Source organism: Marinimicrobium sp. C2-29, assembly GCF_038419845.1.
Classification (GTDB): domain Bacteria; phylum Pseudomonadota; class Gammaproteobacteria; order Pseudomonadales; family Cellvibrionaceae; genus Marinimicrobium.
Genome location: NZ_JBCAQT010000007.1, coordinates 115343 through 217776, shown reverse-complemented (window position 1 = coordinate 217776; position 102434 = coordinate 115343). Strand labels below are relative to the sequence as shown.

Annotated in this window: 92 protein-coding genes and 2 tRNA genes (1 of these 94 cut by a window edge); 42 read left to right on the top strand and 52 right to left on the bottom strand. The window is 59.0% G+C overall.

Annotated elements, in window-relative coordinates:
* Positions 1-91: 91 nt before the first annotated feature.
* Positions 92-1399, bottom strand: coding sequence for a tyrosine--tRNA ligase (tyrS, locus tag AAE484_RS09150; protein WP_341938073.1), 1308 nt, complete (start codon positions 1397-1399; stop codon positions 92-94).
* A gap of 258 nt (positions 1400-1657) precedes the next feature.
* On the opposite strand from tyrS, the gene AAE484_RS09145 reads away from it, so the two are divergent.
* Positions 1658-3052, top strand: coding sequence for an OapA family protein (locus tag AAE484_RS09145; RefSeq protein ID WP_341938072.1), 1395 nt, complete (start codon positions 1658-1660; stop codon positions 3050-3052).
* On the top strand, positions 3049-4200 hold the full coding sequence (locus AAE484_RS09140) for an anhydro-N-acetylmuramic acid kinase (RefSeq protein WP_341938071.1): 1152 nt from the start codon (positions 3049-3051) through the stop codon (positions 4198-4200). The genes AAE484_RS09145 and AAE484_RS09140 overlap by 4 nt, the downstream gene beginning before the upstream one ends.
* Here the strand turns inward: AAE484_RS09140 and erpA are convergent.
* The 4 genes from erpA to argC form a co-directional block, all read right to left on the bottom strand.
* A complete protein-coding gene (erpA, locus tag AAE484_RS09135; protein WP_341938070.1) occupies positions 4193-4549 on the bottom strand; it encodes an iron-sulfur cluster insertion protein ErpA in 357 nt (118 codons plus the stop codon). The two genes, AAE484_RS09140 and erpA, sit on opposite strands and share 8 nt — an antisense overlap.
* 56 nt (positions 4550-4605) lie before the next feature.
* Complete coding sequence (locus AAE484_RS09130; protein ID WP_341938069.1) at positions 4606-5019, bottom strand: bactofilin family protein; 414 nt, start codon at positions 5017-5019, stop codon at positions 4606-4608.
* 47 nt (positions 5020-5066) lie between these two features.
* Positions 5067-5807 carry a DUF6776 family protein gene (locus tag AAE484_RS09125; RefSeq protein WP_341938068.1) on the bottom strand — a complete coding sequence of 247 codons (741 nt, stop codon included), beginning with the start codon at positions 5805-5807 and terminating at the stop codon, positions 5067-5069.
* Positions 5808-5874: 67 nt separating this feature from the next.
* Positions 5875-6921, bottom strand: a complete 1047-nt coding sequence (argC, locus tag AAE484_RS09120; protein WP_341938067.1) for an N-acetyl-gamma-glutamyl-phosphate reductase — start codon at positions 6919-6921, stop codon at positions 5875-5877.
* A gap of 123 nt (positions 6922-7044) precedes the next feature.
* Between argC and AAE484_RS09115 the strand changes: the two genes are divergently transcribed.
* The 6 genes from AAE484_RS09115 to pal all read left to right on the top strand — a co-directional run bounded on the left by AAE484_RS09115 (position 7045) and on the right by pal (position 12871).
* Positions 7045-8820: a chloride channel protein gene (locus tag AAE484_RS09115; protein WP_341938066.1), complete on the top strand. Its 1776-nt coding sequence runs from the start codon at positions 7045-7047 to the stop codon at positions 8818-8820.
* A 24-nt stretch (positions 8821-8844) separates the two neighbouring features.
* A complete protein-coding gene (gene hemJ, locus AAE484_RS09110; protein WP_341938065.1) occupies positions 8845-9270 on the top strand; it encodes a protoporphyrinogen oxidase HemJ in 426 nt (141 codons plus the stop codon).
* A gap of 42 nt (positions 9271-9312) precedes the next feature.
* Positions 9313-10146 (top strand): bifunctional hydroxymethylpyrimidine kinase/phosphomethylpyrimidine kinase, encoded by an 834-nt coding sequence (thiD, locus tag AAE484_RS09105; RefSeq protein WP_341938064.1) that lies wholly within the window; start codon positions 9313-9315, stop codon positions 10144-10146.
* A gap of 80 nt (positions 10147-10226) precedes the next feature.
* Positions 10227-10856, top strand: coding sequence for a thiamine phosphate synthase (gene thiE / locus AAE484_RS09100; RefSeq protein ID WP_341938063.1), 630 nt, complete (start codon positions 10227-10229; stop codon positions 10854-10856).
* Positions 10857-10915: 59 nt separating this feature from the next.
* Positions 10916-12196 carry a glutamate-1-semialdehyde 2,1-aminomutase gene (hemL, locus tag AAE484_RS09095; RefSeq protein ID WP_341938062.1) on the top strand — a complete coding sequence of 427 codons (1281 nt, stop codon included), beginning with the start codon at positions 10916-10918 and terminating at the stop codon, positions 12194-12196.
* 192 nt (positions 12197-12388) lie between these two features.
* Complete coding sequence (gene pal, locus AAE484_RS09090) at positions 12389-12871, top strand: peptidoglycan-associated lipoprotein Pal (protein WP_341938061.1); 483 nt, start codon at positions 12389-12391, stop codon at positions 12869-12871.
* 98 nt (positions 12872-12969) lie between these two features.
* Here the strand turns inward: pal and AAE484_RS09085 are convergent, their stop codons facing one another.
* The 3 genes from AAE484_RS09085 to AAE484_RS09075 all read right to left on the bottom strand — a co-directional run bounded on the left by AAE484_RS09085 (position 12970) and on the right by AAE484_RS09075 (position 16750).
* Positions 12970-14094 (bottom strand): transglutaminase domain-containing protein, encoded by a 1125-nt coding sequence (locus AAE484_RS09085; RefSeq protein WP_341938060.1) that lies wholly within the window; start codon positions 14092-14094, stop codon positions 12970-12972.
* Between the two features lie 126 nt (positions 14095-14220).
* Positions 14221-14670 (bottom strand): DUF6174 domain-containing protein, encoded by a 450-nt coding sequence (locus tag AAE484_RS09080; RefSeq protein WP_341938059.1) that lies wholly within the window; start codon positions 14668-14670, stop codon positions 14221-14223.
* A 7-nt stretch (positions 14671-14677) separates the two neighbouring features.
* Entirely contained in the window at positions 14678-16750 is a 2073-nt protein-coding gene (locus AAE484_RS09075) for a beta-propeller domain-containing protein (protein WP_341938058.1), read from the bottom strand.
* A gap of 379 nt (positions 16751-17129) precedes the next feature.
* Between AAE484_RS09075 and AAE484_RS09070 the strand changes: the two genes are divergently transcribed.
* From AAE484_RS09070 to AAE484_RS09055, 4 genes are all read left to right on the top strand, one after another.
* The gene (locus AAE484_RS09070) at positions 17130-18104 is read left to right on the top strand and encodes a MipA/OmpV family protein (RefSeq protein ID WP_341938057.1); all 975 of its coding nucleotides are present in this window, start codon (positions 17130-17132) and stop codon (positions 18102-18104) included.
* Between the two features lie 82 nt (positions 18105-18186).
* Entirely contained in the window at positions 18187-18549 is a 363-nt protein-coding gene (locus tag AAE484_RS09065; protein WP_341938056.1) for a DUF3019 domain-containing protein, read from the top strand.
* A 28-nt stretch (positions 18550-18577) separates the two neighbouring features.
* Complete coding sequence (locus AAE484_RS09060; protein ID WP_341938055.1) at positions 18578-19270, top strand: winged helix-turn-helix domain-containing protein; 693 nt, start codon at positions 18578-18580, stop codon at positions 19268-19270.
* A gap of 10 nt (positions 19271-19280) precedes the next feature.
* Positions 19281-20570: an ATP-binding protein gene (locus AAE484_RS09055; RefSeq protein ID WP_341938054.1), complete on the top strand. Its 1290-nt coding sequence runs from the start codon at positions 19281-19283 to the stop codon at positions 20568-20570.
* Between the two features lie 17 nt (positions 20571-20587).
* Here AAE484_RS09055 and AAE484_RS09050 read toward each other — a convergent pair whose 3' ends face one another.
* Both AAE484_RS09050 and AAE484_RS09045 read right to left on the bottom strand, forming a co-directional pair.
* Positions 20588-22081, bottom strand: coding sequence for a DUF5666 domain-containing protein (locus AAE484_RS09050; protein ID WP_341938053.1), 1494 nt, complete (start codon positions 22079-22081; stop codon positions 20588-20590).
* Positions 22078-22917: a DUF6502 family protein gene (locus tag AAE484_RS09045; protein WP_341938052.1), complete on the bottom strand. Its 840-nt coding sequence runs from the start codon at positions 22915-22917 to the stop codon at positions 22078-22080. The genes AAE484_RS09050 and AAE484_RS09045 overlap by 4 nt, the downstream gene beginning before the upstream one ends.
* A 214-nt stretch (positions 22918-23131) precedes the next feature.
* Between AAE484_RS09045 and AAE484_RS09040 the strand changes: the two genes are divergently transcribed.
* The gene (locus tag AAE484_RS09040; RefSeq protein WP_341938051.1) at positions 23132-24055 is read left to right on the top strand and encodes a DUF4382 domain-containing protein; all 924 of its coding nucleotides are present in this window, start codon (positions 23132-23134) and stop codon (positions 24053-24055) included.
* A gap of 121 nt (positions 24056-24176) precedes the next feature.
* On the opposite strand, the gene AAE484_RS09035 is transcribed toward AAE484_RS09040, so the two are convergent.
* Positions 24177-25070, bottom strand: coding sequence for a DUF3014 domain-containing protein (locus AAE484_RS09035; RefSeq protein ID WP_341938050.1), 894 nt, complete (start codon positions 25068-25070; stop codon positions 24177-24179).
* A 314-nt stretch (positions 25071-25384) separates the two neighbouring features.
* Between AAE484_RS09035 and AAE484_RS09030 the strand changes: the two genes are divergently transcribed.
* From AAE484_RS09030 to AAE484_RS09015, 4 genes are all read left to right on the top strand, one after another.
* Positions 25385-25461 (top strand) — tRNA-Ile (locus tag AAE484_RS09030).
* 138 nt (positions 25462-25599) lie between these two features.
* Positions 25600-26217, top strand: a complete 618-nt coding sequence (locus AAE484_RS09025) for a TetR/AcrR family transcriptional regulator (protein WP_341938049.1) — start codon at positions 25600-25602, stop codon at positions 26215-26217.
* A 79-nt stretch (positions 26218-26296) separates the two neighbouring features.
* Positions 26297-27448, top strand: coding sequence for an efflux RND transporter periplasmic adaptor subunit (locus tag AAE484_RS09020; protein ID WP_341938048.1), 1152 nt, complete (start codon positions 26297-26299; stop codon positions 27446-27448).
* Between the two features lie 3 nt (positions 27449-27451).
* Positions 27452-30196 (top strand): efflux RND transporter permease subunit, encoded by a 2745-nt coding sequence (locus AAE484_RS09015; RefSeq protein ID WP_341938047.1) that lies wholly within the window; start codon positions 27452-27454, stop codon positions 30194-30196.
* A gap of 253 nt (positions 30197-30449) precedes the next feature.
* Here AAE484_RS09015 and AAE484_RS09010 read toward each other — a convergent pair whose 3' ends face one another.
* From AAE484_RS09010 to AAE484_RS09000, 3 genes are read right to left on the bottom strand one after another with little or no spacing between them, the layout of a single operon-like run.
* Positions 30450-30968: a protease complex subunit PrcB family protein gene (locus AAE484_RS09010; RefSeq protein ID WP_341938046.1), complete on the bottom strand. Its 519-nt coding sequence runs from the start codon at positions 30966-30968 to the stop codon at positions 30450-30452.
* Between the two features lie 56 nt (positions 30969-31024).
* A complete protein-coding gene (locus AAE484_RS09005; protein WP_341938045.1) occupies positions 31025-32395 on the bottom strand; it encodes a S8/S53 family peptidase in 1371 nt (456 codons plus the stop codon).
* Positions 32362-32826, bottom strand: coding sequence for a hypothetical protein (locus tag AAE484_RS09000; protein ID WP_341938044.1), 465 nt, complete (start codon positions 32824-32826; stop codon positions 32362-32364). The genes AAE484_RS09005 and AAE484_RS09000 overlap by 34 nt, the downstream gene beginning before the upstream one ends.
* Before the next feature lie 450 nt (positions 32827-33276).
* Here AAE484_RS09000 and AAE484_RS08995 point away from each other — a divergent pair, with 450 nt between their 5' ends.
* Both AAE484_RS08995 and AAE484_RS08990 read left to right on the top strand, forming a co-directional pair.
* Positions 33277-33699 carry an efflux RND transporter permease subunit gene (locus tag AAE484_RS08995; protein ID WP_341938043.1) on the top strand — a complete coding sequence of 141 codons (423 nt, stop codon included), beginning with the start codon at positions 33277-33279 and terminating at the stop codon, positions 33697-33699.
* Positions 33692-35107: an efflux transporter outer membrane subunit gene (locus AAE484_RS08990; RefSeq protein WP_341938042.1), complete on the top strand. Its 1416-nt coding sequence runs from the start codon at positions 33692-33694 to the stop codon at positions 35105-35107. The genes AAE484_RS08995 and AAE484_RS08990 overlap by 8 nt, the downstream gene beginning before the upstream one ends.
* 123 nt (positions 35108-35230) lie before the next feature.
* On the opposite strand, the gene AAE484_RS08985 is transcribed toward AAE484_RS08990, so the two are convergent.
* The 3 genes from AAE484_RS08985 to AAE484_RS08975 are packed head-to-tail and all read right to left on the bottom strand — an operon-like array spanning position 35231 to position 37725.
* Positions 35231-35749, bottom strand: a complete 519-nt coding sequence (locus AAE484_RS08985) for a YgjV family protein (protein ID WP_341938041.1) — start codon at positions 35747-35749, stop codon at positions 35231-35233.
* Positions 35750-35755: 6 nt separating this feature from the next.
* Positions 35756-36595 (bottom strand): S-formylglutathione hydrolase, encoded by an 840-nt coding sequence (gene fghA, locus AAE484_RS08980; protein WP_341938040.1) that lies wholly within the window; start codon positions 36593-36595, stop codon positions 35756-35758.
* 17 nt (positions 36596-36612) lie between these two features.
* The gene (locus AAE484_RS08975; RefSeq protein ID WP_341938039.1) at positions 36613-37725 is read right to left on the bottom strand and encodes an S-(hydroxymethyl)glutathione dehydrogenase/class III alcohol dehydrogenase; all 1113 of its coding nucleotides are present in this window, start codon (positions 37723-37725) and stop codon (positions 36613-36615) included.
* A gap of 274 nt (positions 37726-37999) precedes the next feature.
* Here AAE484_RS08975 and AAE484_RS08970 point away from each other — a divergent pair, with 274 nt between their 5' ends.
* Positions 38000-38773, top strand: a complete 774-nt coding sequence (locus tag AAE484_RS08970; RefSeq protein ID WP_341938038.1) for a 4'-phosphopantetheinyl transferase family protein — start codon at positions 38000-38002, stop codon at positions 38771-38773.
* 137 nt (positions 38774-38910) lie between these two features.
* On the top strand, positions 38911-40467 hold the full coding sequence (locus AAE484_RS08965; RefSeq protein WP_341938037.1) for an alpha-N-arabinofuranosidase: 1557 nt from the start codon (positions 38911-38913) through the stop codon (positions 40465-40467).
* Between the two features lie 100 nt (positions 40468-40567).
* Here the strand turns inward: AAE484_RS08965 and AAE484_RS08960 are convergent, their stop codons facing one another.
* Positions 40568-41272 carry a DUF6445 family protein gene (locus AAE484_RS08960; RefSeq protein ID WP_341938036.1) on the bottom strand — a complete coding sequence of 235 codons (705 nt, stop codon included), beginning with the start codon at positions 41270-41272 and terminating at the stop codon, positions 40568-40570.
* A gap of 105 nt (positions 41273-41377) precedes the next feature.
* Between AAE484_RS08960 and AAE484_RS08955 the strand changes: the two genes are divergently transcribed.
* Both AAE484_RS08955 and AAE484_RS08950 read left to right on the top strand, forming a co-directional pair.
* Positions 41378-42106 (top strand): DUF1499 domain-containing protein, encoded by a 729-nt coding sequence (locus AAE484_RS08955; RefSeq protein WP_341938035.1) that lies wholly within the window; start codon positions 41378-41380, stop codon positions 42104-42106.
* A gap of 26 nt (positions 42107-42132) precedes the next feature.
* Positions 42133-43086: a histone deacetylase family protein gene (locus AAE484_RS08950; RefSeq protein ID WP_341938034.1), complete on the top strand. Its 954-nt coding sequence runs from the start codon at positions 42133-42135 to the stop codon at positions 43084-43086.
* A 15-nt stretch (positions 43087-43101) separates the two neighbouring features.
* On the opposite strand, the gene AAE484_RS08945 is transcribed toward AAE484_RS08950, so the two are convergent.
* On the bottom strand, positions 43102-45579 hold the full coding sequence (locus tag AAE484_RS08945; protein WP_341938033.1) for a bifunctional acetate--CoA ligase family protein/GNAT family N-acetyltransferase: 2478 nt from the start codon (positions 45577-45579) through the stop codon (positions 43102-43104).
* Between the two features lie 153 nt (positions 45580-45732).
* On the opposite strand from AAE484_RS08945, the gene AAE484_RS08940 reads away from it, so the two are divergent.
* The 3 genes from AAE484_RS08940 (at position 45733) to AAE484_RS08930 (ending at position 49902) form a co-directional block, all read left to right on the top strand.
* Entirely contained in the window at positions 45733-46212 is a 480-nt protein-coding gene (locus AAE484_RS08940) for a DUF6231 family protein (RefSeq protein WP_341938032.1), read from the top strand.
* A 175-nt stretch (positions 46213-46387) separates the two neighbouring features.
* Complete coding sequence (locus AAE484_RS08935; RefSeq protein WP_341938031.1) at positions 46388-48079, top strand: DUF5666 domain-containing protein; 1692 nt, start codon at positions 46388-46390, stop codon at positions 48077-48079.
* 128 nt (positions 48080-48207) lie between these two features.
* The gene (locus AAE484_RS08930; protein ID WP_341938030.1) at positions 48208-49902 is read left to right on the top strand and encodes a S8 family serine peptidase; all 1695 of its coding nucleotides are present in this window, start codon (positions 48208-48210) and stop codon (positions 49900-49902) included.
* 18 nt (positions 49903-49920) lie between these two features.
* Here the strand turns inward: AAE484_RS08930 and AAE484_RS08925 are convergent, their stop codons facing one another.
* The 5 genes from AAE484_RS08925 to AAE484_RS08905 form a co-directional block, all read right to left on the bottom strand.
* Positions 49921-50886, bottom strand: coding sequence for a hypothetical protein (locus tag AAE484_RS08925; RefSeq protein ID WP_341938029.1), 966 nt, complete (start codon positions 50884-50886; stop codon positions 49921-49923).
* A gap of 11 nt (positions 50887-50897) precedes the next feature.
* A complete protein-coding gene (locus AAE484_RS08920) occupies positions 50898-51605 on the bottom strand; it encodes an anti-sigma factor family protein (RefSeq protein ID WP_341938028.1) in 708 nt (235 codons plus the stop codon).
* Between the two features lie 11 nt (positions 51606-51616).
* Entirely contained in the window at positions 51617-52123 is a 507-nt protein-coding gene (locus AAE484_RS08915; protein WP_341938027.1) for an RNA polymerase sigma factor, read from the bottom strand.
* A gap of 140 nt (positions 52124-52263) precedes the next feature.
* Positions 52264-54003: a DUF2207 domain-containing protein gene (locus AAE484_RS08910; protein ID WP_341938025.1), complete on the bottom strand. Its 1740-nt coding sequence runs from the start codon at positions 54001-54003 to the stop codon at positions 52264-52266.
* Entirely contained in the window at positions 54000-54563 is a 564-nt protein-coding gene (locus tag AAE484_RS08905; protein ID WP_341938024.1) for a LemA family protein, read from the bottom strand. Before AAE484_RS08905 ends, AAE484_RS08910 begins: the two co-directional genes overlap by 4 nt.
* Before the next feature lie 199 nt (positions 54564-54762).
* Between AAE484_RS08905 and AAE484_RS08900 the strand changes: the two genes are divergently transcribed.
* The 3 genes from AAE484_RS08900 (at position 54763) to AAE484_RS08890 (ending at position 57533) form a co-directional block, all read left to right on the top strand.
* Positions 54763-55989 carry a hypothetical protein gene (locus AAE484_RS08900; protein WP_341938023.1) on the top strand — a complete coding sequence of 409 codons (1227 nt, stop codon included), beginning with the start codon at positions 54763-54765 and terminating at the stop codon, positions 55987-55989.
* A 41-nt stretch (positions 55990-56030) separates the two neighbouring features.
* On the top strand, positions 56031-56798 hold the full coding sequence (locus tag AAE484_RS08895; protein WP_341938022.1) for a glutaredoxin: 768 nt from the start codon (positions 56031-56033) through the stop codon (positions 56796-56798).
* 294 nt (positions 56799-57092) lie between these two features.
* Entirely contained in the window at positions 57093-57533 is a 441-nt protein-coding gene (locus AAE484_RS08890; protein WP_341938021.1) for a hypothetical protein, read from the top strand.
* Between the two features lie 66 nt (positions 57534-57599).
* Here AAE484_RS08890 and AAE484_RS08885 read toward each other — a convergent pair whose 3' ends face one another.
* Positions 57600-58163 (bottom strand): hypothetical protein, encoded by a 564-nt coding sequence (locus AAE484_RS08885; RefSeq protein WP_341938020.1) that lies wholly within the window; start codon positions 58161-58163, stop codon positions 57600-57602.
* A 626-nt stretch (positions 58164-58789) separates the two neighbouring features.
* Here AAE484_RS08885 and AAE484_RS08880 point away from each other — a divergent pair.
* The 7 genes from AAE484_RS08880 to AAE484_RS08860 all read left to right on the top strand — a co-directional run bounded on the left by AAE484_RS08880 (position 58790) and on the right by AAE484_RS08860 (position 62341).
* Entirely contained in the window at positions 58790-58915 is a 126-nt protein-coding gene (locus AAE484_RS08880) for a hypothetical protein (protein ID WP_341938019.1), read from the top strand.
* Positions 58905-59144 (top strand): cation transporter, encoded by a 240-nt coding sequence (locus AAE484_RS17475; RefSeq protein ID WP_445928842.1) that lies wholly within the window; start codon positions 58905-58907, stop codon positions 59142-59144. The genes AAE484_RS08880 and AAE484_RS17475 overlap by 11 nt, the downstream gene beginning before the upstream one ends.
* Before the next feature lie 55 nt (positions 59145-59199).
* A complete protein-coding gene (locus tag AAE484_RS08875; protein WP_341938018.1) occupies positions 59200-59475 on the top strand; it encodes a DUF2933 domain-containing protein in 276 nt (91 codons plus the stop codon).
* Positions 59472-59837, top strand: coding sequence for a cation transporter (locus AAE484_RS08870; RefSeq protein ID WP_341938017.1), 366 nt, complete (start codon positions 59472-59474; stop codon positions 59835-59837). Before AAE484_RS08875 ends, AAE484_RS08870 begins: the two co-directional genes overlap by 4 nt.
* Before the next feature lie 995 nt (positions 59838-60832).
* Positions 60833-61114: a DUF5676 family membrane protein gene (locus AAE484_RS08865; protein WP_341938016.1), complete on the top strand. Its 282-nt coding sequence runs from the start codon at positions 60833-60835 to the stop codon at positions 61112-61114.
* Positions 61115-61148: 34 nt separating this feature from the next.
* A complete protein-coding gene (locus tag AAE484_RS17470) occupies positions 61149-61271 on the top strand; it encodes a BCCT family transporter (protein ID WP_445928843.1) in 123 nt (40 codons plus the stop codon).
* A 512-nt stretch (positions 61272-61783) separates the two neighbouring features.
* The gene (locus AAE484_RS08860; protein ID WP_341938015.1) at positions 61784-62341 is read left to right on the top strand and encodes a DUF305 domain-containing protein; all 558 of its coding nucleotides are present in this window, start codon (positions 61784-61786) and stop codon (positions 62339-62341) included.
* Between the two features lie 88 nt (positions 62342-62429).
* Here AAE484_RS08860 and AAE484_RS08855 read toward each other — a convergent pair whose 3' ends face one another.
* The 7 genes from AAE484_RS08855 to AAE484_RS08825 form a co-directional block, all read right to left on the bottom strand.
* Positions 62430-62888 carry an ATPase gene (locus tag AAE484_RS08855; protein WP_341938014.1) on the bottom strand — a complete coding sequence of 153 codons (459 nt, stop codon included), beginning with the start codon at positions 62886-62888 and terminating at the stop codon, positions 62430-62432.
* A gap of 194 nt (positions 62889-63082) precedes the next feature.
* The gene (locus AAE484_RS08850; RefSeq protein ID WP_341938013.1) at positions 63083-63301 is read right to left on the bottom strand and encodes a hypothetical protein; all 219 of its coding nucleotides are present in this window, start codon (positions 63299-63301) and stop codon (positions 63083-63085) included.
* Between the two features lie 28 nt (positions 63302-63329).
* Complete coding sequence (locus AAE484_RS08845) at positions 63330-64682, bottom strand: APC family permease (protein WP_341938012.1); 1353 nt, start codon at positions 64680-64682, stop codon at positions 63330-63332.
* A 42-nt stretch (positions 64683-64724) separates the two neighbouring features.
* Positions 64725-65474 carry a copper resistance protein B gene (locus tag AAE484_RS08840; protein ID WP_341938011.1) on the bottom strand — a complete coding sequence of 250 codons (750 nt, stop codon included), beginning with the start codon at positions 65472-65474 and terminating at the stop codon, positions 64725-64727.
* A 9-nt stretch (positions 65475-65483) separates the two neighbouring features.
* A complete protein-coding gene (locus tag AAE484_RS08835) occupies positions 65484-67262 on the bottom strand; it encodes a copper resistance system multicopper oxidase (RefSeq protein WP_445928841.1) in 1779 nt (592 codons plus the stop codon).
* A gap of 80 nt (positions 67263-67342) precedes the next feature.
* Entirely contained in the window at positions 67343-67903 is a 561-nt protein-coding gene (locus tag AAE484_RS08830; protein WP_341938010.1) for a c-type cytochrome, read from the bottom strand.
* A gap of 17 nt (positions 67904-67920) precedes the next feature.
* On the bottom strand, positions 67921-68211 hold the full coding sequence (locus AAE484_RS08825) for a hypothetical protein (protein ID WP_341938009.1): 291 nt from the start codon (positions 68209-68211) through the stop codon (positions 67921-67923).
* A gap of 185 nt (positions 68212-68396) precedes the next feature.
* On the opposite strand from AAE484_RS08825, the gene AAE484_RS08820 reads away from it, so the two are divergent.
* Positions 68397-69089 carry a heavy metal response regulator transcription factor gene (locus AAE484_RS08820; RefSeq protein WP_341938008.1) on the top strand — a complete coding sequence of 231 codons (693 nt, stop codon included), beginning with the start codon at positions 68397-68399 and terminating at the stop codon, positions 69087-69089.
* Entirely contained in the window at positions 69076-70470 is a 1395-nt protein-coding gene (locus tag AAE484_RS08815; protein WP_341938007.1) for a heavy metal sensor histidine kinase, read from the top strand. Before AAE484_RS08820 ends, AAE484_RS08815 begins: the two co-directional genes overlap by 14 nt.
* Positions 70471-70541: 71 nt before the next feature.
* Here AAE484_RS08815 and AAE484_RS08810 read toward each other — a convergent pair.
* The 7 genes from AAE484_RS08810 to rlmE all read right to left on the bottom strand — a co-directional run bounded on the left by AAE484_RS08810 (position 70542) and on the right by rlmE (position 77220).
* Positions 70542-70626 (bottom strand) — tRNA-Leu (locus AAE484_RS08810).
* A gap of 246 nt (positions 70627-70872) precedes the next feature.
* Positions 70873-71250: a preprotein translocase subunit SecG gene (gene secG, locus AAE484_RS08805; protein ID WP_341938006.1), complete on the bottom strand. Its 378-nt coding sequence runs from the start codon at positions 71248-71250 to the stop codon at positions 70873-70875.
* A 62-nt stretch (positions 71251-71312) separates the two neighbouring features.
* Positions 71313-72068: a triose-phosphate isomerase gene (tpiA, locus tag AAE484_RS08800; protein WP_341938005.1), complete on the bottom strand. Its 756-nt coding sequence runs from the start codon at positions 72066-72068 to the stop codon at positions 71313-71315.
* A gap of 139 nt (positions 72069-72207) precedes the next feature.
* Complete coding sequence (gene glmM, locus AAE484_RS08795) at positions 72208-73545, bottom strand: phosphoglucosamine mutase (protein WP_341938004.1); 1338 nt, start codon at positions 73543-73545, stop codon at positions 72208-72210.
* Between the two features lie 36 nt (positions 73546-73581).
* Entirely contained in the window at positions 73582-74442 is an 861-nt protein-coding gene (folP, locus tag AAE484_RS08790; protein ID WP_341938003.1) for a dihydropteroate synthase, read from the bottom strand.
* Between the two features lie 102 nt (positions 74443-74544).
* On the bottom strand, positions 74545-76476 hold the full coding sequence (gene ftsH / locus AAE484_RS08785; RefSeq protein ID WP_341938002.1) for an ATP-dependent zinc metalloprotease FtsH: 1932 nt from the start codon (positions 76474-76476) through the stop codon (positions 74545-74547).
* 123 nt (positions 76477-76599) lie between these two features.
* Positions 76600-77220, bottom strand: coding sequence for a 23S rRNA (uridine(2552)-2'-O)-methyltransferase RlmE (rlmE, locus tag AAE484_RS08780; RefSeq protein WP_341938001.1), 621 nt, complete (start codon positions 77218-77220; stop codon positions 76600-76602).
* A 111-nt stretch (positions 77221-77331) separates the two neighbouring features.
* Between rlmE and AAE484_RS08775 the strand changes: the two genes are divergently transcribed.
* Positions 77332-77634, top strand: a complete 303-nt coding sequence (locus AAE484_RS08775) for a YhbY family RNA-binding protein (protein ID WP_341938000.1) — start codon at positions 77332-77334, stop codon at positions 77632-77634.
* Positions 77635-77662: 28 nt separating this feature from the next.
* Here AAE484_RS08775 and greA read toward each other — a convergent pair whose 3' ends face one another.
* From greA to carA, 3 genes are read right to left on the bottom strand one after another with little or no spacing between them, the layout of a single operon-like run.
* Positions 77663-78139: a transcription elongation factor GreA gene (gene greA / locus AAE484_RS08770; RefSeq protein ID WP_341937999.1), complete on the bottom strand. Its 477-nt coding sequence runs from the start codon at positions 78137-78139 to the stop codon at positions 77663-77665.
* Complete coding sequence (gene carB, locus AAE484_RS08765; protein ID WP_341937998.1) at positions 78136-81357, bottom strand: carbamoyl-phosphate synthase large subunit; 3222 nt, start codon at positions 81355-81357, stop codon at positions 78136-78138. Before carB ends, greA begins: the two co-directional genes overlap by 4 nt.
* A 31-nt stretch (positions 81358-81388) precedes the next feature.
* Positions 81389-82549, bottom strand: coding sequence for a glutamine-hydrolyzing carbamoyl-phosphate synthase small subunit (gene carA, locus AAE484_RS08760; protein ID WP_341937997.1), 1161 nt, complete (start codon positions 82547-82549; stop codon positions 81389-81391).
* A 546-nt stretch (positions 82550-83095) separates the two neighbouring features.
* Here carA and AAE484_RS08755 point away from each other — a divergent pair.
* The 3 genes from AAE484_RS08755 to AAE484_RS08745 all read left to right on the top strand — a co-directional run bounded on the left by AAE484_RS08755 (position 83096) and on the right by AAE484_RS08745 (position 88911).
* Complete coding sequence (locus AAE484_RS08755) at positions 83096-85507, top strand: LamG-like jellyroll fold domain-containing protein (RefSeq protein WP_341937996.1); 2412 nt, start codon at positions 83096-83098, stop codon at positions 85505-85507.
* A gap of 336 nt (positions 85508-85843) precedes the next feature.
* On the top strand, positions 85844-86854 hold the full coding sequence (locus AAE484_RS08750) for a GGDEF domain-containing protein (RefSeq protein WP_341937995.1): 1011 nt from the start codon (positions 85844-85846) through the stop codon (positions 86852-86854).
* Positions 86855-87168: 314 nt separating this feature from the next.
* Positions 87169-88911 (top strand): PQQ-dependent sugar dehydrogenase, encoded by a 1743-nt coding sequence (locus tag AAE484_RS08745; RefSeq protein WP_341937994.1) that lies wholly within the window; start codon positions 87169-87171, stop codon positions 88909-88911.
* 9 nt (positions 88912-88920) lie between these two features.
* On the opposite strand, the gene AAE484_RS08740 is transcribed toward AAE484_RS08745, so the two are convergent.
* From AAE484_RS08740 to AAE484_RS08695, 10 genes are all read right to left on the bottom strand, one after another.
* Entirely contained in the window at positions 88921-90408 is a 1488-nt protein-coding gene (locus AAE484_RS08740; RefSeq protein WP_341937993.1) for a class I SAM-dependent DNA methyltransferase, read from the bottom strand.
* Positions 90409-90479: 71 nt separating this feature from the next.
* A complete protein-coding gene (gene darG, locus AAE484_RS08735; RefSeq protein ID WP_341937992.1) occupies positions 90480-91541 on the bottom strand; it encodes a type II toxin-antitoxin system antitoxin DNA ADP-ribosyl glycohydrolase DarG in 1062 nt (353 codons plus the stop codon).
* A gap of 9 nt (positions 91542-91550) precedes the next feature.
* Positions 91551-92192 (bottom strand): type II toxin-antitoxin system toxin DNA ADP-ribosyl transferase DarT, encoded by a 642-nt coding sequence (darT, locus tag AAE484_RS08730; RefSeq protein ID WP_341937991.1) that lies wholly within the window; start codon positions 92190-92192, stop codon positions 91551-91553.
* Positions 92193-92288: 96 nt separating this feature from the next.
* On the bottom strand, positions 92289-95441 hold the full coding sequence (locus AAE484_RS08725; protein WP_341937990.1) for a helicase-related protein: 3153 nt from the start codon (positions 95439-95441) through the stop codon (positions 92289-92291).
* The gene (locus AAE484_RS08720; protein ID WP_341937989.1) at positions 95438-97231 is read right to left on the bottom strand and encodes a phospholipase D family protein; all 1794 of its coding nucleotides are present in this window, start codon (positions 97229-97231) and stop codon (positions 95438-95440) included. The genes AAE484_RS08725 and AAE484_RS08720 overlap by 4 nt, the downstream gene beginning before the upstream one ends.
* Positions 97231-98376: a DUF6361 family protein gene (locus AAE484_RS08715; RefSeq protein WP_341937988.1), complete on the bottom strand. Its 1146-nt coding sequence runs from the start codon at positions 98374-98376 to the stop codon at positions 97231-97233. Before AAE484_RS08715 ends, AAE484_RS08720 begins: the two co-directional genes overlap by 1 nt.
* 168 nt (positions 98377-98544) lie before the next feature.
* Positions 98545-99393, bottom strand: coding sequence for a hypothetical protein (locus AAE484_RS08710; protein ID WP_341937987.1), 849 nt, complete (start codon positions 99391-99393; stop codon positions 98545-98547).
* Positions 99394-99428: 35 nt separating this feature from the next.
* Positions 99429-100340 carry a GIY-YIG nuclease family protein gene (locus tag AAE484_RS08705; RefSeq protein WP_341937986.1) on the bottom strand — a complete coding sequence of 304 codons (912 nt, stop codon included), beginning with the start codon at positions 100338-100340 and terminating at the stop codon, positions 99429-99431.
* On the bottom strand, positions 100340-102118 hold the full coding sequence (herA, locus tag AAE484_RS08700) for an anti-phage-associated helicase HerA (protein ID WP_341937985.1): 1779 nt from the start codon (positions 102116-102118) through the stop codon (positions 100340-100342). The genes AAE484_RS08705 and herA overlap by 1 nt, the downstream gene beginning before the upstream one ends.
* On the bottom strand, positions 102108-102434 hold the final stretch of the coding sequence (locus AAE484_RS08695; protein WP_341937984.1) for an SIR2 family anti-phage-associated protein. 918 nt of this gene lie beyond the right edge of the window; the window shows 327 of its 1245 coding nt (coding positions 919-1245); the start codon falls outside the window, past its right edge; it ends in the stop codon at positions 102108-102110. Before AAE484_RS08695 ends, herA begins: the two co-directional genes overlap by 11 nt.

The window sequence follows — 102434 nt, the reverse complement described above, 5'->3', positions numbered from 1 at the left end:
GAAGAGGGCGAACTATACGGATCTACACCGGACCGCGCAAGGGCTTTTTGAAACTTTTTTGACGACGACCGCCAGGAGCCCTATAGACCGGTTAACGGACCTCGAACAGATGGTACTTCTTCTTGCCCAGACGACAGATATAGAAGCGGTTGAACAGTGCTTTGCCCGGAGCGAAGCACTCGGGCACCTGAAGATTGTCCTCCGCCGACCGGGGCTCACCATTGATCACCACGGCCTGCCGACCGAGGGCATCCTTTACCTGCTTGCCCGATCCGGCCATACCGGCATCCACCAGCAACTGGGTGAGAGGTTCCTCACCCAACCGTTCGCGTGCCAGCACCGAAAAAGGCAAGCCGTCGAGCTTCACCTGCTCCAGGTCCTGCTCACTCAACCCCGTCAGGTCGTGGCTGAACAGCGCCTCGGTGATGCGGACCGCACCGTCGAGTCCTTCCGGACCGTGAATCAGGCCTGTCATTTCACGCGCCAGCACACTCTGGGCTTCCGGCCTCCCCTGACGTTCGCGATCCTCCCGCTCCAGTGCTTCGATATCGCCCAGCGGGAGAAAGGTGAAGTAGCGCAGGAATTTGTAGACATCGGCGTCGGCGGTGTTGAGCCAGAATTGATAGAAGGCATAGGGCGATGTCTTGGCCGGATCGAGCCAGATGGTGCCGGTCTCGGTCTTGCCGAATTTGGTGCCGTCGGCCTTGGTCACCAGAGGCATGGTCAGGCCGTAGACCTGGCCGCCATGCATGCGCCGGGTCAGATCGATGCCGCCGGTGATATTCCCCCATTGGTCACTGCCCCCAATCTGCAGGGTGCAGTTATAGCGGTTGTAGAGTTCCGCATAATCCAGCGACTGCAGCAACATATAGGTGAACTCGGTAAAGGAGATCCCCTCCCCCTCGCGCTCGATCCGCTGGCGCACCGACTCTTTGGAGATCATATTGTTGACGGCAAAGTGTTTGCCCACATCCCGCAGAAACGAAAGGACACTCATCCCCCCTACCCAATCGAGATTGTTCACCGCCTCGGCCGAGTTCTCGCCACAATCAAAGTCGATAAACCGGCTGACCTGACCTTTGAGCCGGTCGGCCCAGCCGGCCACGATATCGGGGGTATTGAGCTTGCGCTCCTGCGCCTTGAAGCTGGGGTCGCCCACCAGACCGGTCGCACCGCCCACCAGCGCAATGGGCTTATGCCCCGCCAGCTGGAAGCGCTTGAGCGCCAGGAGCGGCACCAGGTGGCCAATATGCAGGCTGTCCGCCGTGGGATCAAAGCCGCTGTACAGCGTGCGACTGCCAGAGGCCAGGTAGTCCTTGAGGGCGTCACCTCCGGAGGTCTGAGCGATCAAGCCGCGATTCTGGAGGTCCTGGAGTAAATTGGGGTCTACTGCTGCCATAGCTACCGTCTCAGAGTGTTTGGATGCGCCGCGCGCAGCGCCGCCGGGGTAAAAAGGGCTGTCAAGATACCGAATCCGGGCTTAAAAACAAGAGCCAGTCCTCAGGTTTTTCACACCAGGGTCGATATTCAATATTTACCGGGTGCTATTACTCTGGATTTCTGTTATAACTAATGCTAACAGCCACACATGAAAAACGGGTTTAACGTTTCCATGCAAGCCACTGAAAATACAAAGAAAAAGACAATTTCCGTCTTTTTGAAACAATTTCCTCGCGCCCACGTTCTCGCAGCGGGGGCACTGGTTTCCGGTCTGGGGCTACTGATGGCGCTGCCTGCCTCAGAAGGCACGCCACAGCCCCGTCAGAGCCACAGCCTGGAGCTGAATCTGGGCGGTGCTGCGCAGCCCGCCGCGCTGATGGCGCCCACCAGCGCCGATGATCAGGCCCCGGAGAGCGAGCCGCTGTCACTCGACACAGTGGGCGACCCGCTCGTGGATGCCTATCTGGAGCCTCAGGAGGCTCCCCTTGATTACAAGACCTTCACCATCAAGTCCGGGGACAGCCTCTCGACCCTGTTCAAGCGCGCCGGCCTGAGCGACCGGGACCTGTACCAGCTGATCAATGAAGCTTCTGAAGCCGGCGCCCTGCGACGCATCATGCCCGGGCACGAGATCACCTTTGCTCTGGACAAAGACGGCGCGCTACAGGAGCTGGTGTACGAGCGGGATCGGCTCAACAGCCTCAAGTTCAGCCGCGACAGTGGTGTCTTTACCTCCGAGGAACTGGAGCGCAAGCCCGACGTTCAGATTGCCTATCGCCACGCCACCATCGACAGCTCCCTGTTCATGGCCGGCCAGAGCGCGGGCATCAGCGATAACATGACCATGGAGCTGGCCGGCATCTTCGGCTGGGATATCGACTTCATCCTGGACATTCGCCGGGGCGACACCTTCAGCGTGCTGTTTGAAGAGCAGTTTCTCGACGGCGAAAAGATCGGTAATGGCGCGATCCTGGCGGCCGAGTTCACCAACCGGGGTTCGACTTATCAGGCCGTTCGCTACGAAAACAGCCAGGGCAGAAACGATTACTACACCCCGGAGGGCCGCAGTATGCGCCGCGCTTTCCTGCGCACTCCCGTCGAGTTCACCCGGATAAGCTCGCCCTTCAATCCCAACCGCCGTCACCCGGTACTCAACACCATCCGCGCCCACAAGGGCACGGACTACGCCGCCCCGCGAGGCACCCCGGTCAAGGCCGCCGGAGACGGCAGAGTCAAGTTTGCTGGACGCAAAGGCGGCTACGGCAACACGGTAATCCTCCAGCACGGTCAGACCTACGAGACACTCTACGCTCACCTGCACAACTTCCGCCGCGGTGTGCGCTCAGGCAGCAACGTCAAGCAGGGACAGACCATCGGTTATGTCGGCTCCACAGGGCTTGCCACCGGGCCACACCTGCACTACGAATTCTACGTAAACGGCTCGGTCCGAAATCCGGTGACGGTTGAACTGCCCAAGGCCGATTCTGTGCCCAGTGCTGAAATGGCCCGTTTCAAGGCCAACATTCAGCCCATCATGGCTCAGATGAAGCAGTATCGCAGCGAAACTCAACTGGCCAGTGTCAGCGACGACCTCCAGCTCAACCGGCCATGACCTCGCCGCTTTCCATGGCGTCAGAGCTCTACATCGGACTGATGTCCGGGACCAGTGCGGACGCCATCGACGCCGTGCTGGTGGATTTCTCCGAACAACCCCTGGCCGTCCTCGCTTCGCACAGCCTCCCCCTCGACCGGACCACCCGGGCGGCCATCAAGAACCTGACGCAGCCGGGCACCAATGAAATTGACCGCCTCGGCATGCTCGATCACCGCCTGGGAAACCTGTTTGCCCGCGCCGTCAACGAACTCCTGCAGGAAGCCCAGGTCGAGCCGAGCGCCGTTGCCGCCATTGGCAGCCACGGCCAGACGCTTCGACACCGGCCTCCCGGTGTGCTGGAATACCCTTTCAGCCTGCAGGTCGGCGATCCCAATATTATTGCGCAGCAGACCGGCATCACCACCGTGGCCGATTTTCGGCGTCGGGACCTGGCCGCCGGTGGGCAGGGCGCCCCATTGGTGCCCGCCTTCCATCAGGCCATCTTCCGGAGCACAGAGCGGGACCGGGCGATTGTGAACGTTGGCGGAATTGCCAACGTCACCTGGCTGCCCACAGAGGGCGAAACCATCGGTTTCGATACCGGTCCCGGCAACGGTCTGATGGACGCCTGGATCAACCAGATCCAGGGCAAGCCCTACGACGATCAGGGCCAGTGGGCCGCCAGCGGTGAAGTCAACGCCGCGCTGCTGGCGCGGTTGCTGGCGCACTCCTACTTTCGCCAGCCACCGCCCAAAAGCACCGGCCCGGAGGATTTTCACTACCAGTGGCTCACTGATCAGATCGCGCAACTGGATGAGGAAGTAGCGCCGGAAGATGTGCAGGCCACGCTGCTGATACTCACGGCGCAGACCATTGCCGCCAGTGTGGAGGCGCTGCAGGGGGAAACCGGAGCGGAGATCTATCTGTGCGGAGGCGGCGCTTACAACCAGCGCCTCAGGGAGGCTTTGACCGCCCTGCTACCGAACAACCCCGTTGAGGATACCGGGGCGTTGGGCCTGGCTCCCGAGTGGATTGAGGCCACGGCATTCGCCTGGCTCGCCCGCCAGACGCAACACGGCCTGCCGGGCAATCTACCCTCAGTAACGGGAGCCAGCGAAGCGCTGGTTTTGGGCGCAATCTACCCGGGGATGGGAAAGGTCAGATAGAGAAGGAGGCACCGCAGCCACAGGTGCTGGCGGCATTGGGGTTTTCCACGATGAACTTGGCGCCCTGCAGATCCTCTCGATAATCCACTCTGGCGCCCATCAGGTAGGGGTAGCTCATGGCATCAACCAGCACTTTCACCCCCTCCAGTTCGACCACAGCATCATCTTCGGCCGCCATTTCATCAAAGGCAAAGCCGTACTGAAATCCCGAGCAACCACCGCCCGTTATGTAGACCCGCAACTTGAGATCGGTATTGCCTTCCTCGTCGATAAGGCTTTTAACCTTGGCGACCGCACTCGGCGTCACTTCGAGTGCGGAATCGGGTACAAAGACTTCAGGTGCTGACATGATGGGCTCCACTGGATACTTCAAAGAGCATTATACGCATTAACCAAGCAAAACAGTCAAGTATTAACCACAGACTTGACGTTATCGGGCGCCGCCGGCTCTTCTTTTTTAGCGCCTTTGCGAGCCCCTTCAACGCCACTGTAAACGAGACTACCGTTCACCTGCGCGCCCTTGATCATTTCGATCAGCTGGTAGTGCACATTGCCTTCCACCGTGGCTTTCGCCGCCAGCTCAACGTGCTTCGTGGAGAAGACATTGCCGTTCACATTGCCATTGATGATGACCATGGGGACGCGGATTTCGCCCTCCACGGAGCCTTTTTCCGCCACCACCAGTTTGGCGTCATTGCCATTGTCCGCCACGATGTTGCCGATCACGGTCCCCTCGATCTGCAGGTCACCGGTAAAGTGCAGGTCGCCCACCACCTTGGTGCCCCGGGAGATCAGCGTATGATTGTTTGAAAATGCCATAATGTTGGTGTACTCCGCATACTCAGCGTTTATTTGAAATCCCGCACTTACAACTCCTGGACTAACCAGCCAAACTTTTTCTCTACCGTTTTGCGATCGCTTCCGGTCGACTGGGCCATGAGCTCAATGCGCTCCGGCTCAAAGCCCTCCGGCAGGGTCAGGCGGCCCTCGATATTCTGGAAATACCGAAAGCGCAGCCGTATGTCTTCGTTGTCCACCTGGCTCGACAACTCGTGCAGCGGGATGGTCTCGGTCTGCTCCCCACGCCGCCCGACAACGTTGAAATTGAGGTAACCGGACAGCACCTGATGATCGGTTGCCAACTGCTGCACAACCAGCTTGTATTCATACTCCCTGGGAATATCGGTGCCGATCACGTTCAGCGCCCCGATGGTCAGTCCAGTGTTATTGTCCCCCGGCGCCATCAACCCGCGGTAAAAGGTGATATCTTCCTCCAGGGCGGCGATCTGCTCTTCGAGCTTGATCACCTCTTTGCGCATTTCATCGCTGGCCTGCTGATCCACTTCAGACCCCAGCCGCAGGTTGGCCACTTGCTGGCGCAACTCTTCGGACTCCCGCGTCAAGACACTGACCTCCTCGCGCAGGCGGTCGCGCTCGGCCACGGCATCGGCCTGCTGGGTCATGCCCTGGTGGTATCCCCAGTAGTAGCTCGCCGCCACGGCGGCGCCAGCGGCCACCAGTAACAGCACGATGATCAGGGCCCGTCGAACGGGCCGATGGGGTACCACCACCATGTGATACTGTTTACTGCCTTTCACTTGGGGCATAGCACCTTCTTATAAGATTACCTGTCTGAATGACCCATCTGGAACGATCGGCGCAAATGGCAGACCATCAGGGCAGCAACGCCACAATATCGAGGCCCGCCGTTTCTTCGAAGCCGAACATGATGTTCATATTCTGCACCGCCTGCCCGGAGGCCCCCTTGGTCAGGTTATCAATCACTGACAGGACCACGAGCGTATCACGTTGCTGGGGCCGAAAAACGGAAATACGGCATATATTGGAACCTTTGACGGTGCGGGTCTGCGGATGCTCACCCGCCGGCAGGACATCCACAAAAGGTTCGGAGGCATAGCGGTCTTCAAACAGCGCCTGCAGGTCCGGAAGCTGGTCAGGGTTGAGTGCCCGGGCATAGTTGGTGGCGTGAATACCGCGGATCATGGGTAGCAGGTGGGGCACAAACGTGACCCGCGCCGCGCGCGCGCCCTCGGGTTGGATGTCCCGCAGGCCCTGTTCGATTTCGGGCAAGTGCCGATGACCATTGGCGGCGTAGGCCTTGAAACTGCCGCTGACTTCGGTCAGCAGGGTATCAATCTTGGCCTGGCGCCCGGCCCCCGTGGCACCGCTGGCGGCACTGACCACCAGACTTTCCGGGTCGACCAGCCCCGCTTCAAGCAGGGGCAACAACCCCAGTTGTGCGGCCGTGGGGTAACAGCCCGGGCAGGCCACCAGGCGGGCATTGCGGATATCGGCCCGGTTGATCTCCGGCAGGCCGTAGACCGCCTCGGGTACCAGCTCCGGACAGCCGTGAGTCTGGCCGTACCATTGACCCCAGAGGTCAGTGTCGCGCAGCCGGAAATCCGCCGACAGATCGACCACCCGGGTCCCGCGCTCGAGCAACGAGGGCATCAGATTCTGCGCCACGCCGTGCGGAGTGGCGAAAAACACCACATCACACTCGCCCAGACGGTCCAGGTCCGGCTCCGTAAACGCCAGATCGAGGTGCCCGCGCAGGTTCGGGTACAAGTCCGCTACCGCCATACCGGCTTCGGCGCGCGAGGTGATCACCGTCACTGTCACCTGGGGATGTTTGACCAATAACCGCAGCAGCTCGACACCGGTATAGCCGGTGCCGCCCACAATGCCCACATTTATCACTCGGGAACCTCACTCTCTGGTTCGAAGAATCGTACCCGGTTTGGCCGGGTGACTATTAAACGGCCTATAATACGGACCTTGACCGCAAACCGAAAGTCCACGCCACAATTTTCCGGGAGTGCCATGGCCGCTGATGACCCACAATCGCCCCTCGACCGCCTGCGCCGGCGGCGCCAGCAGGCGGCCGAACAATGGCGCAACCGGCTGGCGCACGTGGATGCCCTGCCCCAGCTCACCGTTCTGGGGCTACTCAGCGGCCTGTTGGCCGGTGGCGTCATCGTGGCGTTCCGGTTGGCGGTGGAGGGCCCGCTGGGCCATTGGCTCCCCCTGAGCGGGGAGAATTTCGAAGGCCTCGATGCCCATTGGCGCTTTTTCCTCCCGGTGGCCGGGGCGCTGCTGATCGCGCTGCTGTTCATTGGGCTGAATCGCCGCCATCACCCCACCGGCATACTCCATGTGCTCGACCGGCTCCACAACCATCAGGGCCGCCTGCCCAAGGGCAACTTTTTCACCCAGTTTTGCGGCGGCGTACTGGCGCTACTCAGCGGCCAGTCGGCCGGGCGCGAAGGTCCGGTGGTGCACCTGGGCGCGGCCAGTGCCAGCCAGCTGGGTCAGTGGTTGCAGCTGCCCAACAACAGCCTGCGCCCACTGGTGGCCTGTGGCGTAGCAGCGGCCATCGCCGCCTCGTTCAACACCCCCATGGCCGGCGTGATCTTCGCCATGGAAGTGGTGTTGATGGAGTACACCATTGCCGGCTTCATTCCCGTCATTCTCGCCGCCGTGGCGGGCACGACCATCACCCAACTGGTGTTTGGACCCGATATTGTCTTTACCGAGGGCCAGCAATTGACGGGGAATCTGAGCGAGCTGCCGCTGATGGCGGGACTGGGACTGCTGGTCGCCATCGCAGCGTCGGCCTACATCCGCCTCCATACCGGTTGTGTGCAACTCACCCGCCAGTGGCCCATTGGCTGGCGGCTGGTGCTGGCCGGACTGATCGGCGGCGTCGGGGGGCTGCTGGTGCCTCAGGTCATGGGGATGGGCTACGACACCATCGACAGTGCGCTCGCCGGACAATTCACCTGGCAACTGCTAGTGTTGATTCTGGTAGCCAAACTGATCATCACGGGCATCGTTCTGGGCCTGGGTATTCCGGGTGGCGTCATCGGCCCCTGTCTGGTGATGGGAGCCTGCCTCGGGGGTGCGGCGGGCAGCGCCGCCGGGCTACTGCCGGGCGAAGTCAGCGAATCGGGCGTCTATGTGATCCTGGGGATGGCCGCCATGATGGGGGCCGTGCTCAACGCCCCCCTGGCGGCGATGGTCGCCATTATGGAGCTGACCTACAACCCGGGCATTCTCTTTCCCGGTATGCTGGTGGTCGTGGTCGCCTGCCTGATCACCCGCTGGCTGTTCCGTTGCGAGGGTCTCTTTTCCACACTGCTTGAGCTGGAGGGGAAAAGCAATCGGCCCAAGCTCATGCAGCAACTGCTCAGCCGCACCGGTGTCCGCAGCCTGATGCACCGGCGCTATTGCCATAGTGAGTGCACACTGACCCGGAAACAGGCGCGAGCCATGCTTAAATTGCAACCCGAATGGATCGTGCTGCAAAGCAAACAGCTGCTGGTGAAGCCCGCTGACCTGATGCGCTACCTTGAGCAGGAGGCCGAAGACCGGCCGAGCGAGGGCGCCGAGCCAGCCGATCAGGAGGAGACGCTGGACCTGATGGCCATTCCTGCCACTCGTCTGGAGATGACATCCATCAGCCCCAATGCCAACCTGTACGAGGCCTGGCAGGCGCTGAACCAGACGCAGGTGGACGCGCTGTACGTGCCTTCGATAGGGGGCGGCATTTCGGGGCTGCTCACCCGGGAACAGATTGAAACCTACTACCGCCTTTGACGGCGAGCCCAACGGAGACGCTTCATGTTATGGCTTAAAGCCTTCCACCTCATCGCCATCATCTGCTGGTTTGCCGCGCTGTTTTACCTGCCACGGCTTTTTGTCTACCACGCCATGAGTGAGGACCACACCAGCCGCGAGCGCTTCAAAATCATGGAGCGCAAGCTCTACCGGGGCATTGGCACCCCCAGCCTGATTGCCACAGTGGCGCTGGGGTTATGGCTGAGTGCCGGCAATTGGGACTATTATCGGGCCAGCGGCTGGTACTGGCTCAAGATGGCACTGGTAGCGGTGCTGATAGTCTATCATTTCGTCAGTGGCCACTATCTCAAGCAGTTTCGAGATGACCGCTGCCAGCGCAGTCATGTCTTTTTTCGCTGGTTCAACGAGTTTCCCGTCGTGTTGCTGGTCGGTATCGTCATTCTCGCGGTCGTGAAACCCTTTCACTGAACGCGGCCCGACCCGCCAGCGGGTAAACAGGAGGTACCACGCATGAACTCAATCGCCCCCGAAGTCCCGGTGGTTTTGACCCTATCGAGCCAAGACCCCTCTGGCTGTACCGGTATTCAGGCCGATATTGAGACCTGCATGAGCCTGGGCTGTCACTGCACCCCCATTGTCACGGCCCTGTGCGCCCGGGATACCCGGGCGGTCAAGGAATCCGTGCCGGTCGCGGTCAGCTTTCTGATCGAGCAGGTACGGGCCATCCTCGACGATATGCCCGTGAAGGCCATCAAGCTGGGATACCTTGGGCCGGTCAGTCACATTGAGGCCGTACACACCATTCTTCAGGAGTACCGGGACATACCGGTGGTGCTGGAGCCGGTCACCCAGCTTGCCCAGGCGCCCAAGTCCGAACTTCAGGCCAGCCGCGACGCCACCAAGAGCCTGCTGCTGCCTTTGGCCACGTTGATGACCCCCGATGTGGTCGAGGCCCATGAACTCGCCCAGCAGGGCGACACCCTCGATGCCTGCGCCCAGGAGATACTGGAGCATGGCGGCGAGCACCTGCTGATAACCGGCACGCGCCGCACTCAGGAGCACTATGAAAACCGCCTGTATGGGAGAAAAGGCCTGATCAGGGAGTATCAATGGCAGCGCCTGAACGTACTCAGTCACGGTGGCGGCGCGACGCTATCGGCCAGTATCGCCGCCTACCTGGCTCATGGACTGCGCCTGTTGGATGCGGTCGAGCAGGGTCAGAATTTCACCTGGCACGCCCTCTCGGCCAGCCGGCAGTTGGGCATGGGCCACAGCATTCCCAACCGGTTGTTCTGGGCCGACCGCAACCATACCGGTAAACGCGGCCCCGGCGGCGGCTGCTGAGAAAACCACGATTTCCATTCGTCACAATAGATCAGCGGGCCAGGACAACTACCAGCGCGCCGCGCCGAACAGGAGCACCAATGACCACCAGCCCCCTCTACGCCATCACCGACACCCGGCTGCTTGAGAACCGCCTGCTGGCGTCGGTGGAAGCCGCGCTGAAAGGAGGCTGCCGCTGGATTCAGTATCGCGACAAGAGCCGGGATGAGGCACGCCGCCGACAGGAGACACTGGCGCTACTGGACCTGTGTCGCCGCTATCAGGCCCGATTGCTGATCAACGATGACTTGGCCCTCGCCCATGAGATCGACGCCGATGGCGTTCATCTGGGCCAGGGCGACGGCGACCCCGGGCAGGCCCGCCGCCTGCTCGGACCGGACGCCCTCATTGGCGTAACCTGCCATGACTCTCTCTCCCTGGCCCATGACGCCCGGGCGGCAGGCGCCAGCTACGCGGCCTTCGGCCGCTTTTTTCCGTCACAGACCAAACCCGGAGCGCCCCCCGCCGACAAAACCCTCCTGACCCGGGCGCGAGCGGAGCTGCCCGGGTTGCCACTGGTAGCCATTGGCGGCGTGACTCTGGATAATGGCGGTTCGCTGTTGCAGGCGGGGGCCGACCGACTGGCCGTCAGCCATCATTTGTTTTCCGCGCCCGATATCGAGGCGCGCGCCCGGGCTTTCCGACAGCTGGCACGCCCGTTGTCCGCCTGAGCCAATGAACCCTGATTCAACTACTAAACCGGATCCAACCATCTTTGAGGAAGTCTGTTATGAGCCGTTCTGACGAACTCTTTTCCCTCGCCCAGCGCCATATCCCCGGCGGCGTCAATTCGCCGGTGCGGGCGTTCAAGGCCGTGGGGGGCACGCCCCGCTTCATCGACCGGGCCGAAGGCGCCTATCTGTGGGACGTGGACGGCCAGCGCTATATCGACTATGTCCTGTCCTGGGGCCCGATGATCCTCGGGCACAGCCACCCCGATGTGGTCAAAGCGGTGACCGATGCCGCCCAGCGCGGCCTGAGCTTCGGCGCCCCCACCGAGAACGAAACGGCCCTGGCCGATGCCTTGTGCGATCGTGTCCCGGGCATGGACATGGTGCGCCTGGTCAACTCCGGTACCGAGGCCACCATGACCGCCATCCGTCTGGCCCGGGCGTTCACTGGACGGGACAAAATCATCAAGTTCGAGGGCTGCTATCACGGCCACTCGGACTCGCTTCTGATCAAGGCCGGCTCCGGTGCTCTGACCCATGGGGTCCCGAGCTCCCCGGGCGTGCCCGCCAATCTGGCCGAGCACACCATCACCCTCACCTTCAACGACGCCGAGCAGGTCAGACAGGTTATCCGGGAAATGGGCGATGAAATTGCCGGCATCATCGTCGAGCCGGTGGCCGGCAACATGAACTGCGTACCCCCGGTACCGGGCTTTCTGGAGGCGCTGCGCGAGGTCTGCGATCAGAGCGGGGCATTGCTGATTTTTGACGAGGTCATGACCGGCTTCCGCGTAGGGCCGGCCGGCGCCCAGGGTCTGTTTGGCGTGACCGCCGACCTGGTGACCCTGGGGAAAATCATCGGCGGCGGACTTCCCGTGGGCGCCTTTGGTGGCCGCCGGGACGTGATGGAAATGGTCTCTCCCACCGGCCCGGTCTACCAGGCGGGTACTCTGTCAGGCAACCCTCTGGCAACGGCGGCCGGCCTGACCACGCTCAACGCGCTGGCGCGCGTGGGACTGTACGAAACACTGGAAAAGCATACACTGCAGTTGACCCAGGGGCTGCAGACGCTCGCCGATGAGGCCGGCGTCCCCATGACCACCAACAGCCGGGGCAGCATGTTCGGCCTGTTTTTCACCGATGAGCCTCAGGTGACCCGGTTCGACCAGGTCATGGCCTGCGACAGCGAGCGCTTCAACCGGTTTTTCCACGGCATGCTGGAGCGTGGGGTCTACCTGGCCCCGGCGGCCTTCGAAGCCGGGTTCGTATCCGCGGCTCATACCGATGCCGATATTGATCAAACCCTGAGTGCGGCACGCGAACTGTTCAGCCAATGGTAGAAACAAGGTTAACCACGCCACAAATTTTCACTCCGGGGCTTGCTTGCTCTGACCGGAGCGCTTAATCTTGGCGCAGGCTTCCGGCTACCAACCGCAGGGCAGGTTTTGCCCTGCGACTCTGTGTCGGGACCGCATAGAACTACACTCATTGAATCGACGGAATACACCCTGTTCACCCATCGGGAGATCACGATGAACAACCTGTTAAAAAGCTTTCTGATTTTTATTGCCGCCACCGGTCTGCTGGTAGGCTGTAGCTCTACCTCCACCCAGGACGAACCCACTGAAGAGCCGGCTGTGTCCGAGCCCGCACCCGAGCCCGAGCCCGCTCCGGAACCCGAGCCCGAGCCGCTGGACACGGTTTTCTATTTTGACTTTGACGAGTCTACCCTGAAGTCGGACGCACGCTCCGAACTGATGGCTCACGCCGAACGTCTGAAAGAAGAGCCGCAGGATATCCGCCTGGAAGGTCACGCTGACGAGCGCGGCTCGCGCGAGTACAACATGGGCCTGGGTGAGCGTCGTGCCAAGGCCGTACGCGACTTCCTGGTGCTGCAGGGTGTTTCTTCCAGCCGTATCGAAGTGGTCAGCTACGGTGAAGAACGTCCCGCCGTTCGTGGCAGCAACGAAAATGCCTGGGAACAGAACCGCCGGGTCGAAGTGGTTATCAAGTAAGATAGCCAACTCACTGGCTATTGACCGACACGCATGAGCGTGTCGGTCGCTCCCTTCTCTACACGCCGTACTCTTCAGCCCCCCCCTGAAAACCTCCGTTACAGATAGAGATCCTCACTGAAGCGTTTTTGTTTTTTGCGCATCTGTTCGGCTTTGGCAGACTGGTCATTGCGTTCGTGAATCTCAGCCGCCAGCGCATAAAACCGCGGCTCTCGCCCCTGCTGTTCAATCGCCTGCTCCAGTAAGCGCAACGCGCCCCGCAGATCGTCTTCTGCCAGCTTCTCCTGTGCTCTGAAATAGAGGTAGTAGGGGTTGCTCTCGCGGTGTTCGCGTGCGCGCTCGAGAAAGTAGTCGGCTTTCTCGGTTTCTCCCAGCTTGTTGTAGAGCGTGCTGAGGTTGCTCATGACTGTCAGATCATCTTCCGCTTGCGACAGACCGGCCAGATAAGCCAGTTCGGCCTGCCGGGCATGGCCCTGGCGAATGTACAGGGTCCCCAGGTTTCCCCAGATGTAACCCTGTGTACTGTCCAGTTCAAGCGCTTTGCGCAGGTGTAAAAACCCCTGTTTCGGGTGGCCCTGTGCCGCCAACTCCATTCCCCGGTTATTGTAAAACTGGGCCGCCGCGAGCGATTCGGAGATGAGCGTCTGCTCGTAAACGGGACTGTACCGATCCATTTCCAGATCCACCACCAGCTCGTCGCCAAACGGCAATCGCACCTTGGCATTGACATGACGGAAGTACAGTAGCGCCTGGTTTTCGCGTTGGTGCCAGCTCGGGGGGATCTTTACATCATTCACACGCGCATCTAGCCCCATGTGACGCGCCATGGCGACATACATGAGTGTGAAGCTGAGGCAATTGGCCCGTTTGCTCTCAAAGGCTTCCCGCGCGGTTGTCGTCTCCAGCGCGCTATAACGGATACCCTGGCCGCCCACCAGGGGAGAGGACAGCAGCGTGTGGTGTAGCGCTTCAGCGCGGCGGAAACTGCGGCCGTGCATCATCGCCAGCTCTTCGGCAATCACTTCCATCATGGGAGAGAGCTGCATCAGGTCATGGTCGGGCAGATCCTGTAGTTGGACCGGTTCACCCAGTAAAACCTCCCCCGACAGGATCTCTTGCAGATCCGCCTCGCTGGGCGCCTGTACCCAATCGGGGTGCGTTTGCAGTTGGCTACAGGCGCTCAAGAACAACAGGTGTGACAACACCAGCGCTTTGAGCTTCATACTCACTCTCTCCACCTAAGCACGATAGTGGCACACGAGCTTTACGCTCGCGCACCACTTCGACTCTGCCAGAGTATAACAATTCGATGGAGGAGTGAGTTTTTAGTGGGCTGTGCGCATGGCCCACTAGGCCAGCCGCCGCTCGGGCTGCCCCTGCTGGGTACTGAGCAGCGTGAAACTCAGTGGGTAGCCGTGTAGAGAGTGGTACTGGGCCCGCACCGAGTCGGGCGCATCCCGCAGCGCCTGTTCTATCCAGTCAAAGTAGTCATCAATCGTCCCCACCTCGTCCTCGACCGCGGCGGTTTCCCCGCCCGGTTCCAGACAGCGGGCCGAGTGAATTTTACCGCCGGCCACCTGGACCCGAATATCGCTTTCGGGCATGGCAAAACAGCGACGACTGAGAGTGTACCGGTAGTCATCGAAGCCGCTCAGGCGCCACAGCGCGCGGTGGTAAGCCAGTTGAGAGCGGGGATCATCGGCCCTTGTGTGGTACTGACGTTTGAGTTGCAGCAGCGCATCGGGCGCCAGGTTGGCGCCATTGGAGGCGATATTCATCGACAGCATCAACGTATACATTCTGTCTTTACTCCGTAAAGGGCCCCTGAACATTTTCCGGGTCGCTCCAGTCGCTGGCCCAGATATCATTGCCGTGAAGATAGAAAACGGTGTCGCCGTGCATACGGCTGCGTCCATTGCCGCTATCTGTATGCCAGCCATTACTGTTGTCCTGGGGCTGCTCGACAATCATGCTTCCGACCGGCTCCAGAACGGCTTCTTCGCCCGTGAGGTTGTTGATTTCAAACAGATGCAGCCCGGAGTCCACCCATTCGTAATTCTCCCGACGGGTGACCGGGAGGGTGAAGCGCAGACTGTCGTCACTGACGGAAAGAAAGTTGAAGGCACGCAGGTCGCGCAGCGCTTCACTCCAGCTGCGCTGTCCGCCAATCATGTGGGTCTCAAGGCTCAGCGGGTTGTTGTCATCCCGAACATCAAACAGCTCGATTTTGACGCCACCCTCCATACTCATGGGATCTTCGCCCACGGATACCAGATAGCCATCGCCGACCGGGTGCAGATAGGTCGAAACGCCGGGGATTTCCAGGGCACCCACAATCTGCGGATTCTCGTTGTCGCTCAAATCGAGCACGTAGAGCGGGTCCATCTGCTCGAACGTAACGATATAGGCCCTGTCACCCAGAAAACGCACGGCAAAGATATCTTCGCCCGGTTTGCCGATTTGTTCGGGTTGCTGCTCGTTGGGCAACTTCGCGACCACTTCCAGCTGTTCGGTGTCCCCGGTCTCGGGCTCACGCAGTACGTGCAGGTAGTGATCAAAGTCATTCCACCCCTGGCGGACACTGGTCACCACACGCAGATAGCCGTCCTTCTCATCCATGCTGAACGCGGGGTCGGACCAGTTCAGGTGCCCCGGCACCACCCCGGTGCCCCGATAGTCCACTTCGCCCTGTTCGATGGTGAATTTGTGCAGCCCGGTCTGTTGCTCGGAGCCGCTGCCGCCGCGTGCGCCGAGGTACAGACTGTCCAGTGACATGTAAATACCACTCAGCTGCGCATTGATGCAGGCCGAAGACACCAGCTCACGCGAGCGCAGATCGATCGCGCTGACCGTCACCAGGTCGGCATACCCCTGATCCGAGGCAATTTCCCGCGGCAAATAGCAGTCTTCTTCGGTCACCAACGGCAGTAGGTCACCATCATTGACGCTGTATTCCGGCAACAGGTCCTCAATTGACGCGTCGCGGATCAGCTGCTCATTCCGCTCCCTGGCCTCCTGTGAGTCGGGGTAGGGCTCCACGCCCTCGATCTGCGGAATGGTGCGCGTCACCAGGTACATCACGTCGCCAATCTTGCGGCTGTTCAACAGGGCCCCTTCAAGTTCAATGGACCAATCCAGCTGCGGGTTGCCGGGCGACTGGACGTCGAGCAGATCGACCCGGGTGGCGCCCGCGCGGCGACCGTAGCTGGGGGTATCGCCCCAGCCCCAGTGAAAATACAGGCGTTTGTCACTCAGGGCGGCCACCGACTGGGCCCGCCCCTCTTCGTCATCCAGGGTATACAGCTCGGAAAGCGTGAGGGGATTCTCTTCAGAGCGTTCGAATTCGTAGCGGGCCATCCAGGTGGCACCCACCGCTTCGGGCTGGGTGCTGTAAATCCGCACTGCCTGGTTCGGCGGGGGTTCCGTGCTGCCGCCGAAGCCGTCATCCACGGCAATCTCGGCGCCCGCCGCAAAATGGGCGTAGGTGTAATAGGGCGATTCGGCCACAAACAGGTGCTCGCCGTCGTATTTCAGCCGGTCCGCCTCGTCCACGCCCAGCACATGGACGTTGGTCTGCGAGAAGTTCTCGCCGCCACCGGCCGAATCTTCGGCGGCTGGACTCTCCGCAAAGTCACCATCATTTCTCCCGTCCTGCCCCTGGGGCTGGACCATCAGGCGCACGCCATTGCGCAGGTACTCGGAAAAATCGCTCGGCGGGTGCTGGTTGCTCAGCGGGCCCAGTGCCGGGTCCGCCAGGCGCAAATTGCTGTAATCCGTATCCAGTCGACCGCGGGGATCTCCCCCGGAGTCGGAGCCCGAGCCACAGGCCGCGAGCAGCACGCTGCTACCCAATAGTGTCATCAGTGCTAAGCGTTTCATGTGAGCCCATCCCTTTTGTGGTGCGAGTGTCGATTCATCAAATCGGGCCAGACATCCAAAAGACCCGTCAGCTTTCAATCTACACCCCTGCCCTGTCGGGTTCTGTTGTCGATCTGCGAAAGAATGTAATTTTGTGTAACCCGTCTCGTCCGCCAGCGGCGGTGTCACGGGCGCTTTTTACAGACAAACCCGCGTTTACAGCTTTTTACAGACTCTCACAAAGCCATGACGGCTTTGGCGGGCGATTGACGGCACAATACACCTCTGTACACAATGAGCCGCTTCAGAGTCGCTCTGTAGTAGAGTCGCCCTGTATTGGAGTCGCTCCATACCTGACAACGGTTCAATGTCCAACTTATTCCATGGATCCGCAAAAACAATGATCAAACGACTCGGGGCCCTCATCACCGCACTCTGGCTGACCAGCCTCGGCGCACACGCCGGGGCTCAGGAGCACTGCGGTCCCGGCGATGAACGCTGTATCGCCACCGGAACCTGGGAGGTGCAGCTGGCCGTGGGTGCCGGCCTGCGCACCAACCCGCTCGCCGACAGCGACCCCATACCGCTGGTGGTGATTCCCCAGGTCAGCTATTACGGCAAACGCTTTTTCCTCGACAATCTGGATCTGGGCTATACCCTGGTGGACAAGCCCCAGTGGATGCTCAATGCCCTGATCACCCCCGGACGCGACGGTCTCTATTTTTTCCGCGATGACCTGGGCCGCTTCGTCCTGGACGGTGGCCTCAACCTGGTGGGCGATGCCAGTAACCCACCCACCTCCGGCGGAGACATGGACGATGCTCCGAGCTCCCCGGACGAAGGGGGCGAGGGCTCTTTTGATGACCCTTCGCCCAAACCCGCCGATGATCCGCTGGAGTCACCCGCCGAACAGCCTTCGAGCACCCCACCACCGCTGCGGGAGCGCGATCTCTCGGCGCTCGCCGGCCTTGAGGCCTCCGCCCGGCTGGGCGGCTGGGATTGGCAATTACAGGCACTCACCGACGTCTCGGGCGCCCACGAGGGTGAGGAGCTGCGCTTCGCCCTCAGCCGCAGTACCCGGGCGCGCGACAACCAATTTGGCCTGGCCCTCGGATTCAGCTGGAAAAGCGCCGAGGTGATGGAATACTATTACGGCGTAACCGAAGGGGAAGCGAGCGAGCAGCGGCCCGCCTACCGCCCCGGCAGTGGCGCCTCACCGTTTGTGCGCCTAAGCTGGAGCCGACCGGCAAGCGAGTCCTGGCGTTGGCTGGGCAGCGTTCAATACGAGCATTTGAGCGAGGCGGTACGCAGCAGCCCCCTTATTGACCAGAACCAGGTGATGCAAATATTCGTCGGGGGCGTTTACCATTTTTAGACTCAGGCAACTGAGGTACCCAACAGCGCTGCGAGGCCGGATCACCGGGCTGTGTATCAGACACATCAGGGCGGGAGCGGTGGTGCTGTTGGGCCTGGTCGGCAGCGGGCCGCTGTACGGCGCGGAGGCGGATCTGCATCTGCAGCCGAGCGTCTGTGCGCTCGCCGAAAACCAGACGCTGTGCCAGCAGATGGTCGACATCCAGTGGCGCACCGATGACCCCCTGGCCCTGTGTCTGTTTGTCGAGCGCCAGGGCCAACCGCTGGAATGCTGGCAGGCCCAGGATCGCGGGGAGTTTCGCTACCGCGCCAACACTGACGAGAGCCTGGTTTTCCAGTTGCGCTCGCGCCCCGAGCAAGAGCTGCTGGCCAGCGAACTATTCGAGGTCATCCGCGAATACACCGAATACCGATCGCGCCGCCGTAAACCCTGGAACTTCTTCTAACCTCCAACCCGGTAAGCCAAAAGCCGCTATGCACAAGATTCTGCTCGCCGAAGACGACCACCGCCTGGCCACGCTGGTACGCGACTATCTGGCCGATAACGGCTTTGAGGTCACCATAGAGGGACGCGGGGACCGCGTCGCCGAGCAGGTGCGCAAGCTGCGCCCCGATCTGATGATTCTGGATATCATGCTGCCCGGCAAGGACGGTCTGACAATCTGCCGGGAGTTGCGACCCACCTTTACCGGCCCCATTCTCATGCTCACCGCCCGGAACGAAGACGCCGATCAGATACTGGGGCTGGAGTTCGGCGCCGACGATTATGTGATCAAGCCCGCCGAGCCGCGCATCCTCCTGGCGCGTATTCGCGCCCTTCTGCGCCGGATCGAGCCGGGTGTCCCCTCCCAGCCCCAGACGCTCACCTTTGACAGCCTCCAGGTTCACAGCGGGTCGCGCAGCGTCGAGCTCGCGGGCCGGCCAGTCCGGTTGTCCAGTCACGAATTCGACCTGCTCTGGCTCCTGGCCCAGCGGGCCGGGGAAATCGTGGGCCGGGATTTTCTCTTCCGCGAGCTCTACGGTCGCCCCTACGACGGCATGGACCGGACCATCGATGTGCGCGTGTCACAGCTGCGCAAAAAGCTGGGGGACAATCCCGACAACCCCTCCCGGATCAAGACCATCTGGGGCCGGGGTTATCTGTTCATCGCCGATGCCTGGACCTAGGTACACCACCTTGAAACGGGCCTTTCTCTCTCTCTATCTGCTGATCGTACTGGCCACCCTGGGCCTGGGCTGGGCACTGGATCAGCTCTGGAACGCCTATCAATCCGAACACAACACCCCCGCTCCCGGGGCCACCCTGACCGAAATACTGCGACTGGCGAGTGAGGACCGGGAGCTGGATCAGACCCGCGCCCTGATTCATGGCATCGCCTCCCGGGGCCTGGCCGATGTGCGCCTGGTGCCGCTGGAAGACATTTCCGGAGCGAGCATGGTGGAGCGGCTCGAGGCGGGCGAACCGCTGTCGTTCGAAGACGCCGAGGGCGGGCTCTATCACTATCAGAAGCTGCCCGATCACCCCCAGGTGGTGGTCATCGGTGAAGCCGACTTTGCCCAGTCGCGACGTCTGGAATCGCTCCTGGCGGTGTTGTTCTATATCGCCCTGGCCGGCGTGGTGTTTTTCTGGCTCTGGCCCCTGACCCGCGATCTGACCCGCCTGGAGCGCCACGCCGAAGCGCTGGGGCGCAACCCTGAGTACCCCCTTGTAGAGCTCAGAGGCCATTCGCCCGCCCAGCGACTCGCGCGCGCTTTCAACCATATGGCGCGTCGTATCCGGGACCTGCTGCGCTCGCAGAAGGAAATGACCCACGCCGTCTCGCACGAGTTGCGCACCCCCCTGGCCCGGATGAAGTTTGCCCTGGAGATGGCACAGGACAGCCGCAGCCCCGACGATCTGCGACACAAGCTGGCGGGACTGCAGGCCGATGTGGCGGAAATGGATCAGCTGGTGAACCAGCTGTTGCACTATGCCCGCTTTGAGCAGGAACCGGAGCTCCATACGACCGCCGGCGACATGCCGGGCCTGATCCGGGACCTCAGTCAACGCTTGAGCGGGCACCTGAACCAGCCGGCCAGGATCGAGCTGGACTCCCAGTCGCCTGCAGAGAGCTTCGTGTGTGACTGGCAACTGATGGAGCGGGCGCTGCACAATCTGCTGCAGAATGCCTTGCGTCATGCCCGCGACACCATCGAGGTCCATCTCCACGCCGACGAACACGGCTACCGGATCGAGATTGATGATGACGGGCCCGGTGTTCCCGAGAGTGAGCGGAGGCGGATCTTCGAGTCGTTTGTGCGCCTGCGGGAGTCGCCCGAGCACCATGCCGCGGGCTTCGGGCTGGGTCTGGCCATTGTTCAGCGCATCATGCAGTGGCATCGGGGCGAGGTGCGGGTGGAGCGGGCGCCTCTGGGCGGCGCCCGCTTTGTGCTGGAGTGGCCACCTCAGGTGGTTGAACGCCCCTAGCGGTCCGTGTGGTGCGCTTAAAAGCGCAGGCTGCGCCCTTCCAGATCCGTCAGATCCAGTCCGGGCACCTCTTCACAGACATTTCCCAGCGCCGGCGGGCAGGCCTCATCGTTACCAGGAATGCTGGACAGAGACAAATCACTGGCTTCGATGCGCTGGGAAGCGGTCAAGGCTCCCTGCACCGTTACCCGGTCACCCATCGTCAGGTCCTGTAGCAAAGCGGCCAGCGTTTCGCCATCAAGAGCGCTCAAATCCACTTCAACGTTCATCACCTGAATACTGGTCTCACCAATATCGGTGACGGGGCCCCGCAAGCTGACCTGGGCGTCGTTCTCCAGGCGCTTGATGCGGGTGGCGATCAACCGCTGCCCGGTGCGACGGGCATGCACTTCCACCGTCTCACCGACGTTGATATCCCGCAGGTTGATAAACCGGTTGCCATTGTCTCGCCGATCTTCAAAGGCCGTCCAACCGGAGCTCTGATACCGGGTGCCCAGCACCTCGATCTCCCCGGAGTCGGGGTCGACGGAATCCACCTGGGCGCGAATCCGCTCAATCCCCGGCAGCACCAGCCGTACTTCTGTAGCCTGCAGCACGCCGCCCGCGCGCTCACCCGAGACGGTAACCCGCACGCCACGACCCAACTCACTGGCTTTGCCACCGGTGATACGGGCTGCCGAAGCATCCACCTCAAGACCGGCCAGGCTGAACTGCTTGGCCGACTGAAAGTCCCGGATCATGCCTTCGCGTGAGACCGGGATATCCCCGGAGGTGGATGACGACGCCTCAAAGCTCACCCGCCCGGCTGTCAGGACGCCGCTCTGCAAAGCGCCGGCATCGCCCCGGACACGGACCGTCACCCCGGGTTCGAGCTGATCGCGCTCACCGTCATCGAACAGGGCGTTGCGATAATCCACGGTCAGCTCCCCCAGAGCGAACTGGCTCTGGGCTGTATCCACGCTCTGGATCCGGCCTCGCAGCTCGGGTCCGGCATCCGCGCTGGCCGACGCGACCCGGGAGGCCACCACCCGGCCCTCGGCATCGATAAAGCCGCTGACATCAATGGCTGTTCCGGCGTCGAGCGATTCAAAGTCCACCCCATCAAAGAGCGCATCGTCGTACACCACCAGGGTCTGCCCCAGTATCTGCAGGACCAGACGCACATCGGTCACCTCAAGCACGTCCGAAACCACCCCGCGCAGCGAGCGCTCGTGCCGAACTTCCCGGGCAACCCAGGAGTCGTCCTCAGCCTGCTCGGCTTCGACGTCAACCACCATGCCCAGCCGCACGTCGTTTTCCCCGGCCAGGGCCCCATTGACCCGGATGTCGGCATCACCGATGTCGATATGGATTCCGTTGACGTAGATGCTGCCGAAGGAGGTCACGCTGCCGCTGGCGGTCGCGGGACCTCCAGTCCCCTCAATACCCGCCACGGAGTCAGACCCCGGGTCGCAGGCGCCCAGGAGCAGGGTGCTGCTGAGCAGAATGGCTTTGATTGGATGCAATCTCATGAATTACCTTCGCGCGTATCGTCAGCGTCCAATTGTTCGAAATAGTACAGGCCGATCCCCACCCGGGCCCGGCTCTGTGCCGGCTCGGAAGCCGGGCCCTGATCGTATTCAGCCAGCCAATCATTGACCTGCAGCAAAAAGGCCTGTCCGTCCCGGGCACTGCGTTGGCGAATGCGCTCGAGCAACTCCACGGGAATATTCTGGTAGGAGACGGTGCGCTGAATAAACGGCCCCGGATCCATCTTGGCGATATTATGGTCCATCGTGGCCATCAAGTCTGCGGCGGCGGTCCCGAAAATGCGGATATTCTCCTGCATATCCTCCACCGGAATGTAACCCCGGGCCATGAGAGCGACGCCCTCCTCCCGACGCACCACCGCCCGGATACGCACCAGCTCGTCCAGCAGGGCGCGCACCGGCACATCGCTACTGTATTCGCGCACCAGTGAACTGAAACTTGGGGCGTCCTCCTGAGATTCAACCGGCAACTCCGCGGGCTCGCCGGTGTTGGTGTGAAAGCGTACATCGTTGAGCCACCCGGTAATGACCCGGGCGGCCGGTGTGGGCTTTTCCTCGGCCGCATCGGATAGCGGGTGCGGCCGATCCTGCAACTTGGCGATGTCTTTGCGGTTGATACCCGTCAGTACCGCCATGCGGGACAGGCTCTGTTTGCGCCCGGGCAGGGAAAAGTCATCCCGCGCCACATCCACATACACATGCCGGGCAATGTCGGCAAACAAGCGATAGGAGACGCCATGACGCATCAACAGACGCACCATGGGGCGCAACACTCGGTAGACCGCTCGGGTCAGGGCTTTTTGGGTTCTATCGCTCATATTGGGATTATAGCGTCAAATTAAATTAAAAAAATGTGACGCAGCGCACTTTTACTTATCTTTTTTTGGGACTATAGTGTCAAACAAGAGCAAAGCAAAGGAAATTACAGGCTTTTAAATTCTATAAGCTATTAAAATTATTCTTTTAGACGCTAAACGTTATTAAAAACACCGTGACCGACGGTCACAGCCAAACCGAAACGAGGTAAGTTCTATGAAACTGCTTAAAAAATACCCACTCCAACTGCTCCTGGCGTCTTCTTTGACGGCTCTGGCCGCCTGCGGCGGTTCCTCCGGCTCTGGCGGCGAGAGCACCGGCAGCTTCAGCCTGGCAGTCACCGACGCTGCAATTGACTCCGCCAGCCACGTGTTCGTGGAGTTCTCCGGGGTTTCCATCAAGCCGGCGGATGGCGAGGCCATCGAATTTACCTTTGATGAGGCCAAGAGCATCGATCTGCTGGCCCTGCAGGGCTCGGCGTCCGAAGGCCTGGTCAACGGTGAAGAAGTCCCCGCCGGCGATTACGAGTGGATCCGCCTGCACGTCAATGCCGAAAACGACGGCGTCCTGGACTCCTATCTCGAGCTGGACACCGGCAATCAACTTGAGCTCCGGGTACCCAGCGGCAGCCAGACCGGCCTGAAACTGGTCAGCGGCTTTACCGTGACCGCCAATGGCACCGCCGATTTCACCATCGACTTCGACTTGCGCAAATCCGTGATTCTGCCGCCGTCCGATGCCATTGGCGGCGCGATGCTCAAGCCCACTCTGCGCCTGATTGACAACACCGCTGCAGGCAGCATTGCCGGCAATGTGGACCTGGAAGTGATCACCGAGCAGTGCGCGTCCGATACCGGCGAACAGTTCGGTGCGGTCTACGTCTATTCGGGAGCTGACGCCACCGTGTCTGACGTCAGTGGCGGCGACGGCGACCCGATCACCACCGCGCTGGTGAGCGAGTCTGGCGGCGAGTACAGCTATGAAGCCGGCTTTCTGGACGAGGGTGACTACACCGTGGCCTACACCTGTGGCGCCATGGACGATGATCCCGAAGCGGAAGACAGCCTGACGTTTGTGGGTGAATCCAACGCGACCGTGGAAGCCGATGCTGAAACGGAAGTGAACTTCACCCTGCAGTGAAGTCGTTTGAACAGATTGAACCTGATGTAAATTGAAACCTTTTACAGCTGCGCGCTGTTGCCGCGACGCCCTGGAGGCTTAAGCTCCTCCCTGGCTTCGCGGCTTTTTTATGAACGGTTGATTACTGCCCGTCTTCCACCTCCTCCGGTAACTTTTCCAGCTCCGCGCGCAGGTCACGCAGCGCCCGCTTGACGGCACGATGATGCTCCGGCCCGATGCGCAGCATCAGCTTGTGCAGGTCCGGCAGGTTTTCGAGCTCGTCATCACGGTACTCGAAAAAGACTTTGGGCCGCTCGAGGCGGATATCCTCCGGTGGCTCTGGCGCTTCCAGCAGCTCATCGATGGTATCGAGCACCAGCTGGTGAAAATTGCCATTGCCGGCCGCGCCATGCTCATCCAGCGCCTCTTCCAACAGGGGCCGGTAGCGCTCGTAAAAGCCGACCAGCTGCTCGGTGTCGGGCTCGGTCAACAGAGCGACATAGGCATCATAGCGATCGTAGTTTTCTTCCAGCAGCCGATACTCCTGCTCGGCCTCAGTGCGTGCGTCGCCGACTTTCTCAACTTCCAGCGGTGGCCGGGGCGAGACCAGGGGGCGATACTCGTGCACCACCTTCCCGTCCTGAGCGGCGGCATAGGCCGCCCGGACAACCTTGCGCAGCAATTCATCCTGGACCACAACCTCGGTCACCTCATCGCTCCCGGTGACCGCTTCCAGTTCGCCCAGCACTTCGCTGTCGCTCTCATCCAGGGCGGGCAGAGGTTCGGGCTCCGGCTCCGGCTCGGGTTCCGGTTCGGGCTCCGGTTCCGGCTCTGGCTCAGGTTCGGGCTCCGGCTCGGGCTCCGGCTCCTGCGTCGGCACAGGTTCGGGCTCCGGCTCGGGTTCCGGGTCACCCCGAAACAGGTAAATCGCGAGTATCACTATGACAATGGCCACAACGACGACCAGCGCGATGGTGGCCTTGGGCTTACTGGATTGGGACTCCGGTTCGGGTATCCGTTGCTCTTCGTCTGCCATGATCAAACCCTTCTCTTATCAAGTCGCCTGCGGCGCGTGCCGCCGCGATGCCGTGTGGACCAGAAAGCGGCTCGCTGTCTGGTTCAGGATTGTTGAGTGCCATTTGTCCGACCAGTCGATATCACTGCAACTGGTCTGAGGGGCACCTCTGTTAATACCGATGCCGGTTAATTATTTGTAGCACAGTATCGGTCACTACTCTACTCTTAACCACTTCGGCCTGACGAGACCGAAGACCCTGATCGCACCACAGGCCGCATTCGGGCTGGTCATGCCAGGCTCTTGTCTTTATAATGCGGCGCTCTCGCATCTGTGGGCCCATAGCTCAGTTGGTCAGAGCAGTCGACTCATAATCGATTGGTCGCTGGTTCAAGTCCAGCTGGGCCCACCACATTTACCGCTCCTACCCGCCGTTGTTCCCGACTTTCTGACCTGCCTTTACTTTTATTGACAGAAAAGCTGTTGTCTGACCGGGGCGTCGCTCCTACCATAAACGGACTGACCGGTCCGTCCCAATAGTGAGCCCGCCATGACAGACGACAATGACAAGCCCAAACGCGTCCACAAACCCGCCGAACAGCGGCGCACGGAGATTCTCGCCGTCGCGACCCGCATTTTTGCCGAGCGAGGCTACCAGGTGGCCGACATGCAGGCTGTGGCCGATGCGGCCGGCGTGGGTAAAGGCACGGTCTACCGGTATTTTCCCACCAAGGAGGTGTTGTTTACCGAGGCGTTGCGACACAACCTCGAGGCGCTGCGGCAGTCCGTCGATCGGGCCCGCCGGATACCGGAGGACCCGCTGGAGCAGCTTCGGGAAGGTATGCGCGCCTATCTACTGTTTTTCGAAAAGAACCCCGACCTGATTGAGCTGTTCATCCAGGAGCGGGCCGAGTTTCGAACCGAGTGCCAGAACTCCCTGTATTTTTCCTACATGCTCGCCGGTCGCGAAGACTGGGTGGCCATGTTCGAGCGGATCGCCGCCCGCCACCCGGTCCGGGCCATCGACTCCCAGGAATGGATGGAGGTCTGCGGCGACCTGATGCACGGCGCCGTGGTGCTGAGCCATACGCCCCTGCCCCGCAAGCCACTCAGCGAACGGTTCGACACGATTTTCGATATTTACCTGCACGGCATTCTCGAACGCTGACCGCTCCCCCCGTGAGAGCCAGCAACACGCTTTTCAATTCTTACTTTGATCAACGCAGTATCAAACGGAGCTTTTCACCATGATGTACCCATCCTCCCACCGGTTTTCTGGACGACTGCGCCGGGGTCTGCCCCTCGCGCTACTCGCGACCCTGGTCACCGCCTGCAGCGACGAGGGCGGCGGTCAACAGGAGCGTCCGCCCTCGCCGGTCACCACCACCGAAGTGAGCGCCGAAACCGCCGAGCACCGGGTGGACTACCCCGGCCGGATTCGTGGCGCGACGGAAGTGGCCGTGCGTGCCCGGGTATCCGGAATTCTGGAGGAGCGCCGCTATGACGAAGGCACGGCCGTCGAGGCCGGTAAAACACTGTTTCTGATTGAACCGGAAACCTATGAGGACAACGTCAAAGCCGCCAAAGCGGAGCTGGCCGACGCCGAGGCCCAGAACCTGCGCGCCGAACGCGAATGGGAGCGGGTCGAAGGGTTGTTTGAGCGCAACGCGGTCAGCGAGCGCGAGCGCGACCAGGCCCGCGCCGATCATCGCGCTGCCCAGGCCCGCCTGGAGGCGGCCGAGTCCTCCCTGAGCGGCGCCGAGCGGCAGTTGCGCTACACCCGGGTGGAGGCTCCCGTGTCAGGTCTCACCAGTATTGAGGCGATCACCGAAGGCAACCTGGTGAATGTGGGCGACGTGTTGACTCACGTGATTCAGCACGACCCGGTGCATGTCTACTTCTCGTTGCCTGAAGACGACGCCACGGTGCAGCGCATCGCGCGCAAAGCACAGCGTGCGGATGCCGATCCGACCGAGCGCAGCGCCGATCTGATTTTCCGGGACGGCAGCGCCTACTCCCAATCGGGCAAGGTCGACTTCGCCGACCGACGCATTGATCCCGCCACGGGCAGTGTGCAGATGCGCGCGGTCTTCCCCAACGCGGACGGATTGTTGATCCCGGGTCAGTTTGTGCGCGTGCGCCTTACCCTGGAAACCTACGAAGACGTCATTCTGATCGACCCCACGGCGGTCGGCCAGGGCCCCGAAGGCCCGCAGGTCTTTACCGTGAAAGACGGCCAGGCCAAGGCTCACTCCGTGAAGATGGGGCCGGTGATTGACGGCAAGCAGGTCATTCTGGAAGGACTTTCCGATGGCAGTGAACTGGTGATCAATGGCCAGGTAGCGGTCGGTGACGGCGCGCCGGTGAACGTCACCAACGGCGGCGACCAGGAGGGGTAACCCATGATGCGGTTTTTTATTGACCGACCCATTTTTGCGTCGGTCATCTCGATCATCATCATCCTGGCGGGGGTCGCTTCATTGCGAGTGCTGCCGGTTGAGCAGTACCCGAATGTGGTGCCCCCTGAAGTGGTGGTCAACGCCAGCTATCCGGGGGCCAGCGCCGAAGTCCTGGCGGAATCGGTCGCCGCGCCTCTGGAGCAGGAAATCAACGGCGTGGATGACATGATCTACATGGAATCCACCAGCACCGACTCCGGCAGCCTGCAGATTTCCGTTTCCTTTGAAATGGGCACCGACCCGGATCAGGCCGCGATCAACGTCAACAACCGGGTTCAGGCGGCGACCGCGCGTCTGCCACAAACCGTGCGCGATCTGGGCCTGCGGGTGGAGTCCCGCTCCAGCAACATTCTGATGGTGCCGGTCTTGTACTCACCGGATGGCTCCCAGAGCACGCTGGATATCAGTAACTATGCCCTGTTGAATGTGCTGGATGAACTGGTGCGCCTGGACGGTGTGGGCGATGCGTCGCTGTTCGGGGCCCAGGATTACTCCATGCGCATCTGGCTGGACCCGGCCAAACTGGCCGAACACGAGCTGACGCCCAACGATGTCGCTGCCGCCCTGCGCGAACAGAACGCCCAGTATGCGGCCGGCCGCATTGGCGCCGAGCCCTCCCCGGAAGGTCAGCCCTTCACCTTTACCATGACCTCGCGGGGTCAGCTCGAAGACCCGAAAGAGTTCGAAGAGGTGGTGATCCGCACCAACGCGCAGGGCAGCAGCCTGCGTCTGAAAGACGTCGCCCGGGTGGAGCTGGGCTCGGAGAACTATGCCTTCTCCGCCACCTACAACGGCGAGTCGGCCGTGCCCATGGGCGTTTACCTGCAGCCGGGCGCCAACGCGCTGGAAACCACCGAGCAGGTGTACGCCACCCTGGAGCGGATTGCCGAGCGCTTCCCCGCCGGGATTGAGTACAAGGTGCCCTACGACACCACCGAGTTCGTCGAGGTGTCGGTCAACGAAGTGATCATTACCCTGCTGATTGCAGTGCTTCTGGTGGTGCTGGTGACCTTTGTGTTCCTGCAGCACATCCGGGCCACACTGATTCCGGTAGCGGCCATTCCGGTGTCGCTGATCGGGACCTTCGCGGGCATGCAGTTACTCGGCTTTTCGGTGAACCTGCTGACGCTGTTCGGTCTGGTGCTGGCCATCGGTATTGTGGTCGACAACGCGATTATCGTGATGGAAAACGTCGAGCGCCTGATTGTGGGAAAAGGCATGAAAGCGCGCGAGGCGTCGATCGAAACCATGGGTCAGGTGTCCGGTGCGGTGATTTCCTCCACGCTGGTGCTGGTCGCGGTATTCGCGCCCGTCGCCTTCCTGGGGGGACTGAGCGGTGAGCTGTATCGACAGTTCGCGGTCACCATTGCCGTTTCGGTGGTGGTCTCCGGTGTGGTGGCCCTGACCCTGACACCGGCCATGTGCGCCCTGTTGCTGGATAAGGAGCCACACGATGTCAGCAAGCCCTTCCAGATATTCAACAAAGGGTTTGAGTCACTCACCAATGGCTTTGTGAGCATTGTGGAGAAACTGCTGCGCCACTGGGTGATTGGCCTCGCACTACTCGCGCTTTTCTGCGTCGCCACCGTGTTCACCCTCAATCGGTTGCCCTCGGGGCTGGTGCCCCAGGAAGACCAGGGTGTGGCTCTGGCGGTGGCACAATTGCCGCCCGCCTCGGCCCTGGGCCGCACCGAGCAGGTGCGCGACCGGCTCGCCCAACAACTGCTGGAGATGGATGAGGTTGAGGAGTTCACCTCCTTTGCGGGCTTCGACATTATCGCCGGCTCACTGCGCAGTAATGCCATGGCCGGCTTTATCAATCTGGCCGACTGGGACGAGCGCACCGGCGAGGGCCAGAGCGCGGCGGACATTGCCCAGCGGGTGATGGGCATGGGCGCGGGCATTCAGGAAGCCAATGTGATGGCCTTCACCCCTCCGCCCATTCAGGGGCTCTCCCTCACCGGTGGTGTGGAAGGTTACCTGCAGGTGCGCGAAAGCTCCGATCCCGCACGGATCTTTGAGCTGGCGCAACAGGCCGTCGGCGCGGCCAGCGAACGGCCGGAGCTGACCAATGTGCGCACCACTCTGGACACCAGCATCCCCCGCTTCCACGCCGAGGTGGACCGGGAGAAAGCCAAGGCCATGGATGTGTCGATCGATCAGATCTACAGTTCCCTGCAGTCCACCTTTGGCTCCAGCTACATCAACGACTTTTCCTATCAGGGGCGCCTGTGGCGGGTGAACATGCAGGCCGAAGCCGAGTACCGGGATCAGCCCGATGACCTGCGTCAGGTGTTTGTGCGCTCCGGTAACGGCGAGTTGATTCCGCTCAGCTCCCTGGTCAGCCTGGAGCGCACCGCCGGGGCCGACATTCTCAACCGGTTCAACATCTACCCCTCGGCCAAGCTGATGGCCGACCCGGCCCCCGGTTTCACCACCGGTGAAGCCAAAGCCACACTGGAAGCGGTGATTGCCGAACAGCGCCAGACCGCCGATGTGCAGCTCGGCTGGACCGGCGAAGCCTACCAACTGGACGCGGCCGCCGGTGCCGGTACCGCCGCCTTTGGTATGGGCATGCTGATGGTGTTCCTGATTCTGGCCGCCCAGTACGAGCGCCTGACACTGCCCCTGGCCGTGGCCACCGCCGTGCCCTTCTGGTGTTGCCACCATAACTTGGCCACCAGCTGACGCCATAGCTTGGATACAGCGCCCAAATTATGGTGACGTGGTATTGACACCTTAAATTGGCCAAGAGTTGGCACCATAATCTGGCGAATCTTATAACCGATTGACATTGAGCGCAGCCCGATTGCTGGACTGCCTTACCTAATTTATCTAGAAGTATGTAGAGGGAACCGGGGTCAACACTTTAAACCCCAGTGCCATAAACAACGATTGGTATATTAATGAGTGTTACGCCTTGGGACGCCGTAATGCGGAGCTACGGCTTATAACATTCCTTAACTGTGCTCACTGAGAATCGAATCGGCTCATCGGATTTGGGCAGCGAGATGATGCAGTAGGGCTCAGTAAGCGCCCCATCGGTTTCGCAGTCCGCCGATGGCTGGACGTTTTCGTACGTAACAGTGATGCCACTCTCGTTAGAGATCACCTCGTCCAACCGAACTTCGGGAAACGTATTGGTTTGTTGTCCCAAGTAGATGAAAACCGATCTGTTTTCAGAAAAGTCAATAGCGGGTATTTCTTCTTGATTAGTGGGGTCAATGGTTAAGTAGAGTTCCCTGAATTGATGCGGATCTTCGATCACGACTTCAAATGGTTCGTGAACCTCTTCCTCCCCTAAATGAGTGTAAGCGCTAGTGGCAGGGCAAGAGACGATCTCGAAGGGTACCTGTTCTTCGCTGCTATTGGCATCGTTCAGCACTCGTATGGAACCTTCATCGTCGCAACCGGCGCAGGCGGCGAATAAAACCATTAAGGCTAAGTGTAGCGTTTTCATCACAATGCACCTCTCGTTGCCTACAAAATCTCACCCTGCCATTCATTATTGGCAGATTACCAAGTTACATTTAGGCCAGCGATAAAGTTGGCGCTGTAATCATTATTTCCTACACGTTCAATCATGACGTTATATGTTCCCGTCACTGTAGGATCGATTTCTAGCATCAAATACGGGTTTTCCCAGCTAACATCTGTATACGCAATCGTCTGACCGCTAGGATTTCTAACCCGCATCCTATAGCTCGTTCCAAGCGCCCAGCTACTACCGGGATACTGATAAGCCCAGCTGCCACGGTTAAGGTATGAAAAAACGATTCGAACGTTGCTCATTGATGCATTTAAGTCTACCGGTGCTTCCAGGAAATTGTCATCCCACGATGAACCCCCGTCATTTGCCGCAAAATAGCCAAAAGAAGAGTTTGAACCGCTCCATTTATGGAAGTAGGCCCCGTAAAACGCGTTGTGGAAATCAAGGCCCTCAGCTCCAACGGTACCCTGACTGACACCGCCAATGCTATAAGTGCTTGACGCTAATAATGTTGCCTTTAGCGTCGCAGGCGCATACTGCATCCATTCGGACATCAGGTTTGCGGCAAAACCTGCGGCATGTGGCGACGCAAAACTGGTGCCTGAATCCATGCGACCTGCGGCCGCAATATTCTCTCCAGGCGCCAGTACATCGGGCTTTGTCTGTCCGGCGGCGGGATTTTTGTCACTTGAGAAAAAGGAATACCAGTCATTGGTGTCTGAGAAAGAACCTACAGTAACTACGTTGTAACCCTTGCCAGGCGAGTCAACTTCATTACTATCGCCGCTGCCACCGTGGTTACCCGCAATGGCAAATACCGCAACGCCTTCATTGTACACCAAGTTGTCCCAATCCCTATCTTGTACTTGATAAAATGATGCGTCCTGAAGACCCCACGAAACATTGGCTATATGAATCGGGGGGCGACCACCGACACCATCTAAGTCAGCAGCTCTCGGAAGAACACGCCCTCCCCGGCAATATAGCCAGCTTTCTGGAGAAACGGCCCTTATGATGCCAGAAACCAGTTCGGAGTGGTTGGTACGCTGAGGACTTCCCAGGCGCGTGTAATTTGTGATGTGATTGCTGTTGGGGCAACCAAGCTCAGTCATATAGATACCCAATCCAGCCCCATCTCTACCGGCAAAATCTGTGGCCCATGGATCTACCCCCGTTGCGTCCATCGCGGTCTGGATGCCGTCGTAAGCTAGCTTGTACTGGTCAATTCCCTCAATGAGGTCTGATGAGCGATCCGCCAATTCCGAGATTTGAGATGCAGTAAGCTCTAACGTGAGGCTTTCGTGATCAGAAAAATTATCAACCACTTCACTTTTAGCGGACTCAAACCATGCGTGTCTTTTTGTTAACGTTCGTTTAACTGCGTTAAGCCTTTCCAAGCGAACGCTACGACGGTTAGATATGGCCTGTCGGATAGTTTCTGTTCTCTCATTGAGGATGATGTAGGAGTCTCAATGGGAATGTTGGGGCTGTTGAGCGCGACGATGACGCGATGATTTTTATCCACTCTATCGGTCGTCACCGCTTTCTCGAGAGACTGTTTAAGATCCTCTGATATTAAAGGCCGATTGGGAAGTGGGAGATCCTTATATTCAATATGTTCCCCGTTGCTGTCATAAGCCTGGGTGCGTACCGCACCATTGTCAGCATCCCGTTCATACCGAATGGTATAGACAGTGTCCCCGACCGTATATTCATACTTCTCATTTAAGGGCGGGTAGTCGTTTCGATTGAGGTTTTCTGCCACAACCGAGAGTGAAAATAGAGTAAGAGATAAAGCGAGAGCGAAAGGACGGTATGTTGAAGCCATGGGTAATCCACCTATGTTGATGTCCATTATCAAGCGGCGGCCATGATCAGATACGCCGCATAGCGAACTATAAGTTATTAGTGTTTCATCCATGTGACTGAAAGTTACTGTTCCAAACAACTCACCGTTAGGATAGCAGTCAGAAACGCACTATATATAGGGACTGAAATTGGCATCAATTTTGTATGGAATCGTAATAATTTGTACTGATGATATGGAGGCTCCCAGTGGCAGCGGAATGCAGTGATCAACTAATTCTTCTTGGATTTTCAGCTTTTGCCGGTGGCAGCTCTGCGTTGAACTGGTGGGCTACGTCGAAAAAGCGTCAACCGCCTCTCCAATTCACGGAAAGGGTGGCTTTTGAGTCTCGGGAAGTGGCCAAAATGAGTGTACTAATACACCATAGTTTGGCCAGAATGGCCAACTTATACCGTCAAGAACACCTTCGGGGTGCTGGGCGCCGCCCTGGCGTCGACCCTGCGCGGCTACCCCAACGACATCTACTTCCAGGTGGGGCTGCTGGTGCTCATCGGCCTGGCGGCCAAGAACGCCATTCTGATTGTCGAGTTCGCGGCGCAGAACCGGCGCGAGGGCATGAGTTCCACCGAGGCGGCCGTGACCGCGGCGCGCCAGCGCTTCCGCGCGATCATCATGACCGCCGGTACTTTTGTGATCGGCTCCCTGCCGCTGATGTTTGCCTCGGGCGCGGGTGCGGCCAGCCGTCAGGAAATCGGGACGGTCGTGGTTGGCGGCATGGTGCTCGCCAGTACTCTGGCACTGCTGTTTGTCCCCCTGACCTACAAAGTGCTGGAAGATCTGGTGACCTGGAATGAAAACCGTAAAAACAATCAGGGAGGCGAGCAAAATGCGTAAGCTGACCACGCTGACCGCCGCCATCGCTCTACTCGGTGGTTGCGCCCTGGACCCGGACTACCAGGCCCAATCGCCAGACTTACCCGAGCAGTGGCCCGAGCACGAATTGCTCGGGCAGGACAGCGGCGAATGGCAGAACTGGTGGACCCGCTTTGACGACACCACCCTGAACGCCCTGGTCGAACGCGCCCTGGACGACAACCTGGAGCTGCAGGTGCAGCTTCAGCGGATCGAGCAGGCAAGGGCAGAGCTCGGCTTGAGCAAGGCCAATCGCTGGCCGTCCCTCAACGCCCAGGCCGATGCCACCCGGGAACAGAGCTCGGCGGCCGCCACGCCGCCCGAGCTGGGTGGCGGCCAGATCGGCAACCGGTTCTCCGTCAACGGTGTGCTCAGTTATGAGCTGGACCTCTGGGGCCGCCTCGCTCGGGAGCGCGAAGCAGCCGGGGCACTGCTGGCGCAATCAGTGTTCGGCACCGAAGCGGTGCGCCTGAATCTGGTGACCGATGTGGTCACCACCTACTTCAACCTGCGCGCCGCCGAGCAGCAACTGGCCATCACCCAGGACACCCTGGGCACCCGGGAAGAAACCCTGGAGCTGGAAGAAATCCGAGCCGAGAGCGGCGCCAGCAATCCGCTGAGCACCCGCCAGGCACGCGCCGAACTGGAGAGCACCCGCGCACGCCTGCCTCAGCAGGAGCAGCAGGTGCACGAACTGCGCAGCGCCCTGGCCCTGCTGGTGGGCTACACCCCCAGGGAGCTGTTGAGTGAACTGGACTTTGGCGACAGCAGGCTGACCGAGATTGAACTACCCGACAGTGTGCCCGCCGTGCTGCCCTCAGAACTGTTGCAACGTCGCCCGGATATCCGCGCCGCCGAGCAGGCCCTGATTGCCGCCAACGCCCGGGTGGGCGTCGCCCAGGCGCAGCGTTTCCCGAGCCTGAATCTGCAGGCGCTGGGCGGCAGTGTGGCGCTCGACAGTGACAACCTGTTCACGGCGCCGGCGGAAATGTGGAGTGTGGGTGCCAACCTCGCTGGCCCGTTGTTTGACTTTGGCCGCACGCGCTTACGGGTCGATAGCGCCGAGGCGCAACTGGCCCTGGCCGAAGCGGAATATCAATTGGCCATCACCAATGGCTTTCGCGATGCCCGGGATGCACTGGTGATCTATGACAGCGCGGATCGCCGGGTTGAGGCCGTGCGCCGCCAGACCGACGCCATCGAAGAAACTCTGGAGCTGGCCGAGCTGCAGTACGAGGCCGGGAGCATCGGTTTTTACGAGTTGCTGGATGCCCAGCGCGGTCTCCTCGATGCGGAGCTGGCGTTGAGTCAGGCGGTGAGTGATCGGCTGGCGGCGACGGCGACGCTGTTTAAAGCGATGGGCGGGGGTTGGAGTACGCCTGAAGATTAACGTTGGGTTACGGCGGATGCGCCTTAGGCTTATCCGCCCTACAGATAGCTCGAGGTTCATCGTAGGGCGGATCGGTCCGACGCCTCGGAGCCTAAGGCGCATCCGCCGCACCGCGAGGGTGCCCTAAGCCGCCTCGCGGCGTTTGGCCAACCACAATCGCACAATGGTGCTGGAGTTCACGCTGATCAGGGTGATCTCCAGCAGCGTGCCGCCGATGGACCCCACCACGATATTGTTCGCCAACCACAGACAGGCGCCCACCAGAAACGCCAGGCGCATACGAATCCCGGTGAGGCAAAAAAGCGCATAAGTGCCCACGCAGGAGCCGAACACCGGCAGCATATCGACCCAGACATCGGCCATCACCCAGCCCAACCCGAGACTGACCAGGATAAAAAACCAGGCCACCAGCTTTGAGCTGGTTTTCAGGGACAGACCGGTGCGTACCACCGCCAGCAGAGAACTGAGCACCGCCGTGGGTGCCGCCAACAACGCAAAATGGATACAGTTGTTGAGCTGTAGCAGGAACATGAAAATTTTCAGCTTGCGATCATCGCGCTGAAAAAAGCAGTAAACGCCCAGGGCGAAACTCATCAGCCCGAAAAACTGGCCCAGCCAATAAATAAACTCTGACAATGGCACCGCTCGTCAGGCCAGCTGCTGCGCGTGAAAGCGTAGATGCTCTTCAATAAAACTGGCGATGAAAAAGTAGCTGTGGTCGTACCCGGGATGCAGTCGCAGCGTGAGCGGTGCTTCACTCTGATCGGCCGCCGCCTGCAGCGCCTGCGGCTTGAGCTGGTCGGCCAGAAAGTTATCGGCATCGCCCTGGTCGACCAGGATCAGTTTGCCACTGCCGCGCGCGGCCAGCAGCTCGCTGGCATCGTACTCGCGCCAGGCCGCCCGATCCTCACCCAGATAAGCGCCAAAGGCTTTCTGCCCCCAGGGACAGTTGACCGGGTTGCAGACGGGACTGAAAGCCGAAATCGAGCGGTACCGCTCCGGGTTGCGCAGGCCGATCACCAGGGCGCCATGCCCGCCCATGGAATGACCGCTGATCGCGCGTTGGTCGGTGACCGGAAATTCCCGCTCGATCAGTTGCGGCAACTCCTTCACCACATAGTCGTACATCTGATAGTGCGACTGCCAGGGTGACTCGGTGGCGTTGACGTAAAAACCGGCGCCGAGCCCAAGGTCATAGGCCCCCTCCGGATCATCCGGCACACCCTCGCCGCGCGGGCTGGTATCCGGGGCGACAATCGCCACTCCCAGTTCGGCCGCCACGCGATGGGCGCCCGCCTTCTGCATGAAGTTTTCATCGGTGCAGGTCAGCCCCGAAAGCCAGTAGAGCACTGGCACGGGCTGGGTTTGTGCCTGCGGCGGCAGATAGACGGCAAAGCGCATATCACATTGCAGCACGTCGGAACGGTGCCGGAACTGTTGGTGCCAACCCTCAAAGCTTTTGGCACTGCTGATTTTTTCAATACTCATAAGGTCCCCGGCGCATTTTAAAAGTGAATGACGCTGCGAATACTCTCGCCCTTGTGCATCAATTCAAACGCTTCATTGATGTCTTCGAGCGGCATGGTGTGAGTAATAAAATCGTCCAGCTTGAACTCGCCGCGCATATACTGATCGACAATGCCCGGTAATTCGCTACGACCTTTTACGCCGCCGAAGGCCGAGCCGCGCCAGACGCGCCCGGTCACCAGCTGGAACGGCCGGGTGCTGATTTCCTGGCCGGCGCCGGCCACACCGATGATGACCGACTCACCCCAACCCTTGTGACAGCACTCAAGGGCCGAGCGCATGACGTTGACGTTGCCAATACACTCAAAAGAGTAATCCACACCGCCGTCGGTCAGATCGACAATCACTTCCTGGATCGGCTTGTCGTAATCTTTCGGGTTGATACAGTCGGTGGCGCCAAGTTGCTTGGCCAGATCAAACTTGCGTTCATTGATATCGATCGCGATGATGCGCCCGGCCTTCGCCATGGCGGAGCCGATGATAGCGGACAGACCAATGCCGCCCAGACCAAAAATGGCCACCGTGGATCCGGGCTCTACCTTGGCGGTATTGAGAACCGCGCCCATGCCGGTGGTGACACCGCAACCGAGCAGGCAGACCTTTTCCAGCGGGGCCTCCTTGTTGACCCTGGCCAGGGAAATTTCCGGCAACACGGTGTACTCGGAAAAGGTGGAGCAGCCCATGTAGTGATGAATGGGCTCACCGTCTTTGTAAAAACGCGAGGTGCCATCGGGCATCACGCCCTTGCCCTGGGTCGCCCGGATCTTGCCGCAGAGGTTGGTCTTGCCCGACTTGCAGAATTTGCACTCGCCACACTCGGGCGTATAGAGCGGAATCACATGGTCACCGACAGCCACACTGGTGACCCCCTCGCCCACCTGCTCGACAATGCCGCCCCCTTCGTGACCCAGAATTGCCGGCCAGTTACCCTCCGGGTCCTCCCCCGAGAGCGTAAAGGCATCGGTGTGGCAGACACCGGAGGCGACCACCCGCACCAGCACTTCACCCGCTTTCGGGGGCATGACGTCGACTTCCTCAATCGTCAGGGGTTTTCCGGGGCCCCAGGCCACCGCCGCACGTGATTTGATCATGTTCAGACTCCAAAGCTGCGCCGCAAACCGGCCCAATGGGTGTCAGCGGCAACTAGAAACCGCCACTGACGACAGGAAGGGGTGCCTTGACGACACCAGAATGGCTCCATTGTAGGGACTTCCCGGCCTCCCGCGCCACCCCGGCCCCGCGCGGCTCCGGCAAAAGTGACAAGTTTCGTAAAGATCGCCCTCCAGGCGATAAGACATTGATCTCGGCCAGCGACCCCCGTTAATCTAGCAGACATACTCAGCCATTGACTCCGGGAAGGTACCCATGATTCTTCTGCCGCAGCGCATTGCCCATGTTTTTCTGCTGGACTTTCGCACCATTGATGATTCAAAACTGGAAGCCTACGAAAAACCGCTGAGCGAGGAGGAATTGAAGCGGCTCGACGAATTTTCCGACCCGGCCCTGCGCCGCAAACAATTGATTACCCGAATGGCGGTGCGCAGCTGTCTGTCCCAATACTCCGACAGCATCTCACCCGAGGACTGGACCTTTGCCCACAACGCCAACGGCAAGCCCCAGGTCGCCGACGATGCCCCCATGGACCTGTCATTCAACCTGAGTCACAGCGGTGAATGGCTGGCGGTTGCGATCACCGTGGAGGCCGAGATTGGTGTCGACCTGCAGGAGCGGGACCACCACCGCTCAGTCACGGCCCTGGCCGAGCGATTCTTCCACCCCGATGAGGCCCGGGAACTGGCCGAGATGGCGGAAAAGCGCCAGCCCGAGCAGTTTTTCCGGCTCTGGACCCTGAAGGAGGCCTACCTGAAAGCCGTCGGCAAGGGGATCGCCAACGGCCTGGACAAAGCCCGATTCCACCTCGACAACAATGGCCTGATCAACACCGAGTTCGACCCGGCGCTGAAGGACGATGCCCATCAATGGCAATTCCATCACTACGAGCTGGATGACGACTACTGCCTCTCGCTGGCCATGAAACAGCCCCGGGCCCAGGATGCCTCGCCCCACTTCTACAAGATCATCCCCGGTGAAATGCTGGAACCGCTGAATCTGCTGGCGCACGAAATCCAGATTGAATGAGGGGCCGCTCCCTCCAGTTGCCAATGGCTCGCCAATTGCCCACCACCCGCTTTTTGTACTATGATATTTTGCATCCTAAAATATCGTCGATATCCCCATTCCTGTCACATTGAACAACCCTAATAAGAGATCGGCTTATGAAAACGCTACGTTCTTTCACCCTTGCCAGTTCCCTGGCCCTGAGCCTCGCCGCCTGCACGACGACCTCGCCCCAGAACGACAGTACCCACACTATGACTGTGGACACTGACGACAGTGCCGGTGAGATCAATCCGCATATTTACGGGCACTTTGCCGAACACCTGGGCCGCGGCATTTACGACGGCCTCTGGAAAAAAGACGCCGATGGCGACTACATCATCCGCGATGATGTGGTGGATGCCCTCAAAGACCTGGGCGTTCCCAACCTGCGCTGGCCCGGCGGCTGTTTTGCCGACTACTATTTCTGGCAGCACGGCATCGGCCCGAAGGATGAGCGTCCTTCCGTGGTCAACAACCTCTGGGGCGGCGTGACCGAAGACAATTCGGTCGGCACCCATGAATTCATGGAGCTGGTCGCCGAGCTGGAAACCGACCCCATTGTGGTGGGTAACGTCGGTAGCGGCACCGTGGAAGACATGGCCAACTGGTGGCAGTACGTAAACCACCCGGGCGACAGCCCCATGTCCAAGCTGCGCGCTGAAAATGGCCGCGCCGAGCCCTGGAACGTCGAATACTGGGGCGTGGGCAACGAGAGCTGGGGCTGCGGCGGTAACATGCGCCCCGAGTACTACGCCGACCTCTATCGCCGGTTCGCCACCTTCCTGCACCCCTATGAAGATGTGAAGCCCTTCCGCATCGCCGCCGGAGCCGCCGGTGCCGACTACAACTGGACCGACGTGGTCATGGAGCGTGCCGGCGACATGATCGACGGGCTCGACCTGCACCACTACACCATCCAGGGCTCCTGGGAGACCCACAAGGGCCAGGCCGTCGATTTTGACGAGAGCGACTGGTTCGAGCTGATGGACCGGGCGATCGAGATGGACGAGATCATCACCGGCCACAAGGAGATGATGGACAAGCACGATCCCGAGAAGCGCGTCTGGCTGATCGTGGGCGAGTGGGGCACCTGGCACGAGCAGGAAGAAGGTTCCATTCCGGGCTTCCTGTATCAGCAGAACACCCTGCGCGATGCGCTGACCGCCTCGGTCACCCTGGACATCTTCCACCAGCACCTGGACCGGGTGAAAATGGCCAACATCGCCCAGACCGTGAACGTGCTACAGGCCATGATCCTGACCGATGGCGAGCAGATGCTGCTGACACCGACCTACCACGTGTTTGACCTGTACAAGGTTCACCGTGGCGCCACGGCCCTGCCGATCGACCTCGACCAGGGGCAGTATCGCTACGAGGGCGACAGCCTGCCCGCGCTCAGCGCCACCGCCTCGCGCGATGATGAAGGCCGCACGCACATCAGCCTGACCAACATCGACCCCAATGTGGCTCGCACTGTCGAGATCGACCTGGAGGAGATGAATGTCAGCGACGTGAAATCAGGCCGCATTCTGACCGCCGACGCGATGAACGCCCACAACACCTTCGACAATCCTGAGAATCTGGTACCGCAGAGCTTCAACGGCGCCCGTGTCGAAGACGGCACGCTGATTGTCGAGCTGCCGGCCAAGTCGCTGGTGACGTTGGAGTTGTAACCTGGATGGTGGGCAGAGCCCACCCTACTTCCCGTAGGGTGGGCTCTGCCCACCAAATAACGCGTGCTGGTATAATCCCAAACGGTGGGCCGAGCCCACCCTACTCGTTCAACAAAAACGTATTGATCGACAAGCGCCCGGTCCTCGGATTGGTGTCAAACGGAAAACCCTCCGCAATATTTCCCGAGTGCAGACTGGTGCAGCGATACAACAGCAACCGGTTGAACGCCGCCTCATAGGAGGCAATCCGCTCAAATAACTCCGTATCCCCGTTGATATAGCCCTTGGGGGGCATGGTCCCGGCTTCCAGCGCGCCGATAAACCGGTCTCGCCGCGCCTCATCCACGTATTCGTAGCCGGTCTCCCGATGGCGGTAAAACGACGTGCCGCCCTGCTCGGGGCCACACAGAAAGTGGATCATGGCCAGCTCGGTGGGATGATTGGAGTCAAAATGGGGAATGCACTGGACCGGGTGCAGCGCCTCCGGCGGCGTGGTGACCAGCGAGTAGGAGGACTCGGCACTGGCAATCTGGTGGTTGCCGATCCCGAACACCTCTTCGACTATCTCCGGCAACAATTCGTACAGCGCCCGAAAATACGATCCTGGAGCAGGCGTGCGCAGGCCGGGATAAAAGCCGGTATTGTCGCTGAAACGACCACGCGCGACGGCATCCTCCATCAGTTGCTCCGCGTCTGAGAGAAACGAATCGATACAGACCACCGGCTGGCGCTCAGCGCCCACATAATCCACCTGCACGCGAAACCCGGGATGGCGGGTCAGTCTCTGTTGTTCGATATCAGCCATGGACGTCAGACCTTTTGTGATCGAGAATAGCGGCTACACGTATAGAAACATGGCCCCGCAACCAAAGGCCTCCAGTCTACCAATTTTGATAATATGGCGCTGATTATGAAAAAACTGTTCGCAACGCTCGCTCTGCTCAGTGGCTTTGTCGCCCTGCTGATAGTCGCCATGGCCGGCCCGGCTTACCGAATGCAGTGGCTCGATCTGGGCCAGGCCTTCACCCTCCTGCGCTACGGTGCCATCCTGGGTCTGATCGCCCCGCCGCTGGCGATCATCTACGGCATATGGCGCAAGCCCGAAGGCAAGCTGGTCTCTGTTCTGGCGTTCTCGGCCGTGCTGGGACTGTTCAGCTTCTACCTGCCCTTCAGCCAGTGGCAGACAGCCCAGTCGGTCCCGCCGATTCACGACATCAGCACCGACCTGGATAACCCGCCCGAGTTTGTCGACGTCCTGCCGCTGCGCACCGACGCACCCAACCCGCCGGAGTACGCGGGCGAAGAAACCGCCAAGCAACAGCGCGAGGCCTACCCGGACCTCACCCCGCTGCTGTTGAACTACTCCATGGATGAAGTTTTCGAAGCGGTACAGACCACCGTCGAACAGCGCGGTTGGGAGCTGGTGGCAGCCGAGCGCGAGGGCGACACCGCGCGGGTGGAGGCCACCGACACCACCCTCTGGTTCGGTTTCAAAGACGATGTGGTCATCCGCCTGCAGCCCCACGAGAAAGGCGTGCGCGTGGACATGCGCAGCAAATCCCGCCTGGGCAAGAGCGACGTGGGCGCCAACGCCCAGCGCATCAAGCGCTTTATGGAAAAGTTGCAGGAACAGCTTTAATCACCACGGCGCTCAGGGGCACCCCCATGCTGGCCACGATCATTTCTCACCCCAGTTGTCTCGGACACCGGATGCCCGACGGGCACCCCGAATGCCCGGAGCGGCTGGAGGCCATCGACAACCGACTGCTCGCCAGCGGGCTCGACGGCCTGCTGATGCACAAGGAGGCTCCGGCGGTCACACGGACGCAGCTGCTTCGGGTGCATGATGAGGCTTACCTGGAATCGCTGGAGGCGGCCGCCCCCGCCGAAGGGGAGGGTGTTGTCGCCTTTGATACCGACGTCTACCTCTCCCCCGGCACTCTGGAGGCCGCCCGGCACGCCGCCGGCGCTGCTGCCTATGGAGTGGACCTGGTCATGGCCGGTGAGACCGACGCGGTCTTCTGCAACGTGCGCCCGCCGGGCCATCATGCCGAGCCCGACCGGGCCATGGGCTTTTGTCTGTACAACAATGTCGCCATTGCCGCCACCCACGCCTTGTCGCACCACGGGCTACAGCGGGTGGCCATCGCCGATTTTGATGTACACCACGGCAATGGCACCCAGGCCATGTTTCTCCGCGAGCCCCGGGTGCTGTTCTGCTCCAGCTTTCAGCACCCCTTCTACCCGGGCACCCCGATCAACGTCAGCGCCGATCACATCGTCAATGTGCCGCTACCGGCCACCTGCAAAAGCGAAGACTTTCAGGCGGCCATCACCGAGCAATGGCTGCCGGCCCTTGAGGCCTTCAAGCCCCAGCTGTTGCTGATCTCCGCCGGTTTCGATGCGCACGAGGAGGATGACATGTCATCCATCCGTCTGACCGACCGGGACTATCAATGGGTAAGTGAGCAGTTACGGACCCTGGTGGACAACAGCCGCCAGGACCCGGATCCCGACAATCACTGCCGGGGCATCGTCTCCACGCTGGAGGGCGGTTATGACCTCTCAGCCCTGGGGCGCAGCGCCGTGGCCCATATCAAGGCACTCGCCAAACTGTAGTCCACTGCCCCCACTCTACAGCGCCAGGCGCATATCGAGCACCTCTTCCTCGGCATCAAAGCGCACGCTAAAGCCCAGGCTGCGGGCCAGGTTGGCCATTCCCCGGTTCTGGGGCAGGGTCCAGCCCACCAGATGGCGGGTACCGTTGGCGCGACAGTAGTCGATCATCTTGGCCATCAGGATGCGGCCCAGCCCCTGCCCTTTGAGGTCGCTGCGAATGGCAATGCCGAATTCCGCCTCGTGATTGTCCGGGTCCATCTGGGCCTGGACCATCCCCAGCGTCACCTCTTCCCCGCGCTCATTGCGTTCAGTGGCGATAAAGGCCATATCCCGGTCGTAGTCAATCTGGGTGACCCGGGCCATCTGCTCATGGGAGAGCTCCGAGACCTCGCCAAAATACCGGTTGTAACGATCCTCGCGGCTGAGCGCCCGGTCGAATGCCTGTTGGCGGGTTTCATCCTCCGGCCGGATCGGACGCAACAGCACCGAGCGACCGTCCTTGAGGCTCAGCCGCTGCTCCAGCTCTTTGGGATAGGGCCGTATGGCCAGGCGTCGGCCCGGCTGGACCGGGCCCAGAGTGATGGAGACCGCAAGCGCGGTGTAGATGCCCTGGCGGTGCGCTACGGGATTCATGTCCAGTTCCGCCAGCTCGGGGTTGTCCACCACCAGCTGACTCACCTGGCTGAGCAGCAGACACAGGGCGTGGCGCTCCAGAGGCTGATGACGCTCGCGGATTTTGCCCTCGGCCAGAGCCTGGATCACCAGGTAGCGGGCCAGGGCCATATTCAGTGGCGGCAGGGCCACCACGGCGTTGCGCTGCCAATCGGCCACCGACCCCGCTTCGCCCAGCACCATCACCGGGCCAAAGACCGGGTCGGTGCGCACCTGGATCCGCAGCGACAGCGACTCCCGATCCTCCGTCCACTCGGGGCCCGTGTCCCCAGACTCATCATTCTGGGGCCGGGAGTGGATGCCGTAGGCGTTCACCAGCTCGGCCGAGTGCGCCGGGCTGAGGGTATCAATACTCTCCTCCCGCGCCCGACGGATCAGCGCCCGGGCCGCCTCCGGGTGGTGGGGGATCATTTCACTTTCAGAGTCGGGCATTTCCGACAACAGCTTCTGGTTGCGCCGGTACTGCACCCGGTGCATGAAGGCGGCCGCCGCGCCCTCGGGCGTGCGGAAAGAGGCGATGCCCGCCTCGGCAAACCGCTGCCGGGCCGAATAGGCCGCCTCCTCCCCCATCCAGTTCACCAGCAGGTTGGGTTTGCGCCCGGACAGACTCCGATAGGCCTCGATCACCGCCTCGGCGTACACCTCGCCCGGATGCAGTGCCGAGGGCGCGTGCATCACCAGAATGTTGTCGGCCTCACGGCTGGGTAGCAGAAGATCCAGCGCCTGGCGATAGAGCGCCGGCGAGGCATCGCCAAGCAGGTTGACCGGGTTGCTGGCGCGCCCGCCGCTGGGCACCAGCGGTTGCAGCGCTGCCCGGGTGTCATCACTGACGCTGGCCAGATGACCGCCGCGTTGGATCAGGGCATCGGCGGCCATCGCGGCCGGACCATTACCGTTGGTCAGAATCAGCAGCTGTTCGCCGCGCAGCTCCTGACCGTAAGCCAGGGTTTCCACGGCGGCAAACAGATCGCGCAGATCCTGCACCCGCAACATCCCCGCCCGCCGGAAGGCGGCGTCATACACCTGATCCGAGCCGCGCTGCCCGGCGGGCAGCCGACTGATGGCCGAGCCCACCTCCGCCGAGGCTCCCGCCTTGATCACCAGTATCGGTTTGCTGGACGAAGCCGCGCGGGCCGCCGACATGAAGGCACGCCCGTCCCGAATCGAATCAATATAGAGCAGGATCGCCCGGGTTTTGGGGTCCCGCCCCAGGTAATCGATCAGCTCATGGAAATCGATGTCCCCGCCATCACCCAGGGCAATAAAGTGGGAGAAACCGATGCGCCGACGTTTGGCCCAATCCAGGATGGTGACGCAGACCGCCGAGGACTGGGAGATGAAGGCCACCTTGCCCGGCAGGGCGTGCGTGTGGGCGTAGCTGGCGTTCAGGCCGATACCCGGGACAAACAGCCCCAGGCAGTTGGGCCCCAGAATGCGCACACCCCAGTGCCGGGCAATGGCCAGCATCTGTTCCTGTAGGTTGGTGCCCTGGGCCGTCTGCAGCTCCTCCAGCCCGGCGGCAATCACGATCACGCTGCGGGTGCCCTTCTTGCCCAGCTGCTGAATCAGGGCCGGCACCCGCACCGCCCGGGTGCAGATGATGGCCAGATCCGGCACCTCCGGCAGCGCCGCAATCGAGCGGTAGGCGAGCACCCCGTTGACCGCCTGGTACTTGGGCGTGACCGGCATGATCGGCCCGGCAAAATCGCCCTGTAGCAGATTGCGCATCACCGCATTGCCCGGTCGATTGGGCCGATTGGAGGCACCAATCACCGCCACCGAGCGCGGGTTCAACAACTGGTCGATCTGCTTCAAGCTCATAGACGCCCCGTGGCCAGAGTGGAACTGCGATCATAGCGGACTTTCACCCCGACCGAGAACCTTGCCAGCCGCAATCGCCCGGTGTGATACTGATCGCTCACCCAGGGTGATACTGAGCATGACACCAGAGTCGCAACCGACACGGGCACTTCCATGAATGAACCCTACCAGGCCCTCGCCAGCCTCATCGAAAGCACCGCCCCCAAAGCGGTGGTCGCCTTCGGCGAACCCGGACAAGTTCTGGCCCAACAATGGTGCCAGGAGCATAGCGACTGCACGCTCACCCGCTTGAATGCGGAGGACACGGAAAAAGGCCTGAGTCTGCCCCGGACCCAGGACCTGGCGCTGGTCACCGATTGTCTGGAGCACCTCGGTCACCCTCAGGGCCAGACCCTGCTGGGACAGCTGCGCAATTACGGCACCCAGCAGATTGCGGTACTGGTGGCCGACACCGGAGACTGGACCCTGACCGACTTCATCGGCCTGGGCTTCAAGCGCCAGGCGCGGTTTGAGCAGGACGATCGCAGGCTGGCGCTCTATACCTACAACATCGCTACCTACAACCACAAGCGCGACTGGAACAATCCGCGCTTCTGGGCCAACCCTGAGATGTGGGACAAGGCCCGGTGGTAAACAGCCCCGTAGTGAAAAGCCGGACCCTCCTGGATGTGACCCACTGCACACTTTCTTAAATAATTCTTCATGGTGGGAATAAAAACGGGCCCTACCCGTTGTCTCTTATGAAATACAGGCAAAAGGCGACACTCCGTCGCCTTTGCACAGCGATCAATCAAGCAGAGGTCTTACCATGAAACACCTTAAAAAAAGCGCCTTGGCCACCTCCATCGCTCTGGTTCTGAGCGGCTGCGGCGGCAGCGATTCGGCCCCGAATACCAATAATCCGGACAGCGATGGCTCCAGCACCAAAGTCAGCTCCTCCGGTGTGATCACCGGCTTTGGCAGCATCTTCGTCAATGGGGTTCGCTACAATACCGCCACCGCCGAAGTCGAGTTTGACGGTGAAGGCCTCAAGTCCGAAGACGACCTTCGCCTGGGCATGCGGGTCGCCATTGAAGCGTCTCAGGACGGTGACGAGCGCCGGGCCACCCGCGTGGTGTTCGACAAAGACCTGAAGGGACCGGTGAGCGCTGTCTCGGCCGATGCCGAAAACCCCGCGCTGGGCACCCTGGTGGTTCTGGGCCAGACTGTGACTGTCGACGCCAACACCATCCTGGGCGATGGCATCACCGATGCCAATATGGACGGAAGCATTGACCTGAATGACCTGAGCAGCGCCGAAGGGCGTGTTGTGGTCGAGGTCAGCGGCTTTCTCAGCGACTCCGGCTTTATCGCCACTCGTCTGGATCGGCTCAACAGCGATGACGACGATGATGATGACAACGAAGTGGAAATCAAAGGGGTCATTTCCGGTCTGGATACCGCCAACGGCACCTTCATGATCCGCGACCTGCTGGTTCAGTATGACCTGACGGCGCTGGACGATGACATCGAAGACGGTGAGCTCAGCGACGGCTGGTTCGTGGATGTTGAAGGTGAACTGCAGGCCGATGGCAGCCTGCTGGCCACTGAAATCGAGCGTGAAGACGACCGTCTGGACGACGACGACCGGGAAGGCGAGTTTGAAATTGAGGGCATCATTCAGGCCGTCGACACCGACAGCAGCCCCAACACCGTCACCATCAATGGCATTGTGGTCCCCGTGACTGACGCCAGTCTGCTGGTCAGCCTGGTGGGCACCAAGGTCGAAATCGAAGGCTCCTTCAATGCCGAGGGCGGCCTGGAAATTGACTCCGACGATGGCATCGAGTGGGAGCAGACCAGCAATGTGGAAATCTCCGACCAGGTGGAAACCGTGGGAACCGACAGTTTCACCACACGCCTGGGCGTCACCATCACCCCCACGGGCATGAGCCGGGTGGAAGACGATGACGAAGACGGTGACCGCCTCAAACCGGAAGACTTCATGGCCCGCCTGCAGGCCGGTGATGCCATTGAAGCCCGGGGTTATCTCGCCGAAGACGGCACTCTGACCTGGCGCCGGATCGAGCGCGAGAGCGATGAAGACGAGCAGGCATGCTCCCTGCGCGGCCCGGTGGACGCCGGCAGTGTTGATGTCTCCAACGGCACCTTTACCATCCTCGGGGTGGCCATCGAAACCGCCAGCATTGTGGAAGACGAAAACTTCGGAGACGACGGCCTCGGACGGGTCAATTTCTTCAGCACCCTCAGTACGGAAACCAATGCGATCGTTGAAGCCGAAAGCGGCGAAGACAGTAACTCCGGCTGTTCCAACGGCTCTCTGGTGGCCGACGAAGTCGAGTTCAGCTGGGATGACGATGTCGCCACCAGTTACGACCGGGACGAGGATGACGACTCGGATGAAGACGACTCCGACGAAGGTGAAGAAGACGATGGCGATCAAGCGTCCGATGATCAGGAAGATGACGATCAGGACGACGATGAGAGCACCGCTGCCTAAACCATGAGGACGCGCCGGGCCGCAGGGAGCGGGCCCGGTTTCTCAACCGATTGCCAAACCTGTGATCCCTGCTCTACCCTGTCTTTGCGCGCTGTCAGTCCTCGCCCCTTTGACCTGAGCCAACGACCATGCCCCTGAATGACTTACCTCTCGTCCCCCGCTTGCTACTCGGTAGCGCCCTGGGCATTTTACTGAGCGCCGCTTCCGCCGGGGCCGAATCGCCGTTCTCCTCTTTTGGTCATTCGCAGCCGCCGACCCTCTATCTGGCGCAGCTCGATGACGATGACGACTTGGATGGCCTGGACGATCTGGATGACGATTTCGAAGATGACTTTGATGACGACGAGGACCTGGACGACCTTGAGGACCTCGATGATGATATTGAGGACGAAGTAGAAGACGAGCTTGAAGACCTGGCGGAAGATACCGCCGAGGATGAGCTGGAAGACCGGCTGGATGATGATGCGGAAGATCATGCCGAGGACCTCGCTGAACAAGCCGCCGAAGACCGCTTGGACGACGAAGACGACTGGGAGGATGACCTTGAAGACATGGATGACCTTGAAGACAGGGACGATCTTGAGGATGTGGATGACGACCTGGATGAACTCGATGATGAACTGGACCGGGACGACCTGGATGATCGCTTCGATCAGGACGAACAACTGGCCGACGCTCTGGAGGAGCGGCTACTGGACATGCTGGAAGATGACCTGGACAACCTGGTCGAGCTGAATACCGGGGAACTCATTGTCAACCGGCAAATGCTGGTGGTCACCGACGACGCCCTGCTGGACCGACTGGACGGCCACCCGGACATCGAGTTGCAGAGCCGCCGCTCACTCTCCGCGCTGGGTGTCAGCCTGGGAAGCTTCGATGTGCAGGGCGATGTGCCACTGGAAGCGCTGCGCACCGAACTGCGCAACACCTACCCCGGCCTGTCGGTGGATTTTAACCACGGTTATGAACACAAGCAGGACTCTAAAGCAAGCAAGGAGGAAGCAAGGAGGAAGCCCGCTACCCTGTCCGCCCTCTACCGCCCGGCGCCTTCGGGTCGTGCACGCGTCGCCATCGGGATGCTGGATGGACCGGTGAACGCCGAGCACCCGGTTTTCACCGGCGCCCGCCTGGAACAAAGGGCGTTTGTCTCACACCCCTCGGCACAGGATCGGGCGCATGGGACGGCAGTTGCCTCCCTGCTCGTGGGCCGCACACCACAATGGCAAGGCCTGGTACCCGAGGCCGAACTCTACGCCGCCTCGGTGTTTTCCGAGCAGGCACAATACGGCTCCATTGCCACGACCCAGAGCCTGATTACCGCCCTGGACTGGCTGGTCTCCCAGCCGGTGGACATCATCAACATCAGCCTGGCGGGCCCGGCCAACCAGACGCTGGAAACCGTCTTGCAGCGTGTCCGGGAGCTGGGCATTCTGCCCGTCGCAGCGGCGGGCAACGCCGGCCCTCTGGCGGACCCGCAATACCCGGCGGCCTATGCCACCGTGGTGGCGGTAACGGCCATCGACCGGCAAGGGGGGCTCTACTCCCAGGCCGTGCGGGGAGATCACCTGGATTTCGCGGCCTATGGGGTCAATCTGTCCGCCGCCTCGGGAGAGGACGGGTTTGAGAGGGTTACCGGCACCTCCTTTGCCACACCCGTGGTATCGGCGCTTCTGGCCCGCTATTTGGCCGACACCGGCTCGCTGGACGAGGCGCTGCAGGCACTGACAGAAGATACATTGGATCTGGGTGAGCCGGGCAAAGACCCGGAATTCGGGCATGGCCTACCGGGGAAAAGTCAGCTTCGGAGCCCTACTGAGCCCTGAGTTGGCAGCAGCGCCGGCTTAAAGAAGCTCCAGGGTAAAACGCGCTTCCAGTCGGTTGTCAGTGTAATCCACACTGGCCAGATTCGACGCGTAATCCCGGTGCTCGTAGCGCAGCTCCAGCTCCAGGCGTTTGCCGATCGGAACTTCCAGGCGCCCCCGCCAGCGCTGGCGTTCATCCAGACGCGACCCGCTCGCGGGGGTCGAGGCATCACTGAGATACTGGCGCTCCTCGTAGCGCCAGTCCAGTTTCAGCGTGGCCCAGCTCGACAGGCGCCGGTTGTACAGCAACCCGAACCGATGGGCGTCGTAGTCAAAGCGGAACTGTTCGGCACGCTTGGCATTGAACCGGTAGTTGGCACTGAGATAGTGCGCGGTGCCGTCCAGAAAATAATAGCCAGCCAGCTGGGCCCGGGTGTCGTCACTGCTGCGCTCCGGGGCGCGCAGCAGGTCGGTCTGCCGGAACGCCAGTTCGCCGCGCAGGTAGAACGACCGACTGGCAAGTCCGGACAGCTGCAGCCCGAGCTTCCGGTTCTCCAGAAGGCGCACTCCACCCAGATGTGCCACGCTCCCATCCAGGCGCGTGGTCCAGCGCACCGGCCCTACCTTGTGACTGACATCGCCATAGCCGTAATGCAGGTCCAGGTCATAGCCCGGGTACTCTTCAAAGCGCCGCTGTTCCAGAAAATAACCCGCGCCGACGCGACCATCCTTACCATACGAATGGGCCACATCGAGATCCACTGACCCGACCCGCGCCACGTCCGATTGCCGCGACACCGAGTCGAGTTCTTCCACCACCAGGTTGTCTTCGTAGCGCGCGCCGGCGGACACTGACAGATCGACAGCGTCGCCCACGCCCCTCCAGAAGGCGCTGTCATCCTTGCCCTCCTCAGCCTGAGCCACCGGCACAACGATACACAGCGCGGACAACAGACTGAGCGGCGCCAAAACGCCGCCCAGCTTGACTCCCGGAATTGTCACCACTCAATTCATCCTCATTCGTCCAGACGGCGCAACCGGGATGCCTCCTCCTGCGCCGTCAAGGGTTCGCCCGCCTGCAATTTCTCCAGTGCCGCTACCACAGCCCCTTCAGGTCCGGAGGCCGGCTGGAAGCCTGCGGCCGGAGCCCGGGTTTCGGACACCAGGGTCGCCCATTCGCTGGTGTCGGTCCGACACGCCAGGCCGGACAGCGTATCATCGCCCGCGCGCCCGGCGTACTCCCGGCACAATCGGCCGTCGGCGGTCTCGTAACTGGCCAGAGGCATTACCTGCCAGCCTCGCTCCGGGTCCGCTCTGCGCTCCCCGCTGGGGGTCTGCTCCAGCGTCTGGTAGACAAAGGCGCGCATGGCATCGGTACCCGGTTCGGGCGTTCCCGCCCAGAACATCACCACGCCCAGCGCGAGCACCAGCGAGGCGGCCATTGCCCAATGAGAGGGACCAATACGCCGCTTCTGAGGAAAGCGGAGCAGGCGCCCCCGTTCCGGAGCCTGCTCCGTCGCCGCGCGGATCAGTCGCTCTGGCACTGGCTCATCCAGGACACTATCCAGGCCGGTTCTAAACTTTTTGTCCGAAGCGCGCAACCGCGCCAGCACCAGGCGTGCCTCGGCATTGTCCGCCACCAGTGCTTCAGCCCGGGCCGTGTCTTCAGGTCCGGTTTCCCCATCAGCATAGGCCATGATCAGTTCAAACTCGGCATCATTCATTGCGCTGTCTCTCAATTGGTTAGTCCTTCCATTGCCGGCAGGCACTCCATCAGTCGCAACCGGGCCCGTGCCAACCGGCTCATCACGGTGCCGACAGGAATCTCCAGCTGCTCGGCCACCTCCCGATAGGAGTGACCTTCAACCACCACCAGCAGCATCACTATCCGTTGCTCTTCCGGCAACCCTTCCACAACCTTCATCGTGTGCCGAAGCAGATCTTCGTTCTCCGCACGATCGGCACTGTGGGTATCCTCCCAGTCGAGCATTACGTCCTCCGTCTGGCTTACCGGGGTATGCTTCTCCCGACGCAGGTAATCAATTCTCTGGGTCTGAATGATCCGGTACATCCACGAATCCAACCGTGTCCCGGGCTGCCATTGATGCTGTTTGGCCAGGGCTTTCTCGCAGGCGGCCTGAACCAGGTCATCCGCCTCCTCCCGGCTGGCCGTCAAACCGAGTGCGAATCGCCTCAGACGCGGCAGCAGGGCCACCAGTTGTGAGCAAAAGTCCTGTGTCATTCAACCCTCATATTAAAGACAACGCAGCAGAACGGATTTTATTCCCTCTAGCCTAGAGTAAAAACCGGACCGCCCATAGCCTGACACAAAAAAAGCCACCTCGCGGTGGCTTTTCAAGCAAAAAGGCCGGTAAGGGGTATCTAGCGGCCTCCGCCGCCACCACCACCACCGCCCCCTCCGGAGGCACCTCCTCCACCACCACCGGAACTACTGCCGGGAGGGGAAGAAGAGGAGGCAATCTGCGAGCTCAGGGATTGACCCAGATCGTTGCTCAGACCCGCCAGGCCACCACGCCCCAGGTCCCCGTGGTACCAGTGCATGCGATTGGTGGCCTGGTTTGCCGCCTCGACACCTACCACCTGAGTGAACTTGTCGGTCCAGGCCGACTCCACATCCAGCGCCAGCGCGTAGGGCAGCAGACTCTCAAAACGCTCCGCATCCAGCGGTGGCTCATCGGGGTTGCGATGCTCCAGGCGGGCAATGTCGTCCTTGGAGGCCACTTCCATATATAACTTGAGCCCCTCAATATGATCCAGCAATCGACGCCCCTCCTGCGTGGGGCGGCGCATCAGTAGGGCAAAAACCACATTGAGCACCACCAGCGCCGACAGCAGTCCCCAGAAGGTCAGGGATGCCAGGTTCCCCGCGAGCCAGAATGCCAGTAATGCCACAACCAGGGAGACCAACCAGGCCTTCAGGGTGATTTTAAAATTATCCACAAAGTACCGGGGCTTGAACCGACGCTTAACGAGCTTTTTATGCTGACGCATGGCCTCGCCCAGAATCGAGTGGTTTTTCTGGTCCAGCTCGATTTCGTTTCCGGCCGCAAACAGATGAGAAAACAGCCCTCGCTCGCTGGGCGTCAGATCCTCATCGGAAACATCGCTGCATTTTTCCAGCCGCCAGTCATCGGACAGGAATTTCCGTTCCCGATGAATGGAGACCAACCCTTTGACCGACATATGCACGAGATCGGCGGCAAAACAGCGATCATCGTAGAACGCCTTCGACAGGTAACGCAGACCGCCCGGGGAGAAATCCTCCGGCGGATAGTAGCGCGCAAATATCGGCCCCGGCTGAGGGTCTCGCCCCTCCCGACGCCAGTGGTGCAGGTAATACCCGAATGCCGCCAGGATACCCAGCCACAGGATCAGCTGGGCTCGGTTGTCCTGCAGAAACCAGAGCAGCCCCTGCAGCCCCGATGGCTCCTCGACAATGCCCTTGGGGAAGCCCACCACCAGGGTCAGGCCCTCGCGCGGGCCCAGGGGCCCGGTGGTCGAAAACTCCACCACCCCCGGCTCCACCACTTCCGCCCGGGCATCCTGGGCGCGGCTGCCCTGAGGCCCAGTGTAGAAATCCAGTTGCAACTGGTCTTCGGTAACCGCCTGGGGCAACTGCACCCGCGCCGAGGCCGACTCAATATCGAAGGTCCAATCGGTGCCAGTGACATTCCAGTAAAGCTCGTCATGGTTTTCAAAGAAACCCAACTGGCGAGTGGTCCGGTAGCGAATCTCGTAGCGGGTGGTGAGGGGCGTTGGCAAAAAACGATCATTGCCGGTATTGATCCTGACACCATTCGAGAGATTTTCGGTAAACCAGGGTTCAGTTTGACCGTCACGTTTGACGCCAACCACTTCAAACCCGACCACTACCCGGTCGCCGCGCCGATCTTTGTAGCGGGTGGGAAAATCCCGATAGATACCGCGTCGGATACGCTTGCCCTCGGCGCGCACCTCAATGGTTTCGGTCACATCCAGAGTACCATCAGCCTCCACGATAATATCCGAATGAAAATCAATGATCCGCTCGCGCGCCGACGCCGGCAGAGCCATCGACATTAGCGTCAGACAAAAAAACAATTGAGAATAAAAGGTTTTCATCGGTTTCCCTCCGGGTTCACTGAAACATTCTCGCGCTGCTGGGCCTCGGCACTGAAAAATTCAGCGGTGGTAAAGCCAGCCAGACGGGCAATCAACAGATCGGGAAACTGCAGGACCCGATCGTTCAGGGCGCGCACCGCGCCATTGTAGAAGCGGCGCGCGTACTGCAGGAGGTTTTCGGTTTCCACCAGGTCCCGCTGCAGCTGACTGAAGTTGCTGTCCGCCTTCAGGTCAGGGTAATTTTCCTGCAGAAAAAAGATCTGTGCCAACGACTGGTCCAACTGGCCCTCCAAAGCGGCCAGGGTCCCGGGCCGGTCGCTTTCGACCGCCCGGGCACGCAGCGCGGTCACCGCTGTCAGAAGACTGCGCTCGTGATCGGTATAGGCCTGGACGGTGTTGACCAGCTGCGGAATCAGGTCATGACGCCGCACCAGCTGGACATCGATATCGCTCCAGGCGGTGCGCACCTGATTGCGCAGGCGAATCAGACGGTTAAAGCTCCAGACGGACCAGACAAGAACAACGGCCAGGACGAGACCCAGCCAGGTGATTCCAGACATATTATTATCCTATCAATCCCTTACTTAATGGCCCACCAATCGACCAGAAGGACCAGACATTACCATAATCGGCTTTTACGGCACAGAGCTAGCCCGTATAGTCATAGAGCCCTGGCTCAGTGAGCCACCCGTGAACCGGAAAAGAGGACTGAATTTGTCGCCTCCAGAAGACTCTCCAGAAACAACGAAAGCGGAGCAGTTGAACCATAGCTGTGCCTGCGTCACGCTCGATCGACCCGAGGTCTCCCGGAATATTGCCGACCAGCTGGGAGAGAGTGCCGAGGACATCCTTTCCAGCGACGCCTGGCACCAGCTCTTCTCCAACACCGCCGTTTTCGTTCCCGGTCAGGACCTGGCCCGGATGCAGGCCGTGGTCCGGGCGCTGGAAACCGCCGCCGCACACCCCGACTTCCAGAAACAGGTGCTATCCTGGGCACCGGAGACGGCGCAACTCGATCCTGGCCCCGCCGGTGCCTTTATGGGCTATGACTTCCACCTCGGCTCCGACGGCCCCCGCCTGATTGAAATCAATACCAATGCCGGAGGCGCGTTTCTCAATGCCATTCTGGGTCGCGCACAGCAGCGGTGTTGTAGTGGGGCGACCAATGAGTCCTGGACCGGAAACTTTGATCGTGCCGTGATCCGTCAGTTTGAGAGTGAATGGTTTGCCCAGCGCGGTAGTGGTCGTCCGGAGCGAATCGCGATCATCGATAACCAGCCAGAGTCCCAGTATCTCTATCCGGAGTTCAGGCTGGCTCAGCAATTGCTGCAGCGCGCCGGTATCGACAGCCTCATCCTCTCACCCGAAGAACTCACCTATGAAGCCGGAGCGCTCTATGGGAAAGGCCTACGGATCGACCTGGTTTACAACCGCCTCGTAGACTTTGGGCTCGAAGCCCCCGAACACGCCGCCTTGCGTTCGGCGTGGCTGGAGGGCGGCGCGGTCATTACCCCCAACCCTCACACCCACGCGCTGTTTGCTGACAAACGCAACCTGGCTCTACTGTCCGACCCCGCTTCTCTGGAAAGCTGGGGCCTGAGTGCCGACAACATCAGTACGCTACGCCGTGGCATACCGCGGACGGTAAGGGTTACAACCGACAATGCCACAACTCTTTGGCAAGAGCGGCGTCAGTGGTTCTTCAAGCCGGTGGCCGGTCATGGCAGCAAGGGCGTGTACCGTGGAAGCAAGCTGACCAAGAGTACTTTCGCCCGGATTCTGGAGAGCGACTATATCGCGCAAGCCCAGGTCCCGCCCTCCGAGCGCCTGGTGATGGTCAATGACCAACGGGAAATGCTCAAGGTCGACGTGCGGCTATACACCTATCGCGGCGACCTGCTACTCGCGGCAGCGCGGTTGTACCGGGGTCAAACGACGAATTTTCGTACCCCCGGCGGCGGTTTCGCGCCTATACTTCTGGGATAGGACTTTCGTGAACCTCTGACACTGACACCGGAGACGCAGAAATGACACAAGATGACGCCCCACAGCAAGCGAAGACCGCTGAGCTCTATCGGATGGCGACCGCTGAGCATGTCTGCCCGTTCGGACTCAAAAGCAAGGATCTACTGGAGCGAGAGGGCTTCGAGGTCAACGACCACTTGCTTGAAACGCGCGATCAGACGGATGCCTTCAAGCAGGAGCACCAGGTGGACACCACACCGCAAGCCTTTATAGACGGCAAGCGCATCGGCGGTTATGAGGAGTTGCGAGAGCACCTCGGGCTGAAGGTGGCTGAGAAGGATGAAGTCAGCTACAAGCCCATCATAGCTATTTTCTCCACCGCCTTCCTGATGGCCCTGGCCGTCGCCTGGGTTGCGCTGGACACTCTCTGGTCAATACGCACACTGGAGTGGTTTGTGGCGATTGCCATGTGCCTGCTGGGCCTGCAGAAGCTCAAGGACCTGGAAAGTTTCAGCACCATGTTTCTCAACTACGATCTGCTGGCCCAGCAACAGGTGCGCTATGGCTACGTCTACCCGTTCGCTGAAACCTTCGCCGGCATTCTGATGCTCGCTGGTGCGCTGATATGGCTGGCCGCCCCTCTGGCACTGTTTATCGGTACCGTCGGGGCGGTCTCGGTATTCAAAGCCGTGTATATCGATAAGCGCGAACTCAAATGTGCCTGCGCTGGCGGCGATTCAAATGTGCCGCTGGGTTTCGTGTCACTGACCGAAAACCTGATCATGATCCTGATGGGGCTGTGGATGCCCATCAGGATGTACTTGCTCTAAAGACGGCCACAACTATACCAAAAGCGCTTGCTTACGCATGCAGAGGCTCACCCGACCTGAGAACGGGTGACCTCCTGCCCTTCTACAGATCGTCCATTCGCTCTGTTTGCCAGACCAACCGTTCCATTGCCCCATTTCACCTCTCACATGCGAAGCCGATAGCCTAACGGACGTGGATTTGAGTTAAATCAACATCAATGTTGATTCAGGGGTATACCCTTGACTGCCTGGGCGCGCTCCGGGTCATAGCGGGATGCGCGTCAACTTTTTCGACTTACCCTTCAGGAGAGAACAATGAAGCACTTACACAAGATAATCGCGCTCACCACAATTCTGGCAACCCCGGCACTCGCTCAGGAGGGCCATCAGCACGGCGACACCACGGCGGGCGGCGGCATGGGGATGCACGGTCAACATATGGAATCAATGCAGGAACATATGCAGGAAATGCATGCCCTTATGGACAAGATAAAATCCGAGGAAGATCCTGAAAAGCGGCAGGAGTTGATGGAGGAGCACATGGAGGCCATGCAGAGTGGCATGCATAAAATGAAAAAAGGCATGGGAGCTTCACGCCACTCAGGCCAGAAGAACCGGGAACAGGCCTCCATGAACATGGAGGAGTGCATGAGCATGATGAGCGAGCGCCAAAGCATGATGGAGGGGATGATGAATCAGATGCAAGAGCACCAGTCGCAAGGCAAGAAGCTTCGCTCGCATGACCACAACGAATAGGCATCACTGAGTGCTTCCGCAGCCGGCGAAGGCGGAAGCACCTAACCGCCAGAAAACCAAGGATCGCTACTCGCTGAGTACCGATCTCACTTTCTCCTCCAGTGATCCCAGGCCGGCGGCGCGCCCAAACTCCAGCGACTGATCAAGATCCTTTTCTTGGATCTCATGTGCTCGAATCGCCAGCAGGGCTCCGACCCGATTTCCCGATGCACAATGCAGAAATACGTTTTCACCGTCCTGCAATAGTTGATCAAGTTCTCGAGCGTTCTCACGTGTGACACCCGCCGAACCGGCGACGGGCAAAGACACATACTCCAACCCGAGCTTTTCCGCCTCGGCTCTTTCGTCGAAGGCGCGCTCTTCGTCCGGACTGCGCGGGTCAATGATTTTGGTGATGCCCGCCTCTTTGAGTTGTGACAGCTCTTTCTTTGAGGGAGGGCCTCCTGTCACCAGATTGTCGGTGGGAGTATTGAAGCGGTTATCGATTTCTGATTTCACTAGGGTTCGACTCTGGCATGCTGAGAGCATCAGACCTAACGCCAATACCGTCAAAACAATTCGTACCGTCGCCATCTGGGCCACCTCAACAAAAGGGATTGGATGAACAAGATACCGCAGGTCAGGAATCATCTCAAGACCTACCTTCAGACTCACTGAGCCAAAAACACGGCATTACAGGAAAACAAAAAGCACAAACAACGAAATTGTTAAAACCAGGCTGATTTTCCAGTTCTTCGGAATCGAGCCTGTAGCGGAAAAATAAACTGAAGATTACACATTTGTAATCTTAGCGTCATGTGGCGGAAAAGCGATCTCCCTTAAAATCAATTCCTACCGTGATCTGCCCCACCAAGACATAACCCATAGTAAATTAAATGACAGTAAAACCTATGTTTCCAACATAGGATCTTGACCCAGATCAATACGGGCACTGACGCCCAGCGTTACCCTGTTTACATTGCTCACGAAAGGGATATGCCCTATGCGTGTTAACCAACTGGCCAATGAGAGTGAGTCCCCCTGCCCTCTCGCCAAGCAGCTTATACAGAAACGCCTGGAGGACACGAAAAGGGCTTCCAGGATAGTGTACGGCTACGGCAGCGTATGTACACCGCGATCAGGGCGCGGGATAAAAACCAGACCGGCCGCCAACAGGCGACATAATCTTTCATCTGATTGATGAGTACCGATCCTATCAACGGCGCGTTCCGATGTTCATACCCCACCTCAATAGACCACAACAGCAGGAGTTTTGAATGAACTTAGAATTCACAACTATTATTAGTGGCATTGTTCTGTTGGCAGTATTTGCGCTGGTGGGCTGGAACCTGCGGAGAAAGCGTTCACAACCTGATAAAACAAGAAGGAAAAATGGTCACTGATTCACAGCAAGCCAGAGCCGTGGCGAGGCTCACTGTGCCTGGCATGGGGTCAGACCATTGTGCAGGTATTGTGAAGATCTCACTGAAGCGCCTTGACAGCGTCGGTGAAATTACAGCCAATATCGCTACCCACCGCGTAAATGATCGGCGTGATCGCCATGACTGTGAGTTCATTATCAGTAATCGGCAACTCACTCTTACTCAAACGGGTGAAACTGAGTGTCGATAAATGATTCGATTTCAAATTGGTAAAGAAGCCGCAACGCCGGAACAGGAGAATTTTAATGGCCAGCAAAACCGGATACTGGAACAGCCTTCACGGATTGACGACGATTGTACTGATTCTCGCAGCGCTATACTTCCTATTTGTGGAGCACAGTGCTCACGTCTTTCCGTACCTCCCCTACCTGATCATCCTTCTCTGTCCGTTGATGCACCTTTTTATGCACAAGGGGCACGGTCACGGGAAAAACGGGAACGGTGAACATCAACACCAAGACGCGGAAGAGGCTTATCGCCGCGGACTGGAGGAAGGTAGAAAAGAAGGTGAAAGAAAATGAAGCATAAAGAGCATCGACTAGGCGTTTCAGAAGTCAACTTGGTGAAGCGTCAGCTGGGGCTTCGAAAACCGATCATTTCCGAAAACCTGAACGCCGCCATTGCAGAAATTGACAAACTATACGGCCTGGATAACGTCGTTTTTCATGAAGGTTCCTGCAAGATCAACTTCTCCTACGACGCATCAAGACTGTGCCTCCAATGCGTAGAAGACATCCTCGTCAAGTACGACATTCCAATAAAGCGAGATTGGTGGACACGATTCAAAGAGGGGTACTACCTGTTCGTGGACCAGAACGTTAAAGACAACGCTCAGCATGAACCCTGGAGTTGCCACCGAGTGCCGCCGCATACTCGACGATAGGAGAAATCGAAATGCTGCCCTGGATGACCGAAGAATACTCCTTACACAAACCTCGCCTGATTCGTTATGAAGACTCAATCAAAAGCCGAGAACGTTGCATGGATGGTGGTAGTTACGCTGCTCTGGGCCATCTGTTTTCCGTCCATCGTGACCGGGCTTCCAGACGCTCCTCCATTGCTGTTTGCAGACTTTCGTGCTTTTCTTTCAGGAGGGTTTCTCTTCGCGGCTCACTTGGTTCAGCACAAACGCGAGCCTCACCCCTTTAACCCCGGCACTTGGGTTGCTAATTGGAATTATGTTCTTTGAAGAGCGACTTCAATCCGTACATTTTCCTGGAATAATTGTTGTCATTATTGGTATAGCCATGATGCAGGGGAAAATCCCGCAACAGGAGCAACATGTGATAGAACGAATGCGCCAAGGAGCGCCCACTAGCCGACTATCCGTAGTCTTGCCAGAACTCTCCCTGGCGGGATTTGGATTTTTGACCCACTTTTTGTGGGAGATGCTTCAAGTACCCTGGTTCACCGGTATGGTGAAGGCGCCTCACGGCTCAGTGGTTTGGATGTGTATACAGGCTTCCGGCGGCGATGTGCTGATTCTACTGGCCAGCTTCTGGTTTTCCTCGATAGTCTTTGGACACCGTCGATGGCTCCTCGAGGGAAAACGAAAGCCTGCTATCACCCTTCTGCTCGCGGCACTTCTCGTGACCATCGTCATGGAACGGCTGGCGACTGGCCCTCTGGAACGATGGACATACGCAGACTCTATGCCGATCATACCGCTGTTGGGCGTTGGGCTAGCCCCACTACTGCAGTGGCTTATTCTCCCGCCACTGATAATGTGGCTGTCGCGCAGACATATGCTCGGCTGCATCGCCATCCGGTCCAGCTCTTCGGTCTAGTTGCATCGGGTTGATGGCTCGCCGCGCCGGTACAAGCGCTTGCCCCAATCAAAAAATCAGATTTTTCTACAACGAGAAGAGGAAATGAGCTATGAACGATTCTACTGTAGTGAATACCCGCTTACGCACCGTCCCGCTAGGCAACACCCTGTCAGTTCTGTTAATAATCAGCTACCTGCTGTGCGTAGGCTTTGGCCTGCTCGCCCCGGAGCAGATGCGTATGTACGAAGCTTGGGCCCCGTTACTGCCCGGCTTCGAATGGCTTACGTGGTCGGGCTTCTTTATTGGACTAGTTGAAGTTTACTTGTACGGTTGGTACATCGCAGCTTTGTTCGTGTTTTTGTATAGCTGGTTCTCAAAAGGAAACCATTGACCATTTGTAATGGACCTTAGGTTGAAACGCGGAGATAGTCCTTGATGCAACCGCCAGGAATGTCGGCTGGACGTACTTGATGGCAACCACCGGCTTCGTTCTATTTATTCTTTTCCTGGCGGTCTCCAGGTTCGGGGGCCTTCGCCTGGGCCAGTAGAATGAATTGCCGGAATTCTCCTTTACTAGCTGCCTCACCATGATTTTTTCGGGGACATGGACGTTGAACTGGTGTTCTGGGGCGTCGCGTAACCGTTCATGCACTTGATCGATCCGCCCCAGGGCCTTGCCGAACTTCGCAGCGTATAAGCGGCGCAGCTGGGCATGCGCTACTCGTTCTTTCACTGGAGTTCTCACCAATGAGCCGATTTTACCCTGGTGGAACTGGTTATCGCTTATGCCCGTTTTCGCCACAATAGCTACGGGCTGATCAGCGAAACGTTCCTCCCCCTATTGGGAGAGCGAGTAGGCCGCGGCTGGGGGAAAGCCATACTTATGGGTTCGCCACCGAACAGACAGCGCCCGCCAGACGAGCGAAGGTTGATACGAGCTTTTTACCAGGCTCTTCAACACTTGTGGATAAAGGCGCCACCTTCATGGGCTCTAGCTTTCAGCCAGAGCAGCGATTGCGCGACCTTAAATCCGCAATTCTTCAATTTGGAGGACTTTAACATGGACCAAGATAAAGAGATGATGGGAGGAAGCTGGGGCCGGTTTGCGGCGATGATTGCGACATCGGCGTTTATTATGTTTTTCCTGATGTACCAGCTCGTCTACTCGTTCGATCATGCAACATTCAGCATAAACCGGTTGGTCGCCTCCTTGGTTATGGCCTGCGTCATGACCATCGTCATGCTCTCATTTATGTGGTCGATGTACAAAGGCAAGGGTACCAAGATCGCGGTATTGGTTCTGGCTGCATTTCTGGGCTTCGCTTTACTTTTCGTAAACAGAAGCCAGTCGCTGATCGGGGATGAGAACTTTATGAAGTCAATGATTCCTCACCACTCAATTGCCATTAACAACGCTCGCCGATCGAGCATCAGTGACCCTCGAGTCCGTAAGCTGGCTGATGAGATTATTGCGGCTCAGGTTCGCGAAATTGCCGAAATGAAGCGGCTCCTTGAGGACATTGATCAGAACGGAGAAAGGGGGGAGGAGGCATTACCGCCGCGCTCTACTGAGATAACTTCTGAAATGAGACGCAAAATCGAAAAGGCCGTGCAGTAACGGCACGAATGCTACCGATCTTTGGGGCTTTTCAGGTGGGCCGGGGCCTTCGCTCCGGCCCCATCGAGAATGGAGGTTCTTCTTTTACCTACATGTCATCCATGCGCCCTATCTGCCGTACCAGGCGTTTAGTTTCATGCTCCTCCATATCCAGCAACGACTGCACCAGTTCTGTGACCTCGGGTATTTCCGCCTTTTCGATAAGCGTTCGGTAAAGACTGATGATTTGTTCGTGGAAATCGACCACTTCCGCCTCGATTGAAGTGGCATCCATATTGGCGTAGTGATCATCGCAATCCAGGTGGGTGGTAATAGGGTTGTGCGGCATGTAATCGTACACATAAGTGCGGGCTGCCTTGGGATCAGCCTTCTGTTCAAACCCGGCTACTATTTTCTCTATCTCGGCTTCATGCGAGGCCAGATACTCGAGCAGCAGAGAAGCACGTTCATTCTGATGAAGCGACGCGCAATGAGACAGGCATTTTGCCAGACTTTCGTGCAACGTTCGGCTCCATTCAATCAGGTCGAAAATGGTTTCAACTTTCATAATTAATCTCTTTTCGGTTCATGACAAAACCACCACAAAGCGAACAATTTCTGGAAGATAATGCCATTACAGCATCGGCGTAAAAACGAATAGTCATCCATCCATATCCGGCCGCTCTTAACCCGGCATTACCCTCCGCACTCCACAGAACCTGACAACGGTAAACGCTCCTACTTTCCACGTCCCTTAAAGACTCACTCGCCACGCTTGTTGATTGGCCAATCCGAAAACGCCAAAAAATAAAGGAAAGCGAGGTTTACCAGTGGTATTAGTATCAAAATTCCGAGAAATCCCGGATACCCTGTGCGCTGGCAGATACGCCAAGCGGGTATCACAACAATAATGGCAATGACCAGCATCCACAACCAATGGCCCGCACCCATGGCACTTCCAAACATGTTACCTTCCATCATATTCTAAACTCCGCTTCTGTTGGTAATTTCAATGCCGGTGAGCATGAGAGTGTTCGCCGCTCGGCGGCTCTATTCCCGACGTTTTTTTGAGAAAGATCTGTTCTCCAACCGCAATTAGGATCATAGCCACTACGGCCACGCCGATCACGAAGGGATCCGTATTCAGTTTGACCCAGACAAAGCCTCCGAGCGCCAGTAAATCGAGAACAATGGCTGTAACGGGCACCCACGCTTTGGCCTTTATATCTTCACGCAAGTAGCGAAGCACGCCCCAGTGAATGGCGATATCCATTATCAAGTAGAACACAATACCCAGAGCGGCAATCCGAGACAGATCAAAAAATGCGGTCAGAAACAGGCCCAGTACCACCGTGTAGACCAGAGTGTGCTTCTGGATGCTGCCCGGCATCCCAAAATGACGGTGGGGTACCAGTTTCATTTCGGTCAGCATCGCCAGCATACGCGAGACCGCAAAAATACTGGCCAGAATGCCGCCTGCGGTGGCCATCATGGCAAGGATAACCGTAAACCAGACGGCATACTCCCCCAACGCCGGTCTTGCCGCCGCCGCCAGGGAGTAGTCCTGCGTCTCAATGATTTCGGCCAGTGATAGATTACTCGCAACGGCGAAGCCGACCAGGGTGTAAATCACCACGCAGGCGGCAATGGAAATCACAATGGCACGACCCACGTTACGCTTGGGGTCTTTGACCTCGGAGCCGCTGTTGGTAATGGTGGTAAAACCCTTGAACGCCAGTATCCCGAGCGCCGTCGCCCCCAGAAAGTTGCCAAAGGTACCCGCCTCTCCGGGGCTTGAGAAGTCCACTGAAAGCCTGTCCGCGACCCAGACCCCCACCAGTCCGAAAATGACAATGCCCACAATCTTCAAAATACCGATAAAGGAGGCCACACCCTGGATCAACCGATTACTTGAAAGGTTGACCAGAAAGGCGGCGATGATGAGTGCCACACCGAGAACAGGCACCATCATGCCGCTCTGGTCACCACCGAAGAGCTGCATGGTGTAGGAGCCAAACGTGCGGGCGAGAAAGCTCTGGGCGATCACCATGGAAAAGTACATCAGCAAGGCGTTGAAAGCCGTCGGCAAGGGATTGCCATAAGCCTTGTGCAAGTACATGCCAATGCCACCGGCGGACGGGTAGGCATTGGAAATCTTGATGTACGAATAGGCGCTGAAGCTGACGATGACGGCGGCGGCCAGGAACGCCAACGGGAAAAGGACACCGGTCATCTGCGCCATCTGCCCGGTAAGCGCAAAGATACCGGCGCCAATCATGACGCCAGTTCCCAGCATGACCGTACCCGGTAACGTTAAACTTCCTTCCTGATAATGCGTTGTTCTGTCATCGTCCTTAGCCATAAAGCCTCCGGGCTGTTAAGTTGGTTTATCTACTCTATGAAATCAGAACCAAAGGCGAGCGCCAATGACGAGGCCGGTTTCGGAGTCGTCTCCGCCTCCGGCACGTATCTGATCAGCCTTGTCCCCCAGAGAGCGGCTCCAATAGGCACCAATGTAGGGAGCAAATTCTCTGGACAGCTCGTATCGATAGCGCAATCCCACACGAATATCATTCAATCCGCTGGGGCGATTGTAATCTTGCGCATCAGTCATGGCGGCGGAAATCTCCATGCGCGGCTGGAGATACGACACCTGCGACAGGCGCAAATCATACTCGGCCTCTATGGTCGCGGCGATGTCGCCATCCTCATTCACCGTAACGGAGTTGTCCATCTCGAACCGATAGGGGGCCACACCAAACAGGCTGAACACCAAATAGTTTTCGCGCTCCGCACCCGAAGCCAACGATCCCCGGGTACCAACGCCCCCCTGCAGCTCCCAGAACGGGGCGATCAGGCGGCTGGCCAGCACCTCCGCGCTCTCCAGCTCGGTGGGCTCGCCATCATCCTTCTGGTTTTCGCCTTCGCTCTTGAAATAGAGTCGGTTTCTGTCGCTACCGTACCAGGCCAGCATATCCCAGACGAGCACGTCTTCGTCGTTATCGGTGCGGGTGACCTCCAGCCGATCGAATAGAATCTGGCCGGTCCGATAGGATTTGACGGGCTCGGGCCAGTCGTCTTCGGCGTGGCCCGCCCACACCGGACCGCACACTCCTGCCAGCACCAGAGACACAACGATTTCCGGTTTTCTCATGATTCCTCCTTAGCTGACGTTGACGACGCGGAACATGCCCGCCTTCATGTGATACAGCAGATGGCAGTGAAAAGCCCAGCTGCCGGGCGCATCGGCGCTGATTTGCAACGAGACCACCTCACTGGGTTTGAGGCTGATGGTGTGCTTGCGCGGCCGGGGAGACTGGCCGTTTTCAAGCTCCATCCACATGCCATGCAAGTGGATCGGGTGGTCCATCATGGTGTCATTCACCATAATCAGACGCAGACGCTCTCCATGCTTGAACTCTACGGGGCCATCGACCTCGGTAAACTTCACACCGTCGAAGGACCACATGTATTTTTCCATGTTGCCGGTGAGGTGAAGCTCAATGTCACGCTCTGGTTCCCTCTCGTCGGGCCAGGGATGAGCGCCGATCAGATCACCATAGACCAGAACGCGATGATCCACATCCTCAAGACCAACGCCAGGCTCATTCAGCCGGCTGACCGGGTTGCGAGCAATCATCGCCGCGGCGGGGCCGTGCCCACCCGGTGCGTGTTCGATGCCGAGGTCCGGCGCCGAAGGCCGTTGTTGAGATGCCGCCATACCCCCGCCATGGTCACCGTGCATCTCATGCTGCCCCCCCATACCGGATTCATCGCCCTCGGAAGACGACATGTCCATGCCATCCATTTCGTGGCTCATTCCCATCGCCGCCATGCCCCGTTCGGGCACCGGCCGCAAATCGGGCACCTGCGCTTCCTGACCCACCTCCGTTGCGAGCGTGCCCCGGACATAACCGCTGCGGTCCATACTCTCCGCGAACAGCGTATAGGGCCGGTCGCTTTTCGGCGTCACGATGACATCGTAGGTTTCCGCCACGCCGATACGGAATTCATCGACTGTGACTGGCTTGATCGGTTGACCGTCGGCGGAGACCACCGTCATCTCAAGGCCTGGAATGCGAAAATCAAAAAACGACATGGCAGAGCCGTTGATGATTCTCAGCCGGACTTTTTCCCCGGGCTTGTACAGCGCCGTCCAGTTCGTTGCATTATCACGGCCATTCATCAGATAGGTATAGGTGGATCCGGTCACATCCAACAAGTCCCGGGAACTCATGCGCATTTTGTTCCACATGGATCGCTGCTCCCAGGTTTTCGCCAACCCCTGGCGGCGGATATCGGCAAAAGTGTCCCCCAGGGTTCGCTGCTGGTAGTTGTAATAGCCCTCCGCCACCGTGAGGTTACGGAATACCTCATCCGGATCTTCAAAGGTCCAGTCACTGAGAATAATGACATGTTCCCGGTCCGCGCCAATATCACCATCCGCCGGGTCGATCACCAGTGGGCCCAGGTGACCCAACTGCTCCTGCAGTCCCGAGTGGCTGTGATACCAGTAGGTTCCATTTTGTTTAACGTCGTATTCGTACTGAAAGGTTTCCCCTGGCTTGATACCGGGAAAGCTCACGCCGGGCACACCGTCCATATTTTCGGGCAGAATGATGCCGTGCCAATGAATTGAGGTGTCATCAGCAAGCGAGTTGGTGACGTTCAGGCGAGCTCTCTGTCCTTCTTTAAGCCTGATCAACGGGCCGGGCATGCTGCCGTTGATGGTGATTGGTCGACCGATTTTCCCACCAATGTCCATATCCTCGCGGCGAATATGCAGGTCGACCGCAGGGTCCGCATTGACGACATCGCCATAGCTTCGCCCCAGAGGAGACGCCCAGGTCGGCGCCATCTTCGCCATGGCAAGGGCCGATGCCGCCCCGATCGCAGATTTGATAAACCGTCGACGGCCCGCTTCTACTGGTTTTTCCATCATGTAACCTCTAATCTCGTTACCTGCTTGTCTCTCGCAAAAAAACTCTGACTTCGGCGACCAGCGCGGCGCAATAACCCAAATCAATGATGATTGGCGTCATCGTCTCCCCGGGCGGTCAATATTTGGTACTGCTCGGGCGACAGCTCGGGTAGACGACGCAAGAAGGCCACCATATCCCAAATCCGTTCGTCATCATGATGCGCCCCCCAGGCCGGCATGCCCGATGCTTTGATACCGTGCTTGATAACCCAAAAGCGATGTCGCGACTGAGACTCAAGATCGTCTTCACTTTGATGCTGCTTTGTCAGATTCGGTGGCGCGGGATTGAGGCCCAGCGTGAAGTCACTCTCAGCCTTACCCGGCTTGAGATGGCAGCCGGCACACATGTCATTGTAGTCGGCACCACCCGCCAGCAGGCGCTCGGACGTATCCAGGTCCGCTGGCACCTCAATCCCGTCCGACGCCCGGTCAACCGAACGCTCGCGCAGCGTTTCCAGCGCCCAATAGGTCAGGGGGGTGTGGCGATCATCCGCACCAACGGGATACAGGCCCGAGTAGATGAACGCCACGCCCGCCGCTATGGCGATGACGAGGGCAGCGATCAGGCATTTGATGCAAGACATAAGCCTGGGAGACACCATGTGCCCTCCTTTATAGTCTAATGGTCATGCGTGGACTTACGCTTTGCATCACCTTCGGACTCGGAGTGCTTGTGCTGGGGCTCCTTCGAGCCATCATCATTCTCATCCATGTGATGCTTGCACTTCTCCATCATGGCCTGCATGACCGGATCATCCATGTCCATTTCGGAGTGGTCCATATCCTTCATTTTCGAGCAATTCGGTTTTTCGTCGCCCTCCATAGGCTCCGAAGGTTCATGCGCCTGCACTGACAGGGCCAACAGAAGCGCCGGCAGGGCGGTCAACCAAAGTAGAGTTTTGCGTGTCATGGGGTAACTCCTCAAATACAACGAAGGTGAACGGCAATTCAGTTTTTCCGTAGCTGGGGCTCAGACTAACAAACAGGCCCTGTCTGCCAGATGACTCGAACATTACATTTTTGTAATGTTCGTGTAACCTTGTGGTTGGACACAGTCAGCTACACTCGCGCGATACGGATCAGAAGAGGTGCTTCATGCGACTGCTGGTGGTAGAGGACGAAGTAAAGACTGGTGACTATCTACGCCAAGGCTTAACCGAAGCCGGCTTTATGGTCGAGCTGGCACGCAATGGTCTCGACGGCCATCACTTGGCGATGACGGAGTCTTTTGAGCTGATAGTTCTGGACGTCATGCTGCCAGATGTGGACGGGTGGCGCATCGTGCAGTCATTGCGCGAAGCCGGCCGCCAGACTCCGGTGCTGTTTCTCACAGCCCGCGACGCAGTGGACGACCGCGTAAAGGGCCTGGAGCTGGGCGCCGACGATTACCTTGTGAAACCTTTCGCCTTTACTGAACTTCTGGCCCGAATACGCACATTGCTGCGCCGGCGGTCCGCCCCTACCCTGTCGGAACAACTCGAAATCGCCGATCTGTCGCTTGACCTGCCAAAGCACCGCGTTACCCGCGCCGGGAAGAAAGTCAACCTCAGTCACAAGGAGTTTTGCCTTCTGGAGCTTATGGTCCGTCGGCGTGGCGAGGTGTTGCCTCGCTCGCTTATTGCTTCCCAGGTATGGGACATGAACTTCGATTCCGACACCAATGTGATTGATGTGGCCATTCGTCGACTGAGGGCCAAAATTGACGATGATTTCGAGCCCAAACTGATTCACACCGTGCGTGGCATGGGCTACATGCTTGACGTGGAAACCGACGATGAAGATCACTGATCGGCAACCACTGTCGCTGGCCGCTCGGGTCATGGTGTTTGTGGGGCTGGCCATTGGGCTCAGCCTCTTCCTGATCGGGAACCTCGTTCTCAGTGCCGTCGAACGTCACTTCGCCGAACAGGATGCCGGTGAACTGGCCGTAATGACCGAAGCCGTTGTCGAAGCCTTGCAGAGCGGTGGCAACGGTTCTGCACAACAGAGTGATGCCTTGGCTAACGCCATATCCGGACATCACGGAGTCTTTTTCCAAGTTCGGGATGAGCAAGGCGATGCTATCTACAGCATGCCAGGGACCGACCTGTCGCAAGCAACCGACACCCTTCCCCCAACGTCCGAAATTAATGCAGGCAACGTGCAAACCTGGCAGGAAGGCGATAAGACCTTCCGGGGTGTGATCACTCAGAATGAAGTCGGAGGCCGGAGTTACTCGATCACTACGGCCATTGATATGGGCTTTCACCTGGAGTTTCTCCAGAGCTTTCACCGCACTTTGTGGCTTATCATGAGCCTCGCCGGCGCCATTACCCTTCTGGCCGCCTGGTATGGCATTCATCAGGCCCACGCGCCCCTGCGCGGTTTGTCTGACAGAATCGGCGATATCCAGGCCGATCGGCTTCACGTGCGCCTCGACCCAGCGTCGGTGCCATCGGAGCTACAGGGCCTGGTCACCTCGTTCAATCACATGATTGGTCGGCTGGAAGACAGCTTTACTCGCCTGTCGCACTTCTCCGCCGACATCGCACACGAGCTGCGTACGCCGCTCACCAACCTCATCACCCAGACACAAGTCGGCCTGGGAAAGGCCAGAGATAGGGAAGAGTACCGTGAACTCCTGTATTCCAATCTGGAGGAGCAGGAGCGCCTGGCCAAGATGGTCAACGACATGCTGTGGCTGGCCAAAAGCGATCATGGTCTACTAAAGCCTGAGCAGATGCCATTGGATCTGGCAAAAGAAGTGAATGCGCTGTTCGACTTTTTTGAGGCACTGGCTGACGAGAGGCAGATCCGCCTGATATTGGAAGGCCAGGCACCGACCATTCATGGTGACCGGGCCATGCTGCGACGAGCGATTTCCAATCTGCTCTCCAACGCCATCCGCCTCACGCCCTCAGGTGAGACGGTGCGGGTAAAGCTGGCCAAGACCGGAGACCAGGAGGTGTCGCTAAGTGTGCAAAATCCGGGGTCGGAGATTCCCGCCGAGCATTTGCCCAATATTTTTAATCGTTTTTATCGCATCGACCCATCGAGAGCTCGTCAAAGCGAAGGCGCTGGACTTGGGCTCGCGATTGTCAAATCCATCGTCGAGGCTCATGGTGGTCGCGCTGAAGCCACATCGGCACGGAACATGACCACTTTTACCCTCATCTTTCTCGAAGCCTGAAACAAAGCTAGGCACAAGCGTAGCTGGCACACATAAAAAAAGGCCCTCCGCCAGGAGAGCCTTCTTTAATATGGTGCCCAAGGCCGGACTTGAACCGGCACGGCTTGCGCCACTACCCCCTCAAGATAGCGTGTCTACCAATTCCACCACTTGGGCATATAAGGGGTCAATCTAATTGCATCTTTCTTTGCGTAGTCCGTGCCAGATTCCCGACACGCTACGCGTGGTCGCTCCCGGCATCCTGCCTCCCGCGACACTAGCACATCCTGTGCGTCGTCTACCCAATTCCTCGGCAACTGCTCCTGCGTTGCTCTACCTCCTGCATCCATGCAGTCGACCACTTGGGCATAATAAGGGGTCAAACTAACTTCTTTTCAAACCAGCTGCAGATTATAACTGATTTTATTGCTCGGATGTTTCCGGAACTTCGGGCACTTCTTCCGCGCTGCCTTCGTCGCCGCCGACGTCGGGGACTTCGGAGTCCTCGGCCGGTTGCTCCTGCTGCGATTCGATCGCGCTCGGAATGCTACTGTCTGCGCCTACGCCGGCTTTGTTCTTGGCGATGATGGCCAGGCCAAAGCTGGTGGCGAAGAATACAACGGCAAAGATGGCGGTCATCCGGGTGAAGAAGCCGCCGCTGCCCTGACTGCCGAATACTGTCTGTGAAGCGCCCGAGCCGAAAGAGGCACCGGCGACCGCACCCTTGCCCTGCTGGAGCAGGATCAGGGCGATAATGGCCAACGCAGTCAGTATATGAACAGCGAGAACGATTTTTTCCATGGTGTTCGTCTCTCTTAAAACGCTCTGTGAGCGGTTTCGTCAGGGCGGCGGCAAGGTTAGTGTTAAGCCGCCGCCTCGCAAATGGCGACAAAATCTTCTGCGCTCAGGGATGCTCCCCCGAGCAAGGCTCCGTCGATGTCGGGTAAGGCAAACAACTGTTTGGCATTCCCCGGTTTGACGCTGCCTCCGTACAATATCTGTGTGCTCGGCCCCAACTCTCCCAGCTCGGCGCGAATGAAGCGATGCACCTCTTCGGCCTGCTCTGGGCTGGCGACCTTGCCGGTGCCAACGGCCCAAACGGGTTCGTAGGCCACGACAGCCTTCGCAAAGGCATCGATCCCGACCCGCTCGACCACCACGCTCAACTGGTGCCCGATGGTCTTGAGGGCAAGACCCGCATCCCGCTCCTGCTCGGACTCTCCGAGGCAGAGGATGGGAATCAGCCCGGCCTCCTGAGCGGCGTGAAATTTCTCCGCCACCTGGGCGTCGGTTTCGCCCTGCAGGCGTCGCCGCTCGCTATGGCCGACGATCACGTACCGGCACTGCCAATCGGCCAGCATCTCAGCGGCCACTTCGCCGGTGCAGGCACCGGGCTTGTACTCGCTGACAGTCTGCGCGCCCAACTCGATCGCCGAGCCGGCGATGGCTTTCGCCACTTGGGGCAGGTAGACAAAGGGCGGACAAATCACCGCCTTTACCTGCTCAGCGCCCGACCAATTGGCCGTGATGCCTTCCAGCAACCGCGCGTTATCGCCGAGGTTGCCGTTCATTTTCCAGTTGCCAGCGACCAGGCGCTGACGGGTGTGTCTCTCGTTCAAGGGGTCCCCCTTAAAGCGGGCGCCAATGTTAGCGAAGTTGGGGATAACATACAATCCCAAAATCGCCACTCAGTACCGCTTTTCTCTCTCTGTGGGTTGATGGGTCATTTTTTGTGTACTTACCCGTAGGATAGCGCTTCTAATTGAGGGCTTTTTCCACGGTGGCGGCCAATTCCTGGCACAATTCCTTGACCTGACTTTTATCCTGCCCTTCTACCATTACCCTGACCACGGGTTCCGTGCCGGACGGGCGCAACAGCACCCGGCCCCTGTCGCCCAGAGTCGCCTCAACGCTCGCCACCGCCGCCTGGATGGTGGGTTCTTCGCTGAGGTCGATCCGACGCGACATGTGCACGTTGATCATGGTCTGCGGCATTTTTTGCATGCCTTTTTTGATGGTGTTCAGTGATTCGCCCATGGTGGTGAGCGCGACCAGCACCTGGAGCGCGGAGATGATGCCATCGCCGGTGGTGGTGACGTTGCTGCAGACGATGTGCCCGGAAGACTCGCCCCCCAGGCTCCAGCCATTGTTGCGCATGGCTTCAATGACGTAGCGGTCGCCCACCTTGGCGCGCGCAAAAGGCACGCCGATTTTTTTCATGGCCAATTCCAGGCCGAGGTTGCTCATCAGGGTACCGGCCACGCCGTCACAGCCACCGCCGTAGCGCTGCTGATAGTCGGCAATAATGAACAGCAACTCATCCCCATCGACAATATCGCCCCGGTGGTCGACGAACATCACCCGGTCGCCGTCGCCGTCAAAAGCGATGCCCAGATCGGCACCCAGCTCCATGACCCGCTCTTTGAGCGCTTCGGTTTTGGTGGAGCCGCAGCCGCGGTTGATATTGGTGCCGTTGGGCTCGGCCGCCATGGGGATGACCTTGGCGCCCAGCTCGCTGAAAACACTGGGAGCGATGTGATAGGTGGCACCGTTGGCGCAGTCGACCACGATCTGCAGCCCCTGGAGGCTGAATCCCCAGGGCATGGTGCCCTTACAGAACTCGATGTACCGGCCCGAGGCGTCATCAATCCGGCGCGCCTTGCCCAGCCGCTCGGCGGTGGTCATGGGCTGGTTGAGCTGCTCCTCAATGGCCAGCTCGACCTCGTCGGGCAGTTTGGTGCCATTGCCGCTGAAGAACTTGATGCCATTGTCCATGTAGGCGTTGTGAGAGGCGCTGATGACGATCCCGGCCTGAGCCTGGAAGGTACGGGTGAGATAGGCAATACCCGGCGTGGGCATGGGCCCGAGCAGGCCCACGTCAACGCCAGCATTGATCAGACCGGCCTGCAGGGCCGATTCGAACATGTAGCCCGAGATACGGGTGTCCTTGCCGATGAGAATCAGGTTGGGACCGGAGAACCGGTCTACCAGCACCCGGCCGGCGGCCCAGCCGAGTTTGAGCATAAAGTCGGGCGTGATCGGCGGCTCACCCACCAGACCGCGGATACCATCGGTTCCAAAATACTGACGCGCCATAAGAGTCCTTGCTCCCCTAGTGTTCTATCGTGATGTTCATGGTGAATGTGCGCCGGCCTGGTCTTCCAGTGCCGAGAACACTCGCAATACGTCGCAGGTCGCGGCCACATCGTGTACGCGGATGATCTTGGCGCCGCGCTGAACCGAGGCCATGGCCAACGCCAGACTGCCGGGCAGCCGCTGGGCCACATCACGCCCGAGCAACTTGCCCAGCATGGATTTACGTGACAATCCTACCAGTAAAGGATAGCCCAGGTCGGCCAGTTCCCGAAGGCGGCGCAACAACTCGAGATTGTGCTCCAGGGATTTGCCAAAACCAAAGCCGGGATCGAGCAGTAGCTGATCGGCCTGAAAACCGGCATTGAGACACGCCTCGCAGCGCTCGAGCAGAAAGTCTCTGACCTCCTGTACCGGGTCGCGGTACTCGGGCTGCTTCTGCATGGTATCGGGCTGGCCCTGCATGTGCATCAGGCACACCGGCAGGCCGGTACGCTGGGCGGCTTCGAGCGCGCCCTCGCGCCGCAGGGCGCGCACATCGTTGATCAGCCCCGCGCCAGCGGCAGCCGATTCGCGCATCACCGCCGGGCTGCTGGTATCCACCGACACCAGAGCCCCCAGCTCGCCCGCGACCGCTTCCACTACCGGCACCACCCGGTCGAGCTCTTCCTGCTCGCTCACCGGGATGGCGCCAGGGCGCGTGGATTCGCCCCCGATATCGATCATATCGGCGCCTTCGTCGAGCATCTGCCGGGCGCGCTGGAGCGCCAGGGGCAACGACAGGCGGCCACTCTGATAGTAACGACCACCATCAGAAAAGGAATCGGGCGTGGTGTTGAGTACCCCCATGATTCGGGGCCGGGAGAGATCCAGGCTATGATCGCCAAAAATCACGGGCATAGGTTGTCCAGCAATCAACGTTCAATCATCGTAGGCGGGAAAAGCAAATCCCCGGCGAGGCCGGGGATTATAGCAGTGTGCACAGCGGTCATGACAGAAGCATCAGTGATCTTCAGCGGGACCGCCAATGGGCCCGGACTTTTTCCCTTCGGCGTCCTTATCCGAGGAGGTATCGTCTTTGGTGCCACCGCTGCCACCGAGATGACTGTTGAAGTCATTGTCGTGCCAGTCGCGCGGCGGGCGCACTTTGCGGCGGGCCATGAGGTCGTCCACCTGCTCGGAATCGATGGTCTCGTATTCCATCAGCGCGTCTTTCATGGCTTCCAGAATATCCCGATTGTCGTGCAGGATCTGTTCGGCGCGCTTGTAGCACTCATCAATGATCCGGCGCACCTCCTGGTCAATCATCTTGGAGGTTTCGCCCGAGTAATTGATGGTGCCCATACCGGGCATGGAGCCTTCATCTTCGCCGTAGTGCAGAGGGCCCAGGCGCTCGGACAGGCCCCACTTGGTCACCATGTTACGGCCCAGCTCGGTGGCCCGCTCGATATCGTTGGAGGCGCCGGTAGTGATGCCATCGGCCCCCAGGGTGATGTCCTCGGCAATACGGCCACCGAACAGGGTGCAGATGCTGGACTCGATCGCCCGGCGGCTCATGCTGTACTTGTCGCTCTCGGGCAGGAACTGGGTGACACCCAGCGCGCGGCCGCGAGGAATGATGGTGACCTTGTGGATCGGGTCGTGTTCGGGCACGAGCCGGCCGACAATGGCGTGACCCGCTTCGTGATAGGCGGTGTTTTCCTTTTCCTTCTCGCTCATCACCATACTGCGGCGCTCGGCGCCCATGATGATCTTGTCGCGGGCCTTTTCAAACTCTTCCATGGTGACCAGACGCTTGTTGCCGCGTGCGGCGAACAGCGCCGCCTCGTTCACCAGGTTGGCCAGGTCAGCACCGGAAAAGCCGGGGGTACCGCGGGCAATCACGGAGGCTTCTACCCGATCGTCAATGGGCACTTTGCGCATGTGAACCTTGAGCACCTGCTCGCGCCCCCGGATATCGGGCAGCGGCACCACGACCTGACGGTCGAAGCGGCCGGGGCGCAGCAGAGCCTTGTCCAGCACATCCGGGCGGTTGGTGGCGGCGATCACAATCACGCCCTCGTTGCCTTCAAAACCGTCCATTTCCACCAGCAGCTGGTTCAGGGTCTGTTCGCGCTCGTCGTGACCACCGCCGTGGCCACCGCCCCGATGGCGACCGACGGCGTCGATCTCATCGATAAAGATGATGCAGGGGGCCTGCTTCTTGGCCTGCTCAAACATGTCACGCACACGCGAAGCGCCCACGCCCACGAACATCTCCACAAAGTCGGAACCGGAGATGGAGAAGAACGGTACCTTGGCTTCGCCCGCAATGGCCTTGGCCAGCAGGGTTTTACCGGTACCGGGGGAGCCGGCCATCAGTACGCCGCGCGGAATCTGGCCGCCCAGGCGCTGGAATTTGGAGGGGTCACGCAGGTACTCGACCAACTCCTGCACCTCTTCTTTGGCCTCGTCGACACCGGCGACGTCGGCAAAGGTGGTTTTCACCTGGTCCTCACCCAACAGCTTGGCCTTGCTCTTGCCAAAACTCATGGGGCCGCCTTTGCCCCCGCCCATGCCGCCTTGCATCTGGCGCATGAAAAACAGGAAGACCGCGATGATGATCAGTATCGGGAAGCTGGCGACCAGCAGCTGCTTGAGCAGGCCGGGTTGCTCCGGCTCTTTACCGGTGACATCGACGCCATTGTTGAGCAGATCGTCCATCAGCTTGTCGTCACTCACCGGCGGGCGCGTGGTGGTGAAGTTGCTGCCGTCGGTGCGGGTACCATCGATCGACAGGCCCTGAATCGTGACTTCGCGCACGCGACCGTTCTGGACCGACTTGACGAAGTCCGAGTAATTGAGGCTCTCGTTGGGCTGAGGCTGATTGAAACCCTGGAATACCGTAAACAGCACGGCGGCAATGATCAGCCACAGGATGAGATTCTTGGTCATATCGTTCAAGGAGGTACCCTCATTTTTTAACGCAATTCAGCGACAGTATAGTGTCCCCAGGGCCGGAAATACCAATAAAGTCGACCTATCACTGTCAGTTAACGCCCACTATTGGCGGATGGATCAGCCCTTGAAGCCGCGAGCGACCAGATAGACCTCGCTCGAGCGCGCCCGGGAGGCGTCCGGCTTACGTACCGCCACCTTCGAGAAGGCGTCGCGAGTGTCCTTGAGCAGCGGGTCAAAGCCCTCGCCATGGAACACTTTGGCAACAAAATGCCCGCCAGGTTTCAATACCTGTCGGGCCATATCCAGCGCCAGCTCGACCAGATACATGGCCTTGGGCTGGTCGATGGCACTCATGCCACTCATGTTTGGGGCCATATCCGAGATTACAAGGTCGGCGCATTGCCCGCCCAGGGCGGTCAGGAGCTGCTCCAGCACGGCCTCCTCGGTAAAATCGCCCTGGATGAACTCGACATCGGCAATGGCATCCATAGGCAGAATGTCGGAGGCCAGCACCTTGCCCTTCTCGCCCACCCGCTCGGCTGCCACCTGGGACCAGCCGCCCGGCGCCGCGCCCAGGTCGACCACGGTCATCCCCGGGCGCAGCAGCCTGTCTTTGTCGTCCAGCTCGAGCAGTTTGTAGCTCGCCCGGGACCGGTAGCCGTCCTTCTGGGATTGCTTGACGTAGGCATCCTTGAAATGCTCGTCCAGCCACCGGTTGCTGCTCTTGGATTTGGCCATGAAAAGTCCGAAAAGTGCCTGAAAGATGCGGTACAATGCCGGCTTTTCGCCCTCCGGCCCCGGCTTTGTGCCCGACCGGTATTTGTACCATTGATACGCTGAGGATTTACCATGCCACTGAGCGCCGACCGCAAGAAACAGTTTCGCGCCCTGGGTCACAACCTGAACCCGATTGTCACCATCGGCGACAAAGGGCTGAGCGACAACGTGCGGGCCGAGCTCAACCGCGCACTGGACGATCACGAGCTGATCAAGGTCAAGCTGGCCGTGGGTGAGCGCGAGGACCGCAAAGAACTGCTCGAGCAATTGAGCGCCCTGCCCGGCGTGGAGCTGGTGCAGCAGGTGGGCAAGGTGGCGCTGTTGTTTCGCGCCAATCCCAAGCCCAACCCGAAGTTGTCCAATTTGTTGCGTTGATTCTGGTGGGCGGAGCCCACCCTACGGGTTAAATGTGCTCGACTTTGTCGATTTCGTATTCGACTTCGCCGCCCGGGGTTTTGACCACCGCTACGTCGCCCTCTTCCTTGCCGATCAGGGCCCGGGCAATGGGTGAGCTGATGGAGATCTTGTTGATCTTCACGTTGGCTTCGTCATCGCCCACGATCTGGTAGCGCACTTCCTGCTCGGTTTCGGTGTTCACCATGGTCACCGTGGTGCCGAAAATCACCTTACCCGAGGGGGTAATGGACTTCACATCGATGACCTGGGCGTTGCTCAACTTGCCCTCGATTTCCTGAATCCGCCCCTCACAGAAGCTCTGCTGCTCGCGCGCGGCGTGGTACTCGGCATTTTCTTTCAGGTCGCCGTGCTCGCGCGCCTCGGCAATCGCCTGAACAATACGGGGCCGCTGAACCTTTTTCAGGTCAGCCAATTCCTCACGCAGGGCTTTTTCGCCCTCTGCGGTCATGGGTACTTTGCTCATGCGCCAATTCTCCTGTGCAGCTCCTGCAGGCGCCGCACTTGTGTCAGTTGTCCGAAACGCAGTGCCATACACAGCGCCTCGCCCGCCGCGAGGGTGGTGGTGTAGTACACCCGGTGATTTTCCGCACTGCGACGAATGGAGGCCGAGTCGCGCGTGGCTTGCCGGCCTTCCGTCGTATTCACGATCAGATTGATCTGATCATTCTTGATCATATCGACAATGTGCGGGCGACCTTCGACCACCTTGTTGACCACCTCTACCGTCAGTCCCGACTTCTGCAGGATGGCGGCGGTGCCGCGCGTGGCCACCAGTTTGAAGCCCAGGCTGTCGAGCTCTTTGGCGACCACCACAACGCCCGGCTTGTCGACGTCGCGCACACTGATGAAGGCGGTGCCACTGGTGGGCAGCTTACTACCGGCGCCCAATTGAGATTTGCCAAAGGCTTCCCCGAAGGTGTCGCCCACCCCCATCACTTCGCCGGTGGACTTCATCTCCGGCCCCAGGATCGGATCGACCGCCGGGAACTTGTTGAAGGGGAATACCGCCTCTTTGACACTATAGTAGTCGGGGACAATCTCATTGGTAAAGCCCTGCTCCGCCAGGCTGATGCCGGCCTGACAACGGGCAGCCACCTTGGCCAGCGACACGCCGATGCACTTGGAAACAAAGGGCACCGTGCGCGAGGCGCGGGGGTTGACCTCGATCACATAGATCGTGCCATCCTGGTAGGCGAGCTGGGTGTTCATCAGCCCCACCACGCCCAGCTCCAGGGCCATGGCCTTGATCTGCTCGCGCATCTCGTCCTGCACTTCGTGCGGCAGCGAGTAAGGCGGAAGCGAACAGGCCGAATCGCCCGAGTGCACGCCGCACTGCTCGATATGCTGCATGATGCCGCCGATCACCACCTGCTTGCCGTCGGAGACCGCGTCCACATCGACCTCGATGGCAGCACTCAGAAAGTGGTCGAGCAGTACCGGGGCGTCCTCGGACACTTCCACCGCCGAGTTCATGTAGCCGCGCAGTTCGTCTTCTTTATAGACAATCTCCATGGCCCGGCCGCCGAGCACGTAGGAGGGACGAACCACCAGCGGGTAGCCCACTTCCTTGGCGGCCAGCAGCGCCTCCTCAAAGGAGCGCACAATGGCGTTGGGCGGCTGCTTCAGGTTCAGTTTGTTGATCATCTGCTGGAAGCGCTCGCGATCTTCGGCGCGGTCGATGGCGTCCGGTGTGGTACCGATGATCGGCACCCCTTCGGCCTCCAGGGCGCGGGCGAGTTTCAGCGGCGTCTGGCCACCGAACTGGACGATCACGCCCTTGGGGTTTTCTTTGTGCACGATCTCCAGCACATCTTCGAGCGTGACCGGCTCAAAGAACAGGCGATCGGAGGTGTCGTAGTCGGTGGAGACGGTCTCGGGGTTGCAGTTGACCATGATGGTTTCATAACCGTCTTCGCGCATGGCCAGGGCCGCGTGCACACAGCAGTAATCAAACTCGATGCCCTGCCCGATGCGGTTGGGGCCGCCGCCGATCACCAGAATCTTGTCGCGGTCGCTCGGGTTGGCCTCGCACTCCTGTTCATAGGTGGAGTACATATAGGCCGTCGAGGTGGCGAACTCCGCCGCACAGGTGTCCACCCGCTTGTAGCTCGGCCGGATATCCAGCTGATGGCGATGGCTGCGCACCGCCTGCTCGCTGGTGTGCAGCAGCAGGGCCAGGCGCTTGTCCGAGAAGCCCTTGCGCTTGAGACGGAACATGGCATCGGCGTCCAGTTCCTGCACGGCCTTGTTCTCGAGTTCCCGCTCGGAGTCGATCAGGTCTTTGACCTGGATCAGGAACCAGGGGTCGATCTTGGAGGTTTCAAACACTTCCTCCACAGAGAGCCCCAGACGGAAGGCGTCGCCCAGATACCACAGGCGTTCGGCGCCAGGCGTGCTCAGCTCCCGACGGACGCGGGAGGGGGTGTCACTGTCATTGAGATCCAGCTTGGACTCAAAGCCGGAGGACCCGACTTCCAGGCCCCGCATGGCTTTATGCAACGACTCCTGAAAAGTCCGGCCAATGGCCATGACCTCACCCACAGACTTCATCTGGGTGGTCAGGCGGGCGTCGGCATCGCCGAATTTTTCAAAGGTGAAGCGCGGAATCTTGGTGACCACGTAGTCGATGCTGGGCTCGAACGAGGCCGGGGTCGCGCCGCCGGTAATTTCGTTCTGCAGCTCGTCCAGGGTGTAGCCCACGGCCAGCTTGGCGGCAATCTTGGCGATGGGGAAACCGGTGGCCTTGGAGGCCAGCGCCGAGGAGCGGGACACGCGCGGGTTCATCTCGATGACCACCATGCGCCCGTCGTCGGGGTTGACCGCAAACTGGACGTTGGAGCCACCGGTTTCCACGCCGATCTCGCGCAACACCGCAATCGAGGCGTTCCGCATGATCTGGTATTCCTTGTCCGTCAGCGTCTGGGACGGCGCCACGGTAATGGAGTCCCCGGTGTGGACACCCATGGGGTCGAAGTTCTCAATGGCGCAGACAATGATGCAGTTGTCATTCTTGTCGCGCACCACTTCCATTTCATATTCTTTCCAGCCCAGCAGGGACTCGTCGATCAGCAGCTCGTTGACCGGCGACAGATCCAGACCGCGCGTACAGATTTCTTCAAACTCTTCCCAGTTATAGGCGATGCCGCCACCGGAGCCGCCCATGGTGTAGGACGGGCGGATGATGCAGGGAAAGCCGAAGTCTTTCGGAACTTCCAATGCTTCGGTCATGGAGTGAACGATCTTGGCGCGGGCGCAATCCAGGCCAATGCGCTTCATGGCCTTGTCAAACAGGTCCCGGTCTTCGGCCATGTTGATGGCGTCTTCGTTGGCGCCGATCAGCTCCACGCCGTACTTTTCCAGCACGCCGTGCTTGCCCAGATCCAGCGCACAGTTGAGCGCGGTCTGTCCGCCCATGGTGGGCAGTACCACGTCCGGTTTTTCTTTTTCGATGATCTTTTCCACCGTCTGCCACTCAATCGGCTCGATGTAGGTGGCATCGGCCATGGCCGGGTCGGTCATGATGGTGGCGGGGTTGGAGTTCACCAGAATCACCCGGTAGCCCTCTTCGCGCAGGGCCTTGCACGCCTGGGCGCCGGAGTAGTCGAACTCACAGGCCTGGCCAATCACAATGGGGCCGGCACCGAGAATCAGAATGCTGTTAATGTCTGTACGCTTTGGCATCGTCGCTCCGCAGTTCAGTCGTCAGTGAGAGTTACTGGCGGCTGTTTTTCATCAATTCAATAAAGTGGTCAAACAGGGCATCGGCATCGTGCGGGCCGGGGCTGGCTTCCGGGTGGCCCTGGAAGCTGAACGCGGGCTTGTCGGTAAGATGAATCCCCTGCAGCGAGCCGTCGAACAGCGAGCGGTGGGTGGCCTTCACATTGGCCGGCAACGTGGACTCGTCGATGGCAAACCCGTGGTTCTGGGCCGTGATCATGACCCGGCTGGTCGCCAGATCCTGCACCGGGTGGTTGGCGCCGTGGTGACCGAATTTCATTTTTTCGCTCTTGGCGCCGCTGGCCAGGCCCAACAGCTGGTGGCCCAGGCAGATGCCAAAGATCGGGGTGTCGGTATCCAGGATGGCCTGGATCGCCTCAATGGCGTAGGTGCAGGGCTCGGGGTCGCCGGGGCCGTTCGCCAGAAAGACGCCGTCGGGATTCATCGCCAGCACGTCTTTTGCCGGGGTCTGTGCGGGAACAACGGTCAGATCACAGCCGCGATCAACCAGCATGCGCAGAATGTTGCGCTTGACCCCAAAGTCATAGGCCACCACTTTAAAGGCCTTCTGCCCCTCGGGAGTGGTGTGACCTTCACCCAGCTTCCAGGTACCCTCGCTCCAGCTGTAGGGCTCCTTGACGCTGACTTCTTTGGCCAGGTCCATGCCCTTCAGGCCGGCAAAGCCCTTGGCTTCGTCCAGCGCCTTGTCCTCGTCGATCTCCCCCGCCATGATGCAGCCGTTCTGGGCACCCTTGTCACGCAGAATCCGGGTCAGACGACGCGTATCGATATCGGCAATGCCGATCACGTTCTGGGCCTTGAGGTACTCCGGCAGGGATTGCTCTTTGCGGAAGTTGCTGGCGAGCATCGGCAGGTCCCGGATCACCAGGCCGGCCGCCCAGCTGCGATCACATTCGGCGTCCTCGGCATTGGTGCCGGTATTGCCGATGTGGGGATAGGTCAGGGTAATGATCTGGCGAGCATAGGAGGGATCGGTCAGAATCTCCTGGTAGCCGGTCATGGAGGTATTGAACACCACCTCTCCCACCGACAACCCCTCGGCACCGATGGCGATACCGCGAAAAATACTGCCGTCTTCAAGTACGAGCACAGCGGGTGTGGAAGCCCCAGTAGTCAAGTCAACCTCCTCAAGCATGGTGGCGCGGCCGTCCGGGCCGGGCGTTTCACGGATTCAGCGAGGCATTCGCTCCCCGGTTCGACTCTGAAGAGCCCAAAAGGTGCGATAATCAGCGATGACTGAAGCAGACTGCGCGCGTGAAAGCCCGGCCGCAGGGTGCAAAAAAGCGAGATGAAACCCCAGCCTCATCTCGCTTTCGTACTGTCCTGCTGACCGGCGGTTTGGCCAAGTGTAATTTCGCGGAATTTTACGCGAGCCGGCCCCGGGTGTCCAATGGAGAATTGGCCTTTTGCTCTGCCGTGACGCCCGGTGAAGGCCAGATGAAGGCCCGGGAATAACTTGTACTACTTTTTATAGCCAATCAGTCTGCCCAAATTACGCCAATTTCAGACGGAAATTTCTCGTAACCCACTGAAATTTATTGATTTATATTGATCATCGCCCAAAATTGTCAAAAAAACCGTCAATTGTATATTGAATATTTCGTCATACAATAAGAAGCAGGGACCGATACGGAAACACCCGTTTTCGCCCCGTCTAATTATAAATAACGAGGTAAAAACCATGATCACGAAGGACCTTTTCAGCCTGTCTGGCGCCCCCTGGGCCGCCGCCATGCTGTTTGCTCTGACCCCGCTGACGGTGTCCGCCACTCCGCTGTCAGACCACCAATGGGCACTGCCCGAGTTCGCCGAAGCCACGGTACACGACCCGTCGGTGATCAAGGTCGACGAGACTTACTATGTTTTCGGCTCCCACCTGGCCGCCGCCAAATCCGATGACCTGATGCAATGGCAGCAGGTGGCCGAGGGGGCCAACGCGGCCAACCCACTGTTTGACGACGTTCAATCCGAACTGCGGGAAACCTTCGAGTGGGCCCAAACCGACACACTCTGGGCCGCCGATGTCATTCAGCTGGCCGATGGCCGCTTCTATATGTACTACAACGCCAGCCGCGGCGACTCTCCCCGCTCCGCCATGGGCCTGGCGGTGGCTGACGACGTTGAAGGGCCCTACCGCAACCAGGGCATTTTTCTGCGCTCGGGCATGTGGGGCCAACCGAGTGAGGACGGCACCATCTATGATGCCAGGGTGCACCCCAACGTGGTTGATCCCCACGCCTTCTATGACGCCGAAGGCAAGCTGTGGATGACCTACGGCTCCTACTCCGGCGGCATATTCATTTTCGAGATGGACCCGGAGACCGGATTTCCGCTGCCCGGCCAGGGCTACGGCAAACACCTGATGGGCGGCAACCACAGCCGCATCGAAGCCCCCTATATCCTCTACAGCCCGGAAACGGAGTACTACTACCTGTTCACCTCTTTCGGTGGCCTGGCGGCCGACGGTGGCTACAATGTGCGAATCGCGCGCTCACGCCAGCCTGATGGCCCCTATTATGACGCCGAAGGCAATGATATGGCGGATGTGAAATCGGACCCGTCACTGCCACTGTTCGACGATGCCAGCATTGAGCCCTTCGGCACAAAAATCCTGGGCAACCACCTGTTTACCCGCGAACTGGGCGAAGCTGGCGAGGGCGCTGGCACCGGCTATGTTTCCCCGGGTCACAATTCGGCCTATTACGACGAGGAGACGGGCCAGTACTTTCTGATCTTCCACAGTCGCTTCCCCTATAGCGGTGAACGTCACAACGTACGGGTCAACGAGTTGCTGATGAACGATGAAGACTGGCTGGTGGCAGCACCCTACCGCTATGCGGCCAAGGTCCCCGTGGACGATGGCCGTCCGGGCAAAAGCGAAGGGTCGCACCCGACTCATCACGTTCAGCGCCCCAGCGTGGTGGGTGACTACAAGCTGATCCTGATGGACAAAACCCTGACCGCCGAGATCGAGACCTCACAGTTCGCTGAGCTCACCAACGATGGCCGCATTCGCGGGGATCTCGAAGGCCGGTGGTGGTTTGGCGGCAACAATCAACTGTCAATCGCGCTTGAGAACGATGGCTACGAGGGCGTGCTCTCCTACCAGTGGAACGAGACCGCCGAGCGTTTCGACCTGACCTTCAGCGCGCTCTCTGACGCCGGCTTTCCCCTCTGGGGCAGCCGCCTGCCCGACCGGGAGATTGACGAGGTGTTGAACGCGATCCTCGACGATATCGAGTTCAGTCAGACTCTCGTGCAGAGCGACCTCGAGCTTCCGACCACGGCCACACGCAACGCCACCATTGAGTGGTCCTCCTCCGCTCCCCAGTGGATCAGCACTGATGGCCAGGTCAACCGCCCGGAACACGGCGAAGGCAACCAGACCGTTACTCTCCAGGCCACCGTGCACTACGAGGGCGAGCAGAGCACCCGTGACTACGAGTTGACGGTGCGTGAACAGGCGCCAGATGGCCTGCTGGCTCACTACGACTTTAACGGTGATCTGAACGACGCATCCGGGCAGCAGAGCGCGGGTACGGTAAGTGGCGCTCGCATCGACATGGCAGGGGGACAGATCAATTTCGTCTCTGGCGTGGGCGGTGAAGCGGCCTATTTTGATGGTCAGAGCGGTATTCGCCTGCCCAATGGGCTGATCTCCAGCCACACCTACACCGTCAGCTTCTGGCTCAACCCCAGCGCACTGAATGCCTTCACCACCACCTTTTTCGGTGCCCGGGACCCGAACAGCTGGATCAGTTTCCTGCCAATGGGGCACGGCTTTGCCAACGGTGAAACCATGCTCTGGTCAGGCACTCTCTGGTATGACGCCGCCACCGGCATGAACATCCCCACGGATGCCTGGAGCCACGTTGCGTTCACGGTGAATGAAGGGGCGCTCTCGGTCTATATCGATGGGGTCGAGCGGTACTCGGGCGCGGGCTTCCCGGACGTCTTTACCCATGACTCGGGGGCATTCAGCCTGGGCGTCAACTGGTGGGACCTGCCCTACGAGGGCGCCATGGATGAGCTGCGGGTGTACGAGAAACCGCTCTCAGCCAGTGAGGTGTTTGAGCTCTATCAGACCCCCTGACAAACCGCTACCGCTTCGGTAATCTGCCGCACGGCCTGCCTTCAGGCAAGCCGTGCGGCGACTGAAGCCCCTCGCTCAGCCTTCCAGGCCAAAGCCTCCTTCCCCCTTCCCGTCAAAAACCTCAATCCGGGAGTTCATTGAGCCCTTCCACTCAAGCAGGCCATTCAAGCAGGCCGTTCATCGACTTTATCTCGACCGGACCGCCCACAAGGCCAAATATAATGATTTATGCGCCAAAATATCTGTACAACCGCCTCCTCATGGGGCACCATTGAATCATGTAAAGCGCGGCTGGCAGCCTGCCGTGTCCCTACTCAGCCACAGCGAGACGTTCGAATGCTTCACAGGCTGCGGAACAACTTCCAGCTCTCAGTCATCACGCTGATGAGTGCCTTTTCGGTTATCGGCATCACCCCTTTTGCGGTCTGGCGCTTTCTGCGCGGCGAACCTCTGATTGGCACCATCGATTTGGCCATTGTGGGCGGCATTGTGGCCGCCATGATCTATGCCTGGCGCACCAATGATGTGGCCCGTACCGGATTCGTGCTGGCACTGGGGCCCTGCACTGGTGGTGCCGTGGCGGTCGCCACCCTGGTGGGCGAAGCGGGGCTCCTCTGGCTGTATCCCGCCCTGATCTGCAGCTTTATCCTGACCAAGCCCGCTATTGCGGCCCTGCTACCACTGGGCGCACTGCTGTTTTTACTGGTGGAGGGTTCCGCGTTCACCTCTGAACAGCAGATGTATTCTTACTCGATTACCCTTCTGGTTGTCTGTGCCTGCACCTATGTCTTCGCCCGGCGCAGTGAGGAACAGCGCAACCTGCTCGAACATCTGGCGCTACTGGATCCGCTGACCGGCGTGAAAAACCGGCGCTCCATGGACGAGGAGCTCAATCGCGCTGTGGCGGACCATGCCCGCAATAAAACCGCCTACGGACTGGTATTGACCGATCTGGACCACTTCAAGGTGATCAATGACGAGCACGGGCACGCTGCTGGGGACGAAATACTCAAGGCGTTTGTCGAGCTGCTGAAACTGAACATCCGACGCTCCGACCAGATTTTCCGCTACGGCGGCGAAGAGTTTGTCATTCTGCTACCCACCGTCAACCAGGCCAGCCTGCAGGCGGCCATCAGCCACGTCCAGGACGTGGTCCGACGATCCCTCAAAAGCCCTTCCGGCCCGGTCACCGCCTCCTTCGGAACGGCTCTGCTTCGTGATTCGGAATCGGCCACCGACTGGCTCGACCGCGCCGACCGGGCGCTGTATCAGGCCAAAGAGCAGGGGCGTGACTGTATTGTCGCGGATGAAGAGACCGACGAAAAAGCAACAAAAGGCGGAAGCTAACGACAGCTCGCCAAAGTGAGCGGGCGTTCACAGCAACCCCGCCTGCCTGGCGATAGAGTAAAGTAATGGGGTAGGAGACCAGTTACAGCTCGTGGGAGGATCCATGCGCGGCCCGACATTGCTTTTTTACTCATGATCATGCTCACTGGCTGCGGCGGTTCCGGCGGCTCAGACCGGGGCAATGGTTCCAGTAGCTCCGCCACTTCAAGCGCCTCCAGTTCGGCGCCCGACCCGGCTATCAGCGGCCTGGACGAGCGCCCGGTCAACGACACCTGTCGGGCGGGCCCGATGGCGGTTGTTGTGTCAGCCAGCTGGTGCGCTACACGCGCAACCAGGCCGGCACAGGACTGGACCCGGAATCCGCCCGGGTTCTGCTCAGTTTTACACCACCCTACGAGAACCACTTCGGCGGCCATCTGGCATTTGACGAGCAGGGCTATCTGTACCTGAGCCTCGGTGACGGTGGCTCGGCGGGTGATCCGGGGAACCGGGCCCAGAACACCAGTAATATCCTCGGGGGCATGATCCGGCTGGATGTGGACGGTGAGGCGCCCTACGCCATTCCCGACGACAACCCCTTTGCCGGGGAATCCGGCTTTCTGTGCAACTCCGACCAGCAGATGGAGGACAAGCAGGCCGCCGGGGGCAACTGCCCGGAGCTCTACGCCTGGGGCCTGCGCAACCCCTGGCGCTGGTCCTTCGATCCGGCCACCGGCGATCTCTGGTTAGCGGATGTGGGCCAGTCTGAATGGGAGGAAGTCAACCTGATCGAACGCGGGGGCAACTACGGCTGGCGCATCCTCGAGGGCGCACACTGCTATAACCCGTCCAGCGGCTGCCAGACCACCGGCCTCATTGACCCGGTCGCGGAAGTCCCCCAGCCGGATTTCCAGTCCATCACCGGCGGGGTGGTCTACCGGGGAGAGGCCATCCCCGCGCTGGAGGGCCAATATCTGTTCAGGGACTATCTCACCGGCCCCCTTCTGGCCCTGAGCGAGAACGATGACGGCGGCTGGGACACCGATTATCTGCTGGACGATACCGGCCTGAATATCGCCTCCTTCGCTCGTGATCAGGCGGGGGAAGTCTATCTTCTGGACTACAGTGGCGGCATCTACCAACTGGTGGCCGACGACACGGCGGAGGACGCCAACGCGCCCGCGCGCGAGCTGGCCGACACTGGCTGCGTCAATCCCGATGCTCCCCGGGAGCCGGCATCAGGCCTGATTCCTTACGACCTGCAGGCGCCCTTCTGGTCCGATGGGGCCGACAAGCGGCGCTGGATTGCCCTGCCCGAGGGCGAGTCCATCACCCTCGACTCGGATCAGGACTGGCAGCTGCCACCAGACAGCGTGGTGGTCAAAAACTTTTACCTGAACGAGGAATTGATCGAAACCCGCCTGTTCAAGCACCACACCGACGGTCAATGGGCCGGTTACAGCTACGCCTGGAATAGCGACGGGACCGGCGCCGAGCTGGTCCAGGGAGGCGCGGTGCTCGAGCGCCAGGGGCAGGAGTGGATCTACCCGAGCGGTAGTGAGTGCTTACAATGCCACACCCAAGCGGCGGGCCGCACCCTGGGCCTGGAAACCGCCCAGCTCAACCGCGACTTCACCTACCCCAGCACCGACCGGCGCGCCAACCAACTGGACACGCTGACCGCCGTAGGGGCCCTGGCCGGCGAGCCGGACGCAGCGCCGCTCGCCGACCCGGGCGACGAAACAGCGCCGGTGCCCGACCGTGCCCGCGCCTACCTGCACACCAACTGCGCCCAGTGCCACCGCCCCGAGGGGCCCACCAACGTCGATATGGACCTGCGCGCCACTACCGCCCTGCCGGCAATGAACCTGTGTGATGTGCCGGTGCAGAGCGGGGAGCCGGACGAGCGCCGCCTGGTGCCGGGAAACGCCGACGCCTCGGCATTGGTAGAACGCATGGCCCTGCGCGACCACGCCGACCAGATGCCGCCGATCGGCAGCGCCCTGGTGGACGAGGAAGGCGAAGCCCTGTTGCGGGAGTGGATCAACGGCCTGCTGGCCGAGGCTTGCGAGAACTGACTGGCGGCTTTAAGTATTGAGCTCAGTCAGCACTTTTCGGAAGCTGTCCAGCCCCGCCTCCAAGTTCTCAATAATCTCCTCAGCCAGCTCATCAGGCTCGGGGAGGTTATCGAGATCTGTGAGGCTCTTATCTTTCAGCCAGAACACATCCAGGCTTGTCTTATCGCGGGCGATCAGCTCCTCATAGGAATATTTGCGCCAGCGCCCCTCCGGATTCTTCTCAGCGTGCCAGGTACTGCGCCGCTTGTGGCGGTTCTCCGGTTTATAGCATTTGATGAACTCAGCCAAGTCCTCATACCGCAACGGCTTCTTTTTGAGTGTGTGGTGAATATTGGTGCGGTAGTCGTAGTACCAGACACTCTTGGTCCAGGCCTTGGGGCTGGCTTCGCGGTTATCGAAAAAGAGGACGTTCGCCTTAACCCCATGGGCGTAGAAGATCCCGGTTGGCAGGCGCAGGATGGTGTGCAGGTCGGTATTTTCCAGCAGTTTCTTGCGGATGGTTTCACCCGCGCCGCCCTCAAACAGCACGTTGTCCGGCACCACTACCGCCGCCTTGCCTGTGGTTCTCAACATAGTGCGGATATGCTGCACAAAATTGAGCTGCTTGTTGGAGGTGGTCGCCCAAAAGTCCTGACGGTTGTACGTCAGTTCATCGGTTTCCTGCTCGCCTTCCTCATTGGTAAAGCTCATAGAGCTCTTCTTACCAAAGGGCGGGTTCGCGAGAACATAGTCAAAGGTCTTGTCGCTGGCAGCCACGAGGGCATCATTGGGAGATACCAGGCTATCGCCATCAATTTCGCCAATATTATGCAGGAACATATTCATCAGGCACATTCGGCGGGTATTGGCGACAATTTCGTTTCCGTAAAACGTGTCGTGCTTCAAAAAGGTCTTTTGCGCCTTATCCAGCTTGTAGTTGTCCGGGTTGGTAATGAAATCATAGGCCGCCAGAAAGAAACCACCGGTGCCACAAGCCGGGTCGGCAATGGTCTTCTTCGGTTCGGGCTGAATACACTCCACCATCGCGCGAATCAAGGCCCGCGGTGTAAAGTATTGGCCAGCGCCGGATTTGGTGTCTTCGGCGTTCCTTTCCAGCAAACTCTCGTAAATATCCCCTTTGACGTCGGCATCCAATACAGCCCACTGAACGCTATCCACCATATCAATCAAACGATAGAGCTTGGCCGGATCCTGGATTTTGTTTTGCGCCTTGGTAAAAATTTGCCCCAACATGCCTTTGTGGGTGCCCAAAGCACGCAACAATTCCACATAATGCACCTCCAGATCGGCACCACGCTTGGTTTTAAGCACCTGCCAACTGTGCTTTTTGGGGATCCCCACGTTGCGACTATAAGGCGGCTTGGAGTACTCGTCGGCCATTTTCAGGAAAATCAGGTACGTCAGTTGCTCTAAGTAATCACCATAGCCGACACCGTCGTCACGCAAGGTCGTACAAAAGCTCCAGACTTTGGAAACAATCGGGGCTGTAGGGCTCATAAATCAATTTTCCGTGTTCAATAGAAGACCTCCCCGCGCGGGGCGGGGAGGTTCAAAACGTTCTGAGGATATTACGCTGCAGAGGCTTCGGGCAGCGGCGGAAGCCAACCTTTTTGGACAAGGATATCCACCGCTATTTTAATCTGTCTGGTGGTAAATTGCTGCTTTCGCTCGCTCCAGGCGTGAATACGATTAACGACATCACTAAAAGTATTTACCGATTCGTTTTTTACAACCCAGTGCACCGTAGAGAGAAGTTCCAACCCATAAGGTGTCTCAAACCCTTCAACCAAATCCGAGACCTGCTCAAAGCGAGCATGCGTTTCCGGATGCTTATCCAGGAAGACCGCTGCATCCTTCGAAGCTCCGGGAACCAATTGTAAAGGTTTATTCGGCTGATCACCGCCGTCGGCGTAGCCCGAGACCAAATGGCCTTCGACTGCCTTCAAGACGTGCCTCAGATTTTCAGCGTACGGACCATAAAGCCCTTTTTGATACTTGAGATTTAGAGGCTCACCCGCATCCTGCATAAAATACATTAGCTTGTGTAATTCAAGCAGGCTGATAGAGGGGTCCAGCAGCCCCCGAAAATAGCGGTCCATTAACTCCACCAACGCGGCGCGGCCAGCCGTCATCTTGGGCACTTTCTTGTTGCGCACCATTTTTTCAGCGACGGGAGCGCCTTTAGGCTCGTAGACCTTGACCACGACATCTTCCAATGATGATAACTTGTCCTCGATAAGCACTTTAACATCGTCCCAGCGCAAGCCGCCCAAGCCACTCCCCAAGGGAGGGATGGCAATCGACTGGATCTGGTGCCGACGGATGGTTTGTGCCAAGGAAACCAGCCCGGCATCGACGTCTTCCAGTCTGCTCGCGCCGCGCCAATGACGCTTGGTTGGGAAGTTGATGACAAAGCGCGGGCTTGTCAGCTGCCCGACTTCGTAAACGAACATCTGCCCTGGGCGCACCTCATTGTGCTTGCAGGCTTCCGCATAAGCTTTGAAGTTGCCGGGAAAGGCGTTCTTAAACTGAAGCGCAATGCCGCGCCCCATCACACCCACACAGTTTACCGTGTTAACGATGGCTTCGGCATCATCCTGCAGAATGTCACCTTTAGTGTATTCAATCATTTGAGCCACCTAGTAATACCACTCTTTTATAATCTCTACGTGTGACCTCGCCCCCACGGCAGCCAGTGCGTCTTTGGCCCGTTGATAAGCCCTTTCAGAATAGACACCCACCCTTTCCACCAATTCCCATGGGAAGCTGGCTTCCAAGAGGAACTCTGCCTGTTTGGCCTCTTTGCAGGCCTGCCACTCCCGGGCCTGTATCGACGTCCAGTCTAGCTCATTGAGCTGTGCCAAACTGGTACGGTCTTCAAAGTACCGGGAGCCAGCATTCGACAGCGTAAATGCCCAACGTCTGGCATTTTGCTCCGCCCAGGTCACAGTGTCGTGTAAATCCGCCTCCAAATGAATAATCGGCTCCTGCCCACCCCTATAGATCAGCTCCGGGTGATTGCTTTTATTTATCAGGTAAAGCATGACCGAACGCGGGCAAAAGTAAAAAGGCACACACTGCCCCACGTACAACCCCTGATGGCCATCCAGGCTCAATTCGTTCAGCCGCCTGTCCTTGATACCGCTCATACCTATGGTGGTACCCGGCATTGGCTGGGCCGCTACGGCCGCATCGCTCCACAAGCAACCTTGAGCCAGAATCGAGGGCAGCCGGTCAACATGGACGATATGGTAGATTTTGGGTTTCTCCGGTACCGCCACTTGCGCTAGCCCTTATCTTCCGTTTTGTGCACTTATGGCGATACTATACCGCTGATGGGCCTGTCGCGCCTAGAGCGAGGCTTAACCATCAGCTACCTAGCTCTGTCTTAAGGCTAGCGGGGCCAGATCGATAGACCACTCTTCCAACTGCTCTCTCGTAATCTGGGATTGGTCCAGCAGGTCCAATAGCTCCTCCTGTCGTGGCTGGCCGAAGACGACCCGATAGGCCGCCAGCTGGCGCTTCAATTTGGCAAACGCCTCAACTTCACTGGTGTAGGGTAAGGCTGGTACATGCCGCTCGATCTTGGCGTCTCCGGGTGCCACCCAATACGGCACCAGCTCACTGCGCTCAGCTTCTCTTGCAGCCCGGTTCGCCAGCTCGAAAATTTTCTCCCACAGATTCTCTTGCTGGCGCCAGCTCTCCAAGGCTTCAGAGGAGAAGCGGGCGGCCACATTCTTGCGCACCGCATGACCTTTGTAGCGGTGTACGCGACCTTCCCGTTGCTCCATATCCACCGGGTTACCGGGGAGGTTCCAATGGATGATGCGGTGACACCAGGGGTGAAAGTCCAGCCCTTCCTGGCCGACCGACGTACTGCACAGCAGAAACGGCCTGAAGGGACTATTAAACGCCTTGCGCACTACGTCCTGGTTCAGGACGTTCTCATCAGACTGCAGATGCCCCAGGCGCAGGGCAAATATCATCCTCAAGTGCAGCTCCTCGGATTCAACACGCCCGCCCTTGACGCTATAACAGCGCGCCAATGCGCGCGACGGCCTGGGCTCCACCATTTCCACCACATCACTGACACACTGGCGACAGACGTCGTCTACACCTTCCCCCGGCGCCCAACCATGCTGCTCTGAGAGCAGGTGCCAGGTTTCGTCCAGCACGGCCTGCAAGTTGCCATCGCGACAATAGAGCAGCACCTTGTGCCAGTAGGCATCTTCGTCGGCAGATCCCGCCACATAAAGCTGGCGGAGCAGACGAATCACCGCTGGACGGTTGAACAGACGCCAGAAGGAATAGGCCGCCCGCGCCGACAACTCCCGGCGAACGTCAGTCGATATACCATCAACATCGAGCATGCGGGCGGCCAACACCGAGGGCGAGCCCAAGGCAAGGTCGGTAACCATATCTACCAGATCGTCCGGCCGCCGGCCCAAGGTACTGACATCCAGGCTTAGCAAGTCATCAATATAGCCGGGCAGGTATTCCGGGTTGGGACGATACTCTGGCCTAGTGTCGTCCCACGGCCATGCCTCCAGAAACCCCTGCATCCCCGGGTCCAGCAGCAAAGGGGCTGCCCACTCCCAGCGACTGTCCACCGCACCCTCCTGAGGGTTGGGCAACTCATCCAGCAGTTCCGCCACCCGATTCCGCACCCATTCTTTTCGATCGGCACCTTCGGGAGCGGCCAGCGGATGGGCTTTATCGGCAAGGGTGAGACAGGGCAACAACAGCAATAGCAAACGATGACGTGACCGGGAGCCGCCGGACTCTGTCAAACGCAATAGCGGGCTCTGTTGGCGATCCGGTTCCTCGTATCTACCAAACTCCGGCCCGAGCATACGCCGTTCCGCTTCATAGCTGAGCAGCCCACTAACGACATCCGGCACCATATTCCAGGCGGAAAACAACAGCGCCTTACTCTGCCCCTGCTGGCCTTCAAAGGCGCCGGCCAGAGGCCAATAAGGCACGGTTGGTGGCATCCACAGCAGCTTCCAAAGGCCGACATCAATCAAGCGTCGGCTGAGATCCCGCAGCTTGGCGTGTGCCGCCGGTATCGGTTGCAGCTTGGACACGGCGTTATAAGAAAGCAGACTGCTTTCGTGCTCTGAAAACACTTTGGCAAGTTTGCCCGGGAAGGTCTGGAGTGTCTCCTGAATCCGCTCATTGACTTTATAGCGATGCATAAAGTTGGTGAGATAGGGGGCAGCCTTCCAGTACGCCATAGGGTCTCGGTCGCCCACCGCCCGGAATACCGCATCCGCCGCAAGATATTGGCGCACATCCTCTGCCTCTACCGCCACCGCCCCGGCGGGCTCGCTCACCATGCCGTCGTGCTCTTCGGTTTCGCCCACCCGCTCAGTGCGCGCCATCACCTCACGCAAGCACTGCTCAAGCTCGGCTTTGGCCGGCACAATACGTTCTACCTCACCACTTGCAGCGCGTCGCAGCGCGCGGCCATAATCATTCACTGCCGACTTCAGGCGAGCAACACGCTGGTCGTCGTGGCCGAGCAAGAAGGCGGTGGTAGCAATAAAGTCCTGGTAATGGTCTTCCTGCTCAATCTCTGCATCAGTGGTAAACAGCTTGTAGGGCGTGGCGGACAGCAACAACACCTTGGCCACATCGCCCCCGGATGACTCCGCATTGAATAACGCCTGGGCGATCTCCGCTGCCGGGTCGGATTCTGCCTGTTTTGGGTCCAACAGCGTTTTAAATCTCTGGAACTCATCCACGACAACCAGATCCGGCTCCAGCGCCGCCACGCAGACCTCGGCCAGCAGTTGGCGTAGCTCACCAATCAGACGACGACGGGTCCGGCTCACCTCTTTCGGGTAGATCTCACGGTAACGGGAAAAGTGTAGTGCCACTGTCTGGTGGAGTTCAGCCTGCAAGCGTTTGCTTACTTTGAGGCGCTGGCGAAAACGCTTGGCGATTCCTTTCTCCAAAGGTAGTGGGTTATCCCTAAGCGCACTCCGCCAACTCTTTCGGTTCTTCACCTGCCCTTGAAAGAAATTCATTAAGCCCACACGCGGCTCGACCACCCCATCGAGCAGGTGGAACAACACCTGCCTCTCTTCACTCTTTCCGGCCGAATTGCCCATGTTAAAAGAGGTGCCGGGAGTAAAACTGACGAAATTGAGTTTACTATCGGCCAGCCCTTTTTGACCTTCCGTCGGCGCCAACTCCGTGGCCAGCATGGTTAACCGGGACGCCAGCGATAGGCTCGTCTCGTTATCGCCCGAAATACGCAACTTGGGTAAATTGGAACGGGCGATACTCTGATTGCTGCAGATGTAAATAATGTCGATGCGGTCAACATCTAGCCACAGTCGCTCCACCGCCTTGGCGATCACACCCCGTGCTACCAGTGTTTTACCAAGGCCCACTTCATCGGCCACCAAAAACCGGCCGGGGCTATCGGCCGCTTCGAACAACTGGTGAAAGGCGTGATCCACGGTTCGCAGCTGAAAGCCCTTGAGCGGGGCCAGAATTTTTTCCGTATCTGGAGGGTTCATGAGCTTAACCTCTCGTCCAATACCGCATCCACCACCTGCCACAACTCATAAAGCTCATCTGAGACGATCTCACGCCCCTCTTCCGATTCACGCAAGTCGGCAATCAAACGCCGGATGGGGACCAACCGCTGAGGGTCACGGGAAGCGCTGCGCAGTATATCCTCCAGCAGTGGCTCACCTCGCAAGCCCTGAGTGCTGGAAAACTGCCACGCATCACCCGTTTTGTCTCCGATCAAATGGTTCATTTCTTCCAGGCCGCCGAGCAAGGCGCGCAACAGCTGCAAGAAACGCTCGGGGCTGTCAATTAACGTGCGCAGCACATGGTGCAGGCGGGATTCGGGCATTCCCGTTGCGGCCAACTTGAGCACAAAGCGCAACTCGTCTTTATAGCCAACCACTTTCAAGCTGAAGGCCACAAAGGCGGTAAGCCGCGCGATGGGCAACGCCCAGCTGACATCCTCACAGAACGTCTTAGCCTGATGTTCCTCGACAGAGAGCGGCCAGACACTCACCTGCACACCTTCGGGCACCTCGACATGTCCCTGTACCGCAAGCTGCCAATCCTGCTCGGCGGAATGACAAGCAACCTTTAGTTCGGACCCCAGCAATGCGTCCTGCGCCTGCTTCAGTTTTTCAGCCACTTCCAGCGCCTCATCACTCTCGGGCATGCGCTCTTGGGGCTGATAGTCTTCACACAAATTCAGAAACCCGGCATTCAGAAACTGATCAATACCCACGCCTTTGTCGCCGCCCGACCGACCTTTGGGGCCTGATATGGATGCCATCACCTCCACGTTCCTTCCACTGAAAGCGGCATCGGTCAGATTAGCCGAACCGATAAACCAGGTTGCCTGATGCCCCTGCTCGAATACCAGCGCCTTGGCGTGCAAGCCGGAAGGCCTATGGTGGGAACCATCCTCCGGCTCCCCTTCCGCCGATGAATGGAGTACCCGAATACCGCCATCCCAATCCTCGTTCAGGTCTTCCGTCAGCTTTGCCAGCTCCTCGGAACGACTCACCAATTGAGACTCATGCGTCGCAATCCATGCAACGGAGTGAAGGGTTTTGGCGGAGACGAAAGGAGCAATCGCCAGCACACGCCGGGCCTGCTCCACCGGCTTCCACAAGGCCCCCTTTTTACCCAGCCCGAGCACTTGAAAGTCCAGTTGCCCGGTAAAGCCTTCCGGCGCCGGAAATACCGTACGCTGCACTTCACTCGCCAGCTGCTCTATGGCCGATGCCCTGTCCTTTTGCTGTGGCTCCCGACCTAAAGCGGGTAGCCGCCGCAGTAGCGTGGCCAGGGGCTTGCTGGCTGCCACTACTTTTTTGCCGACCGTGGCCTCTGAGGTCAGCGCCAGATCCCAGGAGCGATCAAAGGTCAGATTGCGCGAGGCCACGGACACCCGAATCAGTGGCGGGCGATCTTCCGACACAAACCGCGCCACCCACACCTTTGGGTGAAAAGCACCGCCATTGGGTGCTCTTACCGGGTGAACGCTGGCCTCCAAAGCGCTATAAAGCGCGCGGCTGTTCCCGGGTATGGCAACGCCACCCTCATCAACAAATACCTGAACCCGCTCACCCGCTTCACGTAAGGCTTCCAGCAGCAACAAGGGATCCTGCAATAACTCTTCAACCCCCTCTTCAGCCTGCGCCAACACCGCCAGCGGCAGCGCCAGCAGCACCTCCAGATCCAGGCTATAGGTCGTCAGTACCGTAAAATCCAGCCTGTAACCGGGCGGCGGCTTTAACTGGTCCATGGCCACGATACGGGAATCCGGAGACAACATCAGCGAGCCAGCCCTTCATGCAAGTCAGTCAATAACCGGCGCACCTGGCTCCACCGGAACTGCATGCGGCCCACCCCAACGCTGCCTCGCCAATCACTCAAGCGCCCTTTATTGGCAAGCCTGGCCCGATGCGCGCCCTTGAGCTGACGTTCCCGCAGCTCAATCAAGGAGCGTATTTCAGAACTCTCGAGTAATTGTTCAGCCTCACCGTCGCGGAGCAAATCCAGCCAGCGCTCAACAAAACGCCGCTGCAGTGCCGGGCAACGCACCTGCTGCCGAGCGACAAAGGCCCACAACGTATCGGCCCGAAAATTCTGTAAATCTCCCTGTGCTCGGGCCAGCCACTCGGTGAACGCCTGGCGATAGCCCTGCGCCAACGCCCTATCCGAATCGGACTGGTTCACTTCGCCCCGCTTCTCTGCCAGCATCAGGTTGTAAAATAAGGGCGCCCCTTCCACGACCAGCGAGAACTGCCGAGCCAACTCCAGGGTATGGGCGATCTCATCTGGTAGGTTCCTCTGCGACAGGAGCTCCCACAAGCTATCGGGCAACACTTCCGTCGCGTGATCCGCCAGCCAGGCCAGCAGTGAGCCTTTGCACTGCGTCACAAGCTGAGCCTGAACAAACTCCGCCTCTTGGCGGGTCAAATCAAACGTGATATCGGAAGGAAACCCAGCAGGGGGAGAAGGCAAGCGCGGATGCCAAGTAAAACGCATGGATTGAAGCACACCAGGGTCATCAGCAGTAACTTCGGGCCGCCGTTCGCGGCGTAACTCTGAGAAATGGGTGTGATACCAACTGAGGCTTTGTTGGGGCACAAAAATCCCCCAGCGTGACAAGGCGAACCAATACACGCTGCTGGGCAGCCGCGCCAGCGACTTTCGGGCCTGAACACCGATCACGCCGTCTTCACCGGTAACCGCAAGATGGTCTATAAGCTCAATTTCCTTCTTGCGAGCCGCCTCAGCCACATCACCACCGGCGCCCCGGTGTTCCAATATTTGATACAGCCAGGGCACAAAAATGACATACCGCAAGCGCGTATGAAGGACCGAGGTACCGGGGAACAAGGCATCAGAAAAAGCATCGCGCAGACTGCCCAGCCCAAGCTCATCGACGGTACCCTGCTCACTGAACAGGTCCAAGATGCTACGGACCTTGTTCCGGTCCGAGGAGGTGAGATCTAGCCAACTAATTGAGGCTGACATACCCGTCCTCGAGCAGCAGTTTGACGTTGGCCCAGTTCGCGTCTTGGTGATTAGAGGCAGCAGCAACGACGAGCGTTGAAAGTAGACCGGCGAGAGTGTTCATAGCTACTCTTGGGGCTCGGGAAACAGTTCTACCAAAGCAGACACAATAATAAGTAGCGCTTTCGCTACTTCTCGGGTGAATGCGCTGTCAGGTTCATCGTGATGTGGCGCAGTATGCAAGGCGTTATACACACTATTGCGCAGGACGAGCGTACGGTCATCCAAAGACATGGCTTCACGGCTCTCTTTTTCTTGAGAAGATCGCGTCGCGTTAGTAATAGCCTCTTTGTCTTTTCTCCTGGTGCGCAGTTTTTCTTCTGTCTTACGAAGGTCGGTAACGCATTCTCGGTAAAGTCCCGCATCGAAATGCTCTCTTGCCTTGCGAAGGTTAGCGTAGACTGAGTCAGCGTCAGACGCACTGTCTTCGGGAAAAGCCAGCTCATGGAACAGGTATTTCTTGTAGCCACAATTGGTTAACCTACTAACCCAATCTTGAGCGCTCATCCGCCAGGCATCGCCGTTAACATGCCAACCTTCAAAGCTTCCATCTCTATTGATCACTCGGAGGGAGGCATTTACCTCTACAAAAAAATCCTTACCGTTACGCTCTTTCTCAAATGCTTCCAATTGTGCATGACTGATAAAACCATGGAATGCTAATGTGTCATCATATTCATCACGAAATGGTTCAGGGGCATAAGCTTGCTTAAGGTCAAATGCATTCCAGACTATGTTCTTACCTGCAACCTTGAGCTGCATCGCCCCAGATAGAGGAGTCGTCAGGCGGCCAAACTTAGTAGCTCGACCCGTCAGAGAGATATCAACCCATGCTCCGGCTAAGGCGGGTGTAGCGATCAATGAGATCGACGAGCCTCTAAAGGTGACCGAGCTATCTTTTTGAAAGTCAAACATCTTGTATGAACCCTCAGTAACGCCAAAATCTACAATCAATCATTGCCACCCCCTTCCTGACCCAGCTGATCGGCCTCCCACTCTTTATAGGTTTTTCCGTCAACCAGCTTCCACTCTATGGTGCCGTTCGCTGGACGGCCATTGACGACGGCCGCCGCTGCACTGGGGCTTTTAAAGGCATAGTTGTCGCTGAATGCACGCCCTTGACCCTGCTCTACTAATACGCCGGTATCTACCAGTTCATCGAACAAGTTGGCATAAGTATGGTGCGCTCCCTTCCATTTATGACTGGTCCTTGATCCCGCTTGCACCACAAACTCACCGTTTTCCAGAACAGCGGTAGCCTCAATGTCGTGTTTGGGAGTGCGCAGGATAAACTCTACCGGTGCGTCGCCCTCCTGAGTGCCAGCTTTCGGCGCGAGAGACGGAGAGCTGGGTCGAGTATGAGCTAGAAAGCAGTCGATGCGTAAGGCTGGCAGCACCATCAGGATATGCTCAAGGAAGCTCTCCATATTGGCTTGACCCGCTTCATTCAGCGATGAGCGCGGCGGGGTATTGCCATTATCCAGAGCAATCTTGCCAATACGCCGTGCCTCTTCGACCAAGCGCGATTCCAGATACTTTACGTGAGCCTTGTGAAGGTTGTTGGCAGCGGAGGTAATCAGAATTACTGTAGTCCACCAGTCTTTCATAGTGTCATGGTTTTTAATGCGGCCGCCGATATCCTCGCTTTCACCTATGTATGCCAAAGGTCCTTTGTCATCTTCACCAATAAGCAAGTAGACCCCGGTGTAACGTGCCTCGGCGCGCTTCAATGCCGCACTTAGCTGGGTACGCGGCGTCATCAGTACGTGGCCCGTCCAGCCAAATACTTCGGCGGTGAGCATGCCGTCGGGCTTGCCGTCGATGAAGAAGAGTTCTAGGGATTGGGCTTTTGACGTAAACATTAATAGAAATCAACCTCATCGGCGCTATTCCATTGATCGAACCGTCCATCTTCGGATTTTGGAGTCGGATTAGCATCCAGCGCCTTAATACAGGTTGGTAGCGCAACGGTTCCCCCGAGCACTAGCGCGTGCTGCCGGGGTAAACCAGCAATTCTTGCGACCTCGTGCTTATCTGCCCATTCGCACGCGGAGGAAATAACCCTTAGGTCCTGATCAGACGTCAGACGAAACGACACCCAAGTATTACATTGAGACAAAACTGTCGGAGACACTTCAGAAGGTCGCTGAGTGCTCAGCCACACAGATAATCCAAACTTTCGACCTTCTTTGGCAAGTCTTTCATAGGCTAGAGATGAAGTGCCCGAATCCCCATCTGAAACTGGACGTAAATAATGATGCGCCTCCTCCAACACAAGTAACGTAGATCGACTGTTTCCTTGCCCTCGGCGAAATAATACTTGAGAATAAAGCTCCAACATCGAACCGAGCACCAGTGGCATAAGGTCCTGCGGAATTTTACGCAGATTCACAACATGTACGCGCCATTGAGTATTTTCATTGCCAAATATTTTTCCCACAAGCAATTCACTTTCGGCCCGCATATCTAAAACACCAGCGTGAGCGGGCTGTCCTCCAGATATATCGACAACGGCACTTAGCATTTCATCATCAACTAATCGATGGATTCGAGTTATGAGTGGTGCCACGTTTCCGTATTGAAATCCATTGCGCTCTATTGCACCTCGATTATTGGGTGCAAGGCTATGACTCTCGGCCACCAAGGCAGCTAATGATGCCATGTGTGGCCAGTACGGCGCCACATTAACGCGTCCTGAGCGAAGTTGCGCAATAGCTTGGTCGGCCGAAGCGGCACCGTTCTGCCTACAGTCATCGAAAAGCACTGGATTTCGGCCGTCAATAGACGCGCCTCTATCAGCTGTATGCCAGCGGACATATTTCAAACTATCGACAGCAAAAGTCAAAGCAGGGCGCTGGGTCTTCTCGCTGGGCAACAACAGTCTATTAAGGCCTTGTCGACCCAGTGCATAGTAAGGAATACGGTACCCTTCCGCTCCATCCTCAGCCTCACCGATAACAGTGTGCTTATAGGCGCCTTCAGGCAGGCGACAATCTAGGTCTCCATCTGCAATGGCCCGCTCAGACTTCCGGAAAGCGCGATCATATTCACCATTGATATCGAAAATAACAATTCGAGATTTGGGCATATCCGCAAGCTGTTGCAGCACGGCCGCCGTAAAACAGCTCTTTCCTTGTCCAGAACTACCCAATACTGCGATATGTTGCGCAAGCAGACGGTTTAAGCCAGTTTTTACGGCATTTCCGGTTTTTGGCTCTGTCCCGAGGGAAATTGGACCTTCGGGTTCAGGTCCACCCAAGATGACTTGAGACTCCTTTGATGTCAAAGGAAGTGCCTCTGCGCCCAATGGAGGGGAGACTAGATTATCTGCAACAAACTGGTCGCCTTCAACCCAACCGATAATCGTTCCATGGAGGTGTCGCAATGGCTCAGAGTTCTCACTCGCTTTACCACTCGTTGACTTATGTATTTCTTTGGGTTCGGAGAAGTTCAGGCCTGAAATTTTAAGTACAAAGAGTCGATAACCACCATCTATGACGAGCAAACCGCCTACTTCTCCGACCGGTGTTACGCCCTGATAGTGGCTAGCCATCTGTCCTCGGTGTCGATCCAAAAGATTCAGCGTAACCTGACTTCCGTCAATCTGGACAACATAGCCAATAGCGTTTCTACTCAGCATGGTCGCCCCCGCTAGCGGCCCTTATTCGTTCTTTAAACTCCTGCTCCTTCAAGTCATAAAGCATGGGTTCTGGCAATAGATCGACCATATTATTGAAATAGACATTTTCACCTCCGCCAACGAAAGTAATTCTTGGGGAGTTCAAGGATAGAAGCCGTCTAACTTCGGGCTTTAATTGGACCAACTGATCTTCTTGAGTGCCAGAGAACTCAGGAAGAAATGCTACTACCTGCAATGTTGGATTTAGTAATGCGGACCGAATGAGTCGATTAATATGGTCATCACCAAAGGAGTACCCTATCAGAATTATGCAGCT

Bases quoted from the DNA above. Each gene is read 5' to 3' on its own strand.
- AAE484_RS08950 (WP_341938034.1), top strand. From the start codon at position 42,133: ATGCTGGCCACGATCATTTCTCACCCCAGTTGTCTCGGACACCGGATG.
- AAE484_RS09000 (WP_341938044.1), bottom strand. From the start codon at position 32,826: ATGGCTTCAACATACCGTCCTTTCGCTCTCGCTTTATCTCTTACTCTA.
- AAE484_RS08920 (WP_341938028.1), bottom strand. From the start codon at position 51,605: ATGAATGATGCCGAGTTTGAACTGATCATGGCCTATGCTGATGGGGAA.
- AAE484_RS08990 (WP_341938042.1), top strand. From the start codon at position 33,692: ATGCGTAAGCTGACCACGCTGACCGCCGCCATCGCTCTACTCGGTGGT.
- greA (WP_341937999.1), bottom strand. From the start codon at position 78,139: ATGAGCAAAGTACCCATGACCGCAGAGGGCGAAAAAGCCCTGCGTGAG.
- AAE484_RS08935 (WP_341938031.1), top strand. From the start codon at position 46,388: ATGAAACACCTTAAAAAAAGCGCCTTGGCCACCTCCATCGCTCTGGTT.
- AAE484_RS09085 (WP_341938060.1), bottom strand. From the start codon at position 14,094: ATGAAGCTCAAAGCGCTGGTGTTGTCACACCTGTTGTTCTTGAGCGCC.
- AAE484_RS08895 (WP_341938022.1), top strand. From the start codon at position 56,031: ATGACACAAGATGACGCCCCACAGCAAGCGAAGACCGCTGAGCTCTAT.
- folP (WP_341938003.1), bottom strand. From the start codon at position 74,442: ATGCCCGTGATTTTTGGCGATCATAGCCTGGATCTCTCCCGGCCCCGA.
- carB (WP_341937998.1), bottom strand. From the start codon at position 81,357: ATGCCAAAGCGTACAGACATTAACAGCATTCTGATTCTCGGTGCCGGC.
- AAE484_RS08875 (WP_341938018.1), top strand. From the start codon at position 59,200: ATGGCCAGCAAAACCGGATACTGGAACAGCCTTCACGGATTGACGACG.
- AAE484_RS08885 (WP_341938020.1), bottom strand. From the start codon at position 58,163: ATGATTCCTGACCTGCGGTATCTTGTTCATCCAATCCCTTTTGTTGAG.
- AAE484_RS08720 (WP_341937989.1), bottom strand. From the start codon at position 97,231: ATGTTGTCTCCGGATTCCCGTATCGTGGCCATGGACCAGTTAAAGCCG.
- AAE484_RS08755 (WP_341937996.1), top strand. From the start codon at position 83,096: ATGATCACGAAGGACCTTTTCAGCCTGTCTGGCGCCCCCTGGGCCGCC.
- carA (WP_341937997.1), bottom strand. From the start codon at position 82,549: ATGCTTGAGGAGGTTGACTTGACTACTGGGGCTTCCACACCCGCTGTG.
- tyrS (WP_341938073.1), bottom strand. From the start codon at position 1,399: ATGGCAGCAGTAGACCCCAATTTACTCCAGGACCTCCAGAATCGCGGC.
- AAE484_RS08750 (WP_341937995.1), top strand. From the start codon at position 85,844: ATGCTTCACAGGCTGCGGAACAACTTCCAGCTCTCAGTCATCACGCTG.
- AAE484_RS09130 (WP_341938069.1), bottom strand. From the start codon at position 5,019: ATGGCATTTTCAAACAATCATACGCTGATCTCCCGGGGCACCAAGGTG.
- AAE484_RS09010 (WP_341938046.1), bottom strand. From the start codon at position 30,968: ATGAAAACGCTACACTTAGCCTTAATGGTTTTATTCGCCGCCTGCGCC.
- AAE484_RS08825 (WP_341938009.1), bottom strand. From the start codon at position 68,211: ATGACACGCAAAACTCTACTTTGGTTGACCGCCCTGCCGGCGCTTCTG.
- AAE484_RS09050 (WP_341938053.1), bottom strand. From the start codon at position 22,081: ATGAGATTGCATCCAATCAAAGCCATTCTGCTCAGCAGCACCCTGCTC.
- ftsH (WP_341938002.1), bottom strand. From the start codon at position 76,476: ATGACCAAGAATCTCATCCTGTGGCTGATCATTGCCGCCGTGCTGTTT.
- herA (WP_341937985.1), bottom strand. From the start codon at position 102,118: ATGCTGAGTAGAAACGCTATTGGCTATGTTGTCCAGATTGACGGAAGT.
- AAE484_RS09080 (WP_341938059.1), bottom strand. From the start codon at position 14,670: ATGTATACGTTGATGCTGTCGATGAATATCGCCTCCAATGGCGCCAAC.
- AAE484_RS08775 (WP_341938000.1), top strand. From the start codon at position 77,332: ATGCCACTGAGCGCCGACCGCAAGAAACAGTTTCGCGCCCTGGGTCAC.
- AAE484_RS08945 (WP_341938033.1), bottom strand. From the start codon at position 45,579: ATGAGCTTGAAGCAGATCGACCAGTTGTTGAACCCGCGCTCGGTGGCG.
- AAE484_RS08960 (WP_341938036.1), bottom strand. From the start codon at position 41,272: ATGGCTGATATCGAACAACAGAGACTGACCCGCCATCCCGGGTTTCGC.
- AAE484_RS08840 (WP_341938011.1), bottom strand. From the start codon at position 65,474: ATGAGAAAACCGGAAATCGTTGTGTCTCTGGTGCTGGCAGGAGTGTGC.
- AAE484_RS08930 (WP_341938030.1), top strand. From the start codon at position 48,208: ATGCCCCTGAATGACTTACCTCTCGTCCCCCGCTTGCTACTCGGTAGC.
- AAE484_RS08940 (WP_341938032.1), top strand. From the start codon at position 45,733: ATGAATGAACCCTACCAGGCCCTCGCCAGCCTCATCGAAAGCACCGCC.
- AAE484_RS08850 (WP_341938013.1), bottom strand. From the start codon at position 63,301: ATGATGGAAGGTAACATGTTTGGAAGTGCCATGGGTGCGGGCCATTGG.
- AAE484_RS08835 (WP_445928841.1), bottom strand. From the start codon at position 67,262: ATGATGGAAAAACCAGTAGAAGCGGGCCGTCGACGGTTTATCAAATCT.
- AAE484_RS09060 (WP_341938055.1), top strand. From the start codon at position 18,578: ATGCACAAGATTCTGCTCGCCGAAGACGACCACCGCCTGGCCACGCTG.
- AAE484_RS08905 (WP_341938024.1), bottom strand. From the start codon at position 54,563: ATGTCTGGAATCACCTGGCTGGGTCTCGTCCTGGCCGTTGTTCTTGTC.
- secG (WP_341938006.1), bottom strand. From the start codon at position 71,250: ATGGAAAAAATCGTTCTCGCTGTTCATATACTGACTGCGTTGGCCATT.
- darG (WP_341937992.1), bottom strand. From the start codon at position 91,541: ATGATTGAATACACTAAAGGTGACATTCTGCAGGATGATGCCGAAGCC.
- AAE484_RS08965 (WP_341938037.1), top strand. From the start codon at position 38,911: ATGAAAACGCTACGTTCTTTCACCCTTGCCAGTTCCCTGGCCCTGAGC.
- pal (WP_341938061.1), top strand. From the start codon at position 12,389: ATGAACAACCTGTTAAAAAGCTTTCTGATTTTTATTGCCGCCACCGGT.
- AAE484_RS08975 (WP_341938039.1), bottom strand. From the start codon at position 37,725: ATGATCAAATCACGTGCGGCGGTGGCCTGGGGCCCCGGAAAACCCCTG.
- AAE484_RS09025 (WP_341938049.1), top strand. From the start codon at position 25,600: ATGACAGACGACAATGACAAGCCCAAACGCGTCCACAAACCCGCCGAA.
- AAE484_RS09020 (WP_341938048.1), top strand. From the start codon at position 26,297: ATGATGTACCCATCCTCCCACCGGTTTTCTGGACGACTGCGCCGGGGT.
- AAE484_RS08915 (WP_341938027.1), bottom strand. From the start codon at position 52,123: ATGACACAGGACTTTTGCTCACAACTGGTGGCCCTGCTGCCGCGTCTG.
- AAE484_RS08740 (WP_341937993.1), bottom strand. From the start codon at position 90,408: ATGAGCCCTACAGCCCCGATTGTTTCCAAAGTCTGGAGCTTTTGTACG.
- AAE484_RS17475 (WP_445928842.1), top strand. From the start codon at position 58,905: ATGGTCACTGATTCACAGCAAGCCAGAGCCGTGGCGAGGCTCACTGTG.
- AAE484_RS09035 (WP_341938050.1), bottom strand. From the start codon at position 25,070: ATGGCAGACGAAGAGCAACGGATACCCGAACCGGAGTCCCAATCCAGT.
- AAE484_RS08845 (WP_341938012.1), bottom strand. From the start codon at position 64,682: ATGGCTAAGGACGATGACAGAACAACGCATTATCAGGAAGGAAGTTTA.
- AAE484_RS08890 (WP_341938021.1), top strand. From the start codon at position 57,093: ATGAAGCACTTACACAAGATAATCGCGCTCACCACAATTCTGGCAACC.
- AAE484_RS09125 (WP_341938068.1), bottom strand. From the start codon at position 5,807: ATGCCCCAAGTGAAAGGCAGTAAACAGTATCACATGGTGGTGGTACCC.
- AAE484_RS08830 (WP_341938010.1), bottom strand. From the start codon at position 67,903: ATGGTGTCTCCCAGGCTTATGTCTTGCATCAAATGCCTGATCGCTGCC.
- AAE484_RS08865 (WP_341938016.1), top strand. From the start codon at position 60,833: ATGAACGATTCTACTGTAGTGAATACCCGCTTACGCACCGTCCCGCTA.
- AAE484_RS08820 (WP_341938008.1), top strand. From the start codon at position 68,397: ATGCGACTGCTGGTGGTAGAGGACGAAGTAAAGACTGGTGACTATCTA.
- AAE484_RS09115 (WP_341938066.1), top strand. From the start codon at position 7,045: ATGGCCGCTGATGACCCACAATCGCCCCTCGACCGCCTGCGCCGGCGG.
- AAE484_RS08710 (WP_341937987.1), bottom strand. From the start codon at position 99,393: ATGTTTGACTTTCAAAAAGATAGCTCGGTCACCTTTAGAGGCTCGTCG.
- AAE484_RS08955 (WP_341938035.1), top strand. From the start codon at position 41,378: ATGAAAAAACTGTTCGCAACGCTCGCTCTGCTCAGTGGCTTTGTCGCC.
- thiD (WP_341938064.1), top strand. From the start codon at position 9,313: ATGAACTCAATCGCCCCCGAAGTCCCGGTGGTTTTGACCCTATCGAGC.
- AAE484_RS08880 (WP_341938019.1), top strand. From the start codon at position 58,790: ATGAACTTAGAATTCACAACTATTATTAGTGGCATTGTTCTGTTGGCA.
- erpA (WP_341938070.1), bottom strand. From the start codon at position 4,549: ATGTCAGCACCTGAAGTCTTTGTACCCGATTCCGCACTCGAAGTGACG.
- AAE484_RS08860 (WP_341938015.1), top strand. From the start codon at position 61,784: ATGGACCAAGATAAAGAGATGATGGGAGGAAGCTGGGGCCGGTTTGCG.
- thiE (WP_341938063.1), top strand. From the start codon at position 10,227: ATGACCACCAGCCCCCTCTACGCCATCACCGACACCCGGCTGCTTGAG.
- AAE484_RS08970 (WP_341938038.1), top strand. From the start codon at position 38,000: ATGATTCTTCTGCCGCAGCGCATTGCCCATGTTTTTCTGCTGGACTTT.
- AAE484_RS08815 (WP_341938007.1), top strand. From the start codon at position 69,076: ATGAAGATCACTGATCGGCAACCACTGTCGCTGGCCGCTCGGGTCATG.
- AAE484_RS09140 (WP_341938071.1), top strand. From the start codon at position 3,049: ATGACCTCGCCGCTTTCCATGGCGTCAGAGCTCTACATCGGACTGATG.
- AAE484_RS09070 (WP_341938057.1), top strand. From the start codon at position 17,130: ATGATCAAACGACTCGGGGCCCTCATCACCGCACTCTGGCTGACCAGC.
- hemL (WP_341938062.1), top strand. From the start codon at position 10,916: ATGAGCCGTTCTGACGAACTCTTTTCCCTCGCCCAGCGCCATATCCCC.
- hemJ (WP_341938065.1), top strand. From the start codon at position 8,845: ATGTTATGGCTTAAAGCCTTCCACCTCATCGCCATCATCTGCTGGTTT.
- AAE484_RS08855 (WP_341938014.1), bottom strand. From the start codon at position 62,888: ATGAAAGTTGAAACCATTTTCGACCTGATTGAATGGAGCCGAACGTTG.
- AAE484_RS08870 (WP_341938017.1), top strand. From the start codon at position 59,472: ATGAAGCATAAAGAGCATCGACTAGGCGTTTCAGAAGTCAACTTGGTG.
- AAE484_RS08910 (WP_341938025.1), bottom strand. From the start codon at position 54,003: ATGAAAACCTTTTATTCTCAATTGTTTTTTTGTCTGACGCTAATGTCG.
- AAE484_RS09075 (WP_341938058.1), bottom strand. From the start codon at position 16,750: ATGAAACGCTTAGCACTGATGACACTATTGGGTAGCAGCGTGCTGCTC.
- AAE484_RS08725 (WP_341937990.1), bottom strand. From the start codon at position 95,441: ATGAACCCTCCAGATACGGAAAAAATTCTGGCCCCGCTCAAGGGCTTT.
- AAE484_RS09040 (WP_341938051.1), top strand. From the start codon at position 23,132: ATGAAACTGCTTAAAAAATACCCACTCCAACTGCTCCTGGCGTCTTCT.
- glmM (WP_341938004.1), bottom strand. From the start codon at position 73,545: ATGGCGCGTCAGTATTTTGGAACCGATGGTATCCGCGGTCTGGTGGGT.
- AAE484_RS09015 (WP_341938047.1), top strand. From the start codon at position 27,452: ATGATGCGGTTTTTTATTGACCGACCCATTTTTGCGTCGGTCATCTCG.
- AAE484_RS08705 (WP_341937986.1), bottom strand. From the start codon at position 100,340: ATGTTTACGTCAAAAGCCCAATCCCTAGAACTCTTCTTCATCGACGGC.
- fghA (WP_341938040.1), bottom strand. From the start codon at position 36,595: ATGAGTATTGAAAAAATCAGCAGTGCCAAAAGCTTTGAGGGTTGGCAC.
- rlmE (WP_341938001.1), bottom strand. From the start codon at position 77,220: ATGGCCAAATCCAAGAGCAGCAACCGGTGGCTGGACGAGCATTTCAAG.
- AAE484_RS09045 (WP_341938052.1), bottom strand. From the start codon at position 22,917: ATGAGCGATAGAACCCAAAAAGCCCTGACCCGAGCGGTCTACCGAGTG.